Source organism: Pseudonocardia oroxyli (assembly GCF_900102195.1).
Classification (GTDB): Bacteria; Actinomycetota; Actinomycetes; order Mycobacteriales; family Pseudonocardiaceae; genus Pseudonocardia; species Pseudonocardia oroxyli.
The window spans coordinates 1-115343 of record NZ_FNBE01000017.1 but is presented as its reverse complement, the minus strand read 5'-3'; the positions used below and the strand labels follow the sequence as shown (position 1 = coordinate 115343).

The 115343-nt window shown below is 74.2% G+C and carries 102 protein-coding genes and 1 riboswitch (1 of these 103 running past the window's edge); of the genes, 55 read left to right on the top strand and 47 right to left on the bottom strand.

Annotated elements, in window-relative coordinates:
- Positions 1-468, top strand: partial view of a potassium channel family protein gene (locus BLS43_RS23410; RefSeq protein WP_093088800.1) — the 3' portion only. Its footprint begins 192 nt before the window's first position; the window shows 468 of its 660 coding nt (coding positions 193-660); its start codon lies beyond the left edge, outside the window; its stop codon occupies positions 466-468.
- Here BLS43_RS23410 and BLS43_RS23405 read toward each other — a convergent pair.
- The 6 genes from BLS43_RS23405 to dut all read right to left on the bottom strand — a co-directional run bounded on the left by BLS43_RS23405 (position 443) and on the right by dut (position 7178).
- Positions 443-895, bottom strand: a complete 453-nt coding sequence (locus tag BLS43_RS23405) for an endonuclease domain-containing protein (protein WP_143030185.1) — start codon at positions 893-895, stop codon at positions 443-445. The two genes, BLS43_RS23410 and BLS43_RS23405, sit on opposite strands and share 26 nt — an antisense overlap.
- A 71-nt stretch (positions 896-966) precedes the next feature.
- A complete protein-coding gene (locus BLS43_RS29595; RefSeq protein WP_143030184.1) occupies positions 967-1353 on the bottom strand; it encodes a type IV toxin-antitoxin system AbiEi family antitoxin domain-containing protein in 387 nt (128 codons plus the stop codon).
- Between the two features lie 110 nt (positions 1354-1463).
- Positions 1464-2261, bottom strand: a complete 798-nt coding sequence (locus BLS43_RS23400; protein WP_245707734.1) for a DUF3159 domain-containing protein — start codon at positions 2259-2261, stop codon at positions 1464-1466.
- Positions 2258-2638, bottom strand: a complete 381-nt coding sequence (locus BLS43_RS23395; protein WP_093088795.1) for an OB-fold nucleic acid binding domain-containing protein — start codon at positions 2636-2638, stop codon at positions 2258-2260. Before BLS43_RS23395 ends, BLS43_RS23400 begins: the two co-directional genes overlap by 4 nt.
- Before the next feature lie 269 nt (positions 2639-2907).
- The gene (locus tag BLS43_RS23390; protein WP_093088793.1) at positions 2908-6693 is read right to left on the bottom strand and encodes a DUF3710 domain-containing protein; all 3786 of its coding nucleotides are present in this window, start codon (positions 6691-6693) and stop codon (positions 2908-2910) included.
- On the bottom strand, positions 6690-7178 hold the full coding sequence (dut, locus tag BLS43_RS23385) for a dUTP diphosphatase (protein WP_093088790.1): 489 nt from the start codon (positions 7176-7178) through the stop codon (positions 6690-6692). The genes BLS43_RS23390 and dut overlap by 4 nt, the downstream gene beginning before the upstream one ends.
- Positions 7179-7240: 62 nt before the next feature.
- Between dut and BLS43_RS23380 the strand changes: the two genes are divergently transcribed.
- Entirely contained in the window at positions 7241-7714 is a 474-nt protein-coding gene (locus BLS43_RS23380; RefSeq protein ID WP_093088788.1) for a DUF3093 domain-containing protein, read from the top strand.
- Positions 7715-7798: 84 nt separating this feature from the next.
- On the opposite strand, the gene BLS43_RS23375 is transcribed toward BLS43_RS23380, so the two are convergent.
- Positions 7799-8101, bottom strand: a complete 303-nt coding sequence (locus tag BLS43_RS23375; RefSeq protein ID WP_093088785.1) for a DUF4193 domain-containing protein — start codon at positions 8099-8101, stop codon at positions 7799-7801.
- Positions 8102-8373: 272 nt separating this feature from the next.
- Between BLS43_RS23375 and cei the strand changes: the two genes are divergently transcribed.
- Positions 8374-9012, top strand: a complete 639-nt coding sequence (cei, locus tag BLS43_RS23370; RefSeq protein ID WP_093088783.1) for an envelope integrity protein Cei — start codon at positions 8374-8376, stop codon at positions 9010-9012.
- 87 nt (positions 9013-9099) lie between these two features.
- Here the strand turns inward: cei and BLS43_RS23365 are convergent, their stop codons facing one another.
- Entirely contained in the window at positions 9100-9963 is an 864-nt protein-coding gene (locus BLS43_RS23365; protein WP_093088905.1) for an inositol monophosphatase family protein, read from the bottom strand.
- Between the two features lie 320 nt (positions 9964-10283).
- Here BLS43_RS23365 and BLS43_RS23360 point away from each other — a divergent pair, with 320 nt between their 5' ends.
- The 10 genes from BLS43_RS23360 to BLS43_RS23320 all read left to right on the top strand — a co-directional run bounded on the left by BLS43_RS23360 (position 10284) and on the right by BLS43_RS23320 (position 20467).
- On the top strand, positions 10284-11663 hold the full coding sequence (locus BLS43_RS23360; protein WP_093088780.1) for an RNA polymerase sigma factor: 1380 nt from the start codon (positions 10284-10286) through the stop codon (positions 11661-11663).
- Positions 11664-11757: 94 nt separating this feature from the next.
- The gene (locus BLS43_RS23355) at positions 11758-12666 is read left to right on the top strand and encodes a tyrosine-type recombinase/integrase (RefSeq protein WP_093088777.1); all 909 of its coding nucleotides are present in this window, start codon (positions 11758-11760) and stop codon (positions 12664-12666) included.
- A 208-nt stretch (positions 12667-12874) separates the two neighbouring features.
- Entirely contained in the window at positions 12875-13081 is a 207-nt protein-coding gene (locus tag BLS43_RS29590) for a hypothetical protein (RefSeq protein ID WP_143030183.1), read from the top strand.
- Positions 13082-14230: 1149 nt separating this feature from the next.
- A complete protein-coding gene (locus tag BLS43_RS23345) occupies positions 14231-14569 on the top strand; it encodes a hypothetical protein (protein ID WP_093088772.1) in 339 nt (112 codons plus the stop codon).
- Positions 14566-16716, top strand: coding sequence for an AAA family ATPase (locus tag BLS43_RS23340; protein WP_093088769.1), 2151 nt, complete (start codon positions 14566-14568; stop codon positions 16714-16716). Before BLS43_RS23345 ends, BLS43_RS23340 begins: the two co-directional genes overlap by 4 nt.
- Before the next feature lie 950 nt (positions 16717-17666).
- Positions 17667-18020 (top strand): helix-turn-helix domain-containing protein, encoded by a 354-nt coding sequence (locus BLS43_RS32130; protein ID WP_425438563.1) that lies wholly within the window; start codon positions 17667-17669, stop codon positions 18018-18020.
- A complete protein-coding gene (locus BLS43_RS23335; protein WP_093088767.1) occupies positions 18020-18604 on the top strand; it encodes an HK97 family phage prohead protease in 585 nt (194 codons plus the stop codon). Before BLS43_RS32130 ends, BLS43_RS23335 begins: the two co-directional genes overlap by 1 nt.
- Before the next feature lie 100 nt (positions 18605-18704).
- A complete protein-coding gene (locus BLS43_RS23330; RefSeq protein WP_093088765.1) occupies positions 18705-19178 on the top strand; it encodes a hypothetical protein in 474 nt (157 codons plus the stop codon).
- Positions 19175-20077, top strand: coding sequence for a phage major capsid protein (locus BLS43_RS23325; protein ID WP_093088763.1), 903 nt, complete (start codon positions 19175-19177; stop codon positions 20075-20077). The genes BLS43_RS23330 and BLS43_RS23325 overlap by 4 nt, the downstream gene beginning before the upstream one ends.
- A gap of 51 nt (positions 20078-20128) precedes the next feature.
- Positions 20129-20467, top strand: coding sequence for a hypothetical protein (locus tag BLS43_RS23320; protein WP_143030182.1), 339 nt, complete (start codon positions 20129-20131; stop codon positions 20465-20467).
- Between the two features lie 203 nt (positions 20468-20670).
- Here the strand turns inward: BLS43_RS23320 and BLS43_RS30175 are convergent, their stop codons facing one another.
- The 3 genes from BLS43_RS30175 to BLS43_RS23310 are packed head-to-tail and all read right to left on the bottom strand — an operon-like array spanning position 20671 to position 21352.
- Positions 20671-20838 carry a hypothetical protein gene (locus BLS43_RS30175; RefSeq protein WP_176921492.1) on the bottom strand — a complete coding sequence of 56 codons (168 nt, stop codon included), beginning with the start codon at positions 20836-20838 and terminating at the stop codon, positions 20671-20673.
- Positions 20835-21044, bottom strand: coding sequence for a hypothetical protein (locus BLS43_RS23315; protein ID WP_093088757.1), 210 nt, complete (start codon positions 21042-21044; stop codon positions 20835-20837). The genes BLS43_RS30175 and BLS43_RS23315 overlap by 4 nt, the downstream gene beginning before the upstream one ends.
- Complete coding sequence (locus BLS43_RS23310) at positions 21041-21352, bottom strand: hypothetical protein (protein WP_093088754.1); 312 nt, start codon at positions 21350-21352, stop codon at positions 21041-21043. The genes BLS43_RS23315 and BLS43_RS23310 overlap by 4 nt, the downstream gene beginning before the upstream one ends.
- A 362-nt stretch (positions 21353-21714) precedes the next feature.
- Between BLS43_RS23310 and BLS43_RS23305 the strand changes: the two genes are divergently transcribed.
- Together BLS43_RS23305 and BLS43_RS23300 are read left to right on the top strand one after the other, a co-directional pair.
- Positions 21715-25251, top strand: a complete 3537-nt coding sequence (locus BLS43_RS23305; protein ID WP_218129968.1) for an ATP-binding cassette domain-containing protein — start codon at positions 21715-21717, stop codon at positions 25249-25251.
- A gap of 35 nt (positions 25252-25286) precedes the next feature.
- Positions 25287-26465: an MFS transporter gene (locus BLS43_RS23300; RefSeq protein ID WP_093088752.1), complete on the top strand. Its 1179-nt coding sequence runs from the start codon at positions 25287-25289 to the stop codon at positions 26463-26465.
- A 30-nt stretch (positions 26466-26495) separates the two neighbouring features.
- Here BLS43_RS23300 and BLS43_RS23295 read toward each other — a convergent pair whose 3' ends face one another.
- Positions 26496-27317: a LysR substrate-binding domain-containing protein gene (locus BLS43_RS23295; RefSeq protein WP_245707731.1), complete on the bottom strand. Its 822-nt coding sequence runs from the start codon at positions 27315-27317 to the stop codon at positions 26496-26498.
- A 58-nt stretch (positions 27318-27375) separates the two neighbouring features.
- On the opposite strand from BLS43_RS23295, the gene BLS43_RS23290 reads away from it, so the two are divergent.
- The 4 genes from BLS43_RS23290 (at position 27376) to BLS43_RS23275 (ending at position 32241) form a co-directional block, all read left to right on the top strand.
- Positions 27376-28818, top strand: a complete 1443-nt coding sequence (locus tag BLS43_RS23290) for a ketol-acid reductoisomerase (protein ID WP_093088750.1) — start codon at positions 27376-27378, stop codon at positions 28816-28818.
- Positions 28819-28899: 81 nt separating this feature from the next.
- Complete coding sequence (locus tag BLS43_RS23285) at positions 28900-29937, top strand: tartrate dehydrogenase (RefSeq protein WP_093088749.1); 1038 nt, start codon at positions 28900-28902, stop codon at positions 29935-29937.
- Positions 29938-29994: 57 nt separating this feature from the next.
- Positions 29995-31317 carry an MFS transporter gene (locus tag BLS43_RS23280; RefSeq protein ID WP_245707729.1) on the top strand — a complete coding sequence of 441 codons (1323 nt, stop codon included), beginning with the start codon at positions 29995-29997 and terminating at the stop codon, positions 31315-31317.
- 21 nt (positions 31318-31338) lie between these two features.
- Positions 31339-32241 (top strand): DMT family transporter, encoded by a 903-nt coding sequence (locus tag BLS43_RS23275; RefSeq protein ID WP_093088748.1) that lies wholly within the window; start codon positions 31339-31341, stop codon positions 32239-32241.
- Between the two features lie 30 nt (positions 32242-32271).
- On the opposite strand, the gene BLS43_RS23270 is transcribed toward BLS43_RS23275, so the two are convergent.
- Positions 32272-32862 (bottom strand): DUF4232 domain-containing protein, encoded by a 591-nt coding sequence (locus BLS43_RS23270; protein WP_093088903.1) that lies wholly within the window; start codon positions 32860-32862, stop codon positions 32272-32274.
- A 58-nt stretch (positions 32863-32920) separates the two neighbouring features.
- On the bottom strand, positions 32921-36760 hold the full coding sequence (gene cobN / locus BLS43_RS23265) for a cobaltochelatase subunit CobN (protein WP_093088747.1): 3840 nt from the start codon (positions 36758-36760) through the stop codon (positions 32921-32923).
- 62 nt (positions 36761-36822) lie between these two features.
- A riboswitch (cobalamin riboswitch) is annotated at positions 36823-36945 on the bottom strand.
- A gap of 85 nt (positions 36946-37030) precedes the next feature.
- Between cobN and BLS43_RS23260 the strand changes: the two genes are divergently transcribed.
- Genes BLS43_RS23260 through BLS43_RS23250 form a run of 3 tightly spaced genes read left to right on the top strand, consistent with a single transcriptional unit; the run spans position 37031 to position 40401 of the window.
- On the top strand, positions 37031-38245 hold the full coding sequence (locus tag BLS43_RS23260; protein WP_093088746.1) for a nitrite/sulfite reductase: 1215 nt from the start codon (positions 37031-37033) through the stop codon (positions 38243-38245).
- Complete coding sequence (locus BLS43_RS23255) at positions 38242-38871, top strand: precorrin-8X methylmutase (RefSeq protein ID WP_093088745.1); 630 nt, start codon at positions 38242-38244, stop codon at positions 38869-38871. The genes BLS43_RS23260 and BLS43_RS23255 overlap by 4 nt, the downstream gene beginning before the upstream one ends.
- A gap of 3 nt (positions 38872-38874) precedes the next feature.
- Positions 38875-40401, top strand: a complete 1527-nt coding sequence (locus BLS43_RS23250) for a precorrin-2 C(20)-methyltransferase (protein ID WP_093088744.1) — start codon at positions 38875-38877, stop codon at positions 40399-40401.
- 45 nt (positions 40402-40446) lie between these two features.
- Here BLS43_RS23250 and BLS43_RS23245 read toward each other — a convergent pair whose 3' ends face one another.
- The 14 genes from BLS43_RS23245 to BLS43_RS23180 form a co-directional block, all read right to left on the bottom strand.
- Positions 40447-41160, bottom strand: a complete 714-nt coding sequence (locus BLS43_RS23245; protein WP_093088743.1) for a cobalt-precorrin-6A reductase — start codon at positions 41158-41160, stop codon at positions 40447-40449.
- Between the two features lie 55 nt (positions 41161-41215).
- Positions 41216-41950, bottom strand: a complete 735-nt coding sequence (cobM, locus tag BLS43_RS23240; RefSeq protein WP_093088742.1) for a precorrin-4 C(11)-methyltransferase — start codon at positions 41948-41950, stop codon at positions 41216-41218.
- Positions 41947-43218 carry a precorrin-6y C5,15-methyltransferase (decarboxylating) subunit CbiE gene (gene cbiE, locus BLS43_RS23235; protein WP_237192506.1) on the bottom strand — a complete coding sequence of 424 codons (1272 nt, stop codon included), beginning with the start codon at positions 43216-43218 and terminating at the stop codon, positions 41947-41949. The genes cobM and cbiE overlap by 4 nt, the downstream gene beginning before the upstream one ends.
- Before the next feature lie 162 nt (positions 43219-43380).
- The gene (locus tag BLS43_RS23230; RefSeq protein WP_093088741.1) at positions 43381-43614 is read right to left on the bottom strand and encodes a hypothetical protein; all 234 of its coding nucleotides are present in this window, start codon (positions 43612-43614) and stop codon (positions 43381-43383) included.
- A complete protein-coding gene (locus BLS43_RS23225; RefSeq protein ID WP_093088740.1) occupies positions 43611-44303 on the bottom strand; it encodes an ABC transporter ATP-binding protein in 693 nt (230 codons plus the stop codon). The genes BLS43_RS23230 and BLS43_RS23225 overlap by 4 nt, the downstream gene beginning before the upstream one ends.
- Complete coding sequence (locus BLS43_RS23220; RefSeq protein WP_245707728.1) at positions 44300-45094, bottom strand: ABC transporter permease; 795 nt, start codon at positions 45092-45094, stop codon at positions 44300-44302. Before BLS43_RS23220 ends, BLS43_RS23225 begins: the two co-directional genes overlap by 4 nt.
- Positions 45091-46128, bottom strand: coding sequence for an ABC transporter substrate-binding protein (locus BLS43_RS23215; protein ID WP_093088739.1), 1038 nt, complete (start codon positions 46126-46128; stop codon positions 45091-45093). The genes BLS43_RS23220 and BLS43_RS23215 overlap by 4 nt, the downstream gene beginning before the upstream one ends.
- Positions 46129-46278: 150 nt before the next feature.
- Positions 46279-47343 (bottom strand): GAF and ANTAR domain-containing protein, encoded by a 1065-nt coding sequence (locus tag BLS43_RS23210; protein ID WP_093088738.1) that lies wholly within the window; start codon positions 47341-47343, stop codon positions 46279-46281.
- Positions 47344-47474: 131 nt separating this feature from the next.
- Positions 47475-48464 carry an Ldh family oxidoreductase gene (locus tag BLS43_RS23205; protein WP_093088737.1) on the bottom strand — a complete coding sequence of 330 codons (990 nt, stop codon included), beginning with the start codon at positions 48462-48464 and terminating at the stop codon, positions 47475-47477.
- Between the two features lie 34 nt (positions 48465-48498).
- On the bottom strand, positions 48499-49656 hold the full coding sequence (locus BLS43_RS23200) for an ROK family protein (RefSeq protein ID WP_093088900.1): 1158 nt from the start codon (positions 49654-49656) through the stop codon (positions 48499-48501).
- A gap of 2 nt (positions 49657-49658) precedes the next feature.
- Complete coding sequence (locus BLS43_RS23195) at positions 49659-51092, bottom strand: sugar ABC transporter permease (RefSeq protein ID WP_093088736.1); 1434 nt, start codon at positions 51090-51092, stop codon at positions 49659-49661.
- 34 nt (positions 51093-51126) lie between these two features.
- The gene (locus BLS43_RS23190; protein WP_093088735.1) at positions 51127-51900 is read right to left on the bottom strand and encodes an ATP-binding cassette domain-containing protein; all 774 of its coding nucleotides are present in this window, start codon (positions 51898-51900) and stop codon (positions 51127-51129) included.
- Between the two features lie 91 nt (positions 51901-51991).
- Entirely contained in the window at positions 51992-53110 is a 1119-nt protein-coding gene (locus BLS43_RS23185; protein ID WP_093088734.1) for a sugar ABC transporter substrate-binding protein, read from the bottom strand.
- 454 nt (positions 53111-53564) lie between these two features.
- Positions 53565-54509 carry an EamA family transporter gene (locus BLS43_RS23180; RefSeq protein WP_093088733.1) on the bottom strand — a complete coding sequence of 315 codons (945 nt, stop codon included), beginning with the start codon at positions 54507-54509 and terminating at the stop codon, positions 53565-53567.
- Positions 54510-54799: 290 nt separating this feature from the next.
- Here BLS43_RS23180 and BLS43_RS23175 point away from each other — a divergent pair, with 290 nt between their 5' ends.
- Positions 54800-54985, top strand: coding sequence for a DUF7455 domain-containing protein (locus BLS43_RS23175; RefSeq protein WP_093088732.1), 186 nt, complete (start codon positions 54800-54802; stop codon positions 54983-54985).
- A gap of 92 nt (positions 54986-55077) precedes the next feature.
- On the opposite strand, the gene BLS43_RS23170 is transcribed toward BLS43_RS23175, so the two are convergent.
- Entirely contained in the window at positions 55078-56811 is a 1734-nt protein-coding gene (locus BLS43_RS23170; RefSeq protein WP_093088731.1) for a DEAD/DEAH box helicase, read from the bottom strand.
- A gap of 157 nt (positions 56812-56968) precedes the next feature.
- Here BLS43_RS23170 and BLS43_RS23165 point away from each other — a divergent pair, with 157 nt between their 5' ends.
- Positions 56969-59014: an alpha/beta hydrolase gene (locus BLS43_RS23165; RefSeq protein ID WP_143030181.1), complete on the top strand. Its 2046-nt coding sequence runs from the start codon at positions 56969-56971 to the stop codon at positions 59012-59014.
- Positions 59015-59219: 205 nt separating this feature from the next.
- On the opposite strand, the gene BLS43_RS23160 is transcribed toward BLS43_RS23165, so the two are convergent.
- From BLS43_RS23160 to BLS43_RS23150, 3 genes are all read right to left on the bottom strand, one after another.
- Positions 59220-59669 (bottom strand): universal stress protein, encoded by a 450-nt coding sequence (locus BLS43_RS23160; protein WP_093088729.1) that lies wholly within the window; start codon positions 59667-59669, stop codon positions 59220-59222.
- A gap of 82 nt (positions 59670-59751) precedes the next feature.
- Positions 59752-60999: an MFS transporter gene (locus BLS43_RS23155; protein WP_093088728.1), complete on the bottom strand. Its 1248-nt coding sequence runs from the start codon at positions 60997-60999 to the stop codon at positions 59752-59754.
- Positions 60996-61436 (bottom strand): MarR family winged helix-turn-helix transcriptional regulator, encoded by a 441-nt coding sequence (locus BLS43_RS23150; protein WP_245707727.1) that lies wholly within the window; start codon positions 61434-61436, stop codon positions 60996-60998. The genes BLS43_RS23155 and BLS43_RS23150 overlap by 4 nt, the downstream gene beginning before the upstream one ends.
- Positions 61437-61477: 41 nt before the next feature.
- Here BLS43_RS23150 and BLS43_RS23145 point away from each other — a divergent pair, with 41 nt between their 5' ends.
- The 11 genes from BLS43_RS23145 (at position 61478) to BLS43_RS23095 (ending at position 78929) form a co-directional block, all read left to right on the top strand.
- A complete protein-coding gene (locus BLS43_RS23145; protein WP_093088899.1) occupies positions 61478-61951 on the top strand; it encodes a DUF6319 family protein in 474 nt (157 codons plus the stop codon).
- Positions 61948-63411, top strand: a complete 1464-nt coding sequence (locus BLS43_RS23140) for an SDR family NAD(P)-dependent oxidoreductase (RefSeq protein WP_093088726.1) — start codon at positions 61948-61950, stop codon at positions 63409-63411. Before BLS43_RS23145 ends, BLS43_RS23140 begins: the two co-directional genes overlap by 4 nt.
- 62 nt (positions 63412-63473) lie before the next feature.
- Complete coding sequence (gene recC, locus BLS43_RS23135) at positions 63474-66746, top strand: exodeoxyribonuclease V subunit gamma (RefSeq protein ID WP_093088725.1); 3273 nt, start codon at positions 63474-63476, stop codon at positions 66744-66746.
- Positions 66743-70453, top strand: coding sequence for a UvrD-helicase domain-containing protein (locus BLS43_RS23130; protein WP_245707724.1), 3711 nt, complete (start codon positions 66743-66745; stop codon positions 70451-70453). The genes recC and BLS43_RS23130 overlap by 4 nt, the downstream gene beginning before the upstream one ends.
- Positions 70450-72396 (top strand): exodeoxyribonuclease V subunit alpha, encoded by a 1947-nt coding sequence (recD, locus tag BLS43_RS23125; protein WP_093088724.1) that lies wholly within the window; start codon positions 70450-70452, stop codon positions 72394-72396. Before BLS43_RS23130 ends, recD begins: the two co-directional genes overlap by 4 nt.
- Before the next feature lie 56 nt (positions 72397-72452).
- Positions 72453-74165 carry an NAD(P)/FAD-dependent oxidoreductase gene (locus tag BLS43_RS23120; protein WP_218129967.1) on the top strand — a complete coding sequence of 571 codons (1713 nt, stop codon included), beginning with the start codon at positions 72453-72455 and terminating at the stop codon, positions 74163-74165.
- Positions 74166-74177: 12 nt separating this feature from the next.
- On the top strand, positions 74178-75623 hold the full coding sequence (locus BLS43_RS23115) for an ATP-binding protein (RefSeq protein WP_093088722.1): 1446 nt from the start codon (positions 74178-74180) through the stop codon (positions 75621-75623).
- Positions 75620-75964 carry a UBP-type zinc finger domain-containing protein gene (locus BLS43_RS23110; RefSeq protein ID WP_093088721.1) on the top strand — a complete coding sequence of 115 codons (345 nt, stop codon included), beginning with the start codon at positions 75620-75622 and terminating at the stop codon, positions 75962-75964. Before BLS43_RS23115 ends, BLS43_RS23110 begins: the two co-directional genes overlap by 4 nt.
- A 19-nt stretch (positions 75965-75983) precedes the next feature.
- Positions 75984-76469, top strand: coding sequence for an NUDIX hydrolase (locus tag BLS43_RS23105; RefSeq protein WP_374204839.1), 486 nt, complete (start codon positions 75984-75986; stop codon positions 76467-76469).
- A gap of 210 nt (positions 76470-76679) precedes the next feature.
- Positions 76680-78521: an MFS transporter gene (locus tag BLS43_RS23100; RefSeq protein ID WP_218129966.1), complete on the top strand. Its 1842-nt coding sequence runs from the start codon at positions 76680-76682 to the stop codon at positions 78519-78521.
- 117 nt (positions 78522-78638) lie between these two features.
- Entirely contained in the window at positions 78639-78929 is a 291-nt protein-coding gene (locus tag BLS43_RS23095; RefSeq protein WP_245707723.1) for a DUF7218 family protein, read from the top strand.
- 174 nt (positions 78930-79103) lie between these two features.
- Here the strand turns inward: BLS43_RS23095 and BLS43_RS23090 are convergent, their stop codons facing one another.
- Complete coding sequence (locus tag BLS43_RS23090; RefSeq protein WP_093088720.1) at positions 79104-81398, bottom strand: molybdopterin-dependent oxidoreductase; 2295 nt, start codon at positions 81396-81398, stop codon at positions 79104-79106.
- Positions 81399-81483: 85 nt separating this feature from the next.
- Between BLS43_RS23090 and BLS43_RS23085 the strand changes: the two genes are divergently transcribed.
- Genes BLS43_RS23085 through BLS43_RS32125 form a run of 6 tightly spaced genes read left to right on the top strand, consistent with a single transcriptional unit; the run spans position 81484 to position 84787 of the window.
- Complete coding sequence (locus BLS43_RS23085; protein WP_093088719.1) at positions 81484-82209, top strand: helix-turn-helix domain-containing protein; 726 nt, start codon at positions 81484-81486, stop codon at positions 82207-82209.
- A 9-nt stretch (positions 82210-82218) separates the two neighbouring features.
- Positions 82219-82986, top strand: a complete 768-nt coding sequence (locus BLS43_RS23080) for a 5-formyltetrahydrofolate cyclo-ligase (protein WP_093088718.1) — start codon at positions 82219-82221, stop codon at positions 82984-82986.
- Complete coding sequence (locus BLS43_RS23075; RefSeq protein ID WP_093088717.1) at positions 82983-83483, top strand: O-acetyl-ADP-ribose deacetylase; 501 nt, start codon at positions 82983-82985, stop codon at positions 83481-83483. The genes BLS43_RS23080 and BLS43_RS23075 overlap by 4 nt, the downstream gene beginning before the upstream one ends.
- A complete protein-coding gene (locus BLS43_RS23070) occupies positions 83484-83984 on the top strand; it encodes a gamma carbonic anhydrase family protein (protein WP_093088716.1) in 501 nt (166 codons plus the stop codon).
- Positions 83985-84038: 54 nt separating this feature from the next.
- Entirely contained in the window at positions 84039-84674 is a 636-nt protein-coding gene (locus BLS43_RS23065; protein WP_218129965.1) for an SDR family NAD(P)-dependent oxidoreductase, read from the top strand.
- Positions 84665-84787: an SDR family oxidoreductase gene (locus tag BLS43_RS32125; protein WP_425438564.1), complete on the top strand. Its 123-nt coding sequence runs from the start codon at positions 84665-84667 to the stop codon at positions 84785-84787. The genes BLS43_RS23065 and BLS43_RS32125 overlap by 10 nt, the downstream gene beginning before the upstream one ends.
- Positions 84788-84818: 31 nt before the next feature.
- On the opposite strand, the gene BLS43_RS23060 is transcribed toward BLS43_RS32125, so the two are convergent.
- From BLS43_RS23060 to BLS43_RS23045, 4 genes are all read right to left on the bottom strand, one after another.
- A complete protein-coding gene (locus BLS43_RS23060) occupies positions 84819-85877 on the bottom strand; it encodes a phosphotransferase family protein (protein WP_218129964.1) in 1059 nt (352 codons plus the stop codon).
- Entirely contained in the window at positions 85874-86551 is a 678-nt protein-coding gene (locus BLS43_RS23055) for a TetR family transcriptional regulator (protein WP_093088715.1), read from the bottom strand. The genes BLS43_RS23060 and BLS43_RS23055 overlap by 4 nt, the downstream gene beginning before the upstream one ends.
- A complete protein-coding gene (locus BLS43_RS23050) occupies positions 86548-87294 on the bottom strand; it encodes an SDR family NAD(P)-dependent oxidoreductase (RefSeq protein WP_245707722.1) in 747 nt (248 codons plus the stop codon). Before BLS43_RS23050 ends, BLS43_RS23055 begins: the two co-directional genes overlap by 4 nt.
- Before the next feature lie 62 nt (positions 87295-87356).
- Positions 87357-87551, bottom strand: coding sequence for a hypothetical protein (locus BLS43_RS23045; protein WP_093088713.1), 195 nt, complete (start codon positions 87549-87551; stop codon positions 87357-87359).
- A gap of 94 nt (positions 87552-87645) precedes the next feature.
- On the opposite strand from BLS43_RS23045, the gene BLS43_RS23040 reads away from it, so the two are divergent.
- Positions 87646-88452 carry an ABC transporter ATP-binding protein gene (locus BLS43_RS23040; RefSeq protein WP_245707721.1) on the top strand — a complete coding sequence of 269 codons (807 nt, stop codon included), beginning with the start codon at positions 87646-87648 and terminating at the stop codon, positions 88450-88452.
- The gene (locus tag BLS43_RS23035) at positions 88412-89230 is read left to right on the top strand and encodes an ABC transporter permease (protein ID WP_093088711.1); all 819 of its coding nucleotides are present in this window, start codon (positions 88412-88414) and stop codon (positions 89228-89230) included. Before BLS43_RS23040 ends, BLS43_RS23035 begins: the two co-directional genes overlap by 41 nt.
- A gap of 31 nt (positions 89231-89261) precedes the next feature.
- Here BLS43_RS23035 and BLS43_RS23030 read toward each other — a convergent pair whose 3' ends face one another.
- The gene (locus BLS43_RS23030; protein ID WP_143030180.1) at positions 89262-89804 is read right to left on the bottom strand and encodes a TetR/AcrR family transcriptional regulator; all 543 of its coding nucleotides are present in this window, start codon (positions 89802-89804) and stop codon (positions 89262-89264) included.
- 65 nt (positions 89805-89869) lie between these two features.
- On the opposite strand from BLS43_RS23030, the gene BLS43_RS23025 reads away from it, so the two are divergent.
- Positions 89870-91267, top strand: coding sequence for a cytochrome P450 (locus BLS43_RS23025; protein ID WP_093088709.1), 1398 nt, complete (start codon positions 89870-89872; stop codon positions 91265-91267).
- A gap of 54 nt (positions 91268-91321) precedes the next feature.
- Here the strand turns inward: BLS43_RS23025 and BLS43_RS23020 are convergent, their stop codons facing one another.
- The gene (locus BLS43_RS23020; RefSeq protein ID WP_093088894.1) at positions 91322-92281 is read right to left on the bottom strand and encodes an Lrp/AsnC family transcriptional regulator; all 960 of its coding nucleotides are present in this window, start codon (positions 92279-92281) and stop codon (positions 91322-91324) included.
- A gap of 74 nt (positions 92282-92355) precedes the next feature.
- Here BLS43_RS23020 and BLS43_RS23015 point away from each other — a divergent pair, with 74 nt between their 5' ends.
- Both BLS43_RS23015 and BLS43_RS23010 read left to right on the top strand, forming a co-directional pair.
- Positions 92356-93738, top strand: coding sequence for an MFS transporter (locus BLS43_RS23015; protein WP_218129963.1), 1383 nt, complete (start codon positions 92356-92358; stop codon positions 93736-93738).
- Between the two features lie 28 nt (positions 93739-93766).
- Positions 93767-95188: a deoxyguanosinetriphosphate triphosphohydrolase family protein gene (locus BLS43_RS23010; protein ID WP_093088707.1), complete on the top strand. Its 1422-nt coding sequence runs from the start codon at positions 93767-93769 to the stop codon at positions 95186-95188.
- 3 nt (positions 95189-95191) lie between these two features.
- Here BLS43_RS23010 and BLS43_RS23005 read toward each other — a convergent pair whose 3' ends face one another.
- Positions 95192-95953: an NAD-dependent epimerase/dehydratase family protein gene (locus BLS43_RS23005; RefSeq protein ID WP_093088706.1), complete on the bottom strand. Its 762-nt coding sequence runs from the start codon at positions 95951-95953 to the stop codon at positions 95192-95194.
- 26 nt (positions 95954-95979) lie between these two features.
- Between BLS43_RS23005 and xylB the strand changes: the two genes are divergently transcribed.
- Entirely contained in the window at positions 95980-97359 is a 1380-nt protein-coding gene (gene xylB, locus BLS43_RS23000) for a xylulokinase (RefSeq protein WP_093088705.1), read from the top strand.
- A gap of 86 nt (positions 97360-97445) precedes the next feature.
- Here xylB and BLS43_RS22995 read toward each other — a convergent pair whose 3' ends face one another.
- The 3 genes from BLS43_RS22995 to BLS43_RS22985 are packed head-to-tail and all read right to left on the bottom strand — an operon-like array spanning position 97446 to position 104045.
- The gene (locus BLS43_RS22995; protein WP_093088704.1) at positions 97446-101813 is read right to left on the bottom strand and encodes a coiled-coil domain-containing protein; all 4368 of its coding nucleotides are present in this window, start codon (positions 101811-101813) and stop codon (positions 97446-97448) included.
- Complete coding sequence (locus tag BLS43_RS22990) at positions 101810-102544, bottom strand: hypothetical protein (RefSeq protein ID WP_093088703.1); 735 nt, start codon at positions 102542-102544, stop codon at positions 101810-101812. Before BLS43_RS22990 ends, BLS43_RS22995 begins: the two co-directional genes overlap by 4 nt.
- Positions 102537-104045, bottom strand: a complete 1509-nt coding sequence (locus BLS43_RS22985) for a hypothetical protein (protein ID WP_143030179.1) — start codon at positions 104043-104045, stop codon at positions 102537-102539. The genes BLS43_RS22990 and BLS43_RS22985 overlap by 8 nt, the downstream gene beginning before the upstream one ends.
- Positions 104046-104133: 88 nt before the next feature.
- On the opposite strand from BLS43_RS22985, the gene BLS43_RS31305 reads away from it, so the two are divergent.
- The 3 genes from BLS43_RS31305 to BLS43_RS22970 all read left to right on the top strand — a co-directional run bounded on the left by BLS43_RS31305 (position 104134) and on the right by BLS43_RS22970 (position 106202).
- Entirely contained in the window at positions 104134-104412 is a 279-nt protein-coding gene (locus tag BLS43_RS31305; RefSeq protein ID WP_245707719.1) for a YggT family protein, read from the top strand.
- Between the two features lie 13 nt (positions 104413-104425).
- Entirely contained in the window at positions 104426-105352 is a 927-nt protein-coding gene (locus BLS43_RS22975) for an RluA family pseudouridine synthase (protein WP_093088700.1), read from the top strand.
- A gap of 256 nt (positions 105353-105608) precedes the next feature.
- Positions 105609-106202, top strand: a complete 594-nt coding sequence (locus BLS43_RS22970; protein WP_093088699.1) for a COG4315 family predicted lipoprotein — start codon at positions 105609-105611, stop codon at positions 106200-106202.
- Positions 106203-106280: 78 nt separating this feature from the next.
- Here BLS43_RS22970 and BLS43_RS22965 read toward each other — a convergent pair whose 3' ends face one another.
- Positions 106281-107483, bottom strand: coding sequence for a cytochrome P450 family protein (locus tag BLS43_RS22965; RefSeq protein WP_176921491.1), 1203 nt, complete (start codon positions 107481-107483; stop codon positions 106281-106283).
- A gap of 66 nt (positions 107484-107549) precedes the next feature.
- Between BLS43_RS22965 and BLS43_RS22960 the strand changes: the two genes are divergently transcribed.
- Together BLS43_RS22960 and BLS43_RS22955 are read left to right on the top strand one after the other, a co-directional pair.
- Positions 107550-109337: an acyclic terpene utilization AtuA family protein gene (locus tag BLS43_RS22960; protein WP_093088698.1), complete on the top strand. Its 1788-nt coding sequence runs from the start codon at positions 107550-107552 to the stop codon at positions 109335-109337.
- Positions 109334-110782: a CoA transferase gene (locus tag BLS43_RS22955; protein ID WP_093088697.1), complete on the top strand. Its 1449-nt coding sequence runs from the start codon at positions 109334-109336 to the stop codon at positions 110780-110782. The genes BLS43_RS22960 and BLS43_RS22955 overlap by 4 nt, the downstream gene beginning before the upstream one ends.
- Positions 110783-110864: 82 nt before the next feature.
- Here BLS43_RS22955 and BLS43_RS22950 read toward each other — a convergent pair whose 3' ends face one another.
- The gene (locus tag BLS43_RS22950; protein ID WP_093088696.1) at positions 110865-112391 is read right to left on the bottom strand and encodes an ATP-binding protein; all 1527 of its coding nucleotides are present in this window, start codon (positions 112389-112391) and stop codon (positions 110865-110867) included.
- 394 nt (positions 112392-112785) lie between these two features.
- Entirely contained in the window at positions 112786-113406 is a 621-nt protein-coding gene (locus BLS43_RS22945) for an L-threonylcarbamoyladenylate synthase (protein ID WP_093088695.1), read from the bottom strand.
- 29 nt (positions 113407-113435) lie between these two features.
- Between BLS43_RS22945 and BLS43_RS22940 the strand changes: the two genes are divergently transcribed.
- From BLS43_RS22940 to BLS43_RS22930, 3 genes are all read left to right on the top strand, one after another.
- Entirely contained in the window at positions 113436-113939 is a 504-nt protein-coding gene (locus BLS43_RS22940) for a mycothiol transferase (RefSeq protein WP_093088892.1), read from the top strand.
- Between the two features lie 4 nt (positions 113940-113943).
- Positions 113944-114735: an SDR family NAD(P)-dependent oxidoreductase gene (locus BLS43_RS22935; protein WP_093088694.1), complete on the top strand. Its 792-nt coding sequence runs from the start codon at positions 113944-113946 to the stop codon at positions 114733-114735.
- A gap of 71 nt (positions 114736-114806) precedes the next feature.
- Positions 114807-115013: a hypothetical protein gene (locus tag BLS43_RS22930; RefSeq protein ID WP_093088693.1), complete on the top strand. Its 207-nt coding sequence runs from the start codon at positions 114807-114809 to the stop codon at positions 115011-115013.
- Positions 115014-115131: 118 nt separating this feature from the next.
- Here BLS43_RS22930 and BLS43_RS22925 read toward each other — a convergent pair.
- Positions 115132-115343 (bottom strand): transposase (locus BLS43_RS22925; protein ID WP_176921490.1); only part of this gene is annotated, 212 nt, incomplete at its 5' end.

The window sequence follows — 115343 nt, the reverse complement described above, 5'->3', positions numbered from 1 at the left end:
TGCGACGTCATGATCGCCGCGACCGGGGACGACAAGGTCAACCTGGTCGTGTCGCTCCTGGCGAAGACGGAGTTCGGCGTCCGACGGGTGGTGGCGCGGGTCAACGACCCCCGCAACGAGTGGCTGTTCGGGGAGAACTGGGGCGTGGACGTCTCGGTGTCCACGCCGCGGCTGCTGGCGGCGCTGGTCGAGGAGGCGGTCGCGGTCGGCGACCTCGTCCGCCTGATGACCCTGCGGCAGGGCCAGGCCAACCTGGTCGAGGTCACCCTCCCGGAGACCACTCCCCTGGCCGGGCGCCCGGTCCGCGACCTCACGCTGCCCGCCGACTCCGCCCTCGTCACGATCCTGCGCGGCGGTCGGGTGATCGTCCCCCAGGCGGACGACGCCCTGGAGCCGGGCGACGAGCTGCTGTTCGTGGCCACCGTGGCGGTGGAGGAGGAGATCAGGGCCGCGGTGGTGGGAAGCTGACCGAATCCCGACGGATCTGTCCGGTTTCCGGTCGATCCTGCAGCGCTCGCCTGATCTGAGCCACCACGACCGCCGGGCGGTTCTCCAGGTCCTGCCAGGTGAACCGGAGCAAGGTCCACCCCGCGCCGACGAGGTCGTTGCCTTTGCGGCGGTCGTCGACGAAGCGTGCCGGGTCCACGTGCCACGCCCAGCCGTCGAACTCGAGGGCGACCCTGGCCCGGACGAAGGCGACGTCGAGCCTCCAGTCGCCGATCCGGTGGCCGAGCACCCAGCCGGTGATTCCCGCATCCTCGAGCAGCGCGAGAACCCTGCGCTCGCCGACCGACTCGGCGCCGATCGCGGCAGCCCGCAGGAGCACGCCCGCCCGGGTGGCACCGCGCGCCCCCTGCATCCGCTGATGAGCGGTCTGAAGCTGCGGGTAGGTCACGTGGCGCTGCTGGAGGGCGCGGTCGAGGAGGGCGGCGCCGTCGGGGCCGCGGACCGCCGCCTCCAAGACCGTCAGCGGGCGGGAGGTGACGGTGAGCCCGTCCCGACTGACCCGGTCTCCAGGCCCGAGCGCGCGCCGCCTGATCTGCACACCGGCTCGTGGTGCGCGGTGCAGGCGGGGTGGCAGCGTGATCTCCACCGTGGCGGGTGCCCTGTCGGCAGACCGTGCCAGAACGCGGCGGCGCGACCGGAGAGGGTGCCTTCGGCAAGCCACAGCGCCGCGGCCCGGACCCGGCCCCGGTCGTCCAGGTCGTGCCCGTCGGCCAGGTAGACGCCGGGGTGCAGCCGCCGCCGCCCGGAGACTCGCCGCTGGACGGTGCGCTCCGAGAGACCGCAGGCGCGGGCCTGGGCGAGCGACACCACCCCGCCCTGCCGCCGCAGCACGTCTCCCAGTTCCACTCCGCCACTGTGCTGCCCGGCAGGGAACGAGAAGCGTCGAGCCGACCGAAGTGGTTGCAGGTGCGAATGCGGAAGCTGTCCGAAAACCCGACACGATCGTCGGGTTCCGGTCAGACCTTCGCGGAGCTCTCCGCCCGGCGGACCAGGAGCACCGTGCCGACGATCGCGACCCCGACGAGGGGGTAGCCCATGGCGAGGCGGGCGATGCCGAGCCAGGTCTCCTCGTCGGCGTTGTACAGCCAGCCCTGCACGACCAGGCGGGCGGCGAAGACGAAGACCCACAGGGCGCTGGCCCAGCTGTAGGCCGCGAGCATGCGGGGGTTGCGCCGCCAGCCCTGGCCGTGGCCGTTGATGCCGTGCCAGATGACGCCGGCGAGCGGCCACCGCACGATGATCGACACGAGGAACGCCAAGCCGAGGCCCGCGCTGTAGAGCAGGCCGGGCAGGTAGAAGCCGCGGGCCTCGCCGGTGCGGTAGGCGATGAAGGCACACACCCCCACCCCGACCAGCCCGGAGACCGCCGGCTGCAGTGCCTGCCTGCGCGCCACCCGGACGATCGCCACCACCACCCCCGCCGCGATCGCCGCGATGAGGGCGGGCTGGAGCGAGAACAGCAGGTTGACGATCACGAAGACCGCGACCGGCACCGTCGACGCGACGATCCCCTGGACGCCGCCCATCTGCTCCATGAGGGTGGGCGAGGACCGCTCGCCACGCTCGGGCTGCTCGTCCTCGACGGGGTCGATGCGCCGGGTCGGGCCCGTGCTGCCGGCGTCCGACGGCGGCGACGCCGCCGGGACGACCGGGATCGGCCCCGTCGGGGCGTCCTCGTCGACGGCGCCGACCCGCGGGATGCGGGTCGTGGCGTCCGTGTCCGGCCGGGGATCCCCGTCGGGGCCTGCCGTCACTGGGCCTGACAGATCTCGTAGTACGGGTTGTACAGGACCTTCTGCCCGTCCTTGACCGAGATCCGGCCGCGGACCCGCATGGTGCGGCCGGGCTCGATCCCCGGGATCCGACGTCGACCCATCCAGACCAGCGTCACTCCCTCGGTGCCGTCGTAGAGCTCCGCCTGGAGCTGCGCGGCGTGCGCGTCCTCGGGGCAGAACTCGACGCTGCGGAGGCGGCCCTGCATCGTGACCTCCTGGCCGCAGGCACAGTCGCTCGCGCGCTGCGCCCCGGCCTTCTCGGAGTCCTCCGACAGATCGTCCGCATCCAGCACGTCCACGTCACTGGTGAGCTTGCGAAGCATGCGGCGAAACGCCCCGCTGTCCGTGCTGCCCATCTCTCTCCTCGGCTGCTCGGGCACGGTCCGTCTCCGTTGATCCGGACGTCGCCCGCACAAGGGTAACGCGCTGGAAACCGGAAGTGTGCCCTTCACCGTGCCGGGGAGCCCGCATCGAGTGACGTCGGTCGCACGGTTCGGTGAGTGGGTCGCCGCCGACTGCTCCATCCGCATGACGAGCGGCCCGACGAGCCGGTTCGTCCGGTTCCGGAGCGACGTCCGACCGCCCGGCGTTGCGCCGGGCGGACGTGACGCTACTCGCAACGGGTTCATTCCCCGGGCCTGCGATGCCTGCCCTGCTCGGCCGGGGCGAAGAGGGTCATCGGGTCGACGCCGAGGAACGCCAGCGCGGGCCGGGTGCCGGGGCCGCCGGCGTGGCGGGAGTCCTGGTCCGACTCCGGCTCCGCGCCCTGCCGTGCGGCCTGCTCCGCCCGCTCCGCCGCCGCGCGTTCCTGCTCGCGGCGCTCGCGACGGGTCAGCGGGGCGGCCGCCGGGTCGTCGTTCCCGGTGCGGCCGGACGGGGCGGCGCCCGGTCCGGAGCGCTCGACCCGCTCCTGCCGGGCCTGACGGCGTGCCGCCTCCCGGGCCTGCCCGCGCTCCTGCTCGGCGCGGGCGGCCTCCTCGGCGCGCGCTTCGGCGAGCCACGCCTCGTACTCGCGCTGCCGATCGAGGCGGGCCTGCTCCGCCCGGGCCTGCTCCTCGCGGCGGGCGCGTTCCTCGCTGGCGGCGAGGAGGGCGTCGAACCGGCTGGGCTCGGCGGGCGGCTGCGGGATCCGGTCGTGCGCGACCCGGCCGTTCGGGGCCTGGTCGCTCGGGGTTCGGGTGTGCGCGGCGCGGGCGCCCGGTGCGGTCTGCGGGGCCTGCGGGGTCTGCGGGGCGGCGGCCCAGGGCTCGCCGGTGTAGCCCGCGTAGGCGGAGTAGCCGCTGGTGTCCGGGCGTCGCCCGGCCTCGCGGTCCACCGCCTCGTACCCGGGCTGTGGGGCGTCGAGCCCCGGCCCGGAGGCCCACGGGTCGGCACCCGCCCACGGGTCGGCCGAGGCGGGAGCCTCGGCCGGCGTCCACCCCGACGCCGGGTCGTAGGTCCAGGACCGCCCGCTCGCGGTCGTCCCGTTCTGCTCCGCGGAGTGCGCAGGCTGCGCCGCACCCCACGCCTCCCACCCGTCGTCGACGGAGTGGCCGGTCCCGTTCGGCGCCACACCGTTCGGCGCCACACCGTTCGGCGCCACACCGTTCGGCGTCGAGCCGTAGCCGGCGAAGCCGTTCGCGACCCCGCCGTGCGCGGCGCCGTTCTGGTCGCCGTTCTGGTCGCCGTTCGACGCCACGCCGTTCGAGGCCGGCCCGTAGACGGCGCCGACGCCGTTCGCGGTCCCGCCGTGCGGGGCCCCGTTCAGGCTGCCGTTCGGCGCCACACCGTTCGGCGCCATGCCGTCCGGGGCCGGCCCGTGGGCGCCGACGCCGTTCGCGACCGCACCGTTCTGGGCCCCGTTCTGGGCCCCGTGCAGGCCGCTGCTCGACGCCGCGCCGTACGACGCCGCGCCGTACGGAGTCGCCCCGTAGGCGCCGAAGCCGTTCGCGGTCCCGCCGTGCGGGGCGCCGTTCTGCTCCCGACCGCGGGCCGACCCGTTCGGCGCCTGGCCGGGGGCGGAGCCGATCCCGTCCGGTCCGGGCACGGGCGAGCCGTTCGCAGCCCGGGTGGCCGGGTCGCCGTACGGGGGCCTGCCGGGGATCGGGTGGCCGCCGGAGTCGCCGCGGCCGCCGTACGCGGCCGCACCGGGCCCGCCTGCGGGCTCGGGAGCCCGGCCCGGGTCCGTGGGCTGCTCGCCAGACGGCAGCGCCCCCTGGGTCGGGCTGGCCGCGTAGCCGTGGGAGCCGTGGGAGCCGTGGGAGCCGTAGCCGTTGACCGGGGCGTCGTGCCCGCGGTGCCCGTGTGAGCCGGTGCCCGTCGGGTCGGCGGGCGAGCGACCGTCGAGAGGGCGGTCGACCGAGTGGCCACCGACCGCGTACCCGTTGGCCGCATACCCGTCGACCGCGTACCCGTCGGCCGCATACCCGTCGACCGCGTACCCGTTGGCCGCCTGCCCGTCGGCTGCGTACCCGTTGTCCGTGTAGCCGCCTGCCGCGTGACCGTTGGCCGAGTAGCCGTCAGCCGCGCGACCGGCCGAGTGACCGCCTGCCGCGTACCCGTTGGCCGAGTAGCCGTTGGCGGCGTAACCGTCTGCCGCGTGACCGGCCGCGTACCCGTTGGCCGAGTAGGCGCCGGCCGCGTGACCGGTGGCCGCGGAGCCGTCGGCCCCGTGACCGCCTGCCGCATACCGGTCGGCCGCGTAACCCTCGGCCGCGTGACCGTTCGCGGGCCGGCCGTCGACCGCCTGGCCGAGCCCCTGGTTCGGGTCGTAGGCGGATCCCGCCGCCCCCTGGTGCGGCGACGGCACCGGATGCGCACCCGAGACCGGGCCGCGGGGGCTGTACGGCCCCTGCGGCGCCGGGTGGCTGCCGGAGGTCGGGTTCGGCGCGGACGGGTCGCCTGCCTGCGGGCGGGCACCCGTCGCGGACCAGCCGCTGCGGTCCTCGACCTGCGGGAACAGCGCCGTCTCGGCCTGCTCGCCCGGCTGCGGTCGATCCGCGGCCGCCCGGCGGGGGTCGCCGAGAACCGGCATCGCGCGGGTCTCCGCCGGGTCGGGGTGTCCGCGGCCGTCGTCGGGCCCCGGAGCGCCCGCGCCCCAGCCGCCCGCGGTCGCGTGGCCGCCGACACCGGGGCCGCCCGGACCACCGGGCGCCTGGCCGCCGACGGGCCCGGCAGCGGCCTGCGCCGCGCCACCCTGCGCCGTCTGCCCCGGACCGAACGACGCTCCGGCCGCAGGTCCGAACCGACCGGGGGCACCGTGGTCGCCCACGCCCTGACCCGGACCGAGCTGACCCGGCCCACCGTGACCGGGGCCGCCCTGAGCAGGCCCCACCTGACCGGGCCCACTCTGACCGGGCCCACTCTGAACAGGCCCGTGCTGAGCAGGTCCACCCTGGACAGGCGCTCCCACACCGGGCGCGAACCGACCGGGCCCACCCGGCACGGCCGCACCCTGACCGGTGGCAGCCTGACCCGGCGTGATCTGACCCGGCGTGATCTGACCCGGCGTGATCTGACCCGGCGCGCCCTGACCGACAGCACCCTGACCGGTGGCAAACCGACCGGAACGGCCCTCGGCGCCGGGCCGCGCACCGTGCGCGGCGGCGCCGCCACCGGCGGACGCGGCCGCCACCACACGCGTCTGTGCGGCGGCGCTGCCCGCAGCCGGAACGGCCCGGGTCTCCTCGGCCCCAGCGGCCCCAGCGGCCCCAGCGGTCCCAGCGGTCCCAGCAGTCTCAGCGCCCTCGTCGGCCTTCGCCGGCACCCGGGTGCGCAGGGTCAGCGTGGCCTTCGGCGGCGCGGCGGCCTCGGCGGCCGCCGCATCCGCGTCCACCAGCGCGGAGGGCAGGGTCAGCGGAAGCACGGTGCGCGGCGGGTACGGGGACTTGCCCCGCACGACGATCGTCCCGCGCAGCATCCGGCGCAGCTCGGCGTCGAGCCGCGGCTGTTCCGCCGACGGCCCCGACGCCACGCCGTAGACCATCCACCGCTCGCCGTCGATGCCGACGAAGACGGAGCTGGCCTGCTTGGTCGTGGCGTAGAGCTCGCGGCCCCAGACGCCCGTGGTGGTGCGGACGTCCGCACCCGCCTCCTTGAGGGAGGCCTCGATCTCCGCGCAGAGGTCCTTCCACAGGCCCGTCGTGCGCGGTGCCGCCAGCGCGGACAGCGACAGCCGCCCGCCGGGCATCGTGACGTGGACGGCCTGCAGCCGCCCCTCGTTCGTCGGTTCGACCGCGATCTCACCCCGGGGCGGGATCGGCACCTGCACGGCGCCGAAGTCCATCCGGGCCAGGGCGTCGGTCATCTCCGGGTCGAGCATGGCGACGTCGAACGGGCCGTGGTCGGGCCCGTCGTACTCGGCGTCGTACTCCTCGTCGTCGTACTCGGAGTCGACGTCGAGCTCGAGCTCCTCGCCGTAACGGACGCTCATCGTTCGTCACCTCCCGCCAGCTGGTCGTGCCCGCCGGTCGAGCCGTGCCCCCCGCTACCCCGTTCGGACGCAGGGAGCTCGGCCACTTCGACGAAGCGTGCGTACTCCACCTGTTGAACGACCAACTGGGCTATTCGGTCACCCTTCCGGAGAAGAACCTGCTCACGCGGATCGTGATTGATCACGCTGACCTTGATCTCCCCGCGGTAGCCCGCGTCGATGGTGCCCGGGGTGTTGACGATCGAGAGGCCCGTCCGGTGGGCGAGCCCCGAACGGGGGTGCACCAGCCCGACGTAGCCGTCCGGCAGCGCGATCGCCACGCCGGTGCCGACGAGCGCGCGCTCGCCGGGGCCGAGCAGGACGTCGGAGGTCGTGACGAGGTCCGCTCCCGCATCGCCCGGGCGGGCGTAGGCGGGCAGCGGTACGTCGGGGTCGAGGCGGGTCAACAGCACGTCCAGCCTGGGTCGGGAGGGCGGCGTGACCATCGGCTCGTGCGGGGGAGCATCGATCGGGCCGGGCACAACGGGCGACGTTACAGTGGGGACTCGTGAGCGAGCATCCGTCGACCGCCGGTCCTGCGACGTCCGGCCCTCCTGGGTTCGACGAGCGGTTGACGACCCCCCTCTGGTGGTTCGTCTTCGCCGCCGGCGTCGCCGCCCTGCTCGGGGCCGAGATCCACATGGGATACCCGGGCGTGCGCTCCTGGATCGGCTACGCGGTGCTGATCCCGCTCGCCCTGCTCGCCGTCTGGCGCCTGGGCAGCGTGCGGGTGAAGGTCGAGGACGGGCAGCTCGTGGCCGGGGACGAGCGGATCGCGCTGGAGCACGTCGGGCGCGTCCAGACCGTCGGCCGCAAGCAGAAGCAGGAGGCACTCGGCCCGCAGCTCGACCCGGCCGCGTACGTGCTGCACCGCAGCTGGGTGCCCACGATCCTGCGCATCGAGACCACGGACGGACCGTTCCCCTACTGGGTCGTGTCCACCCGGCGCCCCGAGGAGCTCACCCGCGCGCTCGGCCGATAGCGCCGCGGAGCCGGCTCCGGACAGCAGAAAGGGCGCCCCGGCGGGGCGCCCTTCTCGCCTCGGACGAGTCGGAGACCAGCGGCACTAAGCGGCGCAGTCCCGGCAGATGAACAGGTTCCCCCTGGTCTCGGCCAGCCTGCTCCGGTGGTGCACCAGGAAGCAGCTGCCGCAGGTGAACTCGTCCGCCTGCTTCGGCAGGACCTTCACCGTGAGCTCCTCGCCCGAGAGGTCCGCTCCCGGGAGCTCGAAGCTCTCCGCCGTGTCCGACTCGTCGACGTCGACCGCGGAGGACTGAGCCTCGTTCCGACGGGCCTTGAGCTCGTCGAGCGAGTCTTCCGCCATGTCGTCGGTTTCGTTGCGCCGCGGCGCGTCGTAGTCGGTCGCCATCTATCCCACCCTCGTTCACTGCATCTCGTCGCCAGAGGTCGTGCCGCTGCACAACGTCCGGGCCGTCAGGGTTTGTGCCCGCAAGCCGAGTGACGCCGGTCTCACTCATCCGGCCCACGTTCACCGACCGCCCCCCGTCGGCGCGCAGAGGATAGATGAACGCCTGTTCGCCTGCGCCCCTACCCCGGGGTGACGCCCGTCCCGGTGTCCTGCACCGACCGACGGCGCCGGCGGGTTAGGGTCGTCGCCGTGTCGGCTCAGGGGGCGGTGTGATGGCGGGTCTGCGTCCGTACCAGCGGCGACGGATGCTCCCGATGGTGGTCACCGTGGCGGTCCTCGCACTCGTCGCCGCGGGCACCTGGACCACCGTGCTGGTCCGTTCGGCGGCGGACTCCGGGCTGGCCGCGTGCCCCGCGCCGGCGTCCGGCTCGGCAGGCACGGTGCTCGACGCCGGTGCGCTGGACTCCGTCGCCCCCGTCCCGCCCGCGTCGGTGCGGACGACGGTGCTCAACGCGGGCGGCCAGCGCGGGCAGGCCAACCTCGTCGCCGCCCAGCTCGCCGACCTCGGCTTCGGCGAGGCCGCCAGCCCGGACAACGACTCGCTGTACCCCGACGGGAACCTCGAGTGCCACGGCCAGCTGCGGTTCGGACAGCCCGGCGAGGCCGCGGCGGGCACGCTGCAGCTGGTGCTGCCGTGCCTGGAGCTGGTGCGCGACGAGCGCGGGGACGACACCGTCGACGTCGCGATCGGCACGGCCTTCACCCAGGTCGACCCGGGCCGCAACGTCCAGGACGCCCTCGAACAGCTCGGCGCGCCGGGATCGGGCGAGAACGGCGAGGGTGCGCAGGCCACCGGGCCGCGGCTGGACCCGCAGGTCCTCGCCGACGCCCGCGAGTCCGCCCGCTGCTGACCCCACGAACGGCGCGCTCGCTCACCAGGTGGGAGCCGACGCGCCGTTCGCTCGGCCACGCCCCATCCCGGCCGACGGCGCGCTCGCTCACACGTCGACCGCGCCCGCCTCGTGCAGCACCTCGACCAGCGCGTCGGCCACGCCCGGGGTGGCGATCACGGTGATCTCCGAGCCCAGCCGGTCCGCCGCCGCGCCCGCCCGCCCCGACACCGCGACCACCCGCGCCCCGGCCTCCGCGGCGATCAGCGCGGCGGCGGCCCAGTCCCACCAGCCCAGCCCGTGCTCGACGAAGGCGTCCGCCCGCCCGGCCGCGACCCCGCACAGCTCCAGGGCGGCGGACCCGTTGCGCCGCAGGTCCCGGATCCGAGGCAGCAGCGTGGCGACCATCGCGGCCTGCCGGGCCCGCCGCTGCGCCGAGTAGGCGAACCCGGTCCCGACCAGCGCGAGCGAGAGTTCCGTCTCGCCCGTCACGGCCAGCGGGGCGCCGTCGCACGTCGCCCCCAGTCCGGCGCCCGCGCTCCACACCCGCCCGCTCACCGGCTCGACGACCGCCCCCGCCACCGACACCCCGTCGACCACGGCGGCGACCGACACGGCGTACCAGGGCAGGCCGTACAGGTAGTTCACGGTGCCGTCGACGGGGTCGACGACCCAGCGCGCCGCGGCGGCGTCCCCCGCGGCCTCCTCGCCGAACACCGCCTCGCCCGGGCGCAGCTCCGCGAGCCGGGCGCGGACGAGCGTCTCGATCGCCCGGTCCGACTCCGTCACGACGTCGGTGGGCGTGCTCTTCGTGCTCACCGCACCGGTCTCGCGCGGGGCGGGCAGGGTGCGCAGGTGGGCGGCCGCCTCGCCGGACACGCGCTCCGCGACACGCCGGAGCTCGGCGATCTCGTCCGGGGCGGGCAGTCGGGCCGGGTCGACGCCGGGGACGCCGGTCGTGCGGGGTGCCATGGCGGCCATCCGACCACAGACCGCACAGGTCGGGGCCGGGGGTGGGCGGGGTCACGCGCTGCGCCGTCCGGCGCAGTGAGGCGCCCGCCGAGCCCTTCTGAACCGATGCGGGTGCCGCGAACAGGCCGGACCGGCGAGCATCCCCCGCCCAGGTCGTTACAATGGTTCGGGAACCCCGCCCCCGGGACGCGCGCCGACCCCACGAGAAACGACGGCGACCGGCGAGGCGAGGTCCACTCGAAGCCGTCGGACGTCCTGCGCAGCCGCATCCTGGTGCGTGACGCCGACCTACCGCAAGCGCACGCAGCGAGAGGGCCTAGGTGGCAGCCGCAGACTCCGCAACCCGTACCGACTCGACCGTGGACGACACGGTGACCGCACCCGCGCGTGGGCGCGGCGCGGGCACCGCCACGAAGGCGAGGCCGGCCCGACGCGCCAAGGCGCCCGCCAAGCCGGGTGCCAAGACGGCGAAAGCCGCACCGAAGAAGAAGGGCGAGGGCGACGACGACGCCGTCGATCTCGACGAGGGTGACCTCGCCCCGGGCGACGGCGACCTCGAAGAGGTCGAGATCGAAGACGTCGAGGAGGACGCCGTCGAGGACGCCTCCGCGGACGACTCCGACGACGAGGACGACGACGAGGAGGAGGAGCCCACCAACACCGGTGCGAACCGGCGGGCCCCGACCACCCGGTCGTCGCAGCAGAAGTCGAACGAGTTCGTCTGGGACGAGGAGGAGTCGGAGGCCCTGCGCCAGGCGCGCAAGGACGCCGAGCTCACCGCCTCCGCCGACTCGGTCCGCGCGTACCTCAAGCAGATCGGCAAGGTCGCGCTGCTCAACGCGGAGGAGGAGGTCGAGCTCGCCAAGCGCATCGAGGCGGGTCTCTACGCCGCCGAGCGCCTGCGCCGGGCCGTCGAGTCGAACGAGAAGCTGTCTCCGCAGCTGCGTCGCGACCTGCGCTGGATCGTCCGGGACGGTGAGCGCGCCAAGAACCACCTGCTCGAGGCGAACCTGCGCCTCGTGGTGAGCCTGGCCAAGCGCTACACCGGCCGCGGCATGGCGTTCCTGGACCTGATCCAGGAGGGCAACCTCGGTCTGATCCGCGCCGTCGAGAAGTTCGACTACACCAAGGGCTACAAGTTCTCCACGTACGCCACGTGGTGGATCCGGCAGGCCATCACCCGCGCGATGGCCGACCAGGCCCGCACCATCCGCATCCCGGTGCACATGGTCGAGGTCATCAACAAGCTGGGTCGCATCCAGCGCGAGCTGCTCCAGGACCTGGGCCGTGAGCCCACCCCGGAGGAGCTGGCCAAGGAGATGGACATCACCCCGGAGAAGGTGCTGGAGATCCAGCAGTACGCCCGGGAGCCCATCTCGCTGGACCAGACCATCGGCGACGAGGGCGACAGCCAGCTCGGTGACTTCATCGAGGACTCCGAGGCGGTCGTCGCGGTCGACGCGGTGAGCTTCACGCTGCTGCAGGACCAGCTCCAGTCGGTGCTGGCCACCCTGTCGGAGCGCGAGGCGGGCGTCGTGCGGCTGCGGTTCGGCCTCACCGACGGCCAGCCCCGCACGCTGGACGAGATCGGCCAGGTCTACGGGGTCACCCGTGAGCGGATCCGGCAGATCGAGTCGAAGACGATGAGCAAGCTGCGCCACCCGTCGCGCTCGCAGGTCCTGCGGGACTACCTGGACTGAGCTTCCCGGGCGGGAACGCCCACTGACCTGCGGAAAGTCGCCGGTCAGCGACTACACCTTGTCAAGCAAGCCGCTGCTAGTCAAGGTATCGGTCATGCCGCGTTCCCGCCCGTTACCCGACCTGGGCGCCCTGCTGGACTCCTGGGTGCTGCACCTGCGCGCCGAGCGCAAGTCCGCCGAGACGGTGGACAACTACACCACCGGCGTGCGCCAGTTCCTCGCCTGGTGTCAGGCGCAGGGCTGCCCCGCAGTGCTCGACCGGCCCACCGTCAACGGCTTCGTCGCCGCCCTGCTCGACCGCGGCGCGGAGGCGGCCACCGCTCGATCCCGGCAGCTCGCCGTGCGCCGGTTCTCCACCTGGTGCGCCGAGGAGGACGAGATCGAGCGCGACGAGCTGATCGGCCTGCGTCCGCCCAAGCTCGACCAGAAGGTCACCGAGCGGCTGACCGACGAGCAGATCACCGCGCTGGTCAAGGCCTGCGCCGGGCGGGAGTTCCGGGACCGCCGCGACGAGGCGATCATCCGGCTGATGATCGAGACCGGCGTACGGGCGGGCGAGGTGATGGCGCTCGCGGTCGCCGACGTGGACCTGAGCACCGGGCGGGCGGTGGTGCGGCGCGGGAAGGGCGGCAAGGGCCGCCCGGTGCCCTTCGGCGCGCAGACCGGTCGAGCTCTGGACCGCTACCTGCGAACTCGACGTGCCCACCGCCTGGCCGACACTCCCCCGCTCTGGCTCGGTGACCGGGGCAAGGGGCTGTCCTACGACGGGCTGTACCGCGCGCTGCGCGGGCGGGCCGAGCGCGCCGGAATCGAGGGGTTCCACCCGCACACCCTGCGCCACACGGCCGCTCAGCGGTGGCTCTCGGCGGGCGGCTCGGAAGGGGCGTTGATGGCGGTGGCCGGGTGGACCCGCCGCGACATGCTCGACCGCTACACCCGCGCCACCGCCGCCGAGCGGGCTGCCGAAGAGGCCGCACGGCTGGGGCTCGGTGACTTCGGCTAGGTGGGCTGCCTCACAACTCAGGCGACCATCGCGAACCACAGCGGGTCACAACGAGCCGTAGCGGGTCACAGCCGGACATAAGCGGCGCCCCCTCCGTTTACCGAGGTTGCGGTACCGAATCTCAGCGGCATAGCGTCCCCGCCATCGGGTTGCCCGGTCCGGAAATCAGTCCGGAAGAGGTCGGAGGTCCCGGTATGAGGAACGTCGAATGTCTCACCGAAAGCGACTCAGCATCGCCGGTCAGATTGCCAGCCTGAACAGACACCACCCGGACGACTCACGCATTCCAGTGCTGCGAAAGGAACTCGCGGTCGCCGAGCTGTGCGAGCACGTCGAACGACTCGCACCGGAGATGACCGCCGTTCAGCGTGAGGGGGTGGCGCGGTTCCTCCTGTCCGGCGGAACCGCCGCGTGACCCCGGAGCAGCGCCGCCTTCGCGCTCAGATCGCGGCGCACGCCCGATGGTCGAAAGAGACCGACAGAACCCGAACCGCCGACGCGGGACAGCGCGGCCTACTCGCCCGGTTCGAGCGCGAGGTCGATCCCGACGGAACCCTCTCCCCCGCCGAACGGCAGCGACGGGCCGAGTCTGCGCGAAAGGCACACATGAGCAGACTCGCGCTGGCGAGCAGCCGCGCACGGGGCAGACGCAAGTCCGCCTGACCGACTCGCACCACACCTGTGTATTGACAACTATAAAGAGAATGCAGAACCATGAATCCGCATCTCGTCGAACTCTGCGCGACAGTAGAGGTCCCATACGCGCGGGCGGCATAGTTCGTCACCTGCGCTTTTGTGCGCGATCATCAGATTCCGCGATCCGACATCCCCGAAGCCATCGCGACGATGCGCGAGGCGGGGATGGGAACGAAGGCAATCAGCTCTGCGACGGGCGTGCATGAGGCGCAGGTGCAACGTACTAGGCCGAATGGGGGATGGACAAGTCCATCCGCCAAATGGAGTAAGGCGACCCCGCCGACCCCGCCGACCCGCACCGGCGGAACCGTGATTCAACTTCGCCCGCCAGAGTGCGCGACGGTTCGCCCGGAGTTCGCGGAGCGAATCGATGGCGCTGCGAATCGGTGGGCGACAGCGGAGGCCATTCACGCGGAGCTTCTGAGGCACATGTTCGTCATATGCGTGGCGCGTGGGAGCGCTATGCGAACTCAAGTTCGCAGGATCGGCCGCCATTCAATCAGGCGTACAGCGATCGCGCCCGCGTCAAGCCTTGCTGAGGGGAAGTCTGGCCGTCAGCTAGCACGCGAGATCGAAAAGTCTGAGCCTGAGCCGGGGGCCATTGTCCAATGGGAACGTCTCGCGTGAAGTTGCGCGCATGGGTGTTGGAGCGCACAGACAATAAATGTGCCACGTGTGGCGATACCGCCCGGTACGTGGTGAAGAACGCCAGAGGGAGAGCATCGTATGCGAATCTGATTCCGGTCTGTGACCGGCACCGAAGCGCCCGGCAACGGGCACTGTACGACGAACAGAACAGAACGAATCAACGTGAACGATCTGACGGGGTGAATTACGTTGACCTTGACAATCTCTAGGACAATTGAAAATGAACTACAACATGGGGGACCCCCGACCTGATCATGGGCTCAGGCCGGGGGCGAGGCGCGACCGGGACGCGGCGGGCACGCAAGCGGATAGTAGCACTATCTCAACCGGGGAGGAAGCGGTTGCCTACCTGCTCGCCGTCCCTTTGTTACTGCCTGGCGCCTCCGAGGACGAGCAGCGTGACCACATGTGGTTGTGCGGTGCGGCGTTGTCACGGATCAGCGAAGAGGTACCTCTCGACGTGGGCACGCTGTGGGGGATCGGGCAGCGGTTGGGGATCATTCATGAGCAACTGTGCCGTATTCCGGGCTATATCGACAGCGAGCCGGTGATGGCATGATTGATGCCTCGAATATGCAAGCTGCGGCTCTCGCGTGGCATGACGCCGGATGTTCGGTGGTTGTCGTCAAAGACGACGGCTCAAAGGAGCCTGACGGGAAGTGGAAACACTACCAGGCTGAGCGTCCTCAGCGGGTGACCGTTGAGGCGTGGTTCGCGAACAACCCTCCTGGTATCGGGATCATCACCGGTGCGGTCAGCGGGAATCTCGAAATGTTCGAGTTCGAGGGGCGCGCAGTTGCGGAGGGTGTCGGCCGGCAGCTCGAAACCCTGCTACGCGGGGACGGTCACGGCGACCTGTGGGACCGTTTAAACAGCGGGACCGTGGTCGAATCGCCCTCGGGTGGGGTACACATCCTGTACCGCGTCTCCGGAGACCCGGTTGGTGGCAACACGAAGCTGGCCGAGCGTCCGGCATTCGATTCGGAGATCACGCCGGATGAAGCGGAGCGCATCGCGGAGGCACACGCGGCTGGTCGAACGCTTCAGCCCAAGCGAACGCTGATCGAGACTCGCGGCAAGGGTGGCTATTTCGTCGCCGCGCCGTCTCATGGTCGCGTCCATTCGACCGGGAAGCCGTGGCGGTTCCTCGTCGGTGGTCCGGATTCGATTCCGACTATCAGCGGCGAAGATCGCGACCGTCTACATGCGACGGCACGCGAACTCGATCAGCTACCGGCGAAGGAAACCCCCACTCAGTCGCCGTCGAGTTCTCCCGGCCGACACCCGCGGGGGCTCCCGGTCGATCCGAGCGCTGTAGGCGTCTCACCGATTGACTACTTCAATGAGCACGAAACGTGGGAGGGAATTCTCGAATCCAAGGGGTGGACAAAGGGTGCCGTCACCGAGGATGGGGCGCAGAGGTGGACGCGGCCGGGCAAGACGGTAGGAAACTCCGCGCTGACTGGCGGTCCACGTGGTGACCGATTCTATATTTTCTCGACATCGACGAATATCGAGGAGCAGAAGGGTCATGACAAGTTCGGAACTTACGCGATTCTGAATCACGGTGGGGATCAGGCTGCCGCGGTCACTCAGGTCGCCGCCGAACTCAGGGCCGCGGGAGTCCCTATCGCGGATTCACGGCGGGAGGAGATCGTCAGCCTTCCCGCGGCTCACAGCGCCATGGCATCGGTGGGATCGGCGCCTTCCCCCATTCGGAAGTGGTCACTTTCAGACTTCCTGGTACCGAATAGCGCGCTCGACGGCCTACCGGAGCCGGAACCATTGATCGCGGATACATTGGACCGGGGCACGGTCGCCATGCTCGCCGGATACAAGGGCACGTTTAAGTCAATGATCGCGATCGACTGGGCATTGTCGCTTGCCACGGGGCAGCGTTGGCAGGATCGCGAGACTCGACGCTCACGCGTGCTGTATGTAGCGGGTGAGGGGGTCCTCGGTCTGCGGGGTCGGCGCAATGCGTGGACGAAGTCGCGGGCGCAACCGCTCAGTGATGATCATTTCGTCGTACTACGGCGGCCCGTGAACCTCGGCAAGCGAGACGAGATCGTGCAGCTTGAATCCATCATCCGGACAGGTGGCTTCGAGTTCATCGTGATCGACACGCTTAACCGGTGCTCCGTCGGATTGGACGAGAACTCAGCGAAGGACATGGGGATGGTCGTGGAGGCGCTGTACGACCTCAAACGCGCCACTCCGAGAGATATGGGCGCCATCGCCCTCATCCACCACACAGGGAAGGACGGGAAGACGGTTCGAGGGTCATCGGCGCTTGAGGCGGGATTCGACACCGTCTACACGACGTCGCGGGAGGGCGACGACGGACCGGTGACGTTGCGGCGCACCAAGCGCAAAGACGGGCCACCCGATGACGCGATGGTGCTCACCTGGCACTCGGTATCCGAGACCGGCAGCGGGGTTGTGGTGCAGCCGGACCGGGGGACGCTGGTCGAGTGGGACAACCCCGCGAAGAGTGACCGCGCCGTCCTGGCGGCGATCGTGGGGTTCGCGCCGGGGCTGGGCTCCACTCCGACACAGGTCGCGGCGGACACGGGGCTGAACCTCCGGACGGTCAAGCGGGCGCTGACCCGGCTCGCTGGGGCCGGTCTCGCGGAGCGCTGCGACGGTCGCGGAAACTGGCGCGCCACGGGACTCGGCGAGGCCACGTCCAAGATCGAGAAGTGAGGCTCTTAACGATCTTGGATAAACGGAGGGGGACACTCGGGGACAAGATCAAGTGTCCCCCAAACTCTAGGCTGAACGGCCCAACGTGTCCCCGGGGGACAGCGCGGGGGACAGTCACCGGCCGACATCCACGCTGGTCAGAGACTTGATCCTCTTTACGTGTCCCTCGGGGACAGTTGCCCGGTGTCCCGGAGGGACACCACTGCTGCACCCCTATAAGGGGTGCAGGTGTCCCCGACACGTGTCCCCCATCCTGTGACCCTGTCCCCGGTACAGGTAGCAAGATCCACCCCCACCCGTGAGGGTGTCGGCCGGTGCCCCGTGCACTGCCCGCGCTACCTGCTGCCCGCGCTACCTGCTGCCCTGCGCTGCCCTGCTGCCCTGCTGCCCCGCCTCGCGAGGCACGACGACCATGCGCCCGTCTCGTGGCACAGCTCGCGTGATGACGACACCGAGCGCGACGTTCGCCCTGTGCGTCGCTGCCTCGGTGTCTCGCAGCGACGAGGAGCTGTGTCCCTTGCCCTGCTCGCTCTCGTCGCTGGGCTCGCGGTCTCGCGGGTCGACGATCGAGGCCGAGCAACGGGAGGTCACCGGCCACCGAGGAGCGTGCAGCCCGTCGCAGGCTGAGCGCCCCGCAGACGCCCGTGAAGGCGCCCGACGTCCCCCGTTGGCGGGCGACCCGGCTGCGAGCCGCACAGAGCCGCTGAGCGGGTCGCCTGAGGCACGTGGCGGGTGCCCCACCAGCCAGTGGCGGCGGTGAGTGCGGAGTCGCGGGTGGCAAGCCCCGGGACTCCGGAGGGGTGGGGAGGGGGGCGGGGTCGCAACGGGATCGCAGCAAACGAGGCACCACGAACCGGCTCCTGCGTTTCTCCCTCCACTCGCCCATGCGAATCGCATTCCAAATTGAGGCGCGCAATCAGTGCCAAAATGCCGAACACTGAAGGTGAATCGTGGACAATCTACCGAACCGCGATGATCCCCGATGGACTCTGCTCAGTCAGTTCGTGACCGATTCGTCGGATCTGGGCAGGGTCACGCCGAGGAAACGCGCAGAAATTCTGTCCCTTCTCGGCGACATCTCCGCGTGGCGGGCGGGATTTGCCGCAAGCGGAAGCGGCGTTGGACCGCGACCGGCCGCGCAACATACCGTGCTCAGTGTCGCAGAAGTGGCGGCATTGATCGGTCGAAGTGAGCGACGAGTGCGGCAGCTCGCGAAGGAATTAGGCGGCGAGCGACACGGCCGCGACTGGACATTCCCTCGTGAAGGGGTCGACGCCTATCTGAGGGTGAGGCGAAAGAGGTAGTGGAAACCAAGACATTCTCCGGTGCGACGATCAAGTCGACCGATAAGGGGATCGTGAGGGTCAGGTTCGCGACCCTGGGTGTGATCGACGCGGACAAAGACGTCACACTGTCAGGTGCGTTCGCCGACGGCGCAAAGGTCGCGGTAAGCGCCTACGGTCACGAGACCTGGAACGGTGCGCTCCCAGTGGGTGTCGGCCGGATCGAGATGAAAGGCGACTCAGCCGAGGCAGAGCTGCGATTCTTCCTTGACACCACGAGCGGTCGTGACACATTCAATACGATCAAGAATCTCGGCACTGATCCGGGCTCCGAATACTCCTACGGGTTCACGATCAACGATTCCGAGTACGGAGATTATCAAGGGCAGCGAGTTCGATTCCTCAAGAGTCTCACCGTTCACGAGATCTCGCCCGTTCTACTGGGTGCGGGAGTCGGCACAGGCACCCTTGAGGTGAAGCGTGTAAACGCCTCGTATGACGGCCTCAGTCCCCGAGAGCGCGGCGAGATGCGCGCTATGGCGGATCAGGTCGAACTTGATTTGAAGATCGCGGCATTCAACAAGAGGTATGGAAACAATGCGTAAGGTTGCTGTAGAGAACAAGGCGGTGACTCCCGATCGTGTCGGATACACTGAACGCGAATGGGAGATCATGTCTCCGAGTGCCCGCGCTCACGCACTCGGAATGACCGGGCCGTTCAACAGCGAACAATTCGCTCAGATCCACGACGGACTCGTCTCCCCGAATCAGGATATTTCGACGGCGGAGCGCGAGGTGATCGACCGCCACGCCGCGAAGGTCAACAAGCTCACCGACGACTATCATCATGCGTACGACGACTACCGTCGAGCGGAGGCCGGAGTGGTCGCAGCCATCCGCGAGGAGAGTCGTCTCCGCCAGGCATTCGAGTGGCGGATGAACTCCGATGTGTACGCGCCACCCACCGTGGACGATCTGAACGAAGTGAAGGCGGCAGCGGCAGCGGTGCGCGCCGCTCGGAAGAGACTCGACGAGTCCGGCGAAACCCTCGGCGTCGCGCAGGTGGCGATGAACACCGCGAAGGCGGCAGCATATCGAGCGCGCGTGGTCGTGCGAGCCGAAGAGAATCGCAAGGTATCCGATGCGATCCTCCGTGATCGCGGAATCGCGGTGGGATGATGGTGGGGCTCAAGGATTTCGCCGGGACCGTCGAGTTCAAGGGGCGGATCAAGGGTCACGACTCGACCCCGGTGACGCTGGATATCGACGTCAAGGCACTTCTCAGTTCGACGTCGTCGGCGCCGCAACCGCTGCGTTCCGGTCGGGTCATCGAATCGGCTCAGCGACCGGTCGGGATTTCGGAGATCATCCCGGTTGTGGAGACCACGCGTCCTAAGGACGTGATCTTCATGCGGGAGGATCTGTTCACGAATGCTGCGGCTGAGATCGCGGAGGGGGGACCCTACGCCGAGTCGGCATTCCGAGTCGTCCCCGCAACCCTACCGATCGCGAAGGTCGGAACGTGGCTGCCAGCCACCGACGAGGTTCTCGACGATTCCCCGCAGGCCGAGAACTACCTGAACGTTCGCCTTCCGTTCGCAGTACGGCAGCGGTTCGACTCGCAGATCCTCAACGGGAACGGGAGCGCACCGAACATTCGCGGCTTCCTCAACACCGCCGGAATCCTCACGCAGGCCAAGGGCGGTGACACCGCTTACGATGCGATTGCGAAGGCGATCTCAGTCGTCGGCACCACGGGTCGGGCAAACGCGACGGCTGTCGTTCTCAATCCCACGGATGCGCTCGCACTCGACATCACGAAGGACGCGAACGGCAACTACATCCGTGCGCCGTACGATGTCCCGCACGTCGTGAATGACGGAATCGCGGCCGGTACCGCACTTGTCGGCGACTTCCTCAGCTTCGCGGAACTGACGGTGCGTCGTGACGTGACGGTCCTCGTGACCAATACTCACGCGGACTACTTCACCACCGGAAAGCTTGCGATCCGGGCCGACATCCGCGCCGCGCTGACCGTCTATCGACCGGCTGCGTTCTGCCAGGTCACGGGGCTATAAGGGATGGGCGTTAAGGAGAGGGACATCAGGCGATGGACGTTGCATGAGGTCGTGCTCGCAGTGTTCTTTGCTCTATCATTCGGGCTTGTGACGGTTGGCGTTCGTCTGATGTACGAGGCTGCCGGTTACGTCGTCGGCGGCATCCTGGTGGGACTGTGGGCATTTCTGGCATTTACTGATCCGGATGGCGAGTCGCAGACGAAAGCGAAGAACCAAGCCCTCCGTCTAGGTGGGTTCTGGCTGATCGGCTTCGTTGTCGCGGCGGCGGGTGTCTACGTGGTCGGTGGCATGGGTCCAGGACTCATCGCGACAGGAGTCCTCGTCTGCCTATTCTCGTGGCTCGCGCTGAGCGATTCGGTAGAAACTTCCCGCGACGGGCGGGGAGAGTGACCTGATCCGGAGCCGTTCCCGGATGCGTCAAAGCCGGATTCGTCTTACTCCGTCGCCAAGGTGATCGACGGTGGCGCAGGCGAAATCGTCGCCGGTGCGGACATCGCCTGCGCATCCGGCCCGGAAATCAGCTCACACACACGAGAGCGCCCCGCCACCAGGGAATCAGACCTGGTGACGGGGCGCTTTTCGTATGCCCGGGGTCAGCCCGAGACGAACGGACCACCGTTCCCGTTGCGAGGCTTGCGACGACGCCCCCGGCTGGCCGTGGGGGTGACCGGGACCAACCTCTCGATCAGAATGCCGATCACGACTCCGCCGAGGAACGCGGCGAGTACCGCGAGGATGAACACGATCGAGTCGACAGTCATCCTTCACCGCCGGTGGCCGGTTCGAGCAGCGACGGATTCACTTCCGCCACGGCAGCGCCCGCACCCCACCGGACAAGAACCACAGTGTGATTGCCGAGCGTCATCGTCCAGCGCTGCGTGGTCCCGACAACCTCGCCGACCCGCGTCCGATCCGTGAATCCCTTGCGCTGCACGAGCATTCCCGACTGAACGGCGCTGGCGATCACTGCGACGCCTTCCCGATCGCGTCGGCGAGAAGCTGAACGTCGAGATCCACTTCGCCGTCCGTCGCCTCGACGAGTGCTGCCTGTAGCGCGTGCTGGTCGACCCCCGCGGCGGTGTCGGCCGGGATCGCGTCGAGGAGCCGCAGCGTGGCGAGAACCTGCTCAGGCGTCGCGTCCTCACGGTTGAGCGAGGTACCCGCACCGGTCGTCGCGACGAGCCGCCACCGACCGCCGGGCAGCGCGTGGACGTAGCACCAGCCACCAGGCGCGGCCTCGCGCTCGGTCTCAGAAATGATCTTGTCCTGTGCCATCGTGGGGCCTCCCGTTCGTCGCACTCGGGAGCGCTCCGCACTCGGTGGCTCAGTCCAGGGTATTGACAAGCAAGCCGTTCGCCGAGGACCAGCGTTTCCGCAGGTCAAGCAAGCCGCATGTGCGTTCGTAGTGCGGGACTACCTGGACTGACGGTTCACCCACGGCGGCCCCGGACCTCGCGGTCCGGGGCCGTCGTCGTGCGTGGCCCCGGTCCGGGGCCCGCGGCATGATCCACTCGTCGGAAGCGGGGCGGTCGGAATTCGACCGGTCCGCTTCCCAGGTGTGGATCATGGCGGAAAACCGGAGGCGGTACGCGGGCGCGCCCGGCTAGCGTCGTCGCCGACATCCGGAGGTGGACGGCGTGCGGCCGTTGAGTGTGCGACGGCTGCGTGGGCCGGTGACGGGCCTGGCCGTCGGGGCGGCGGTGGTGGCCGCCGGGGCGGAGGCCGTGGCGGCGACCGTCGTGGGGCGGGTCGCGGGCGGCCCGACCCTGGCGCTGGTCGCGGTCCTCGCGGCGCTGCTGCTGGGGGCCGCCGTGCTGGACACCGTGGGCCGGGTCGTGTTCTCGGGCGTGGTGGGTCGCGCGGAGGGTGAGCTGCGCGCCGATCTGGTGGACGCCGCGCTCGCCCAGCCCGTCGCGGCGCTGGAGGACCAGGCCGTCGGCGAGCTGCTCGACCGCGTGGACGACGACGCCCGCGAGATCGGCACCCTCTTCCGCCGGATCGGCTGGGAGACCGGCGCGGCGCTGCTGCGCTCGGTCGCGGCCTGGGTCGTGGCCGGGCTGCTGTTCTGGCCGGCGTGGATCGCATTTCCGCTGGTCGCGGCGCTGACGGTCGCCGTGGCGCGGCCGTTCACCGCCCGGATCGCCCGTTGCACGGTGGCCGAGGAGGAGGCCTGGTCGGAGCACGCGGCGCAGCTGGAGGAGGCCGTCGCCGGGCAGGACGACATCCGCACCTCGGCGGGTCGGCCGCACGTGCTGCGCGGCTACGCGACCCGCGCCGCCGTCGTGATGGCCCGGACCAGGGCCACGCGCCGGGCGACCACCAAGGTGGGGCTCGCGACCGGGCTGGTCACGCACGCGCTGCTGGGCGCGGTCGTGCTCGGCGGGGTGTGGGTGGTCGCCGGGGATCCCGGCGGCGTCGCCGGGCTGGTGTCGCTGTGGCTGTTGGCGTCCGCGTTCGTGGCCCAGGTCGACGAGGTCGCCAACCAGCTCCCGGAGATCCAGGTCGGGCTGGGCGCGCTGACCCGCGTCCGCGCGCTGCTGGGCGCGGAGCGGGAGCCGACCGGCGGCGACCCGGTGCCGTCGGGCCCCCTCGCCGTCGAGCTGCGCGGCCTCACCGCCGGGTACCCGGACGAGCGGGACCGGGGCGCGTTCCGGCTGTCCGGCGTCGATCTCGTCGTCCCCGCGGGGACGACGTGCGCGCTCGTCGGTCGCACCGGTTCGGGCAAGTCCACCGTGGCGAAGGTCTTGTCCCGCGCCGTGGAACCCCCGCCCGGACAGGTGTGGCTCGGGGGCCGGGACGCCACGAACCTGCAGCTCAGCGGGCTGCGGCGGGCGGTCGGCGTCGTCACGCAGCGGACGGAGCTGCTCTCGGCGACCCTCGCCGAGAACGTCGCGCTGCACCAGCCGGTCCCCCGCGACCGGATCGCGGCGGCGTTCACCGCCCTCGGGCTGGACGACTGGGTCGCCGCGCTGCCGGACGGTCTCGACACCCGGCTCGGCACCGGCGGCACCACGCTGTCCGCGGGCGAGCAGCAGCTGGTGGCGTTCGCCCGGCTGCTGGTGCGGGACGTCGGGCTGGTCGTACTGGACGAGGCGACCGCGCGGATGGACCCGCGCACCGAGGAGCGGGTCACCCGCGCCACCCGGTCGTTGCTGGCCGGGCGCACGGGCGTGGTGATCGCGCACCGGTTGTCGACGATCCGGCACGCGGACTCCGTCGCCGTCCTGCAGGACGGTGCGGTGATCCAGTCCGGCCTGCGGGCGGACGTCGAGCGCGCGCCCGGGCACTTCGCCGACCTGCTGGCGACGACCACCCGCCAGTCCCCCGCCGCCCTCCCCGGGCCCGCGAGACGGCCGCTCCCGGCTCGCGAGTCGTCCGCGGTGGGCACGGCCGCGGCCGTCGCGCTCGCCGAGGTGCCGCGGACGGAGGAGTCCGTCCCCACGCTGCGCCGCGCGCACCGGCGTGCGACCCCGCCGCGGCGGACCGCGGAGAACCACACCCCGCCCCTGCGCCGGGCCGTCCCGCGGCTCATCACCGCGCACCCGCGGTGGGGGCTGAGCGGCGCGTTGCTGTTCGCCCTCGCCGTGGCCTGCGGCGCGACCGGCGTGGCGACCGGCTGGCTGTGGGGCGAGGTCGCGGCGGCGTTGCAGGCGGGCACCTCGCCGTGGGCCGCGGCGGTGGCGCTGACCGTGGTGCTGCTGTCGTTCCCGGTGTGGATCGCCCTGGCCTACCGCACCTACACGATGTGGTGGAACGCGATCGCCCTGCGGCTCCGGCTCGGCGTGCTGCGGGGCCAGACGACCACCCGCCGCCCCGCCCGGACCCCCGCGGGCGAGGTCGTGGCCCGGGCGCTGGACTCCGAGCGGATGATCATCTACCTGGACAACTGGGTGGACGTGACGATGGCGGCGCTGATGGTCACGCTGGCCGGGCTCGCCGCGGGCGACCCGGTGGCCGCGCTCGTCATCGCCGGGATGCTCGCCCTCAGCACCGGCGCCGCGACGGTCGGGGCGCCGTTCGTCGGGCGGGCCGGGCGGGCCGCCGCGGACGCCCGGGCCCGGTTCGGCGCCGAGCTCGGGTCCGCGCTGGAGGCCGTGCGCACGGTGAAGCTGGCCGCCGCGACCGACGCCGTCCGGGCCCACCTGGCGGCGGTCGACCGCACCCGCGTCCGAGCGATCATCCGCGAGCAGCGGCTGCAGACCCTGTTCGAGGGCCTGCCCGGGATCCTGGTACAGCTCGGGATCGTGCTGACCTGGTCGCTGCACCTGGCCGGGGTCTGGGACCTCGCGACGGCGCTGCTGGTCAGCACGGTGCTGGCAGGCTCGGGCTACTTCGGGCAGGTGGGTGCGCAGATCGTCACCGAGGCACCCGCGACCCGGCGGTGGCTCGCCGACGTGGGGGCGCTCGCGGCGCCCGCCGACCCGACCCGGCTGCCCCCGGGCGTCGACCTCGTGGCGGGCACCGCGCCCGCCCCGGAGCCGACACCCGCGGTCCCGCTCGGGGTCCTGACCTGCGAGCGGCTCACCGCGGTGCACGACGACGGCACCGTCGGCGTCGAGGGCGTCGACCTGGAGATCCGGGCGGGCGAGCTCGTGCTGCTCACCGGCGAGGTGGGGTCCGGCAAGTCCAGCCTGCTGGGCGCGCTGGCCGGGATCGTGTCCACCGAGGGCGTGATCCGGTGGGACGGCACCGAGCTCACCGAGACCGACCTGCGGCCGGGCCGGGTGGCGTACGTGGCGCAGGTGCCGCGGATGCTGTCGGGCACGTTCGCGGACAACATCGCGCTCGGTCGCCCGCTGCCCGACCTCGCCGAGGTGGTGGACGCCGCCCGGCTGACCCACGACCTCGCCGTCGCGGGCGGGCCGGACACGGCGGTGGGCCACCGCGGCATCCGCCTGTCCGGCGGGCAGGTCCAGCGGCTGGCGATGGCCAGGGCGCTGGCGACCGGGTCGTCGCTGGTCCTGGCCGACGACGTGTCCTCCGCCCTCGACGCCCGCACCGAGCTCGAGCTGTGGACCGCCCTGCGGGCCCGCGGCACCACCGTGCTCGGGGCGAGCACCACCCGCGTGGCGCTCGAGCGGGCCGACCGGGTGGTCGTGCTGGAGGCGGGCCGGGTCGCGGACACGGGCCCGTGGTCGGTGATCGGTGATCGCTGGGCGCATCTCGCGGGCTGACCGCGGCTCCGTAGCCTGGGGCCGGTGGTGGGCGGGTGGTGAGCACGGCGGGGGAGACGGACCGGCGGGCGCGGGCCGCGGTGGCGGCGGTCTTCCTCACCAACGGCGCCGTCTTCGCGAACCTCCTCCCCCGCTACCCGGAGCTCAAGGACACCCTCGGGTTGAGCAACGCCGAGCTGGGCACGGCGGTGGCGGCGTTCCCGCTCGGTGCCCTGCTCGCGGGGCTGGCGGCGTCGGCGCTGGTCCGGCGCTTCCGCTCGTCCCGGGTGGCGAGCTTCGGGATGGTCGCCGTGGCCGTCGGGATCGCCCTGGCCGGGCTCGCCCCGAACGCGGTGCTGCTCGCCGGCGCCCTGTTCCTGGCCGGGGCGTGTGACGCCGTGGTCGACGTCGCGCAGAACGCCCACGCCCTGCGCGTGCAGCGCCGGTACGGGCGCTCGATCCTCAACTCGTTCCACGCGACCTGGAGTGCGGGCGCGGTGCTGGGCGGGCTCATGGGATCGGCGGCGGCCGCGCTGGCGTTGCCGCTGCCGATCCACCTCGGCGTGTCCGCGGCGCTGTTCATCGCGGTCGCGCTCGCGGCGTTCCGCTTCCTGCTGCCCGGCCCGGAGGACGCCGAGCGCGAGCCCGTCGAGACCCCGACCCGCATCCGCTCCCGCGCGGGCGGGAAGGCCGCGCTGGTCCTGGTGGTCCTCGGGGTGATCGCCTCCGCGGGGGCGCTGATCGAGGACTCCGGGGCGTCCTGGGGCGCGGTCTACCTGACCGGTCTCGGTGCCGCGGCGGGCGTCGCGGGGCTCGGGTTCGTGGCGCTGCAGGCCCTCGAATTCCTGGGCAGGCTCATCGGGGACCGGGTGGTCGACCGGTTCGGCCAACGGGCGACGGCCCGGGCCGGCGCCGTGGTCGTCGTGCTGGGGATGGGATCGGCGCTCGCCGTCCCGTCCGTGCCGCTGACGATCGTGGGGTTCGGCCTGGCGGGCTTCGGCGTCGCGACCCTGATCCCGGCGGCCATGCACGCCGCGGACGAGCTGCCGGGCCTCCCGCCCGGCGCAGGCCTGACGGTCGTGAGCTGGCTGCTGCGCATCGGGTTCCTGTGCTCGCCGCCGGTCGTCGGGCTGGTCGCGGACGCCACGAGCCTGCGGGTGGGCCTGCTGATCGTCCCGCTCGCCGGACTGGTGGTGCTGGTCGGCGCCGGCGCGCTCCCCACCCGCCCCCGCTGACCCGCGAGTCAGCCCCGCGTGTCCCCCGGATCAGCCATGCGAGTCCTCCGGGACGGACCCCCACAGCGTGGCGACGATCGGCCGTCGCAGGTCGGCGCGCCGCACGCACAGCCCGATCGGGAACGCCGCCAGGCCCTCCTCGACGATCTCGACCTGCACCGCGCTCGTCTCCAGGACCAGCCGCGGCACGATCCCCGTCCCCACCCCCAGCGCGACGAGCGCCAGCAGACCCTCGTGCGAGTCCGGCTCGGCCGCGAGCGTGGGAGTGATCCCCCGCGCGCGGAACCACCGCTCGGCGGCCTCGCGCACCAGCCCGCGGTTCGGGACGACGAACGGGCCCGCCCTCGACCCGCCCACCAGCACCAGGTCGGTCACCGCCAGGGTCCGGCCGACCAGGCTCTGCGGCAGCCGTTCCGGCAGGCCGGCGACGGCGGCGTCCACGTCGCCCTCGTCGAGGCGGGCCAGCGCGGCCCCCGCGTCCCCGGTCCGCAGGTCGAGCCGGACCTGCGGATGGGCGGCGCGGAACGGGGCGAGCACGGTCGGCAGCAGCGCCTGACACGCCGTGACCGTGGCGAAGATCCGCAGGTCACCGGCCAGGTCGGCGCTGTCGGTGCGCCAGTCCGACCACAGCGCCAGCGCCCGCTCGGCGTACCGGACGAACCGCTGCCCGTCCGCGGTCAGGGCGACCCCCCGCGGTCCGCGGTCGAGCAGCCGCGACCCCGCCCGCGTCTCCAGGCGTTGGATCGTGCGGGTCAGGGTGGCCGGGCTGACGTGGCACTCGAGGCTGGTCCGCCCGAAGTTCAGGGTGCGGCTCACGTGGAGGAACAGCTCCAGCTCTTGCGATTCCTGCAACGCTCCGCTCCAGTACCTGCGCTTGTCGGAAGACCGCCGGTCACCGTACACAGGTTCCATGCGTTCGGACGTCTTCGAGACCGAGACCCTCACCGTCCCCGGCGGCACCGAGACGGTGCTGCGCGGCGGCCGCCACCTCTTCCCGCTGCTCCCGCAGGCCTTCCACGGCGTGCGGCGGATCGGCGTGATCGGCTGGGGGCCGCAGGGCCGCGCGCAGGCGAAGAACCTGCGGGACTCGCTGTCCGGCACCGAGATCACGGTCTCGGTCGGGCTGCGGCCCGACTCGCCGTCGCGCGCCGACGCCCGCGCCCACGGCTTCACCGAGGAGTCCGGCACCCTGGGCGACGTCCTCGCCGTCGTCGCCGAGTCCGACCTCGTCGTCCTGCTGATCGCCGACGCCGCCCTGGCCGCGCAACACCAGGAGATCTTCGCCGCGCTCAAGCCCGGCGCCACCATCGGCCTCTCGCACGGCTTCCTGCTGGGCCACCTGCGCGCGACCGGCGGCGACCTCCCCGCCGGGCACGCCGTGATCGCCGTGTGCCCCAAGGGGATGGGCGACTCGGTCCGCCGCCTGTACGAGCAGGGCGCGACGGTGAACGGCGCCGGCATCAACGCCTCCATCGCCGTCCACGCCGACCCGGACGGCCACGCGACCGACCGCGCACTGGCCTGGTCGGTCGGCCTGGGCTCGCCGTACACCTTCGAGACGACCCTCGAGTCGGAGTACCGCAGCGACGTCGTCGGCGAGCGCGGGATCCTGCTCGGCGCCGTCCACGGCCTCGTCGAGGCGCTCTACCGCTGGTTCCTGCTCGACGGGTCGGACCCGGTCACCGCCTACGAGCGGGCCTGCGAGACCGTCACCGGCCCGATCGCGCGCACCATCTCGCGGGCCGGTCTGCGGGCCGTGCGGGAGGGCACCGACGCGGAGCTGTTCGACCGCGCCTACAGCGCGACCTACGCGGCCGCCCGCGAGATCGTCGCCGAGATCTACGACGAGGTCGCCGACGGCACCGAGCTCCGCAGCGTCGTCCTCGCCGACGCCCGCCTCGCCGTCCGCCCGATGTCGCGGATCGGCGGCTCGCCGATGTGGGCCCACGGGGACGAGGTCCGCGCCCGCCGCGCCACGCACGAGACCCCGATCGACCCGCTCACCGCGGGCATGTTCGTCGCGACGATGGTCGCCCAGGTCGACGAGTTCGCCGACCGCGGGCACGCCTGGTCGGAGATCGTCAACGAGTCGATCATCGAGGCCGTCGACTCGCTGCTGCCGTACATGCACGCCCGCGACGTGGCCTACATGGTCGACAACTGCTCCCGCACCGCCCGCCTCGGCACCCGCCGCTGGGGTCCGCGGTTCCAGGCCGCCTACGAGCAGATCGCCCTCCCGACGGTCGGCGCGCAGGCGGACGACAAGCTCGTCGCGGGCTTCCTGTCCAACCCCGTCCACGAGGCCCTGGCCGCGGCCGCCGAGCTCCGCCCGAGCGTCGACATCTCCGTCTGATCCGCGCCTGCGGCGCCCGTGCGTGGTAAGTGGTGCCAGAGCACCACTCACCACTCACGAGCGGCCGTAGGCTGCCGGATCATGAGCACGACCCACCGCCTGGCCCTGATCCCCGGAGACGGCATCGGGCAGGAGGTGATCCCGCCCGCCACCGCGGTGCTCGACGCCGTCGGCAGGCGGCACGGGATCACCTTCACCTACGACACCCTCGACTGGTCCTGCGAGCGCTACGCCCACGAGGGCGCGATGATGCCCGCGGACGGCCTCGACCGGATCGCCGGCCACGACGCGATCCTGCTCGGCGCCGTCGGGTGGCCGGGCGTGCCGGACCACGTCTCGCTGTGGGGCCTGCTCATCCCGATCCGGCGCCGCTTCGCCCAGTACGTCAACCTGCGCCCCATCGCCGTGTTCGACGGCGTCCGCTCACCGCTCGCCGACGCCTCCGGGGTGGACTTCGTGGTGGTCCGGGAGAACTCGGAGGGCGAGTACTCCGAGGTCGGCGGGCGGGTCGGGACGGACCTGGCGCTGCAGGAGGCGGTGTTCACGCGCACCGGCGTCTCCCGCATCGCGGACTACGCGTTCGCGCTCGCCGAGCAGCGCCGCAAGCACGTCGTGTCGGCGACCAAGTCCAACGGGATCATCCACTCGATGCCGTTCTGGGACGAGATCGTCGCCGAGCGGGCGGCGCGGCACCCGGACGTCGCGTGGCGCAGCGAGCACATCGACGCGCTCGCCGCGAAGCTCGTGCTGGACCCGCGGAGCATCGACGTGATCGTGGCGTCGAACCTGTTCGGGGACATCCTGTCCGACCTCGCCGCGGCCGTCGCGGGCTCGATCGGCATCGCGCCCAGCGGCAACCTCAACCCCGAGCGCGAGTTCCCGTCGATGTTCGAGCCCGTCCACGGCTCGGCCCCGGACATCGCGGGCAAGGACCTGGCGAACCCGTTGGGCGCCATCTGGTCCGCCGCGATGCTGCTCGAGCACCTCGGTCACGCCGAGGCCGCGGAGGAGGTCACCGCCGCCATGCGCGCCCAGCTGGCCGAGGGCAGCCGCACGAAGGACCTCGGCGGGGACGTCGGGACCACCGAGTTCACCGCGCAGTTCCTCGCGCGGCTCTGACCCCGGCGCAGTGTGGAGCCTTGACCTGAACCGGACTTCAGGGTGCACGGTGACACCGTGAGTGTGGTGCGGGAGGATCTGTTCGGGCGGTCGCGGCGGTCGGTGACCGTCGGGATCGTGTTGCTCATCAGTCTCATCGCGTTCGAGCAGATGGGCGTGGGCACGGCGATGCCCGCCGTCGTCGCGGAGCTCGCGCGGGTGGAGGACTACGCCTGGCCGTTCGTCGCGTTCATCGTGACGATGGTGGTGGGCACCGTCCTCGGCGGCCGGGTGAGCGATGCCCGCGGTCCCCGACCCGCTCTGCTGGCCGCTCCGGCGGTGTTCGGTCTGGGGCTGCTGGTGGCGGGCACCGCGGGCACGTTCGCCCAGCTCCTGGCCGGTCGGATGCTGCAGGGCCTCGGCGCGGGTGCGCAGGCGGTCGCCGTGTACGTGCTCGTCGCGCAGGTGTACGCCCCGCGCTCCCGGCCCGCCGTGTTCGCGCTGATCTCCTCGGCCTGGGTGCTGCCCTCGCTGGTCGGGCCGCCCGTCGCGGGGGTCGTCACCGAACACCTGTCCTGGCACTGGGTCTTCCTCGGGCTGCTGCCGCTGGTGGCGGTGGCGGCCCTGTTGGTGCTGCCCGCCGTCCGGAACCTGAGCCCGCCCGAGCCCACCGTCCCGCGCCGCGGCGTGGTCCCCGCCGCGTTCGCCGCCGCCGTCGGGGTCGCGGCGCTGAGCTGGGCCGGCAGCCATCCCGACGTCCGGGGCGGGCTGGTCGCCCTCGCCGCCGTCGCCGTCCTGGTCCCGGCGCTGCGCAGGCTCGTCCCCCCGGGCACGTTCCGGGCCCGCCGCGGGATCGCCGCCGTCGTCGCCGGGCGCGGCCTGATCGCGGGCGCCTTCTTCACGACGACGGCGTTCCTCCCCCTGCTGCTCACCGCCGTCCACGGCTGGTCCCTGACCGCCGCCGGGCTGCCGCTGATCGCCGGCTCGCTGGGCTGGTCGGCGGCCTCGGCCTGGCAGGGCCGCCACCCCGACCTCCCCCGCCCGATGCTGCTGCGGATCGGGATGTGCGGCATCGCGGTCGGCGCCGCCGGGCTGCTGCTGGTCGCGCCGAGCTGGGGTCTCGCGTGGCTCGCGCTGCCGTTCTGGCTGGTCGCGGGCCTGGGCATGGGTCTGGGCTTCTCGTCGCTGTCGTTCCTGCTGCTGGCCGCCTCGACCGAGGTCGGCTACGACTCCGCCGCCGCCCAGCTCACCGACCAGCTCGCGCAGGCCACGTTCGTCGGACTCGGCGGCACCCTGCTCGCCCTGCTCGCGGGGCCCGCGGTGGCGCTGTCGGTGCTGCTCGTGGTGCTGGTGGGACTCGCCGTGGTCGGGGTGGCGATCGCGCCCCGCACGGCCGCCTAGGAGTCCCCCTAGTCTGGTGGTGTGCAGATCGGTGTGGCGGCGCTCCTCGCCGTGGCCTCCGCGGTGTTCTATGGGCTCTCCGCGGTGCTCCAGCAGCGGGAGGCGTGCCGCTTCGCGGGGGTGGACGGGGCGAGCGGCCTCGCCCTCGTCGGCCGGTTGGCGCGCCGCCGCGGCTGGTGGGCGGCGATCCTGGCGAGCCTGACCGCCGCGGGGCTGCACCTGCTGGCCCTCCATGCGGGCCCCCTGGTCGTGGTCCAGCCGGTCGGGGTGTCCGCGGTCGCGTTCGCGCTGCTCATCGGCAGGCGGGTGAACGGCGAGCCGATCAGCGGGCGCTCGTGGGCGGGGGTCGCGTGCGTGGTCGTCGGGCTGCCGCTGGTGCTCGCCGCCGTGCCGCACGGCCCGCACGGCGCCCACCCGGAGGCGGCGATCGGTCTCTGGCCCGCCGCGGGCATCCTGGCCCTGCTCGTCGCGGCGGCCGTGGCGGCGGCCGCGGTCTTCGGCCACAGCAGGCCGCGGGCGGCCGCGGTGTGCCACGCGATCGGCGCCGCACTCAGCTTCGGGCTGGCCTCCGGCACCGTCAAGGTGATCATGCTCGAGGGCGCGGAGCCCGCCCGGTTCGCCCTGGTCGGGGCCGCGATGCTGATGGGCGTCGTGCTCGCCCAGCACGCCTACCGGGACGGCGGGCTGGGGGCGCCGCTGGCCGTCGTCACCCTCGTCGACCCGCTCGCCGCGGGTGCGTTGGGCGTCCTGGTGATGGGCGAGCCGTTCGGGGCCGACCCGGTCGCCCTGCTGCTCGGCGTGGCCGGCGCGGTGGTGACGTCCGTCGGCGTCGTGCTGCTGGCGGCCCGCCCCGAGCACCGGCCGACGCCCGCCCCGGCCGTGCCCCTCAGCGTGCCGACGACTCCCCCGTCGCCGGGCCGGTGACCGCGGACCCCGCCGCTCAGGCCCCGCCGCTCAGGCCTCGGCGCCCGGGAGGACCGGGCCGATGTAGGTGCCGGGGTGGGTGGCGCCGTCCTGGCGCTGGACCGCACCGCCGGGCCAGGGCAGCTGGGCCGAGCGGGTCTCGTCGGGCGGGGTGACCAGCATGCCGGTCGGGGTCCAGCCACCGCCGTCCTGCGGCGGCTGCCAGGTGATCACGGTGTGCGCGGCCTGTCCCGCCTCCAGGACCAACGGCCGCGGCGTGGAGCTGTCGCGCGGCAGCGAGTAGGTCGGCCCGAACGTCGGGTCGTCGGGGCCCTTGAGGTCGACCCCGCCGAACCCGGTGATCCCGCACGGCTTCGACGACGTGTTGGTCCAGACGATCGTGGTGTGCCGCTGGCCCGCCTCGCCGGTGGTCCGGCCGACCGACGCCTCGAGCTGGTCGAGGCTGCACTTGACCGTGGCGCCGCCGCCGGCGTTCGCCGCCGACGTGGTCGCGGCGCTGGTGGGCGCCGGCGTCGCGCTCACCGACGCGACGCCCGGCGGTGGGGCGGCGCTCGACCCGCAGGCGGCCAGGAGCAGCGTCCCGGCGATCAACGTGACGGCACGCACCGAACGAACGATCATGTCCGACAGGGTGGCCCGGCGCGGGCCGCCGCGCAGCACGGATCGCCCGATCGTGGTGCTACTCGGCCTCCAGGTCGCCCTCGGTCTCCAGGTAGGCCTGGCGCAGGGCGTCGAGCGTGGCCTGCTCGGGGGCCTCCCAGAGCTTGCGCTCCACGGCTTCGAGCAGCCGCTCGGCCATGCCGTGCAACGCCCACGGGTTCGACTCGGACAGGAACTTCCGGTTGTCCGGGTCCAGCACGTAGGTCTCGGTGAGCTTCTCGTACTGCCAGTCCGCGACGACGCCGGTCGTCGCGTCCCAGCCGAACAGGTAGTCGACCGTGGCCGCCATCTCGAAGGCGCCCTTGTAGCCGTGCCTGCGCATGGCCTCGATCCAGCGCGGGTTGACCACGCGGGCGCGGAAGACCCGGGCGGTCTCCTCGTGCAGGGTCCGGGTGCGGACGGACTCGGGCCGGGTCGAGTCGCCGATGTACGCCTCGGGCGCGGTGCCGGTCAGCGCGCGGACGGTCGCGACCATGCCGCCGTGGTACTGGTAGTAGTCGTCGGAGTCGGCGATGTCGTGCTCGCGGGTGTCGGTGTTCTTGGCCGCCACCGCGATCCGCCGGTAGGCCGTCTCCATGTCGTCGCGGGCGGGGGCGCCGTCGAGGCCCCGGCCGTAGGCGTAGCCGCCCCAGGTCGTGTAGACCTCGGCCAGGTCGGCGTCGTCTCGCCAGTTGCGGGAGTCGACGAGCTGGAGCAGACCGGCGCCGTAGGTGCCGGGCTTGGACCCGAAGATCCGCGTGGTGGCGCGGCGCCGGTCCCCGGTGCGCTGCTCGTCCGCCGTCACGTGGGCCTTCACGAAGTTCTGCTCGGCGGGCTCGTCGAGGTCGGAGACGAGCTGGACCGCGTCGTCGAGCAGGGCCAGGACGTGCGGGAACGCGTCCCGGAAGAAGCCGGAGATGCGCACCGTGACGTCGATGCGCGGCCTGCCGAGCTCCTCGAGGTCGATCACCTCGAGCCGGGTGACGCGCCGGGACATCTCGTCCCAGACGGGGCGCACGCCCAGCAGCGCGAAGACCTCCGCGACGTCGTCCCCGCTGGTCCGCATGGCACTCGTGCCCCAGACGGAGAGCCCGACGGACCGCGGGTACTCGCCGCCGTGGTCGCGCCGGTAGCGCTCGACGAGCGACTCCGCCATCGCCTGCCCGGTCTCCCAGGCGAGCCGGGACGGGACGGCCTTGGGGTCCACGGAGTAGAAGTTCCGGCCGGTGGGCAGCACGTTGATCAGCCCGCGCAGCGGGGAGCCGGACGGGCCCGCGGGAATGAACCCGCCGTCCAGCGCGTGCAGGATCCGGTCGATCTCGTGCGCGGTCTCCGCCAGCCGCGGCACCACCTCGGTCGCGGCGAACCGCAGGATCCGCTCGACGACCTCGGCCTGCGGCCCGGCGTGGCCGACTCGCGTGTCGGAGGTGGGGGACTCGCGTGTCGGGAGGGCGGGACGCGCGGGACCGTCCGCGGGTCCCCCGGTCCCGACACGCGAGTCCGACAGGCGGGAGCGGACGATCTCCGCGGCGGCGTCGGGGTTCCAGCCGGCGGCCTCCATGTCGGCGACCAGGCCGTGGGCCAGCGCCTCGACGCGGTCGACCTCGCCGCGGGCCTCCGTGCCGTCCTCGGCCAGGCCGAGGGCCTCGCGCAGGCCGGGCACGTTCTGCTCGCCGCCCCACATCTGGCGGGCGCGCAGCATGGCGAGGACCAGGTCGACCCGGACGGACCCCTCGGGGGCCGCGGCCAGGACATGCAGCCCGTCCCGGATCTGGACGTCCTTGATCTCGCACAGCCAGCCGTCGACGTGCAGGAGCATGTCGTCGAACTCGGCCTCGTGCGGCCGGGAGTCCAGCCCGAGATCGTGGTCCATCTTCGCCGCGGTCATCAGCGTCCAGATCTGCTGGCGGATCGCGGGGAGCTTGGCGGGGTCGAGGGCGGAGACTCCTGCGTGCTCGTCGAGCAGCTGCTCGAGGCGGGAGATGTCGCCGTAGGTCTCGGCGCGGGCCATCGGCGGGATCAGGTGGTCGACGAGCGTGGCGTGCGCGCGGCGCTTGGCCTGCGTGCCCTCCCCCGGGTCGTTGACCAGGAACGGGTAGATCAGCGGCAGGTCGCCCAGCGCGGCGTCCGTGCCGCAGCTCGCGGACATGCCCAGGGTCTTGCCCGGCAGCCACTCCAGGTTCCCGTGCTTGCCGATGTGGACGACCGCGTGCGCCCCGAACTCCTCGGCCAACCAGCGGTAGGCGGCCAGGTAGTGGTGCGAGGGCGGCAGGTCCGGGTCGTGGTAGATCGCGACCGGGTTCTCGCCGAACCCCCTGGGGGGCTGCACGATCAGCGTGACGTTCCCGCTGCGCAGCGCCGCGACGACGATGTCTCCGTCCTGCACGTAGTGCTCGCCGGGCGGCGGGCCCCAGTGCTCGGTCACGCCCGCGCGCAGGTCCTCGGGGAGGGTGTCGAACCACCGCTGGTAGGTCTGCGCGGAGATGCGGATCGGGTTGCCCGCCAGCTTCTCCTCGGTGAGCCAGTCCGGGTCCTGGCCGCCCGCCTCGATGAGGGCGTGGATCAGCGCGTCGCCGTCCTGCGCGTCGACACCCGGGAAGTCCCCGATGTCGTAGCCCGCCTCCCGCATCGCGTGCAGCAGCGCGACCGTCGACGCCGGGGTGTCCAGCCCGACCGCGTTGCCGATCCGCGCGTGCTTGGTGGGGTACGCGCTCAGCATGAGCACGATCTTCTTGTCCGCGTTGGGGATCCGGCGCAGCTCCGCGTGCCGCACGGCGATGCCGGCCACCCGCGCCGCCCGCTCGTGGTCCGGGACGTAGACCGACAGCCCGTCCGCGTCGACCTCCTTGAAGGAGAACGGGACGGTGATCAGCCTGCCGTCGAACTCGGGGACGGCGACCTGGGTGGCGACGTCCAGGGGCGAGAGCCCGTCGTCGTTCTCCTCCCAGGTGGCGCGGCTGGAGGTGAGGCAGAGACCCTGCAGGATCGGCACGTCGAGCGCGGCGAGCTCGGCGACGTCCCACTCCTCGTCCTCGCCGCCCGCCTGCGCGGAGGCGGGCTTGGTGCCGCCCGCCGCCAGCACGGTGACGATCAGGGCGTCGGCCTGCCTCAGCGTCTCCAGCAGCGCGGCGGGGGCCTGCCGCAGGGAGGCACAGAAGATCGGCAGGGGCGTGGCGCCGCGCGCCTCGATCGCCTGGCACAGCGCCTCGACGTAGGCGGTGTTCCCGGCGATCTGCTGGGCGCGGTAGTAGAGCACGGCGACCGTGGGGCGGGCCGATGCGGGGGCCGACGCGGGGGCCGACGCTTGGGACGCCCAAGCGTCACTGAGCGGTGCTTGGGCGTCCCCAGCGTCACGGCGGACGTCCGGGCCTGACGCTTGGGCGTCCCGAGCGTCACTGAGCGGTGCTTGGGCGTCCCAAGCGTCAGGGCCGGCGGCGGGGCGGGCGGCGGCGCGCTCCAGCACCCCCCACTCGGCCAGCTCCACCGGCGGCGCGAAGCCCTCGCCGGTGAGCAGCACGGTGTCGCTGAGGAACGCGTGGAGCTGGCCGAGGTTCTCCGCGCCGCCCTGCGCGAAGTACGTGTGCGCCTCCGCGGCGATGCCCGCGGGCACACTGGAGAGCTCCATCATCTCCGCGTCCGGCGCCATCTCCCCGCCGAGTGCGACGAGCGGGGTGTCGCCCGCGCGCAGGAGGTCGAGCCCGGCCTCCCAGTACCGGTAGCCGCCCAGCACCCGGACCACCACGACGTCCGCTTCGGCGACCATCCCGGGCAGCTCGTCGAGCAGCACGCGGTTGGGGTTGGCCAGGCGGAAGTCCGCACCGGAGGCGCGGGCGGACAACAGGTCCGTGTCCGACGTCGACAACAGCAGGACACGGGGCATCGCGGCGAGTCCCTTCCTCGGGATCCTCGTCCCGGGTCAGTGTGCGTGGGTGGCGTGGCGGGCAGTGTCCTGGCTCCCGGATCGTCGCTCGCCCCGGGCCTTCCGGGTCTCCCCGTGGCCGTCGGTGCGGGGTCTGCTCCCCGGTGACAGTGGCGGGACCGCGCCGGACTCGCACCGGCTTCCTGGCTCCGCACGCCTCTTCGGTTGTGGTGACCCCACTCTCCGCAACACGCTCACCCCGAGTCAAGCCGCCGTGCTTACAGTGTCGCCGTGTCCTCCCCCCGCACCCGCGCCGACGCGTGCCCCGGCGTCCTCGCCCCGCACGACGCCGCGGACGGCGCGCTCGCCCGCGTGCGGCTGCCGGGCGGGGTCGTCACGGCGGCGCAGCTGCGGGTGCTCGCCGGGAGCGCCGAGGAGCTCGGGGACGGGGCGGTCCACCTGACCTCGCGGGGGAACCTGCAGCTCAGGGGGCTCTCTCGGGAGGATCCGCGGTTCGAGCAGCGGCTGCGGTCCGTGGGTCTGCTGCCCTCGTCGACCCACGAGCGGGTGCGCAACGTGCTCGCCTCGCCGCTGTCCGGTGTGGACGGTGGCCTGGCCGACGTCCGGGGTCTCGCCCGCGAGCTGGACGCGCGGCTGTGCGCCGTCCCGGCGTTGGCGGGCCTCCCCGGCCGGTTCCTGTTCGCCCTCGACGACGGGAGAGGTGACGTCGCGGCCGAGCGTCCCGATCTGTGCTGGCGCGCGACGGGCCCCGACCAGGGGGTTCTCGACGTCGCGGGGGTCGCCACCGAGGTCGGCTGCGCGGTCGCCGGGGCGCCTGCCCTGCTGGTCGCCGCTGCTGAGGTCTTTCTCACCCTCCGCACGCAGGAGCCGGGGTGCGGTGCCTGGCGGGCGAGCGAGATCCCCGACGCGCCCGCCCGCATCGCCGTGGCGCTGGGGCGGACCCGGGCGCCTGCCGCGCCCGGGGACGGTCCCGTGGCCGCGAATCCCCGAGGGGACGACGGGGATGATCCACACCTCGGAAGCGGGAGGGTCGGAACTCGACCGCCTCCCCTCCCGATCGTGGATCATGGACCCGCGCTCGTGGTGGCGCCGGTGCTCGGCGAGCTGTCGGCGGCGCAGCTGCGGGCGCTGGCGGCAAGCGCGACCGAGGTGATCGTCACGCCCTGGCGCACGATCGTGATCCCCGATCCGCGTGCCGCGCAACGCCTCTGGGCTGCCGGGCTGCGCCCGCTCGACGATCCCGCGCTCCGGATCAGCGCCTGCGCCGGGCGGCCGGGGTGCGCGAAGTCCCACGCGGACGTGCGGGGGGACGTCCGCGACCTGCTGGCCGCCGCGACCGACCTGCCGCGCGCCCACGTCGTCGGGTGCGAGCGGCGGTGCGGGGCACCGCACGGGCCGCACCTCGACGTCGTCGCGCAGCCGGACGGCACCTACCGCATCGACGATCTCCGCGTTCCCGATCTCTCCGCATTGGACAGGACATGACCAGCGACTACATCCGCGACGGCGCGGAGATCTACCGGCGGAGCTTCGCCACGATCCGGGCGGAGGCGGACCTGTCCGGGTTCCCGCCGGACGTCGGGTACGTGGCGGTCCGGATGATCCACGCCTGTGGGCAGGTCGACCTCACCGGCGACATCGCGTACTCCCCCGGCGTCGTGGCGGCGGCGCGCGCGGCCCTGCGGGACGGCGCCCCGATCCTGTGCGACGCCATGATGGTCGCCTCGGGCGTGACCCGGGCGCGGCTGCCGAAGGACAACGAGGTCGTCTGCACGCTTCGCGAGCCCGAGGTCCCGGCGCTCGCGGAACGCCTGGGCACCACCCGGTCCGCCGCCGCCCTGGAGCTGTGGCGAGACCGGCTCGACGGCGCGGTCGTCGCGATCGGCAACGCCCCGACCGCCCTGTTCCACCTCCTCGACATGATCGACGCCGGGGCCGCGCGCCCGGCCGCGATCCTCGGCATCCCGGTGGGCTTCATCGGCGCCGCCGAGTCCAAGGAGGCCCTGGCAGCCCGCCCCGACCTGGACTTCCTCGTGGTGCACGGCCGCCGGGGCGGGTCGGCGATCACGGCGGCGGCCCTCAACGCGCTGGCCAGCGAGCAGGAGATCTAGGACATGCCAGGCACCCTCTACGGCACCCTCTACGGCGTGGGGCTCGGCCCCGGCGACCCCGAGCTCGTCACGATCAAGGCGGCCCGGCTGATCGGGGCCGCGGACGTCGTCGCCTACCACTCGGCGCGCCACGGCCGCTCCATCGCGCGCGGCATCGCCGAGCCGTACCTGCGCGGCGACCAGGTCGAGGAGCAGCTGGTCTACCCGGTCACGACGGAGACCGTCACGGACTACCAGGGCGCGATCGACGCCTTCTACGCCGAGGCCGCCGCCCGGTTGGCCGCCCACCTGGAGGCGGGCCGGGACGTGGTGCTGCTGGCCGAGGGCGACCCGCTGTTCTACGGGTCCTACATGCACATGCACAAGCGGCTCGCGGGCCGGTTCCGCGCCGAGGTCGTCCCGGGCGTGACGTCGGTGGCCGGCGCCGCCGCCGCGCTCGGGCAGCCCCTGGTCGAGCGGGACGAGGTGCTTACCGTCCTGCCCGGGACGCTGCCGCGCGAGGAGCTCGCGGAGCGGTTGCGGGCCACCGACTCCGCCGCCGTCATGAAGCTGGGGCGGACCTTCGGGACCGTGCGCGGGGCGTTCGAGGACGCGGGCAAGCTCGACCGCGCCCGGTTCGTGGAGCGGGCCACGATGGCGGGCGAGCGCACCGGCGCGCTCGCGGACGTCGACCCCGCCTCGGTCCCCTACTTCTCGATCGCGATCCTGCCCGGCGAGGTCGCGGCGAGCGTCCCCGAGGAGCCCACCGACCCCGTGAGTGGCGATAGTCGCCAGAGCGACTATCGCCACTCACGGGGTGGGGTGACGGTGGTCGGGACGGGCCCCGCGGGGCGGGACTGGCTCACCCCGCAGACCGCGGCCGCGCTCGCCGAGGCGGACGATCTCGTCGGGTACGGGCCCTACCTGGACCGGGTGCCGCCCAACCCGCGCCAGACCCGGCACGCCAGCGACAACCGGGTCGAGGCGGAGCGGGCCGCGCACGCCCTCGACCTGGCGGCCGGCGGCCGGTCGGTGGTCGTGGTCAGCGCCGGGGACCCCGGGGTGTTCGCGATGGCGACGGCCGTGCTGGAGGTGGCGTCGGAACCCGAGTACCTCGACGTCCCGGTGCGGGTGCTGCCCGGGCTGACCGCGGCGCAGGCGGTGGCCGCGGCCGTGGGGGCGCCGCTGGGGCACGACTACGCGATGATCTCGCTGTCGGACCGGCTCAAGCCGTGGGAGACCGTCGTGGACCGGCTCGTCCACGCGGCCCAGGCCGACCTGGCGATCGCGATCTACAACCCGCGCTCCAAGGCCCGCCCGTGGCAGGTCGGGGCGGCCCGGGACGCGCTGCTGGCCCACCGCGCCCCCGAGACGCCGGTGGTGCTGGGCCGCGACGTCGGCGGGGCCGGCGAGCGGATCACGGTCACGACGCTCGGCGAGCTCGACCCGGAGCTGGTGGACATGCGCACCCTGGTGATCGTCGGCTCCAGTCGGACCCGCACGGTGACAAGGGGCGGACGAACCACCGTCTTCACCCCCCGCCACTACTGACGCACTATGGAACCTTGATGCGGAGGTAAGCGCTTCACAATCGCCTCAAGGTTCCATAGTGCGATGGGCGGTCCAGTCTGCCGCAGCCGCTGGGGTGTCCACCGCCTCGACGCCCGGTGGTAGGGGCGGGCGGTCGATCATCAGGACCGGGATGCCGAGGGACTGCGCCGCCTGCAGTTTCGCGCCCGTCGGGCCGCCGGAGTCCTTGGTGACGAGGACGTCGATCGCGTGCTCGCGCATCAGCGCCGTCTCGCCCTCGACGGTGAAGGGTCCGCGGTCCAGCACCGAGACCATGCGGCGCGGCGTCGGCGGTGCGGGCGGATCGACGGAACGGACCAGGAACCACAGGTCCGACCCGGCGAACAGGGCGAGGTCCTGGCGGCCCGTCGTCAGGAACACGCGCGACCCGAGCGAGGGCAGCACATCCGCGGCCACGGCGAGGGACGGCACCCGGGTGAACGCGCCGCTCCACCCCGGACGACGCAGGACCACCAGGGGGACGCCGGCGAGCGCACACGCCTGCGCCGCGTGCGCGGTCATCTGCGCCGCGAAGGGGTGGGTCGCGTCCACCACGGCGGTGATCCCGGCCGAGCGCAGGTAGGACACCAGGCCGTCGACGCCGCCGAAGCCGCCGATCCGCACCTCACCGGGCGGCAGCACCGGCTGCCGCACCCGCCCGGCCAGCGACGAGATCGATCCGGGCAGGAGCTCGGCCAGCGCGCGCGCGTCCGAGGTGCCGCCCAGGATCAGGACCGGCACGGCATCACGAACGACACGGCGTCACGAACGGCACGTCATCACGAACGACACGGCGTCACGAACGGCACCGGGCGTCCGAGTACAGGTGGCTGTCCGGGAACTGCTCGGCCGCCAGCGCCCGCCCGACGATCACCACCGCCGTGCGCTGGATGCCCGCCTCGCGCACGGCGTGGGCGATGTCGTCCAGCCGCCCGCGCAGCACGATCTCGTGCTCGCGCGAGGCGTGGGCGACCACGGCGGCCGGGCAGTCCGACCCGTGGATCGGCACCAGCTCCTTCACGACCTCGTCGATCCGGTGCACGGCCAGGTGCAGCACGATCGTGCCCTGCGCCGTCGCCAACGACTCGGACTCCGGCATCGGCGTGGCCCGCGCCGCGATCCGGGTCAGCGTGACGGTCTGGGCGACCGTGGGCACGGTCAGCTCGCGCCGCAGCGCCGCCGCGGCCGCCGCGTAGGCGGGCACCCCGGGCGTGACGTCGTAGGGCACGCCCGCCGCGTCCAGCCTGCGCATCTGCTCGGCCATCGCCGAGAACACCGACGGGTCGCCGCTGGCCAGCCGGGCCACGTCCAGCCCGTGCTCGTGGGCCCGGACCATCTCCTCGACGATCTCGGCGAGCGTCATCAGCGCCGTGTCGACGGTCCGCGCGCCCGGCGGGCAGAGCTCCAGCATCTCCGGCGGCACCAGCGAGCCCGCGTAGAGGCAGACCGGCGACGCCGCGAGCAGGTCCCGCGCCCGGATCGTGAGCAGGTCGACGGCGCCGGGACCCGCCCCGATGAAGTGGACGGTCACTGCTTGACCGTGCTCCAGATCGTCACGGACATGCCCGGGCGCCAGCCCAGGAAGCCGCCGACCGGCTCGGCACGGGCGATGGACATGCGCACCAGCGACCCGCCGAACCGCCGCTGCGCCACGGCCAGCGCCGACTCGGACTCCACCGTGACCCCGTTCGCGACCAGCCGACCGCCGGGAGGCAGGGCCGCCCAGCAGGTGTCGAGCACGCCCTCGCGGGTCAGGCCGCCGCCGATGAAGATCGCGTCCGGCACGGGGAGGTCGCTGAGCACCTCCGGCGCGATGCCGGTGACCACCCGCAGGGTGGGCACGCCGAGTGCGTCCGCGTTGTCCCGCACCCGCTCCGCGCGCACGGCGTCCGCCTCGACCCCGATCGCCCAGCAGGAACGGTGCGCCCGCATCCACTCGATGCCGATGCTGCCCGAGCCCGCGCCGACGTCCCACAGGGTCTCCCCCGGGCGCGGCGCCAGGTGGGCCAGCGTGACGGCCCGGATCTCCCGCTTGGTCAGCTGGCCGTCGTTGGCGTAGGCGTCGTCCGGCAGGCCGGGGACCTCGCCGAGGACCCGGGCGCCGGGCTCGGCGGCGCACTCGACGGCGACGACGTTCAGCGCGTCCCCCTCCGGGTGCAGCCAGTCCCGCGCCACCCCGGAGTACATCCGCTCCCCCGGCCCGCCGAGCTGCTCGAGCACGGTGAGCCTGCTGGGCCCGTAGCCGTCGTCGGTGAGCTGGGCGGCGATCTGGGCGGGCGACTCGGCGCCCGCGGACAGCACGAGCACGCGACGGCCCGGGGAGACGGTGCGCCGCAGCCGCTCCACCGGCCGCCCGACGATGCTGACCACCTCGACGTCCTCGGTCGGCCAGCCCAGCCGGGCGCACGCGAGGGTGGTCGACGACGGGTGGGCGATCACGTGCATGCGCCGGGCGCCGACGGTCCGCGCGAGGGTGGCGCCCAGGCCGAAGAACATGGGATCGCCCGAGGCGAGCGCGCACAGCCGCCTGCCCGCGTACCGCGCGAGCAGTCCCGGCAGCGCCGGGACCAGCGGGGACGGCCAGGCCACCAGGTCGGCGGTCACCTTGCCCGCGACCAGGTCGAGCTGGCGCGGCCCGCCGAGGATCACCTCGGCCGCGGCCAGGGTCTCCTGCGCGGTGCCCGCGAGGCCCGACCAGCCGTCCGCCCCGATCCCGACCACGACGACGGCCGGGCCGGTCTCGGCGAACGACACGGCCGGCTCCGCGCCCTCGGTCTCCGGCGTCATCCCACCGCTCACGTCTCCACCTCTCGACGACCGGCTGGTCGACTCCGCAGGCTCCGCCGACCCCGATGGTCGACTCCGCAGGCTCCGTCTTCGTCGAGCACGACCCTACGTGGTCGTCCGTCAGCCGCGGGGGTGAGTCGGCCGACCGAACGGGTCATACCGGACGCGACGATGCTAGCCAGGCCCGGGGAGGCCGTCCGTCAGGTGGGGGTAGTTCTTCGGCCGCAGCCGCATGGCGTGCAGCACCCGCTCGCCGTCGTGGACGACCTCCAGCAGGTCGCGGCCGGTCCCGACGCCGATCAGCAGCGTCCGCTCCCCCTGCGCCACGGTGCGCAGCGGGGCCGCCAGCACGGTGTGGATCTCCTCCTCGGTGACCCCGTGCTTGAGCGCCCCGCTGCTGATGTTCACCGCAGCGCCCCCCGGAGTTCGACCTCCACGGCCGCGGCGGCCGTCACCTCGCGCGGGTGCGGCAGGTCGATCGTGCGTTCGTGGACGACGCGGGCGGGGCGCGGGGAGAGCACGAGGACCCGGTCGGAGAGGTAGACCGCCTCGCGGACGTCGTGGGTGATGAGCAGCACCGTCCAGCCGAACCGGGCCCGCATCTCGTCGAGCCACTCCTGCATGGCGGTGCGGGTCAACGAGTCCAGGGCGCCGAACGGCTCGTCGAGCAGCAGCACGTCCCGGTCCTGCACGACGGTCCGCAGCAGCGCCGCCCGCTGCCGCATCCCCCCGGACAGCTCGTCGGGGCGGGAGTGCTCGAACCCGCTGAGCCCGAACGGCTCGAACAGCGCCCCGGCCTTCGCGCGCGCCGCCCGCCGGGGCATGCCCGCCACCTCGAGCCCCAGGGTCGTGTTGTCCAGCACCGTGCGCCAGGGGAAGAGGAGGTCCTTCTGCGGCATGTAGGCCGAGCTGGCCGCCTCGACCCGGCCGGCGTCGGGTTCCAGCAGACCGGCGAGCACCTGGAAGAGGGTGGACTTGCCGGAGCCGCTGGGCCCGAGGATCGAGACGAACTCCCCGGGCGCGACGTCGAACGACACGCCGTCGAGCACCCGCAGGTCGCCGAAGGAGACCTGCAGGTCCCGGACGCTGATCTTCACCTGCGGATCCACGGGGCGACGAGGCGCTGCACGAGGAAGGTGAGGGCGAAGAGCGCCAACGTGATCACCGCCGACACCCCCACCGCCGCGAGCACGAGGTCGGTGCGGAACGAGTTCTTCTGCTGGTTCATGAAGATGCCCAGCCCGGCCTGCGCGCCGACGTACTCGGCGAAGATCGCGCCCGTCACGGCGTAGGTGATCCCGATGCGCAGGGCCGTGAAGAACGACGGCAGTGCACCCGGCAGCCGGACGTAGCGGAACTCCGTCCAGCGGCTCGCGCCCATGCTGCGCAACAGGTTCGAGGCCTCACGGTCGGTCCGGGCGAACCCCTCGACCAGCCCGACGACGATCGGGAAGAACGTGACCAGCGCGATGACCAGCACCTTCGGCAGCAGCCCGAAGCCGAACCAGAGGATCATCAGCGGGGCGATCGCGATGATCGGCAGGGTCTGCGAGGCGATCATCAGCGGCAACAGGGCGCGGCGCAGCCACGGCGAGAAGTCCACGGCGGTCGCCAGCACCCAGCCGACGGCGAGCGACAGGGCGAACCCGACGGCCGTGACCTGCAGGGTGGGCAGGGTGTTGGTCCAGAGCGCGGCGCGGTTGGCCCAGCCCTGCTCGACGACCCGCAGCGGCGAGGGCAGCACCTGCGGGGCGACCCCGGACAGCGTCACGCCGAGCTGCCAGCCCACCAGCAGCAGCGCGATCACGACGACCGGCGGGGCCCAGCGCGCGGGCCTGCGCGGCACCGGCCGGGCCGCCGCGGGCGGGCGCTCCAGGGTCGCGGTCACGTGGGCTGTCCGAGGTAGTCGTTGGTGAACCAGGTGGCGAAGTCCGGGCGGGCCCGCAGCGGCTGCCCGTTCGCGTCCACCACGGTGCCCGAGTCGACGAGGAAGCCGGAGAAGCCCTGCCACCGGTCGAGGGTCTGCGGGCCGACACGGCCCTGCGCGTCCTTCAGGTAGTCCTTCGCCAGCATGTCCTGGCTGCGGGTGACGAGCTCGGGCTCGGTGAAGGCGCCCGGGTTGGCGTCCTGCAGGTCCTGCGCGGCACGCGCCGGATCGTCCGCGGCGAGCTGGTAGCCGCGCTGCGCGGCCTGGACGAAGGCCCGGGCCGCCTCGGGGTGCGCGGCGAGCCAGGGCGAGTGGCCGATGAGCAGCACGTTGTAGGCGTCGGGGAAGCCGAAGTCGGTGTAGCGGAAGGACTTCAGCGGCTCACCGCGCAGCTGCGCCTCGATGCCCTCCCACGCCACGAACGGCTCGGTGAAGTCGACCTGGCCGGCGTACAGCGCCTCGTAGGCGCTGGTCCCGAGCGTGACGCTGGTGAAGTCGCCGGTGCCGCCCGCGTCCTTGATCACCTGCTGCATCTTCGGCACCTCGTACGGCGCGCCGAAGCCGCCGTAGGTCTTGCCGTCGAGGTCCTTCGGGCTCTGGATGTCGGCGCGGTCCGCCTTCACCGCGATCTCGGTGGCCCAGTGCTGCAGGATCGCCATCACGCTGGTGATGTCGGCGCCCGCCCCCTTCGAGTAGGTGAAGGAGTCCTGGAAGGAGATCCCGAACTCGGCGGCCCCGGAGCCGACGAGCGTGTCCGGGCTGGTGCTGTTGTACGGCAGGAACTCGACGTCGAGCCCCGCCTGGGCGAACCACCCCTCCCGCTGGGCGACGAACAGCCCGGAGTGGTTGGTGTTCGGGGTCCAGTCCAGGGCGACCCGGATCTTCTGGCCGGTCTCGGGGCCGCTGCCGCCGCTGCCGGCGGAACAGCCGGTCAGGAGCAGGACCACGCCGAGGAGTACGGCAGCGCTGTGCAGGACAGACGTGAGCGCGCGCAAGGCGACCTCCCTACGCCGGTGCTAACCGGGTCAGGTGCGAACGGTCGACGGCCGGTCCTGCCGCCCTCTCAGCCTCGGAACGTGGGGGCTCCCGCGGGTACGGGAGCAGACCCTACGTGTCGCGCGGGTGTCCCACCAACGCCGGATTCCTCACCCGATGTCGGCGCGGCGGTGCCGGGCCCGCCCACCGGGCGGCGGGGCCGGGTTCTCCGGAGCGGGTTCGCGCAGGTGGCGGCGCCCGCCTGTGGGCGGCAGGACCGGGTGGTCGGCGACGGGTCGCACCGGACCCGGGCGGCCGGGGGCGAGCGGGTCGCCCGCCGGCCGGGCCGTGGCGCCCGAGGGGTGCGTGCCCCGCGGCTCGGGGGCCGGGTGTCGAGGCGGCGTCGCACCCGCGGGACGGCCGTCGCCCGACCGGCCGTTCCACGGGCGGGGCTCGACCGGACGGGGCTCGACCGCGTGGCGCGCGCCGGGGGCCGGTGCCTGCTCGTGGCCCGCCCGCGGGGCCGGGACCCGGGCGATCGCCGTCGTCGGGGCGTCCAGGCCGTCCGTCCGGTTCAGCACCGCGCGCGCCGCGTCCGCGAGGTCCGTGCCGGTCTTGCGTGCCAGGCTGTCGAGGAAGCGGCCCGCCTCCTCCGGGTCGGTGCGGTAGCGCTCGGCGAGCATCCCGGCCGCGTGGGCGACGGGCAGCGCCGCCTCGTGCTCGGCGGTCAGCCGCGCCACGGTGCCGGTCAGCCTGCGCACCGCGCAGACGTCCGACAGGCGGGCCGACAGGACGTCCGCCAGCCCGGCGAGGGCGTCGACGTGCCCGTCGCCGACCGGGCGGCCGGGGTGGCCGAACAGCTGCAGCCCGCCCGCGGGCTCCCCGTCCACCCGCAGCGGGACGACGACGGAGCAGGTCAGCCCCGTGTCCGCCGCCGCGGCCGCGAGCTCGGGCGGCCCGATGCGGGTGAGGTCGGGCGTGACCATCGGACGGCCGGACCGGACCGCGCCCTGGACCGGGCCGGTCCCCGCGCGCAGCTCCATCTCACCGAGCCGCGCGGGGTCCGGCCCCGAGGCCGTGACGCCCGCCAGCCGGGTGTCCGGCGGCTCGACCAGCACGATCGCCGCGGCGGGCACGCCCAGGGTGCCGGGCAGGGTGGCGCAGACCCGCTGCAGGAGCGGCCCGAGGTCGGCGGCGGCCACGGCCGTGCGGCCGATCTCCAGCGTCAGACCCATGATCCCGGGATCGTCAGGATGCACCGTGAACCCCTCCCCGCCGTGCGCTCGTGCGGCGGGTAGTCAACCACCGCGGCCCCGCCCGCACGCACGGACGATCATCGGGTGGGCCGAACGGCGCAGCGGCCCGATCAGAGTGCCGTGACCTCGGCCCAGGTGCCGGGGTCGACCGGGACGCCCGCCGCCAGGTTCGCCGCGCGGGTGGCGCGGGCGCGGTCGCCGGGGATCTGGACGCCGGCGTGGCCGGGGGCGGGGTCGAGGGCGCGGAGCTCGTCGAGGAACGGACCGAGGGCCACGCCCCCGCCGAACGCCGCGGGGTCGAGTGCGATGAGCACGTCGCCCTTGGTCACCGGGTCGGTGGTGTCGAGGGTGCCGCGGACCTCGCGGCCGAGGGCGGTGCCGGTCAGCGAGGCGACCATCAGCTCCAGGACCAGGGACAACGCGTAGCCCTTCGGCCCGCCGAACGGCGAGATCGCGCCGTCGAGGGCGGCGGTGGGATCGGTCGTGGGGGCGCCGGACGCGTCGACGGCGGCGCCCGCGGGCAGCGGCTCGCCGCGGTGGGCGTGGTCGAGGACCTTGCCGCGCGAGATCTGCCCGGTCGCCATGTCCAGGACGACGGGCTCGCCCTCGGTCGGCACCGCCACGGCGAGCGGGTTGGTGCCCAGCATCGCCGGCGCGGCACCCCACGGGTGGACGAGCGCCTCGCTGGTGGTCACGGCCAGGCCGATCAGACCGGCCCCGGCCAGCCGCTCGACGTAGGGCGCGAGCATGCCGAGGTGCCCGGCCCGCCGGATGGCCGCCACGGCGACCCCCGTGCCGCGCTCGACGAGCGCCTCGACCGCCCGGTGGGCGACGGGCGGACCGAGCCCGGTGTGACCGTCGACCCGCAGGACCGCGGGGGTCGACCAGTCCAGCTCCGGAACGGCCGCGGGGGCGCAGAGCCCGGCGCGGATCCGCCCGGCCAGCACCGGCAGGCGTCGGATGCCGTGGGAGGCGTGTCCGCGCAGGTCCCCCTCGAGCAGCAGCTCGCCCTGTTCCCGCGCGGGGGCCTCCGGTGCGCCGAGCGCGGTGAGCACGCGGACGGTGACGGCGAGGTGATCGTCGGCGGGCACCCGGAGCATTCCGCGGACCCTACCCACGGTCACGGGCGCGCGGTCACACCGTGCCGAGCACCGGCTCGAACGCCAGCTCCGCCGCCCCGACGAGCTTGCCGTCCCGCCCCAGGGGGCTCACCTCGATGCGCGTGCCGCCGCCCGCGCGGCTGACCAGGCTGCGGACGTGGACCTCCTCGCGGACCCGCTCGACGAGCGCCGCGGGCAGGGCGGCGAACAGGTCGCCGAGCACCACCATCTCCGGCGCGAGCAGGTTCACGGCGGTGACCAGGCCGGTGACCAGCCAGTCCCGCACCTCGTCGAGCAGGTCGACGCGGGTCAGCCCGCGCAGCTCCGCGACCAGCACCCCGCGCGGGGTGTCCTCCGGCAGCCCGAGGGCGCGGCAGAGGGCGGGCTCGCCGACCTCGGTCTCCCAGCAGCCCTGCTCGCCGCAGAAGCAGGCCCGCCCACCGGGCTTGACGATCATGTGCCCGATCTCGCCGAGGTAGCCGGTGCTCCCCCGGAACGGCACCCCGCCGACGATCACGCCGCCGCCCACCCCGACGTCCGCGGACAGGTAGAGCAGGTCCGCCACCTCGCGGGCCGCGCCGCGCAGGTGCTCGGCCAGCGCGCCGAGGTCGCCGTCGTTGCCCACGGCGGTCGGCGACCCGAGCACCGCCTCCAGGCGGGTGCCCAGCCCGACCTCCCGCCAGCCCAGGTTGGGGGCTTCGAACACGAGCCCGTCCGCGCGTCGGACGACCCCGGGCACGGACACGCCCACGGACTGCTCCCGCACGCCCAGCTCGTCCCGCAGCAGCTGCGCGGACTCGGCGACGTGGGTGATCACCTCGCCCGGCAGCCGGGTGGTGCGGTGCAGGTTCCAGCTGTGCCTGCCCAGGATCTGCCCGCCGATGCCGACCATCGCCATGGAGACCTGGTCCACCCGGACGTCGACGGCGAGGACCACGGCCGCGGACGCCTCGGGCAGGACCAGCAGCGACGGCCGTCCCGCCCCGGACCGCTGGGCGGGGACGGCCTCGGTCACCACCCCCGCCTCGGCCAGCCCGTCGACGACCGCCTTGATCGTGCTGCGGTTGAGCCCCAGCTCGCTCGCCAGGGTCGCCCGCGTGCAGGGCCCGTCGACGTGCAGACGACGCAGCAGCGCCGTGCGGTTGTGGCGCCGCGCGTCGTCGGGCCGGGTCCCCGAGTTCGGTCCTGCGATCGTCACCTGCCCGCGGCCGCCGACTTCCGCCTCGAGAGCACGTCGACACCCGCGGCGAGCAGCAGCACCAGGCCGGTGATCACGAAGACCACCGCGGCGGGCTGCTTGAGCAGACCCAGCCCGTTCTCGACGGTCGCCAGCACGGCGCCGCCGATCACGGCGTTGGAGACCCGGCCGCGGCCACCGAACAGGGACGTCCCGCCGATCACCGCCGCGCCGACGGCGAACAGCAGCGTGTTGCCGCCACCGGCCGCGGGCGAGACGGACCCCACCTTGGACGAGTAGACGATCGCGCCGATCGCCGCGAAGGCCGAGCTGATCACGAACACCGCGGACCGGATCTTGACGACGTCGATGCCCGCTCGGCGGGCCGCCTCCCGGTTGCCGCCGACCGCGTAGACGTGCCTGCCGAAGCGCGTCCGGTCGAGGACGTAGGTCCCCAGCACCATGAGGACGAGCACGATCGGCACGACATAAGGGATACCGGAGATGGCGATCACGCCCGGCGAGCGGTCCCGGGTGAGCAGGAAGGTCGCGAGCGCGCCGAGCACGACGACGGCCCCCACCTTGATCAGCACGAGCCCGGTCGGCTGGGCGACGAGGCCCTTGCTGAGCCGGTTGCGCTGCTGGGCCAGCGCGACGAGCGCGTACCCGCCCGCGGCGACCACGAAGAGCACCCACGAGCCGAGCGTGGTGAGGTTCCCGTTCGCCACGGCGTTGATCACCGGGTCGCGCAGGCCGAGCGTGCCGCCGTCCCCGATGAGCTGCAGGATCACGCCCTGCCAGGCGATGAACAGGGCGAGGGTGACCACGAAGCTCGGCATCCCGGTGCGGGCCACGAGGAACCCGGTGAGGCAGCCGACGGCGACGCCGGTGGTGACCGCCAGCAGCATGGCCACCCAGGGGTTGGGTGGTGCGCCGACCAACAGCAGCACCGCGCCCAGCGCGGCGCCCGCCGCCCCCGGCCAGACCCTGACCCAGGCGGCCAGCGCCGCACAGATCAGCAGGCCCACGATGAAGATCACGAAGACGAACCCGCCCATGGCGCCGAGCAGGTTGCCCTGGCTGACCATCTGCAGCGCCATCAGCGCCGCCGCGAGGCCGGACGCCGTGCCCGCGGCGAGGTCGATCTCGCCGGTGAGCAGCACGAACACCAGGCCCATCGCGATGATGGTCCGCCCGGCACCCTGCTGGAGCAGGTTCGCCAGGTTGAGCAGGCTCGGGAAGGTGCCGCCCTGGTCCAGGGCGGTGAACAGGACGAACAGCGCCGCCAGGCCGAGCAGCGCGGGCAGCACGCCGAGCTCGCCGCTGCGCAGCCCCTGCACGTAGCCGCGCAGCGCCTCGGACGTGGTCCGGGCCGTGGTGTCGATGCCGAAGTCGGCGGACCGGTTGCCCGGGTTCGCCCTCTCGGCGGCGGACTTCTCCGGTGCTGTCATGATGCCGCCTCCGCGGTGGGGAGTGCCTCGGCGGTCACTGGACCACCTTCTCCGGACGCGCGAGCCCGAGGTCGCCGGACCGGCCCGCGGTGATGAGCTCGACGACCTGGCCGTGCGTGACGTCGCGGGTCGGCACCTCGGCCACCATCCGGCCGAGGTAGAGCGTGGCGATGCGGTCGGCGACCTCGAACACGTCCGCCATGTTGTGGCTGATCAGGACCACGCCGATGCCCTGCTCGGCGAGCCTGCGCACGAGGTCGAGCACCTGCCGGGTCTGCGCCACGCCCAGGGCCGCGGTGGGCTCGTCGAGCAGGACGACCCGAGAGTCCCAGAGCACCGCCTTGGCGATCGCGACGGTCTGCCGCTGACCGCCGGACAACGAGGCGACCGGGGTGCGGACGCTCGTGACGGTCCGGACGCTGAGCGAGGCCAGCGTGCGGCGGGCCGCCTGCTCCATGTCCGCCTCGTCGAGCAGCCACGGCTTGCCGCGCTCCCGGCCGAGGAACATGTTCTGGACGATGTCGAGGTTGTCGGCCAGCGCGAGGTCCTGGTAGACGACCTCGATCCCGAGCTTCGACGCGTCCGCGGGCGAGCCGAGCGTGGCGGGGGTGCCGTCGAAGACGATCTCGCCGCCGTCGATCGGGTGGATCCCGGCGACGCACTTGACCAGCGTCGACTTGCCCGCGCCGTTGTCGCCGACGAGCGCGGTGACCTCACCCGCGCGCACGGTGAGGTCGACGTCGTGCAGCACCTGCACCGCGCCGAAGCTCTTCGACACGCCGCGGAGCTGGAGGATGGGTTCGGACATGGGCCCTCCACGGGCGGACGCACGGCCGGAGGAGAGGAGTCGACGGTCGACTCCGCGAGCTCCGTCTCCGCGGCCGTGCGTCCTGGCTGGGTTACTTGATGCCGGCGGCGGTGCAGGCGGCCTGCGTCTCGGCCACGCAGATGTCGCTCGCCTTGACGTAGCCCGCGTCTGTGACCACCTTCACGTTGTCCTTGGTGATCAGCTGCGGGGTGAGCAGCACGGACTTGACCTGCCGGTTGCCCTTCGGGTCGGCCACCGTCTGGGTCGCGGTGGCGTCCGCCGTGGCGGTGTCGCCCTTGGCCAGCGCCGCGGCGAGCTTCGCCGTGGCGTCCGCCTCCTCCTGGATCGGCTTGAACACCGTCATGTACTGGTCGCCGCGCAGGATGGCCTGCAGGCCGTCCGCCGTGGCGTCCTGGCCGGTGACCGCGACCTTGCCGTTGAGGCCGTACTTCGTCAGCACCGTGACGACGGCGCCCGCCAGCCCGTCGTTCGCCGCGACGACGCCGTTCACCTGGCCGCCGTTGGAGGTCAGGATCTGCTCGAAGGTGGTGCCGCCCACCTGGTTGTCCCACTTGTCGATCGGCTGGCTCCGCACGAGCTTGAGCGCACCCGAGTCGTACATCGGCTTCAGCACGGTCTGCTGGCCGTTGTAGAACAGCGTGGCGTTGTTGTCGGTCGGGGCGCCCTCGATCTCGATGACCTGCGCGCCCTGCTGGCCCTGCAGCGCCTGGGCCAGGCCCTGGCCCTGCAGCGCGCCGACCTTCTCGTTGTCGAAGCTGACGTAGTAGTCGCTGGTGCCGCCGAGGTTGAGCCGGTCGTAGTCGATGACCGGGATGCCCTGGGCCTTCGCCTTCGCCGCGACGGCCGAGCCGCCGTCGGAGCTGATCGAGGCGATGACCAGCACCTTGACCCCGGACGAGATCATCCCGTCGGCCAGGGTGGAGAACTTCTGCTCGTCGCCCTGCGCGTTCTGGATGTCCGGGTCGAGCCCGGCCGCGCGCATGGCCTTGTCGAGCATGGGCTTGTCGAAGCCCTCCCAGCGCGCCGAGCTGTCGGTCTCGGGGAGGATGACCCCCACCTTGACCCCGCCGCTGCTCGGCGCGGCGCTCTCGCCGCCCGAGCCCGAGCCGCCCGAGCTGTTCGCCCCACACGCGGTGAGGCTCAGGGCGAGGCCCAGACCCAGCGCGACCGCTGTCTTCCGTAAACGCATCCCGCACTCCCACGTCGCTGTGGATCCGGCGCGGTGTCGCGCCGGATGAATGTTGTGGGCGACAACGTATGCGGCGATTCGGTGTGAGGTGAAGCATTCTGGATCGTGAAAGTTCCCGGACGATCATCACGATTCGGTCACGGGTCGCGTGATTTGTTGTTCGGACATCACCACGGCCGCCCGGCGGCACCCCCGTCCCGCCCGGACCGGAGCAGTCCGGACACCGCCGAACGTCCGCGCGCCGGGCGGGTGAGACCTCGCCCACGCCGACCGACGACGATCGGCGTCGATCGGCATCGTCGCTCGGCGTGACCTGACCGCAGGGAGTGGGCCGGACGGGGCGGCGACGGGCCGGACACGAGGCGTCACCCGGCGCACACGGCCGCTCCCGGGGACGGCCCGCGACGACTCTCCACCCGCCCGGGTGATCTTCACTCGACCGCGTCGACAGTCCTCACTCTGCGTCACCCCTCCGAGTGGTGACGCTGCGTGACCCCGATGGCGCCGGCGGGGTCTCCGGCGGCGTGTCCCCGTCCCGCGAGCGGAGCAGCACCGCGCCGACCACCAGGGCGATCCCGACGGCCTCGGCCACCCCCGGGAGCTGCCCGAGCACCACCACCCCGATCACCGTGGCGGTGGCCGGGAGCAGCGCGAGGAGCACCGCGAACCGCGCCTGCCCGACCCGGCGCAGCACGACCTGGTCCAGGCCGTAGGGGACGATGCTCGACAGCAGCCCGACGCCCAGGACCAGCACCAGCACGCGCGGCTCGGCCAGCGGCGCGAGTGCCGACCAGCCGTCCCGGACCACCGGCGGGACCAGCAGCGGGGAGCACAGCAGCCCGGCCACGGCGAACCCGACGGCCATATCGTCGATGCCGCTGCCGCCGCGCGCGACCCGTTTCCCGAGCACGATGTAGGCCGCCCACAGCGCCGCCGCCGCGAGTGCCCAGACCACCCCCGACGGGCTGCCCGACCAGCGGACGTCCGCGATGAGGGCCACCCCGCCCGCGGCCAGCACGACCGCCCCGACGTCTCGCGGGCGGCGGCTCAGCGCGGCCGCCACGGCGACCGGGCCGCAGAACTCCAGCGCGACCGTCGTCCCGAGCGGCAGGCGCGCGATGGCCTCGTAGAACGCCGCGTTCATCAGTGCCGTCGCCACCCCGAACGGGACGCTCCGGCGGAGCCGGCCGCTACTCCACGCGACCCTTCCGGGCCGTACGACCAGAAGGAGCAACAGCCCCGCGGCCAAGATCCGTAACACCGCCACCGCGGACGGCGACAACCGGTCGAACAGTCCGACCGCGAGGGCCGCCCCGACGTACATCGAGACGCCCCCGACGACGAAGAGGACCGGAGCCGGGACCCGGCTCCCGAACCCCTTCGACGACGCCACTACCATGCTTGCACTCCGTAGTCGGCAGGACCCGACTGTTTACACACGACACCTTGCGGTGTCACCACAGGCACCGCATCATTCACTCGTAGTCAACTGAATCAAGTGTTCGTCACCGGACCGCCACCGGGTCGACCTTCCGCCGACGGATTCCCGTCGAAACGTGATTGTCGTCGCGACACGGGCCGGGAACACATGCAGGGGTGTCGAACGTCTGCAAGAGTGGACGCACCGCGTGAGCGGTCGTCACAGCAAGCCGCACCGGGGGACCGGTGCGGAGACGGAGGGAGACCGCTATGCAGCCCGGAACCCTGACCCGGCCCGAGTTGACCCTCGCCGACCGCTGTGACCGCTGCGGAGCGGCCGCAAAGGTTCGTGCCGTACTGCCGTCCGGCGGCGAGCTTCTGTTCTGCGGGCACCACGCCCGAGCCCACGCGGACAAGCTGCGTGAGCTCGAGGTGGACGTCCAGCAGGGCGAATGATGGGCGCCGGCCACTCCCCTGGCCGGTCTGAGTAGCGTCGTCGGAAGGGCGGGCACCTACGGGTGCCCGCCCTTCCGTGTGTCGGGAGTCGTTCAGCGCCAGCTGCGGATGGTCGCGATGCGCTCCTCGAGCTGCTCGATGGTCGCCATGGCCGTCGGCGGGCCGCCGCACTGCCTGCGCAGCTCGTTGTGGATCATGCCGTGGGGCTTGTTCGTGCGGTGGTTCTGCAGGGCGACCAGCGAGTTCAGCTCCTTGCGGAGCTTCTGGATCTGCTCGCGCACCGAGAGGCCGCGCTGCGGCTCGGGGGCGGGCGGGGGCGGGGTGGCGCGCGCGGCGGCCCCCGAGCGCGGAGAGCCGCGGTCCACCCAGTCCTGCTGGCGCTGCTGCAGCAGCGAACGGACCTGGTCGGCGTCGAGGAGGCCGGGCAGGCCGATGTAGTCCTCCTCGTCCGCGGAGAACGAGGCGCCGTCGAAGATGAGCTGGTCCAGCTCGGCGTCGGCGTGCAGGGCGGTGAACGACTTCTCGTCCTCCCCCGGCTCGTCCTGCTGCCGGTTGGCGAGCATCAGCTCCTGGTCGTTCCACTCCTCCTTGGGCCGGTGCGGGGCCCCGAGGACGTGGTCGCGCTGCGCCTCCAGCTCCGACGCCAGACCCAGCAGCACGGGCACCGACGGCACGAACACCGACGCCGTCTCACCCTGGCCCCGCGACCGCACGAACCGGCCGATGGCCTGGGCGAAGAACAGCGGGGTCGACGCGGACGTCGCGTAGACGCCGACGGCGAGCCGCGGCACGTCGACGCCCTCGGACACCATCCGGACCGCCACCATCCAGCGCTCCTGCGAGCGGGAGAAGGCGTCGATCCGCTCCGACGACCCCGTCTCGTCGGACAGGATCAGCGCCGGACGGGTGCCGGTGATCTTCTCCAGCAACGCCGCGTAGGCCCGGGCGGTCGTCTGGTCGGTCGCGATGACGAGCCCGCCCGCGTCCGACATGCCGCCGTTGCGGTGCGCGGTCAGCCGCTTGTCCGCGGCGGCGAGCACCGAGGGCATCCACTCCCCCGCCGGGTCCAGCGCGGTGCGCCAGGCCATGCCCGTCTGTTCCTTCGTCATCGGCTCGCCGAGCCGCGCGGTGATCTCCTCGCCCGCGCTGGTCCGCCAGCTGGAGGTCCCGGAGTAGGCCAGGAAGACCACCGGCCGCACGACGTTGTCGCCGAGCGCGTCCGCGTAGCCGTAGGAGTGGTCGGACCGCGAGCGCAGGGCGCCCTCGGCGTCCCGCTCGTACTCGACGAACGGGATCGGGTTGTCGTCGGACCGGAACGGCGTACCGGTCAGGGCGAGCCTGCGCTCCGCCGGCTCGAACGCCAGCTGGACGCCCTCGCCCCACGACTTCGCGTCTCCCGCGTGGTGGATCTCGTCGAGGATCACCAGGGTCCGGCGGTTCTCGGTGCGCGCCCGGTGCCGGGCCGGGTGGGTGGCCACACCGGCGTAGGTGATCGCGATCCCGTGGTAGTCCCGGGAGGTGCCGCCGAAGGAGGTGCGGAAGTCCGGGTCGAGCGCGATCCCCACGGCCGCCGCGGCCGCCGCCCACTGGTACTTCAGGTGCTCCGTCGGCGTGACGACCGTGATCGCCTCGATCGTCCGGTCCGCCAGCAGCTCGGCGGCCACCCGCAGGGCGAACGTGGTCTTGCCCGCGCCCGGGGTCGCGACCGTCAGGAAGTCCTGGGGCTTCGCCGCCAGGTAGCGGGCCAGCGCCGAGCGCTGCCAGGCACGCAGGGGACGAGAGGCCGGGGAGAGCCCCTGAACCGGTACGGATTCCGTCTGCGACACACGTCTCCCTGTTCTGCCGAGCGTCCTCAGGGCCGCCGATCAGGGTATCCGCCGCAGCCGACCGGCCCGTGCCCGGGACTCCCCGCCGGCGCCCCGCGTGACGGCCGCCACGGGGGCGGTCGTCGCGACCCGGCCGGGGAGCCGGTACACCTGTCGGATGCCGCCTGCGCACTCCCCGACAGACGGAGCCGGGACGAGCCCCGGGAACGCCGCCGACCCCGCCGACCCCGCCCCCGACGCCGCTGGCGCTGCCGCTGAGCCTTCCGCCGGCGTCTCCGCCGCGGATGCCGCGCTGGCGCTCGACGCCCTCCTCCTCGAGGCCGCCCGCGGCCCGCGCGCCCGGCTGCTGCCCGTCGGGCCCGCCGCGCGGCTCGCGCTCGGGGTGCTGCGCAACCCGGCCGCCGCCGGGACGGCCGCGGGCCGGACCGTCGGCCTGCTCGCCGAGCTCGGCCGGATCGGGATCGGCGCCGATCTTGCAGGCGCCGAGGATCGCGGTCGGGTGGACGGGTTGCTCGGCCGCCTGCGGCGCGCGCACCGGGCGAGCCGGTCGGCCGCCCTGGACCTCGTCGACGACCTGGCCCGCGACCGCGCCGACGCCGACCGGCTGCGCTTCGCCGTCGACAGGCTGGCGGAGCTGACCGTCCCCGGCGCGCACCCGCTGCTGGACCCGGACACGCTGCGGTCCGAACCGCGGGCCGCCGTGCGGAGCACCGCGGACGCGGCCCGGCTCCTCCTCGAGGAGTGGGGCGGTGCGCTCGGCGCCGTCCTGGGGGCCGCCCCGGGCACCACCCGCCGCGCCGGCCCGGTAGCCGCACCGGCGGCCGGCCCGGGCACCGCCCTGGGCACGGGGCCGGGCGCGGCCCTGAGCGGCCTGGGCCTCACCCGCCGCGCAGCACCGCGGCTGCCCGGCGGCGGTGCGCGCCTCGAGCCGGGGATCGAGACGGCGACCGCGCCCGGCGCCGTCGTGCTGCGGACGCCGGTGTTCGAGCTGATCCACCACCTGCCCACGACCGAGCAGGTCGCCGAGGTCCCGGTGCTCGTGGTGCCGCCCTTCGCGAACTCGTACGCGCTGGTCGACCTGGCGCCGGACCGGAGCCTGGTCCGCACACTCGTCGCGGCCGGCCACCAGGTCCTCACCCTGTCGTGGCACCCGGTCCAGGACCCGTCCCACGGGCTGGACGCCGCCGCGGCGGCACTGGTCGAGGCCCTCGGCGCGGTCGAGCGGATCTGCCGCAGCGAGCGCACCGTCCTGCTCGGTGTGGCCGGCGGGGGCCTGCTGGCGGCCGTGACCACGGCGGTGCTCGCGCGTCCGGAGCGGGTGGCGGGGCTGGTCCTCGCCGGGACCGCACTGGAGGGTGGGCGGGACCGCCCCGGGCCGGGTGCGGGGCTGCCGGTCGACGAGGCCTCGGTGCGGTCCGCGGTCGCCGCCGTCGCGCGGGCGGGCGCGCTCGACGGGCGCACGCTCGCCGAGGTACACGCCCTGCTCGACCCCGCCGCCCTGATCCGCCCCGCCTGGGAGCGCCGGGATCGGGCGACCGAGCGGGCGGGCCCCGAGCACACGGAGGCCGCATCCGCGGGCACCGCGGGCGCCGCATCCGCGGGCACCGCGGGCGCCGCATCCGCGAGCACCGCGCGCGCCGCATCCGCGAGCACCGCGCGCGCCGTGTCCGCGGGCACCGCGGGGGCCGCGCCGGACCCGCTGCGGGCGTGGAACCTGGCCGCACGGGACGTGCCCGCCGCGCTGTACCGCGACCTGGTGGAGGCGGCGCTGTCCGGGGCGCTCACCCGCCCCGGCGGTCTGACGGTGCTCGGCGAGCCGGTCGACCTCGCCGCCGTGGCGCCGGACGCCTACGTCGTCACCGGTGCCACCGACCTGGTGGGCGGCTGGCGGTCGGCCTACCGCACCACGCAGCTGCTCGGCGCGAAGAGCAGGTTCGTGCTGGTGCCCGGGAGCACGGCCGCCGCGGTCGGCTACGGGTCCGCCGAGCTGCGGGCGGCCGACGGCCCGGTCTCGCCGGGCAACCCCGCCGATCCCGAACGGTGGCGCGCACACGCCCACCGAGAGCCGCGGTCGTGGTGGGACGACCTCGTCGACTGGCTGGCCGACCGCGGCGGCGACACCGTCGACGCACCACCGGAGCTTGGCGGCGGCCGCGGCCTGCACCCGATCCACCCCGCGCCGGGCACCTACCTCGCGCGGTAACCGGCCGCTCGCCCGACCCGGCCCCCTGCCCGAGCGTCACGGGAGCGCGACCACCTCAACGCTCCCGTCACCTTCACCGAGCAAGATCCTTCCCAGCGTCACGCGAGCGCACTCACCCGCGCGCTCCCGTCACCCCCGACCCGATCCGCCCGACCGTCCCGCCGGCACCGCAGCGCCGCCGCAGTGCCACCGCGCGGCACGCCCCCTACGGCACCACCGTCACCGGCCAGCGGCCGATCTTGACCACGCGCATCGCGACCGAGCCGAAGAGCTTGTGGCCTGCCTGGACGCTCGCGCCCACCAGGATCGCGTCCGCCCGCTCCCGCTCGGCGATGTGCACCAGGGCGTTCACGGGGTCGCCCGACACGACCTCGAACACGGCCGCCACGCCGTACTCGCGGGACAGGCCGTCGACCGTGGTGCGCAGCTCGGCGACCAGCGTGTCCGTGGACTCGTCGACCACCGCGGACGCGGCGAGCGGGACGGCGGTCGCGAAGGCGAGCGACGGGATCTGGTCGGCGTAGACCGCGAGCACCCGTCCGCCCTGCCGCCGCGCCTGCCCGACGGCGTAGTGCAGGGCCCGGTACGCGGTCTCCGACCCGTCCACGCCGACGACCACCGACCGCGGCCCGTCCGCCCCGTACTCGAAGCTCATCGCTCCCCCTCACCACGCGAGCCCGGCGCCTCGGCCCGGCACTGCACCGTCACCGACGCCATCACCAGCACCGACCGCGCGCTCACGACCGGATCTCCGAGGGCTCCACGGCACCCTCGCCGACCGCGACCTCCTCGGCCATGTCCACCTCGGTCTCCCCGCGGTCGGCCCGCTCGAGGTCGCGGTGCACGGTGGTCAGCAGGGCGAGCCCGCCCAGCACCACCACAGCGGCGATCCAGAACGGCAGGTGCACGTTCACCGCCGCGGCCAGCAGTCCCGCGGCGAACGGGGCGAGCCCGCCGCCGATGAACCGGACGAAGCCGTAGGTGGCGCTGGCGACCGGGCGCGGGACCGGCGAGATGCTCATGACCGCCGTCGTGACGAGGGTGTTGTTGAGCCCGACGAAGGCGCCGGAGAGGACCGTCGCGACGATCACCGTGGGCACCGACCCGGAGAACGTGCCGATCACGGCGAGGATCAGCGCGACCCCCACCAGCGAGCCGTAGAGCGTGCGTGCGGTGCCGAAGCGGTTCTTCAACCAGGTGGCGCCGAACACCGCGAACAGCGCGACGAGGATGCCCCAGGCGAAGAACACCGCACCCAGGCGCAGCGCCGAGAGGTTCATCAGGAAGGGGGCGTAGCCGAGCAGGGTGAAGAAGCCCCAGTTGTAGAGGAGCCCGACCAGGCTCGTGGTGCGCAGGCTGCGGTGCCGCAACGCGGTGAGCGGTTCCGAGAGCCTGCTCGGCTGTGTCGGCGGGGTCTTCTCGACGAACACCACGGTGGCCACCAGGGCGATCAGCATCAGCACCGCGACCCCGAAGAAGGGGCCCCGCCAGGAGAGGTTGCCGAGCAGCCCACCGAGCAGCGGACCGGAGGCGATCCCCACGCCCAACGCCGTCTCGTACAGCACGATCGCGCCGGCGAACCCGCCGCTCGCGGAGCCGACGATCACGGCGAGCGAGGTCGCGATGAACAGGGCGTTCCCGAGGCCCCACCCGGCCCGGAAGCCGACGATGCCGCCGATGCCGCCCGCGGCCCCCGCCGCCGCGGCGAAGATCACGATGAGCACGAGCCCGGCGATCAGGGTGCGTTTGGGGCCGATCCGGCTGGACACCCAGCCGGTCACCAGCATGGCGAGCGCGGTGACCACCAGGTAGCTGGTGAACAGCAGCTCGACCTGGGCGTGGCTCGCCTGCAGCTGGTCGGCGAGCGCGGGCAGGATCGGGTCGACCAGCCCGATGCCCATGAACGAGATGACGCACGCGAAGGCGACCGCCCACACGGCCCGGGGCTGGCGGAACGGGCTCTCGGTACTGCTCACAGTGCTCACAGGGGCTTCCCCTCGGACTCGATGAGGGCGGCCAGGGCGCGCGTCGCGGCGAGCAGCGCGCGTCGGTCGTCGTCGGACAGGGTGGTGATCCGGTCGGCCACGAACGCCGCGCGGGCGGCGTGCCGCTCGGCGACGTAGGCGCGGCCCGCGCGGGTGGCGGAGACGAGCACGGCGCGGCCGTCGGTGGGGTCCGGGGACCGGGCCACCAGGCCCGCGGACTCCAGACGCCCGACGATCCCGGTCATGCCCGGCTGCGAGGTGCGCTCCAGTGCGGTCAGCACGCTGATCCGCCGCGGGCCGCCCCGGTCCAGCTCGTCGAGGACCGAGAGGGCGACGGTGTTCCACTCCGCCTCCCGCGCCGAGCGCCGCAGCCAGCTCACGGTGCGTTCGAGCACGTCGGCGAGCTCGGCGACGTCGTTCACGGCCGTCCGGTTCACGAGGACCATTACATCACACAACTATATAACTGAGCGATGTGATGTCGGGCAGCCTGTTCGAACATGAGTTCGAGCGTCATCCTGGGGCGGTGACCGCACCGACTCCGGAGCCCGCCGACTCCACCCCCGAGGCCCCCGTCGTCGAAGCCCCCACCGACCAGACCCCCACCGACCAGGCCCCCAGCGACGCGCCCGGGGAGCCCGCCCCGCGCAAGCGCGGCCGACCCAAGGGCTCCACCGCCAAGACCACCCGCGTGGTCGAGCTGACCCTGACCGTCAGCGGCGCGGTCGACGGCGAGTGGCAGGCCGAGCTCAAGCGCGGCGCGACCTGGCTGGCCCGCGGCCTGCCGGTGTCCGCGGGCGCGGTGCTCAAGGCCGCCGCCGAGCTGCACCCGGAGATCTCCGGCCCGATCGACGAGGTGATCGCCGAGGCGCGGGCCACGCGCGAGGCCAAGGTCGCCGAGCTGGAAGCCCAGCTCGAGCAGGCCCGGAAGGCGCTCGCCGAGCTGGAATGAGCGCCATCGACCCGAACGACCTGGCGACCGCGCTGAAGGTGCTCGCGCAGGTCGACGAGCTGGACCCCGAGCACCCCGACGCCGTCGCGGTCCGGCGCGCCACGGCCCGGGTGTGGAAGTCGGTGAAGCAGCGCCGCAAGAGCGCCCGCCGCAAGGCGGTCACCGACGCCGACAACGCCGTGTTCGCCGCCACCGCCACGGCCGCCCCCGGCCGGATGGACGACGAGACGGCGGGCATCCCGCTGGCGTCCACCACCCCCGGCGCGGTCGCGGGGACGCTGCGGCGCGCCCGTTCCTGCTACATGTGCAAGCAGCGCTACACCGTGGTGGACGCCTTCCACCACAACCTCTGTCCGTCGTGCGCCGCGTTCAACCGGGCCCGGCGGGACGTGCGGACGGACCTGCGGGGGCGTCGCGCCCTGCTGACCGGCGGCCGGGCCAAGATCGGGATGTACATCGCGCTGCGGCTGCTGCGGGACGGCGCGCACCTCACGATCACCACCCGGTTCCCACACGACGCGGTGCGCCGCTTCACCGCGGTCGAGGACTCGGCGGACTGGCTGCACCGGCTCCGGGTCGTCGGCATCGACCTGCGCGACCCCGCGCAGGTCGCGGCGCTGGCCGACGACGTCGCGGGGCAGGGCCCGCTCGACGTCCTGATCAACAACGCGGCCCAGACCGTGCGCCGCGCGCCCGGCTCCTACGCCGCGCTCGCCGAGGCCGAGGACACGCCGCTCCCGGCCGACACGGTGCCGGACGTGCTGGTCTTCTCCCACGCGAGCGACGCGCACCCGGCCGCCCTCGCGGGCGCGGTCCCGACGCTGGGCGCGGTGGTGGAGACCGCCGAGGGCGGGTCGAAGGCCGCCGACCGGCTCGCCGAGCTGGCGATGACCGCCCGCAGCGCCTCCCCCGAGCGGATCGAGGCGGGCATCGCGGTCGACGCGGGCGGGCTGCTGCCGGACACGGCCCGGGTCAACAGCTGGGTCGCGAACGTCGAGGGCGTCGACCCACTGGAGCTGCTCGAGGTGCAGCTGTGCAACCAGACGGCGCCGTTCATCCTGGTCTCCCGGCTGCGGTCCGCGTTGGCCGCGGGCGCCGCCGCGCACGGCCGGTCGTACGTGGTCAACGTCAGCGCGATGGAGGGGGTGTTCGGTCGCGGGTACAAGGCACCCGGGCACCCGCACACGAACATGGCCAAGGCCGCCCTGAACATGCTCACCCGCACCTCGGCGCAGGAGATGTTCGACACCGACCGCATCCTGATGACCGCGGTGGACACCGGCTGGATCACCGACGAACGCCCCCACCACCAGAAGCTGCGGTTGGCGGAGGAGGGCTTCCACGCCCCGCTGGACCTGGTCGACGGCGCCGCCCGCGTCTACGACCCGGTCGTGCGCGGCGAGGCGGGCGAGGACCTCTACGGCGTCTTCCTGAAGGACTACGCGATCGCGAACTGGTAGGGCTGTGGACAACGGCGGAGGGGTGTCCGCGACTGTCGGAGGCCCCCGTTAGGTTCCAGCACGTGCTCCACATCCACCGCGCCGAACGAGCGGACACGCTCGCCACCGCCCTCGCCGAGGTCCTCGGCGAGCCCGGGGGCGACCCGTTCGCGCCCGTGGTCGTCGCGGTGCCCGAGCGCGGCGTGGAGCGGTGGCTCCAACAGCGCCTGTCCCTGCGCCTCGGCACCGGGGCGGGTGCGGACGGCGTGTGTGCGAACGTCGTCTTCCCCTCCCCCGGCCAGCTCCTCGCCGAGGCGGTGGACGCGGCCACCGGGACGGACCCGGACACCGATCCCTGGGACCCCCGCCGCGCGGTCTGGCCGCTCCTGGAGGAGGTCCGGGCGGCCGTCGCGGACCCCGGGTCGACCTTCGCGGCGCTGGCCGCGCACCTGCGCCACAGCGGGGAGACCCGCACCTACGCCGTGGCCCGCAGGCTCTCGGACCTGTTCGCGAGCTACGCGGTCCACCGCCCGGACATGCTCCGCGCCTGGCACGGCGGGAACCCGCAGGACACCCCGCCCGACCTGCGCTGGCAGGTCGAGCTCTGGCGCAGGCTGCGCGCCCGGATCGGCGAACCGGGCCCCGCCGAACGGCTCGCCGCGGCCGAGGCGGTCCTGCGGGCCGATCCGTCGCGCGTCGAGCTCCCCGAGTCGGTGAGCGTGTTCGGGCCCACCCGGCTCGCCGCCGAGCACCTCGCGGTCCTGGAGGCCCTGGCCGCCCACCGCGCGGTGCACCTCTGGTTGCCCCATCCCTCGCCCGCGCTGTGGGAGACGCTGACGGGCCGGGAGCCCGCCCTGCTCCGCGAGCAGGACGGGTCCGCGGCCGCCGTCGGCAATCCCCTCCTGCGCTCGCTGGGGCGAGACGTTCGCGAGCTGCAGCTGCGGCTCCCGGCGGCGCAGGATCACTACCACCCCGGCGCGCCCACCCCGCGGACGCTGCTCGGCAGGCTGCAGGAGGCGCTGCGCACGGACCGGGCCCCCGGCGGGGAGCTCCCCCTCCTGGACCCCGCGGACCGCAGCGTCGCGGTCCACGCCTGCCACGGCCCGGACCGCCAGGTCGAGGTGCTGCGCGAGATCGTGCTGGGCCTGCTGGCCGCGGACCCGACCCTCGAGCCGCGAGACGTCATCGTCATGTGCCCGGACATCGAGGCGTTCGCCCCGCTGATCTCGGCCTCGTTCGGCCTGGCCGCCGAGGACGAGGAGGAGGCCCACCCCGGCCACCGGCTGCGCGTCCGGCTCGCCGACCGCGCCCTGCGGCAGGCGAACCCGCTGCTGGGCACGGCGTCGGCGCTGCTGGAGCTGGCCGACTCGCGGGTCGCGGCCTCCCAGGTGCTGGACCTGGTCGGCTCCGGCCCGGTCCGCCGCCGCTTCCGCCTGGACGACGACGCGGTGGACCGGATCGGCGAGCTCGTCGCGCTGTCCGGCGTCCGCTGGGGGCTCGACGGCGAGCACCGCCGCCCCTTCCGGCTCGACGGGTTCCCGCAGAACACCTGGGCGGCCGGGCTGGACCGGATGCTGCTCGGCGTCGCGATGGCCGAGCGCCCGGGCGAGCAGGGCTGGCTGGGCACCGCGCTCCCGCTGGACGACGTGGACTCCTCGGACGTCGACCTGGTCGGGTCGCTCGCCGAGATCCTCGACCGGCTCGCCGCCGTCCTCGGCGCGCTGGCCGGGCCGCAGCCGCTCACCGCGTGGGTGGCCGCGCTGCAGGAGGGGCTGTCGGCGCTCACCGCCACCACGGCGTCGGACGCCTGGCAGGACACCCAGGCCCGCGCCGAGCTGGCGGACGTGGTGCGGTCGGCGGGCCCGCAGGCCGAGACCGTCCCGCTGTCGCTGTCCGACGTCCGGGGCCTGCTCGCCGACCGCCTGCGCGGCAGGCCGAGCCGGGCGAACTTCCGCACCGGCACGCTGACCGTCGCCACCCTGGTGCCGATGCGCTCGGTCCCCCACCGGGTCGTCTGCCTGCTGGGGGTGGACGACGGGGTGTTCCCGCGCACCGGCGCCCCGGACGGGGACGACGTGCTGGCCAGGGCGCCGCGGATCGGGGAGCGGGACCCGCGCGCCGAGGACCGCCAGCTGCTGCTCGACGCGATCACCGCGGCGACCGAGCACCTCGTGGTGGTGCACTCGGGGATGAACGAGCGGACCGGTGCGCCCCGCCCGCCCGCGGTGCCGATCGGCGAGCTGCTCGACGCCGTGGACGAGACCGTGCGGGTGGTCGGCGGCAAGGCGAGCGAGGCGATCACCCACCGCCATCCGTTGCAGCCCTTCGACCCCCGCAACTTCGCCCTGCCCGAGCCGTTCAGCTTCGACCGCACCGCCCTCGCGGGCGCCCGCGCCTCCCAGGGCGAGCGGCGTCCGGTCCCGCCGTTCCTGTCGGGGCCGCTCACCCCGCCCGCGGAGACCGACACCGTGGAGCTGGACGACCTCGTCCGGTTCCTCGACCACCCGATGAAGGCCTTCCTGCGCCAGCGGGTGGGCATGGTCCCGCGGTCGGAGGACACCGAACCCGGGGACGCGCTGCCCGTGGCGCTCAACGGTCTGGAGGAGTGGGCCGTCGGCGACCGGATGCTGCGCGACCGGCTCGCGGGTGCGGGGCCGCAGCACACCGCGGCGGCCGAGTGGCGGCGCGGCGACCTGCCGCCGGGCGCGCTCGGCGGCGCCGTGCTGGAGAAGGTCGACCGGGCGGTGGAACCGCTGGTGGAGGCCAGTCGCGAGCTGCGCGTCGGGGAGCCCGCGTCGCTGGACGTCGCGGCGCCGCTGCCCTCGGGTGTCCGGGTGGTGGGCACGGTCGCCGGGATCCACGACCACACGCTGGTCACCGTCGTGTACTCGCGGCTGGCGGCGAAGCACCGCCTGCAGGCCTGGGCGCGGCTGCTGGCGCTCACCGTGACCCGGCCCGGCGTCCCGTGGCGGGCGGTCACCCTGGGGCGCGGGCGCGGCGGCACGGCGCGGGCCGTCGTGGGTCCGGTGGGGGTCGAGGAGGCCCGGGCGGCGTTGACCGATCTCGCCGCGGTGCACCGCGAGGGGCTGCGCGAGCCGCTGCCGCTGTCCATGCCCTGCGCGCTGGCGTACGCGAAGGCACGCAGGCTGGGCACCGCCGTCGCGGACGCGGAGGCCGCCGCGGAGGGCGAGTGGCGGTTCGAGAAGGAGGACGAGTCGATCATCGCGGTCCTGGGGCCCGACCCGGAGTTCCGGGCGCTGCTCGCGCAGCGCGAGGGGGCGCAGTCGCGGTTCGGCACGCTGGCCGAGCGGATCTGGCGGCCCCTGCTCGACACCGAGCACCTGGAGGTCCTGTGACCCAGGTGCTCCCCACCCACCCGCAGTTCGCGGTCGACGGTGACCTGCCCGTGGGCACCACCGTGCTGGAGGCGAGCGCGGGCACCGGCAAGACGTACACGATCGCCGCGCTGGCCACCCGGTACGTGGCCGACGGGGTCCCCCTGTCGCGCCTGATGCTGGTCACCTTCGGCCGGGAGGCCACCCAGGAGCTGCGCGAACGGGTCCGGGAGCGGCTCGCGGCGACCGAGCGCGGGCTGGCCAGCGGGGTGCTCACGGACGATCCGGTGATCACGCTGCTGCAGAAGGGCGACGTGGAGGCGGCCCGGGCGAACCTGCGCGCCGCCCTCGCCGAGTTCGACGCGGCCACCATCGCGACCACCCACCAGTTCTGCCAGCAGATGCTGGCCGGGCTCGGGGTGGCCGGGGACAGCGATCCGGACGCGGAGTTCGTCGAGCACACGGACGACCTGGTCACCGAGGTCGTGGACGACTTCTACGTGCGCAAGTACGCCGCCCGCGGGGCCGGGTCGCCGCTGTTCGGCCGGGACGAGGCCCTCGCCCTGGCCCGGCGCGCCGTCGGGGACCCGCAGGCCCGGCTCGAGCCCGCGGACGCCGCCCCGGAGTCGGTCGCGCAGGTGCGGCAGGGGTTCGCGAAGGCCGTCCGCGCCGAGGTGGACCGCCGCAAGCGCGCCCGCAGGCTCTTCAGCTACGACGACATGCTCACCCGCCTCGCGGACGCGCTGCGGGACCCGGTGCGCGGCGAGGCCGCGCGGGCGCGGTTGGCGGCCCGCTACGACGTGGTGCTCGTCGACGAGTTCCAGGACACCGACCCGATCCAGTGGGAGATCCTCGAACGGTCCTTCCACGGCCAGGTCACGCTCGTGCTCATCGGGGACCCCAAGCAGGCGATCTACGCGTTCCGGGGGGCGGACGTGGTGTCCTACCTGCAGGCGGTCCGGGAGGGCTCGGTCCGCACGCTCGGCCGGAACTTCCGCACCGACGAGGCCCTGCTGGACGCGCTCGACGGGGTGTTCGGCTCGGCCTCCGGCGAGGGGGTGGCGCTGGGCAGCGACCAGATCGTCGTGCGGCGGGTCGAGGCCCACCACACGGCGCGGCGGTTCGCCGTCCCGAGCGGTGCGCACTCGGACGAGCCGTTCCGGCTGCGCGTCGTGGACCGGGACCGGATCGGCCCGCTGACCGGCCGCAGGCTGGGCCGGGCGGCGAAGGCCCGCGAGGTCGTCGCCGAGGACGTCGCGCGAGACGTCGCGGCCCTGCTCGCCTCGGGTGCCACCGTCGAGGACCGGCCGCTGCACGCCGGGGACGTGGCGGTGCTCGTCCGGACCAACAACCAGGGCCTGGCCGTGCGGGCGGCCTGCACCGAGGCGGGCGTCCCGGCGGTGCTGACCGGCACCACCAGCGTGTTCACCACGGAGGCGGCGGCCGAGTGGCTCACCCTCCTCGAGGCCGTCGAGCAGCCGCAGCGCACCACCCGGCTGCGGGCGGTGGCGCTCACCTGCTTCGTGGGGCACACCGTCGAGGAGCTGTGCGGCGCGCGCGCCGAGGAGCTGATCGACGGGCTCGGCGCCGATCTGCGCGCCTGGCACGCGGTGCTCGCCGAGCGCGGGGTCGCGGCGCTGCTGGAGGCCGTCACGACCCGGACCCGGCTGCCCGAACGCCTGCTCGGGCTGCGCGAGGGCGACCGGCGGCTGACGGACGTCCGGCACATCGGGCAGGTGCTCCACGGTGCCGCGCTCGACCGGCACCTGGGCCCGTCCGCGCTGGTCGAGTGGCTGCGCCACCGCATGGCGGACGCGGCGCGGGACACCACCACGGAGCGGTCGCGGAGGCTGGAGTCGGACGCCGAGGCGGTGCAGATCGTCACCGTGCACCGCAGCAAGGGCCTGGAGTTCCCGGTCGTCTACGTGCCGTTCGGCTGGGACCGCTGGGTGAACGACAAGGCGGACGTCCTGCTGGTGCACGACGACGAGGGGGCCCGCGTGCTCGACGTCGGCGGCCCGCTCGGCCCGGCCCGCGCCGAGCGGCTGCAGCGCCACCTGGACGAGGAGGCGGGCGAGGACCTGCGGCTGATGTACGTGGCGCTGACCCGGGCGAAGTGTCAGGTCGTGGCGTGGTGGGCACCCTCGACGACCACCGAGTGCTCGGCGCTGAACCGGTTGCTGATCGGGCGTCCGGCGGCGGGGACCGTGCCGCTGCCGGGGTACAAGGTGCCCTCGGACGCGGTGGCCCTGGACCTCCTGCGCGGGATTCCCGGGCTCAGCGTCGAGACCCTGTCCGAGCGTGCGCCCGCGCCACCGCCCGCCCGCCCGGAGCCGCTGCCCGCCCTCGGGACCGCCCGGTTCGCCCGGGTCCTGGACACCGCGTGGCGGCGCACGTCCTACTCGGCGCTGACGGCGGATGCGCACGGGTCGGCTCCGACCGGATCCGGAGTGGGGTCCGAGCCGGAGCACGCGGGGACGGACGACGAGGCCGAGATCGAGCTGCCGGAGACCGCGGCGGACCTGGGGGCGGACGTGCCCTCCCCCATGGCGGACCTCCCGCTGGGCGCCGGATTCGGCACGCTGGTGCACGCGGTGTTCGAGCACCTCGACCCCACCGCACCGGACCTGACCACCGAGCTGCGGGCCCAGGTCGGCGCGGCGCTCGCCGTGCAGCCCACGGACATCGACCCGGACGCCCTGGCGGCGGCCCTGGTCCCGGTCGTCGAGACCCCGCTGGGGCCGCTCGCGGGCGGCCGGGCGCTGCGGGCGATCCCACCGCGGGACCGCCTCGCCGAGCTGGACTTCGAGATGCCCCTCGCGGGCGGCGACACCCCTGCCGGGCGGGTCACGCTGGGCGACCTCGCCCCCGTCCTGCGTCGGTACCTGCCCGCGGACGACCCGCTCGCGGGCTACCCGGACCTGCTGGGTGCCCCCGGTCTCGCCGACCAGCCGCTGCGCGGGTACCTCACCGGCTCGATCGACGCGGTGCTGCGGGTCGACGGGCGCTATCTCGTGGTGGACTACAAGACCAACTGGCTCGGGCCCGCGGGACCGGCGGGCCGGGAGCCGCTCACGGCGGCGCACTACGCCCCCGCCGTGCTGGTCCCGGCCATGCAGGCCGCGCACTACCCCCTGCAAGCCCTGCTCTACGCGGTCGCGCTGCACCGCTACCTGCGGTGGCGGCTGCCGTCCTACGACCCGGCCGCGCACCTGGGTGGGGTCCTCTACCTGTTCCTGCGCGGGATGTGCGGCGCCGACACCCCGCAGGTCGCGGGCACGCCCTGCGGCGTCTTCGGCTGGCGCCCGCCGGCCGGCCTGGTCGAGGCGCTCTCGGACACCCTGGACTCCGTGAGTGGCGATGGTCGCCAGAGCGACCATCGCCACTCACGAGCACGGGTGGCGGCTCCGGACGTCGCCGAGCCGGGCGAGCAGTCCGCGGTCGGTCCCGTGCCGGCGGAGGCCGAAGCGGTCGACCCGGGCGGCCCAGTCGACCCCGACGGCGGCCCAGTCGACCCCGACGACGCTGTCGGCCCGGACGCCCCAGTCGGCGCGGACGGCCTGGACGGCTTGGACGGCCCGGACGAGCTGGCCCTCGACCTGCCCGTGGCCGTCGAGCAGCCGACCGCATCCACCCCGCCGACCGCGCCCACCCCGCCGAAGAAGCCCCGGCCGAGCGAACCCGAGCCCGACGAGCCGGCGCTGTTCGACCTGGGGGACCTGCAATGACCAGCGTGGAGCTCGACCGCGACCCCTACGACCTGCGGACCGCACGCTCCGCCTCGGGTCTGCTGGCGAAGTTCAACACCGCGGGTGTGCTCACGGCGGCGGACGTGCACGTCGCGACCCGGCTCGGGCGGCTCGGCGGGGATCCGGCGGGCGAGCTCGAGGAGGTGCTGCTCGCGGTCGCGCTCACGGTGCGCGCCATCCGGAACGGCTCGGTGTGCGTGGACCTCGCCGAGGTCGGTCACACCGTGCTCGGCGAGGGTGAGGAGTCGGTGGACGTCGCGGCGCTGCCGTGGCCGGCGCCCGCGGCCTGGCTCGCGGCCGTGGAGCGCAGCCCGCTCACCGCGGTCGGGGCGGAGGCCGCGTCCGGGCACCCGCTGCGGCTGGTCCCCGTGCAGGACGGCCGGTCCCTGCTCTACCTCGACCGCTACTGGGCCGAGGAGGAGCTGGTCCGGCGCGAGCTGCGGGACCGGGCGGCCGCGGCGCAGCCCGTCGTGGACCTCGACCGGCTGCGCGCGGGCCTCGCCCGGCTCTTCGACCCCCCGCCGGACACGGGCGCCGTGCCCGCCCCGCCGCCCGGCACGGACCTGCAACGCCTCGCCGCGGCGGTCGCGGCGCTGCGCCGGGTCACCGTGCTCGCGGGCGGCCCCGGCACGGGCAAGACGACGACGGTGGCGCGCCTGGTCGCGCTGCTGCACGACCTGCACACCGGACCGACCCCCCTGCGGGTCGCGCTGGTCGCGCCCACCGGCAAGGCCGCGGCGCGGCTCGGCGAGTCCGTCGGCCACCACACCGGCAGGCTCCCCGCCGAGGACCGTGCCCGGGTGGGTGCGCCCACGGCCTCGACGATCCACCGGCTGCTGGGCAGGCGGCCGGGCTCGTCGAGCCGCTTCCGACACGACCGCGCCAACCGCCTCCCGCACGACGTCGTGGTCGTCGACGAGACCTCGATGGTCTCCCTCACGCTGATGGCCCGGCTGCTGGAGGCGGTCCGCCCGGACGCCCGGATCGTCCTGGTCGGCGACCCGGACCAGCTCGCGTCGGTCGAGGCGGGTGCGGTCCTCGGCGACCTCGCCCGCGCGTCGGGCACGCCGGAGCCCGCGCTGGACGAGCGGCTGCGGAGCATCGGCGCCCTCGCCCCGGACGATCCGGCGGTGGTCCACGGCGTCGTCACGCTGACCCACACCTGGCGCTTCGAGGGCGGCATCGCCGCGTTCGCGGACGCCGTGCAGCGCGGGTCCGCGGACGAGGCGATCGCCCTGCTCCGCGCGGGACACCCGGACCTGCTCTTCGTCGAGTCCGATCTGCAGGTCCGCGAGCCCACAGGTCTCGACGGGCTGCGCGCGGACGTGGTGGAGGCGTCCGGTGCGCTGCTCGCCGCGGCACGCGAGGGCCGCACGGCGGACGCGCTGCGCGGGCTGGACCGGCACCGGCTGTTGTGCGCGCACCGGCGCGGGCCGTTCGGGGTCACCCGCTGGAGCCAGGAGGTGGAGCGCTGGCTCGGCCAGGCCCACCCGGGTTTCGCCGACCCCGCCCCCGGCGAGCGGGCGGGCCCCTGGTGGGCCGGTCGACCGCTGCTGGTCACCGGGAACGACTACGACCTGGGCCTCTACAACGGCGACACCGGCGTCGTGGTCCGCGAGCACGGCGTGCTGCGCGCGGTGTTCGGCCGCCCGGGGGATCCGCAGTCCTTCGCCCCGGCCCGCGTCGGCGGGGTGCAGACCGTGCACGCGATGACCGTCCACCGCAGCCAGGGCAGCCAGTTCCAGCACGTCACCGTCGTGTTGCCCCCGCCGGAGTCGCCGCTGCTCACCCGCGAGCTGCTCTACACGGCGGTCACCCGGGCCGAGCGCGTCGTGCGGCTGGTGGGCAGCGAGGAGGCCGTCCGCGCGGCCGTCGGCAGACCGGTGAGCAGGGCCAGTGGCCTGCGCGAACGGCTGGGGTGAGCACCCCTGAGCGAAACCCGTGCACCGCGCACCCGTCACACGGCAGGATGGACACCATGACCGACGCCCCCACGTCGACTGGGGCCCCCACAGCTCCGAGCTCGCTCGTCCCCGCCAAACCCGCCCTCGTCACCGTCGACGACGACCCGAGCGTGTCCCGCGCCGTGGCCCGCGACCTGCGCCGCCGCTACGGCGACCGGTTCCGCATCGTGCGCGCCGAGTCCGGCCAGCAGGCGCTCGACACGCTCAGGGAGATGGCGCTGCGCGGCAACGACGTCGCCGTCCTGCTCGCCGACTACCGCATGCCCGGCATGAACGGGCTGGAGTTCCTCGAACGCGCCCTGGACCTCTACCCGGTGGCCCGCCGGGTGCTGCTCACCGCCTACGCCGACACCGACGCCGCCATCACCGCGATCAACGTCGTCGACCTGGACCACTACCTGCTCAAGCCCTGGGACCCGCCGGAGGAGAAGCTCTACCCGGTCGTCGACGCGATGATCGAGGCCTGGGCGCAGGCGGACCGGCACGAGGTGAGCGAGACGCGGGTGATCGGGCACCGCTGGTCGGCCCGCTCGCACGAGGTGCGGGACTTCCTGGCCCGCAACCAGGTCCCCTACCGCTGGTACCCGGTCGACCAGCCGGAGGCGTGCCGGCTGCTGGAGGCCGCCGGGGTGGACGACTCGCAGCTGCCGGTGGTGATCTCCCCGTCCGGGGAGTGCCTGGTCTGCCCGGACGAGAGGCAGCTCGCCGACCGCGTCGGGCTCTCGACGATCCCGGCCGCGGACTTCTACGACCTCATCGTGATCGGCGGCGGCCCGGCGGGCCTCGGCGCGAGCGTGTACGGGGCGTCGGAGGGCCTGCGCACGGTGCTCGTCGAGCGCATGGCGACCGGCGGCCAGGCGGGCCAGAGCTCGCGGATCGAGAACTACCTCGGCTTCCCGGACGGTGTGTCCGGTGCCCAGCTCACCGACCGGGCCCGGCGGCAGGCGATCCGGCTCGGCGCCGAGCTGCTCACCGCCCGCGAGGTCGTCGCCCTGGAGGCGAACGGCAGCGCCCGCACCGTCCGGTTCGCGGACGGCACGGCGATCCACGCCCACGCCGTCGTCCTGGCGACCGGGGTGACCTACCGCGAGCTGGAGGCGCCGGGGCTGACCGAGCTCGCGGGCCGCGGGGTGTTCTACGGCTCGGCGCTGACCGAGGCGGCGGGCTGCGCGGGCAGCGACGTCTACGTCGTCGGCGGCGCCAACTCGGCGGGTCAGGCGGCCGTGTACTTCTCGCGGCACGCCCGCAGCGTGACGATGGTGGTGCGCGGGCCCAGCCTGCAGGCGTCGATGTCGCAGTACCTCATCGAGCAGATCGAGGGCATCCCCGAGATCACCGTGCGCACCTGCAGCGAGGTCGTCGAGGCCACCGGCGGGGAGCACCTGGAGAAGCTGACCCTGCGGGACCGCACCACCGGCGAGACCGAGACGGTGGACGCCGGGTACCTGTTCGTGTTCATCGGGGCCAGCCCCCGCACCGAGTGGCTGGGCGAGCGGATCGCGCGGGACGCGGGCGGGTTCGTCCTCGCCGGGCCGGACCTGCTGGTCGGCGGGAAGCGCCCCGCGGGATGGGATGCCGAGCGCGATCCGTTGCACCTGGAGACGAGCCTGCCCGGCGTGTTCGTCGCGGGGGACGCCCGCGCCGAGTCCGTCAAGCGGGTCGCGTCCGCCGTGGGCGACGGGGCGATGGCCGTGTCGCTCGTCCACCGGTACCTAGAGAATCCGTAGAGGGAACCCGTCATGAGCGAGAGCGAGTCGTCGGCACGGTCGGTGTGCGATCCGGAGGAGCTCAAGACCCTCTTCCTCTTCGAGAAGCTCGAGCCCGCCCAGCTCGAGGCGCTGTGCGAGCAGGGCCGCGTCGAGGAGTTCGGGCCCGGGCCGGTCTACACCGAGGGTGCGCCGGCGACCTGCTTCTACGTGCTGATCGAGGGCACCGTCGTGCTCACCCGGCGCTCGGGCGGCGAGGAGGTCGAGGTCGAGCGGACCTCGCAGCCCGGGGTGTACGCCGGCGCCTGGCAGGCCTATCTCGGCGACCGGGTGCCGCAGGTCTACAACAACTCGCTGCGGGTCACGGTCCCGTCGCGCTTCTACGTGCTCGACGCGGAGAAGCTGTCGACGCTGATGCGCGAGTGGTTCCCGATGGCCCTGCACCTGTTGGAGGGCCTGTTCTTCGGGTTCCAGAACACGCAGAACGCCGTGGCCCAGCGGGAGCGGCTGCTCGCCCTCGGGTCGCTGTCCGCCGGTCTGACCCACGAGCTCAACAACCCGGCGGCCGCCGCCGTGCGCGCCACGGCCACGCTGCGCGAACGCGTCGCGGGGATGCGCCACAAGCTGGGCATGATCGGGGCGGGCAACTGGGACCGGGTCGATCTGGAGACCCTGGTGCGCATCCAGGAGGACGCGGCCGACCGCGTCGGGAAGGCGCCCGACCTGTCCCCGCTGGAGACCGGAGACGCCGAGGACGCCGTCGGCGAGTGGCTGGAGGAGTCCGGGATCGACGGCGGCTGGGACATCGCGCCGAACTTCGTCGCCGCGGGGATCGACGTCGAGTGGCTGACGCGGGTCAAGGAGAGCGTCCCGGCGTCCGTGCTCGAGGGCGCGGTGCGCTGGCTGAACTACACGGTCGAGACCGAGCTGCTGATGAACGAGATCGCGGACTCGACCACCCGGGTGTCCACGCTGGTCGGGGCGGCCAAGCAGTACTCGCAGATGGACCGGGCGCCGTACCAGACGGTGGACATCCACGAGCTGCTCAAGTCCACCATCGTGATGCTGCACAACAAGTTCGGCGACGGCGTGCAGCTCGTGAAGGACTTCGACCGCACGCTGCCGAAGATCTCCGTCTACGCCGCGGAGCTCAACCAGGTGTGGACGAACCTGATCGACAACGCCCTGCAGGCCATGGGCGGACACGGCACGCTCACCGTGCGCACCGCCCGCGAGGGCGACCGCATGCTCGTCGAGATCGGCGACACCGGGCCGGGGGTCCCGGAGGAGATCCGGTCGCGGATCTTCGAGCCCTTCTTCACCACCAAGGCCGTCGGCGAGGGCACCGGGCTCGGCCTGGACATCTCGTGGCGGATCGTGGTGAACCGCCACCACGGCGACCTCCGGGTCGTCTCCGCGCCGGGCGACACCCGCTTCCAGGTGCTCCTGCCGTTCGACGATGCCGAGGAGGCCTCGTGACCGAGCCCGTGATCGACCCCGTGGTCCCGCCGTCGGGCACCGGCTGCGCGGAGTGCGACGCCGCCGGTGGCTGGTGGGTGCACCTGCGCCGCTGCGCCACCTGCGGGCACGTCGGCTGCTGCGACTCCTCCCCCGCCCAGCACGCCACCGCCCACTTCCGGTCGTCCGGGCACCCGGTCGTGCAGAGCTTCGAGCCGGGCGAGGACTGGTTCTGGGACTACGAGCGGGAGGTCGGCCTGTCCGGGCCCGAGCTCGCCCCGCCCACGTCGCACCCCGCGGACCAGCCCACCCCGGGCCCGGCCGGACGGGTCCCGGCGGACTGGCGTACGCGGGTCCACTGACGGAGGGCAGAATCCCGGTGTGCTGACCAGTGCCGGGATCCTGCTCCACCGCGAGCGCGCGGGCCGCGTCGAGGTGCTGCTCGGGCACATGGGCGGGCCGTTCTGGTCCCGCAAGGACGCCGCGGCCTGGTCGATCCCGAAGGGCGAGCTGGACGACGGCGAGGAGCCGGTCGCGGCGGCCCGCCGCGAGTTCGCGGAGGAGCTGGGTTTCCCGGCCCCGGCGGGTGAGCTGCGGGAGCTCGGGCACGTGGTCCAGTCCGGGCGGCGCAAGACCGTGCTCGGATTCGCGCTCGCGGGGGACGTGCCGGACGAGCTCGTCGCGGCCGTCGCCGACCGCCCGGACGAGGGCGACTGGGTCGAGATCGAGTGGCCCCGACACAGTGGGCGGCTGCTGCGCTTCCCCGAGATCGACCGGGCGGGCTGGTTCGACCTGGACACGGCCCGGGAGAAGCTGGTCAAGGGCCAGCGCGCCTTCCTGGACCGGCTCGTCGCACTCCTGCAGTAGCCGCTTCTGAATCGATCGTGAGCCGTCTCACCTGCGGTGAGCTGGCGATCAGGGTCGGCGTTCTGGCACCGTGGGCACCTCGGCGCACGCGGTCGTGCGTCTCCCCACTCCGACCGCCCCGCCGCGCGCGCCGCGCGTGGCCGTCACGGCGGGCGCCCCGGTCCGGCAACCCGAACGCCGCCGGAGCGCCCCGCCCGAGGAACATGCCCGATGCCCGTCCTTCCCGTCGGGACGCGCCTGCGCGCGTCCGGCCGGTTCCGTCCGTCCCCCCGTCCCACCACCGGTGCCCGCAACCCCGTCATGGCGCTGTTCGCCCTGGCGGGTGCCGTGTTCGGCAGCTGGGCCGCCCGCATCCCCGACGTCACCGAGCAGGTCGGGGCCACCCACGCGACCCTCGGCGTGGCCCTGCTCTGCGTGTCCCTCGGCGCCCTGGCGTCGATGCAGCTCACCGGCCTGCTGGCCACCCGCTTCGGCGCGGGTCGGGTGGCCGTGGCCGGCTCGTTCGCCGTCTGCCTGGTGGTCCCGCTGCCGGGCCTCGCCGGCTCCATTCCCACCCTCTGCGCGGCGTTGCTGGTGTTCGGTGCCTGCACCGGCCTGGTGAACGTGGCGATCAACAGCGCGGGCGTCGCGGTCGAGGCCCGACGCCCCGACCGGCCGCTACTCCCGTTCCTGCACGCCGCGTTCAGCCTCGGCGGGCTGGTCGGCGCGGCGGTCGGCGGGGTCGCGACGGCCCTCGGCCCGGTGCTCCCACACCTGGTCGGCGTCGGCCTGGTCGGGCTCGGCGTGACCGCCTGGACCCGTCCGGCGCTGCGCGACCTGGGCCTCCCCGCGACCCGTCACCATGATCGTTCCGAGGGTCACGCGAACGCACCCTCGACCACACCCCCGTCACACTCGACGACCACACCCCCGACGAACGTCACCGCACCGTTCGCGCCTGTGCGCTCCCGTGACGCTCACCGCAACACCCCCCAAGATCGTTCCGAGAGTCACGCGAACGCACCCTCGACCACACCCCCGTCACACTCGACGACCACACCCCCGACGAACGTCACCACACCGTCCACCCCGGTGCGCTCCCGTGACGCTCGGCGAGGGCGCGGCCTGGTCGTGCTGCTCGGGCTGATCGCGGGCTGCACCGCGTTCGGCGAGGGCGCGATCACCGACTGGGGCGCGCTGCACCTGCAGGAGACCCTCGGCGCCGGCCCCGCGCTGGCCGCGGCCGGATACTCGTGCTTCTCCCTCGCGATGGCGTGCGGGCGGCTGGCGGGCGGGGTCCTGCTGCGCCGGATCGGCCAGACGCGGCTGCTCGCGGGGGGCGGCGGGCTCGCCGCCGCCGGGATGAGCCTGGCCCTGCTCACCGGCTCCCCCGAGCTCGCGCTGGCCGGGTTCGTGCTGGTCGGGCTGGGATTGGCCAACCTGTTCCCGATCGCGATCGCCCGCGCGGGCGCGCACTCGGGCGCCCGCGGTGTCGGACTCGCCTCGACGGTCGGGTACACCGGGCTGCTCGGGGGTCCGCCGGTGATCGGATTCGTGGCCGAGCAGGCGGGCCTACCCACCGCGCTCGCGCTGGTCCCGGTGCTGGCGCTGACCGCCGCGGCGTTGGCGCTGGCCGTCGGGCCTGCGCGTCCGCGGGTCACGCTTCCCGCGCGGCTGCCGCTCCCCCGGGTCGTACCCGCCGTGCGGCCGGCGCTGCGCAGGCAGGCCCAGGTACTGGCCGCCCGCGGGCCGGGGCCCGTCCTGCGCAGGCTGGTCACGGTCCCGGCGTCCGCGGATCTGCGGCCGGGGCCGCGGGGGGACGCCACGCGCCGGGTGGTCCTGCGTCCGCTGCGCCCCGTGGTGCGCACCGGGCGGCCGCTGATGGTCGACGCCCGCGTGCAGCCCCTGCGGATCATCCCGACCACGGGTGCGCGGGTCGCCGTTCCGGTGCGGCCGTCGATGCTCCGCGGTGCCACGCTCGTCGAGCGGGCCGCCGTCGACCCCCGACCGGCGCCGCGGTCGTCGCGTCGGACGGTGGTCGCACCGGCCCCGGAACCGGTGCTCGCCGGGTGAGACGCGCACGTTTCGTGCGCTCAGTGCGGTCCGCACCACCGTGAGCGCACGGAAGCCGTGATCATGCCGCACTGAGCGCACGAAACGTGCACCCTCCCGTGCCACCCTCGGCCGGGAATGGGCGCAGTGCCCGGCGGGTACCTCTCCGCCATGCCGAATCCCAGCATCAAGGACGAGAAGGTGTACCAGGCGCTCCGGGACGAGGGGGCGTCGAAGGAGAAGGCGGCACGCATCGCCAACAGCTCCGCGGCGGAGGGCGAGAAGACGGTCGCCGCCCGCGGCGGCCGGGCAGGCTCGTACGAGGACATGACCAAGGACGAGCTCTACGAGCGCGCCCAGCGGGTCGGCATCGACGGCCGGTCGAGCATGTCGAAGGACGAGCTCATCGAGGCGCTCCGCACCCACTAGTGCTCCGAGACGGGACGCGAGGTTTGCGCCCCCGCCGCACCGGTCACTCAGTAGTCGGTGCGACGCGGGACACGACTCCGGGCCGTGCAGGAAGTCCCGGCCTGGTCGCGGCATGCCTCCCCGGCCCCGTCGGAAGCCCGCCCACCGCCGCGCGACCCGCGGCGGCGGGCGGGGCTACTCCGCCTGGCGGATCCGCGGGGGACGGTGGGCCTGCACCGCGGGCGGCACCCCGACGTAGGCCTCGACCTGCACCGTGGTCAGCTGGCCGGTGCAGCCCTGCGCGAGGCGGGAGCTGCCGACGTCCCTGGTGAGCACGTTGGGGTTGCCGTGTACGCAGGTCGGATCGTCGTCCGCGGCCGGCGTGTACCAGGCCCCGGTCGGCAGCTGCACCACCCCGCCGCGGATCTCGTCGGTCACCCGCGCCGCGGCGAGGCAGGCTCCGCGGTCGTTGACCAGCCGGACCACGGCGCCGTCCTCGATCCCGCGCGCGGCCGCGTCCGCGGGGTGGATCCGCATCACCTCGCGCCCGTCGACCTTGCCTGCGGCGCTCGTGGCCCCGAAGTCGAGCTGGCTGTGCAGCCGCGTCGCGGGCTGGTTCGACACCAGCCACAGCGGGTGCCGGGCCGACGGCGGGTCGCTGGGCGGGATCCAGGCGGGGTGGCCGGGGCAGTCGTCGTAGCCGAAGGACGCGATCACCGCGGACCCGATCTGGACCCGCCCGCTCTCGGTGGTCAGCCGCCCGCCGTCGCGCAGGGTGGCGAGCATGCCGCCGTCGTCCGGGCCGGTGGGTAGGGTGACCTCGCCCGCGGCCCAGAACTCCTCGAACGTGGGCGCCGGGAACCCCTTGTTCGCCAACGCCTTCTCGGTCCGTTCCCACAGGTGCACCAGCCACTCGCGCGGGGTGCGGCCCTCGGTGAACCGCTCCGCGAAGCCCAGGCGGGCGGCGAGCTCGGCGAAGATCGCGTGGTCGTCTCGCGCGGACTCGTACGGCGGGGCGACCGGCTTCATCGCCACGACCAGCGCGTCCGTGCCGCCCGCGCCGATGTCCTCGCGTTCGAGGGTCGTCGTGGCGGGCAGCACGACGTCCGCGTGCCGAGCCGTGGCCGTCCACACCGACTCGTGCACCACGAAGGTGTCCACGCGCGCCAGCGCCCGTCGCAGCCGCGACAGGTCCTGGTGGTGGTGGAACGGGTTGCCGCCGCACCAGTAGACGAGCCGGATGTCCGGGTAGGTGAGGTCGGACCCGTTGTAGGCGTAGCTCCCACCCGGGTCCAGCAGCATGTCCGCCACCCGCGCGACCGGGATGAACGAGCGGACCGGGTTGGGCCGGCGCGCCAGGGTCGGGACGGGGACGGCGGTGCGCACCCGCCCGTAGTGGGCGAGCGAACCCAGGCCGTAGCAGAACCCGCCGCCGGGCAGGCCGATCTGGCCGAGCATGGCGGCCAGCGCGAGCGCAGCCCACACCGGCTGCTCGCCGTGCTCGGCGCGCTGCAGCGACTGCGCCACCGTGATCACCGTGCGGCCCGCCGCGAGCCGCCGCGCGAGCGACCGGATCTCGTCGGCCGGGATCCCGCAGATCTCGGCGGCCCAGTCGGCGTCCCGCCCCCGTGAGCGGCGATGGTCGCCAGAGCGACCATCGCCGCTCACGAGGTACTCGCGGAAGGCCTCCCACCCGTCGCAGTGGTCGCGGAGGAAGTCCCGGTCGTGGAGGTCCTCGACGAGCAGCGTGTGGGCCAGGCCGATCATCAGCGCCGCGTCGGTCCCCGGCTCCGGGGCGAGCCACTGCGGGGACACCGCGGCCGGCAGATCCGGACGCAACGGGCTGACCAGCACGAACCGCGTCCCGCGCGCGGAGGCCGCCGCCATCGCGGAGCGCTCGACGTGCCGCGACATCCCGCCCGGTGCGATCTGCGAGTTCTTCAGCGCCATGCCACCGAAGGCCAGCACGGTGTCGGTGTGCGCGGCGATCTGGTCCCAGGTCACGACGGAGCGGGTCACCGCGTCGAACGGCCCGAGGACGTGCGGGATCAGCACCTCCGCCGCGCCGCCGGAGTAGGTGTTCACCGACTGCGTGTAGCCGCCCGCCATGGACAGGAACCGGTGGATCTGGCTCTGCGCGTGGTGGAACCGCCCCGCGCTGGCCCAGCCGTACGAGCCGCCGTAGACCGCGGTCGGGCCGTGGTCGGTGTGCACTCGGCGCAGCTCCCCGGCGAGCCGGTCCAGCACCTCGTCCCAGCCGACCTCGATGAACTCCTCGTGCCCACGCCGGTCCGACGGCCCGGGCCCGTGCTCCCACCAGCCCCGACGCACGGCGGGCCGGGCGACGCGGGCCGGGTGGCGCACCGCGTCCGGGACGTTCTGCAGCACCGGCGAGGGGTCGGGGTCGTCCGGGTGGGGGGTGACCCGCAGCCGCTCCCCCTCCCACTCGGCCCGGAAGACTCCCCAGTGCGCGCTGTGCGAGACGGTCATCGCCGCTCAGCCTACGTGCGGTCGTGCGTGGTAAGTAGTGCCAGAGCACCACTTACCGCGCACGGGCATGGTGTGAGATCAGTGCATGGCCTGGAGCACTCGCGAGATCGCCGAGCTGACCGGGACGACGCTGCGCGCGGTCCGGCACTACCACGACGTCGGGCTGCTCGCGGAGCCCGAGCGCCGCGCCAACGGCTACAAGCAGTACGGCGTGGCGCACCTCGTCCGCGTGCTGCGCATCAAGCGCCTCACCGACCTCGGCTTCTCCCTGTCCCAGATCGCGGAGATGGGGGACGCCGACGACCACCCCGAGGAAGCCCTGCGCACCCTCGACGCAGAACTGGCCGCCACCATCGAGCGGCTGCAGCGGATCCGCCGGGAACTCGCCGCGATCATGACGCAGCCGCTGCATACCGACCTGCCGCCCGAGCTCGCGTCGGCGGCGCGGGCGGACATCTCCGACGCCGACCGGTCGTTCACCGTCGTGCTGTCGCGGGTGCTGGGCCCGCGCGGGATGCAGGCCTACTCGGAGCTGCTCGGCTCGCTCGAGCGCACGTCCGCGGACGCCGAGTTCGACGGGCTGCCCACCGAGGCCGACGAGGCGACCCGCGAGGACCTCGCCCGCCGGATGGCCGAGGAGGTCCGGGGGATGTGGCAGCGCCATCCGGATGCCGCGGACCTGGGCACGGACGCCCCCGGCGGCGCCCGGTTCGCGGGCGAGACCATGGGCAAGGCGCTGCGCGACCTGTACAACGACGCCCAGATCGACGTCGTCCGGCGGGTGCACGCGCTGCTGGACGAGGCGCCGTAGGGTGCACGCATGGCACGGACGCCCCGGCGGCACGACCACGACGCGGGCGGCGACCGCGCCCTGCTCGAGGCCAAGGCGGCGCTGCGGGACGAGGTGTGGACGGCGCTGACCGAGGCGAAGGTGGCGCGCTTCCCCGGCGCACGGCACCGGATCTCGAACTTCACCGGCGCCGAGCGGGCCGCCGAGCTGCTGCGTTCCCGTCCGGAGTGGACGGCGGCCGCGACGGTGAAGTCCAACCCGGACTCCGCGCAGCTCCCGGTGCGGCAGCGGGCCCTCGAGGACGGCAAGACGCTCTACATGGCCGTGCCCAAGCTCGCCGAGGACGACCCCTTCTTCCTGCTCGATCCCGCGCACCTCACCGATCCGCCGCGCCGCGCCGTGTCCATCAAGAACGCCACCGCGAACGCCCGCCGGGTCGCCGTCGACGAGCTCGACCCCGTCGACCTCGTGGTGACCGGCTGCGTCGCCGTGGGTGCGGACGGCGCGCGGCTGGGCAAGGGCGGCGGGTTCGCGGACCTGGAGTTCGCGCTGGCCCGGGCGGCCGGGCTCGTCGCGGAGGAGACCCTCGTCGTGACGACCGTGCACGAGCTGCAGGTCAGGCCCGCGGGCGTGATCCCGACCGCCGCGCACGACGTGCCGGTCGATCTCGTCGTCACCCCGGAGCGGGTGATCGACTGCCGGTCCGCCCGGGAGGACCGGCCCGCCGCGGGCATCCTCTGGGAGTCCCTGACCGAGGCCAAGATCGCCGCGATCCCGTTGCTGGGGAGGCTCCGTTGACCATCGAGTTCGTCCAGGGCGACATCACGACGCAGGAGGTGGACGCCGTGGTCAACGCCGCCAACTCCGGCCTGCTCGGCGGGGGCGGCGTCGACGGGGCGATCCACCGCGCGGGCGGGCCGGACATCCTGCGCGAGTGCGAGGAGCTGCGCCGCACGCGGTTCCCCGACGGGCTGCCGACCGGGCGGGCGGTGGCGACCACGGCGGGTCGGCTGCCCGCCCGCTGGGTGATCCACACCGTCGGGCCGGTCTACGCGAAGCGCGAGGACCGCTCCGCGCTGCTCGCCTCCGCCTACCGCGAGTCGCTGCGGGTCGCCGACGAGCTCGGGGCCCGCACCGTCGCCTTCCCGGCGGTGAGCGCCGGCATCTACGGCTGGCCGCTCGACGACGCCGCCCGGATCGCCGTGACCACCGTGCGGGACACGCCGTCGCAGGTCCAGACCGCACGGTTCGTGCTGTTCAGCGCCGAGATCCTGCGTGCGTTCGAAGGGGTGTAGATGATCACTGTGGACGGCCACACGCCGTCGGTGGACCCGACCGCCTGGGTCGCGCCGGGTGCGGTGGTGGCGGGCCGCGTCACGGTCGGCGCGCAGTCGTCGGTCTGGTACACCTGCGTGCTCCGCGCCGAGTTCGAGCCGATCACGATCGGCGCCCGCAGCAACCTGCAGGACGGCACCGTGGTGCACACCGACCCCGGCTTCCCGTGCACCGTCGGCGACGGGGTGAGCGTGGGGCACCGGGTGGTGCTGCACGGCTGCACGGTCGAGGACGACGTGCTGGTCGGCATGGGCGCCGTCGTGATGAACGGGGCCCGGATCGGGAGCGGGTCGATCGTCGCGGCGGGCGCCGTGGTCACCCAGGGGACCGAGGTCCCCCCGAACTCGCTGGTCGCGGGCGTCCCGGCGAAGGTCCGCTCCCAGACCGACGACGCCGCGCGCAACGGCATCACCCTCAACGCGGCGACCTACCTGCACCTCACCGGACTCCACAAGACTTGACGTGAACGTCACAGTCGCATGGGATGACGGGGACTCGACGGAGAGGACCCGGACGTGAGCGCGTTCTCGGACGGCCTGATGGCGAACCGCACGGTGTTCGTGGCGGGCGGAACCAGCGGCATCGATCTCGGCATCGCGCGGCGGTACGCCGAGCTCGGCGCGGCGGTCGCGGTGCTCGGCCGCAACCCGGAGAAGGCGGCCGCGGCCGCCGAGACCTTCGGTGGGCTGGCGCTCACCGCGGACGTGCGGGACTACGCCGCGACGCGCGCCGCGCTGGAGCAGGCGACGACCGAGCTCGGCCCGCTGGACGTCGTCGTGTCCGGCGCGGCGGGCAACTTCCTCGCCCCGGCGGCGACGATGTCCGCGAACGCGTTCAAGGCCGTCGTCGACATCGACCTCATCGGCACGTTCCACGTCTTCCGGGCGAGCTACGACCTGCTCCGCACACCCGGCGCCTCGCTGATCGCGATCACCGCGGGCCAGGCCGTGAACGCCATGCCGCTGCAGGCACACGCGTGCGCCGCGAAGGCCGGCATCAACCAGCTGGTCCGGGTGCTCGCCATGGAATGGGGCCCCGACGTGCGGGTCAACGGCATCTCCCCCGGGCCCATCTCCGGCACCGAGGGCATGGCCCGCCTGGCGCCGGACGAGAGCACCCGGGAGGAGCACACTACGCGCGGATCCCGCTGAAGCGCTGGGGCGAGATCGGGGAGGTCGCCGAGGCGGCCGTGTTCCTCTCGACCGACAGCGCCGCGTACATCACCGGGACGATCCTCGACGTCGACGGCGGCTCCCAGCTCTGACCCCCGACCGCATTGTGGAGCCACAATGCGGTCAGGGGTGGACGGACCACTCGCCGTCGGCGATGGAGCGGGCGAGGGTGAGCAGGGCGCCCGCGTGGCGGTGCAGGCGGTCGCCGATCTCCTTCGGCGCCTTGCCCGCGCCCGCCCGCGCGTGGGTCCCCTCCAGCACGATGCCCAGCTTGAAGCCCGCCAGCGCGGTGTACCAGTCGACGTCCCGGGTGGGCCGCCCGCCCGCGGCGGCGTACTCGGCGACCAGCTCCGCACGCGTCGGCAGGCCGCCGAGCTGCGCGAACGGGCCGCCCACCTCGAGGGTGCGGGGCGGCTGGGGCCAGGTGACCATGAGCCATCCCAGGTCGAGCAGCGGGTCGCCGACCGTGCACATCTCCCAGTCCACCACCGCCGCGACCGCGGGCTCCTCCCGGGCGAGCAGGATGTTGTTGAGGTGGAAGTCGCCGTGCATCACGCCGGGTTCCGGCTCGGGCGGGAGGTGCGCGGTGAGCCACCGCGCGATCGGCTCGACGTCCGGCAGCCCCGCCGGGTCCCAGCCCGCGAACTCCCGGTAGGACTCCAGCTGGCCGAGCCACTGCGGCACCTGCTTGGCGAGGAACCCGCCGGGCTTGCGCAGCACGTCGAGCCCCTGGGCGACGGGGTCCACCGCGCTGAGCCGGGCCAGCGCCCGGGCCACGGCGAGGGCCTGCCCGCGGCGCAGGGCGGGGTCCGCGCGCTGCGCCTCGGTCACCTCCTCGCCGGGGTTGACGCCGTCGACCAGCTCCATCAGGTAGAACACGACTCCCAGCACGGACGTGTCGGTGCACCCGGCGATCAGCCGCGGGTGCGGCACGTCGGTGCCCGCCAGCCCGCGCAGCACCGTGATCTCCCTGGTCAGGGTGCGATCGGAGGTGGGCCGGGGGTGTTCGGGCGGGCGGCGGAGCACGACCGGCCGACCGTCCAGCTCGATCTTGAGGACGACGTTCTGGGTGCCGCCCGCGAGCGGGGTCACCTCGCCGATCTCCTCGGCGATCCCCTCCGCCCGCACCCAGCGGCCCAGGTCGTCGAGATCGACCACACCCGCGCCCGTCCCGGTGCTCACCCCCGCTCCGCGCGCAGCCTGCGGGTCTCGTCCGAGGTGGCGGCGCCGAGCAGGCCCGCGGCGGAGTCGACGAGCTGGCTGACGAACAGCCGGTGGTCGCGCCTGCCCGGGGCGCGGGAGCGCTGGGCGAGCTCGACGTCGACGAAGCGGATCACGTAGAACCTCCGGTGCAGGACGACGGCGTCCGGGTCCAGGAGCGGCTCGAGCAGGTGTCTCCAGCGGATGATGCTCCCGCCCTCGCGGTCGTAGCCCACGTGTTCGGTGCTGGGCTCGGGGCGGGTGAGCAGGTCGGCGACGGTGCGCAGGTACCCGGCCCCGCTCACGCCCTGTTCGAGCTTGCGCGCGGGCGGGCGGGCCAACGCACCCGCGAGCAGGTGCAGCCGATCCTGCTCGGAGCCCGCGGCGCCGCGGGCCAGCAGGTCCTCGTACTCGTCGAGCTGGGCGTGGCGGGCGGCCTCGATCTCCGGCGCGTGCCGCTCGATCAGGGCGCGGACCAGGCCGTCCCGGTCGGTGAACCAGTACTGGGCGGCGATGACGTTGCGCGCCCCGGCGGCCCGGCCGATCTCCCGCAGCGACACCGCCTCGCTGCCGCGCTCGGCGAACAGCGCCTCCGCGGCGTCGAGGAGCCGCGACCGGGTGTCCGGCCGCCCCGCGGCCGAGGACGCCGTGCTCATGCGGGCGCCCAGGTCGCGCCGCCGTCCACCTTGAGCACCGCGCCGGTGGTGTAGGTGGAGTCCTCGCTGGTGAGATACCGGACGGCCCCGACGATCTCGGACGCCTCCCCGATCCGGCCCGCGGGCACCCGGCTCGCCTGCGCGAACATCTCCTCGCCCCACGCCTTGCTGATGTCGGTGCGGAACATGCCGGGCATTACGCAGTTGACCCGCACCGTGGGCCCGAACGCCCGGGCCAGACCCAGGGTCAGGGCGTTGAGGCCCGCCTTGGCGGTCGCGTACGGGAGCTCGGTGGGAGCGGGGGCCACGGCCGCGATGCTGGAGATGTTGACGATCTGGCCGCCGTCGCCGCGCTGCATCGCCTCGCCCGCACGCACCGCCAACCGGAAGGGCCCCTTGAGGTTCACCCCGATGACCTTGTCGAACAGGTCCTCGCCGACCGCGCCGAGGCCGCCGTAGAGGGGCGACATGCCCGCGTTGTTGACCAGCACGTCGATGCGGCCCCAGGTGTCCAGGGTCCGGTCGATCAGCGCGTCGCAGTCCGCCCAGTGGCCCACGTGGGCACCCACGCCGATCGCCTCGACCCCGAACTCCGCGACGAGCTCCTCGGCCAGCTCCTCGCAGGCCGGGGCCTTGCGGCTGGCGACGACCACCCGGAAGCCCCGCCGCGCCAGGTCCCGGCAGATCTCCCGGCCCATGCCCCGGCTGCCGCCGGTCACGACCGCGACCTTGTCCTCCACCACGGTGTGCCCCTCTCGACAGCGATGCGACTGCATCAAATCTCGGAGAGCCTAGTGCCGGTTCGTCAGCGGGTCGAGCCCCGCTCGCGCCACTCCTCGTCCGCCTTGTCGGCGGCCTCGGTGCGCTCCTTGGCGATCTCCAGGGCCCGCGCGGCCGTCTCCCTGTCCGGGTACGGGCCGAGCCGGTCCGCGGCCCGGCAGCCGTCCGGCCCCTCGACGGTGTGGTGCTTGAGGCAGAAGAACCATTGCTCGTCGCTCATGGGTGCGAGCCTGGCAGCTCGCCCCCTCCCCGTCGAGCCGGCGGCACAGTCGTTGGCATTGCTCATCACTACTCGGCCGCAGTACCGTCGACCCGTGTCCACCAGCGAGAACCCACCCGAGCCTGCGGTCCTGTGCCGCGGGGTGCGCAAGGCGTTCGGCGGCACGACGGCCGTCGACGGGCTGGACCTGCGCGTCGAGCGCGGGGAGGTGTTCGGGCTGCTCGGCCCGAACGGCGCGGGCAAGACCACCACCATCCGGATGATCACCACCCTGCTCCCCACCGAGCCGGGCTCGATCACCGTCCTGGGGCACGACGTCGCCCGGGACCGGATCGGGGTCCGGCGCCTGCTGGGCTACGTCCCCCAACAGCTGTCCGCGGACGCCACGCTGACCGGCCGGGAGAACGTGGCGCTGTTCGCCCGCCTGTTCGACGTCCCGCGCCGCGTCCGGCGGGAGAAGGTGGCGGAGGTGCTCGCGGCGATGGACCTCACCGAGGCCGCCGACCGACCCGCCAAGACCTACTCCGGCGGCATGGTCCGCCGCCTGGAGCTCGCGCAGGCGCTGGTCAGCACACCGCAGCTGCTCGTGCTCGACGAGCCGACGGTCGGGCTCGACCCCGTCGCGCGAGACGGCGTGTGGGACCGGATCGCCGCCACGCGCGCCGAGACCGGGATGACCGTCCTGGTCACCACGCACGCCATGCAGGAGGCGGACGAGCACTGCGACCGGATCGCGCTGATGCACCGCGGCCGGGTGCGGGCGCTCGGCACACCCGCCGCGCTCAAGGACGGGATCGGCACGCTCGACGACGTCTTCCGCCACCACACCGGGGACGACCTGGAGCAGGGAGGGATCTCCGATGTCCGCAGCGCTCGCCGCACCGCAGGCAGGCTGGGCTGAGTCCTGGTGGGCACCGGTGCGGGTCTTCCTCTCCCGGATCGCCACGATGTGCCTGGTGGAGCTGCAGAAGCTGCGCCACGACCGCACCGAGCTCGTCACCCGCGCCGTGCAGCCCGCGCTCTGGCTGCTGGTGTTCGGCAACGTGTTCACCGCGATCCACGCGATCCCCACCGGGAACGTGCCCTACCTGGACTTCCTCGCGCCGGGCATCCTCGCCCAGTCCGCGCTGTTCATCGCGATCTTCTACGGCATCCAGATCATCTGGGAGCGGGACGCCGGGGTGCTGTCGAAGCTCCTGGTCACCCCCACCCCGCGGGTCGCGATGGTCGCCGCGAAGGCCTTCGCCGCCGGCATCCGCGCCGTGGCCCAGGCGGTGGTCGTGCTGGCGTTGGCGCTGGTCCTCGGGGTCTCGCTGACGGCGAACCCGCTGAAGTGGCTGGGCGTGGTCGCCGCACTGATGCTCGGGTCGGCGATCTTCTGCTGCCTGTCCATCGCCATCGCGGGGCTGGTGCTGTCGCGGGACCGGCTGATGGGGATCGGCCAGGCGATCACGATGCCGCTGTTCTTCGCCTCCAACGCGCTCTACCCCGTCGCCCTGATGCCCACCTGGCTGCAGTGGGTCAACCACGTCAACCCGCTGTCGTACGAGGTGGAGGCGTTGCGCGGCCTGATGATCGGCGAACCCGCCCGGCTGGGCCTCTGCTTCGCCGTGCTGCTCGGTGCGGCGGCGCTGATGATCAGCCTGGCGAGCGCCGTGCTGCCCCGCCTGACCCGCTGACCCTCGTGCGCGGCGATCGTCGCCAGGGCGACTATCGCCGCGCACAGGTGCGGACCACGACGGTCGCGACCTGCTCGGCGATCACCTCCGGCGGGGCGAGGGGCAGGCCGATGTGGCTGACGGTCAGCCGGGCGGCGGTCTCGGCGGCGAGGTCGACGTTCTCCAGCTCCGGCCAGGTGCGGCGCAGGTAGGCGGCGGCGCGGTCCCGGGCGGCGACGACGATCGGCTCCGCCCCGAGGACGTCGGAGTCCCCGGTCAGCAGCGCCTTCAGCAGGGGCTCGTCCGCCGCCCGGTGCAGCGCCGCGGCCACCGCGGCCACCCAGGCGGCGTGCAGGTCCCGCTCCCCCGCCAGCGCGGCCTCGATGCCGTCGAGGAACCGCTCGGTCGAGCGCAGGACCAGCGCGGAGGTGACGCCGTGGCGGTCGCCGAACTCGTTGTAGAGCGTCTGCCTGCTGACCCCGAGCCTGCTCGCCAGCTCGGGCATGCCGAACCGGCCGGCGACGACGAGCTCCTCCGCGACGTCGAGCGCCTCGGCGCGCAGCTGGGCGCGGGCGCGTTCGGCCATCGGTCGCATGAGACAACTCTAGAGGTCGCGTCAATTCTCTGGACACTCTTCAGCAATCTGTCTACGGTCGGCCCATGGCCATCGTCGACCAGGTGCGTGCCCGGTACTCGTCCGTACTGACCGTCCCGCTGCCCCGCGGCGTCGACCGCAGGCTGCGCGAGCCCGGCGCCGCCCGCCCGTTCGGCCCGGTGCCCCCGGGCACCGCCGAGATCCCCGGGGACTTCGGGCTCCCCCTGCTGGGCCACACCCTCGGCTACGTCCGCCTCGGCCACGAGCTCACCCGCAGGCGCACCGAGCGCTACGGCCCGGTGTGGTGGATGGGCGGGCCGCTCGGGCGCTCGGTCGTGGTCGCGGGGCCTGCGGCCACGCGCGAGGTGCTGGTGAACCGGGACAAGGCCTTCTCCCAGGAGGGCTGGCGGACCCTCGTCGACCGCTTCTTCCACCGCGGGCTCATGCTGCTGGACTTCGACGAGCACCGGATGCACCGGCGGATCATGCAGGAGGCGTTCACCGCGGACCGGGTCGCGGGCTACGTCCGCCAGGCCGCGCCCGTCGTCCGCTCCACGCTGGACACCTGGTCCGGGGACATGCGGATCCACCCGGCGCTCACACAGCTCACCCTGGACGTCGCGGCGCGGGTGTTCATGGACTCCGGGTCCCAGTCGGACGAGATCAACCGGGCCTTCGTGGCCTGCGTGCGCGGGGCGAACGCGTTCGTGCGCAGGCCGCTGCCGGGCACCCGGTGGAAGAAGGGGCTCGACGGGCGCGCGGTGCTGGAGCGCTGGTTCCGCGACGCCCTGCCCGCCAAGCGGGCGGGCACCGGGGACGACCTGTTCAGCGCCCTGTGCCACGCCCGCACGCCGGAGGGCGAGGCCTTCTCCGACGACGACGTCGTCAACCACATGATCTTCCTGATGATGGCCGCGCACGACACCTCGACGACCACCGCGACCTCCGCCGCCTACCACCTCGGACTGCACCCGGAGTGGCAGGAGAAGGCCCGGGCGGAGTCCCTCGCGCTCGGCGACGGGCACCTCGGGGTCGCCGACCTGAGGTCGCTGACCACGCTCGACCACGTCGTGTCCGAGGCCCTGCGGCTCGACGCGCCCGTGCCGGTGGTGCTGCGGACGGCGGTGAAGGACACGACGGTCCTCGGCCACCACATCCCGGCCGGGACGCGCGTCACCGTGGCGCAGGCGGTCAACCACTACGACCCGCAGTGCTGGGACTCGCCGGAGACCTTCGACCCGGACCGGTTCGCCGCGCCGCCGAAGGACCGGGACGCGTTCGTGCCCTTCGGCGGCGGCGTGCACAAGTGCATCGGGCTGTGGTTCGGGCGCTACGAGGTGCTGACGATCCTGCACGAGCTGCTCCGCACCCACCGCTGGACCAGCGAGCCCGGCCTGCGCTGGGACAACACCTCCCTGCCCGTGCCGGTCGGTGGTGTTCCCGTGCGCCTGCGGCGCCTGTGAGTGGTAAGTGGTGCTGGAGCACCACTTACCACGCACGAGCGCCGAAGGCGCAGGTCAGGGGTAGGCGCCCGCCCGTTTCACCGTGCGCATGATCGGACCGGTCTCGACGTCCGACACGGCGGACAGGGCGCCGACGCGTTCGGTGAGGTACCGGAAGAGGTCGGCCTCGTCGCGGCACACGACCGACGCCGTGAGGTTCGACCGGCCGGTCGTCGCCGCACAGAAGGCGACCTCCGGGTGCGCGGCGATCGCCCGGCCCGTCTCGAGCAGGTGGGCGGGCGGGACGCTCAGCCACATGCGGGTGTGGGCGTGGAAGCCGAGCCGCCGGTCGTCGACATCCAGGTCGAAGAACAGCAGGCCCGCGCCGCGCAGGGCCTCGAGGCGGCGGGCCGCGGTGGACTCCGACCACCCGGTGGCGGCGGCCAGCTCGGCGTAGGGGGCGCGGCCGTCCCGGCTCAGGACGCGCAGCAGCGGGCGGTCCGCCTCGGTCAGCCCGGTGGCGCGCTCCCGGAAGACCGGGGTGAGGGCGGCGACCTCGGCCGCCTCCAGCACCTCGACGGCGGCGAACACGTCCGGCCCGCCGGTGAAGACGTGCAGGATGCTGTGCGCGGTCACGGTCTGGACCTGGGCGGTGCGCTGCAGGCGCTGCAGGATCAGCTCGTCGCGCTCCTCGGCCGACCAGGACTGGACGCTCGCGCTGATCTCGGTGCCGCCGGAGAGCAGCTGGACCCACCGGGTGTCCTCGCGGCGCGCCAGGGCGTGCGCGACCTCGGTGGCGCTGCCCGGCCGACACCGCACCCGGATGATCCACTGTGCGCTCACCGGACGGTCGGGTCCGCGCGCCCCGACCAGCCGCACCGAGTCCGACTCCCGCATCCGGGCCCAGCGCCGCGCGACGGTCCGGTCCGACACCCCCAGCACCTCGCCGACCCGGGCGAACGAGACCCGGCCGTCGATGCTCAGCGCATGCAGGATTCTTCGATCCAGGCCGTCGAACGTGTCGGATTTCTGCACGGTCACCCATCCTAGGCCGCTTTCGGCGGCCACAGCCCGATGCTCGTCGCATGACTTCACGGTGGTGGCCGCTCGTGGCCATCTGTCTCGGATCCTTCATGCTCCTGCTCGACGTCACGATCGTGACGGTCGCGCTGCCGGACATGGCCGCGGACCTGCAGGCCTCCTTCAGCGCGCTGCAGTGGGTGCTGGACGTCTACGCCCTCGTCCTCGCCGCCCTGCTGCTCGGCGCCGGGTCGCTCGCGGACATCGTCGGACGGCGGCGGGCCTACGTCGCAGGCCTCGCCCTGTTCTCCCTCGGGTCGCTGGCCTGCGGGCTCGCCCCGAGCGCGAGCGTCCTGATCACCGCGCGGGGCCTGCAGGGCGTCGGCGGCGCGCTGATGTTCGCCACGACCACGGCCATGCTCAACGCCACCTACCACGGCCGCGACCGGGGCGTCGCGTTCGGCGTGTGGGGCGCGGTCAACGGGGCGGGCTCCGCGCTCGGCCCGCTGGTCGGCGGGCTGCTCACCGAGCACGCGGGCTGGCGGTGGATCTTCCTCGTCAACCTGCCCGTCTCGGTGGTGACCATCGTCCTGACGCTCGCGGTGTGCGCCGAGACCCGCCGCCCGGGCGTCACGGTGGACGTGCCCGGGACCCTGGCGTTCACCGTCTTCGCGGGCGGCCTGACCTACGCGTTGATCCGGGCCGGCTCCCACGGCTGGGCCGCGGCGGCACCGTTCCTCGTGCTCGCGGCCGCGGCGCTCGCGGTGTTCCTGTGGATCGAGCGCCGCGCCGCCCACCCGCTGCTGGACCTGGCGCTGTTCCGCTCGGCCTCCTTCACCGCGACGATCACCGCAGGGCTGCTGCTGATGGCCGCGGCCTTCGCCATGCTCGCTTACACCTCGGTGTGGATGCAGGGCGTCCTGGGCCTGACGCCGATCGCCGCGGGCGTCGCGCTGCTGCCGATGGCGGTGTGCTCCTTCGCCGTCTCGGCGGTCGCGGGGCGGGCGCTGCAGGGCGTCTCGCCGCGCTGGACGGTCGGGACCGGGCTGCTGCTGGTCGGCGTGGGGTCGGGGCTGCAGGCCCTCGTCCGGGAGGACTCGTCGCAGTGGGTGCTGCTGCCCGGGCTCGCGGTCGTCGGGATCGGGGTCGGGCTGGCGATCCCGACCCTCACCGCCGCGGCGATGTCCGCCGCGCCCCCGCAGCTCGGCGGCATGGTGGCCGGCACCCTCAACACCGCCCGCCAGCTCGGGTTCGCCCTGGGGGTGGCGGTGCTCGGGCTGGTGTTCCAGCGCTCGGCGGGAGACGTCGAGTCCCTCGCCGCGGGACACGGCGCGGTGGCGGGGGCCGTCGCGGAGGGGCTGCGGCACGGCTACCTCGTCGCCGGGGCCGCGGGCCTGCTGGGCGGGCTGCTGGTCCTCGCCCTGGTCCGCCCGACGGTCCGGCCGCAGCGGGCCCCGGTCGGGGTCGGCTAGCCGAGGCGCACGGCCTACTCTCGCGCGCATGGGTGTGGGGCGGGAGGAGCGGTCGGCGGGGGCCGCGGAGACCGGGGCCGGGATCGCGAGCTCGCCCTTCCGGGTGGACCGCGACCGGATCGCGGCCTCACCCTTCTTCGCCCGCCTCGCCGGCGTCACGCAGGTGGTCAGCCCCAACGGGTCCGGGCTCCTGCTGCACAACCGGCTCACGCACTCGCTGCAGGTCGCGCAGGTGGCCCGGGCGATCGCCGAGCACGTGGGTGCGGAGTCCTCCGCGCTCGTCGAGAAGCTCGGCGGGTGCGACCCGGACGTCGTGGAGGCCGCCGCGCTCGCCCACGACCTCGGGCACCCGCCGTTCGGCCACCTCGGCGAACAGGTCCTCGACCGGATCGCCCGCGACCGCCTCGGGCTCTCCGACGGCTTCGAGGGCAACGCCCAGTCCTTCCGCATCCTCACCACGATCGACCTGCACGGGCCGGGCCGCACCGGCCTCGGCCTCACCGCGGCCGTGCGCGCCGCCGTGCTGAAGTACCCGTGGACGCGGCTGACCTACCCGGACCCGCACCCGGGCACGGCCGCGCTGCCGCCGCGCGGCGCGGTCGGCAAGTTCTCCGCCTACGACACCGAGCTCGACGAGCTGGTCGCCGCGCGCCGCCCCTTCCCGGTGGGGCCGTGGGAGCAGACCGTCGAGGCGTCGGTGATGGACACCGCGGACGACATCGCCTACGCCATCCACGACGTCGAGGACTTCCACCGGGTCGGCGTCCTGCAGCAGGCCGGGGTGGCGGCCGAGCTGCGCGGGTGGGAGACGCACCCCTCGTCGGGGCCCGGCGCCGCGCTCGAACGGCTGCGGCGGCGGATGGCCGAGCGGGAGGCGTGGATCTACTCCGACGACGCGTTCGCCGCCGCCGTCGCCCGGGTGCGGGACGAGCTGGTCGACGGGCTGCTCGCGCTGCCCTTCGACGGGTCGATGGCCGCCGAGCGCGCCGTCGCCGAGTTTTCCGCGCGCTGGACCGCCCGGCTGGTCGGGGGGATCCGGGTGCTCGCCGATCCCCCGGTCCGCGCCGCCCACGTGGTGCTGGGCGAGGCGCAGTGGCACGAGGTCGCCGTGCTGAAGTTCGTGCACCAGCAGTTCGTGCTTCTCCGCGCGGACCTGGCCTCGCACCAGCGCGGCCAGGCGACGGTCGTCACCGGGCTGGTGGGCGCCCTGCACGACTGGCTCGGCGACACCCACTCCCCCGCCCTGCCGCCCCGGCTGCACGATCTCGTCGAGCTGGCCCGCGAGCAGTACGCGCGGCTCGACGTCCCGGCGGCCGAGGTCCCCCACCTGGCCCGCGGCCGCGCCGTGGTCGACTACGTCGCCTCGCTCACCGACGCGCAGGCCGGTGCCCTCCTCGACGTCCTCACCGGACGCAGCGCGCGGCTGTGGACCGACGCCATGGCGCTGTAGCGCTCACAACGTGAAGGCGCCGCCGACGTAGCGGCGGCCGGCCTCCTCGCGTTCCGGGGAGCCCGCGGTGAGCTGCGCGGCGAAGACCTCGGCGTCGTCCTGCGGGTGGTAGCCGATCGCTGCTCCGCCCGCGAGGGACCAGGTGCGGCGGGTGTTCGCCGAGATCCCCCAGACCGTGCGGAAGCCGGGGTTCTCGCAGGTCAGGGCCGCGTGCACGAGCCGGGCGCAGTCGCCGGGCGAGAGCCAGGTCGCGAGCCCGCGCAGGTCGCGGGGCGCGGGGAAGCAGCTGCCGATCCGCAGGCAGACCACGTCCATCCCGTGCCGGTCGTGGTAGAGCGCGCCGAGCGCCTCGCCGAGGACCTTGCTCACGCCGTAGAAGGTGTCGGGGCGCGGGGCCAGGTCGTCGGGCAGCTCGGGGGCGTTCTCGGTGGGGTTCGGCCAGAAGCCGACCGCGTGGTTGCTGGAGGCGTACACGACCCGCCGCACCCCCGCCCGCCGGGCCGCCTCGAAGACGCCGTAGGTGCCCTCGATGTTGACGTCCCGGATCCGCTCCCACGTGTCCTCACCGGAGATCCCGCCCAGGTGCACCACCGCGTCCACGCCGGTGCACGCCTCCAGCATCGCGTCGGGATCGGTGACGCCGGCGACGATGGACCCGCTCCCGGCCGGTTCCACATCGAGCAGCCGCAGCTCGACACCCGTCAGCCGCTCGCGCAGCATTCCGCCGATCCGTCCGGCCGCACCCGTGATCAGTACTCGTTCCACGCGCCTGATCCTGGCAGGGTGTCGGCATGCTCGTCGCCGGTGTCGACTCCTCCACCCAGTCCTGCAAGGTCGTCGTCCGGGACGCCGAGTCCGGGGAGCTGGTCCGCTCCGGCAAGGCGGCCCACCCCGACGGCACCGAGATCGACCCGCGGCACTGGTGGACGGCGCTGCAGGAGGCGCTCGCCCAGGCGGGCGGGCTGGAGGACGTCGCCGCCGTGAGCGTCGCCGGGCAGCAGCACGGCATGGTGTGCCTGGACGCGGCGGGCGAGGTCGTGCGGCCCGCGCTGCTGTGGAACGACACGCGGTCGGCGGGGGCCGCGGCGGCGCTGGTCGAGGAGCTGGGGGCCCAGGCGTGGGCGGACGCCACCGGCACCGTGCCCGTCGCGTCGATCACGGTGACCAAGCTGCGCTGGCTCGCCGAGCACGAACCGGACCACGCCGCCCGGGTCGCCGCCGTGTGCCTGCCCCACGACTGGCTGACCTGGCGGCTCTCCGGGTCGACGGACCTGGAGGACCTGGTCACCGACCGGTCGGACGCCTCGGGCACCGGGTACTTCGACGCCTCGACCGGCGAGTACCGCCGCGACCTGCTGCGGCGCGGCCTCGGCCGGGACGACGTCGTCCTGCCCCGGGTGCTCGGGCCCGCCGAGTCCGTGGCGGGTCCGGGCTTCCGGCTCGGCGCGGGCGCCGGGGACAACGCCGGGGCCGCGCTGGGCCTCGGCGCGGGAGACGACGTGATCGTCTCGCTCGGGACGTCCGGGGTGGTGTCCGCGCGCGGGGACCGCCAGGGCGCCGACCCGTCCGGCACGATCGCCGGCTTCGCGGACGCGACCGGGGCGTTCCTCCCCCTCGTCGTGACGTTGAACGCCGCCCGCGTGCTCGACGCCGCGGGCAGGCTCCTCGGCGTCGACCACGCCACCCTGTCCGACCTCGCCCTGTCCGCCCCGCCCGGCGCCGACGGCCTCGTCCTGGTCCCGTACCTGGAGGGCGAGCGCACCCCGAACCTGCCCGACGCCACCGGCTCCGTCCACGGCGTGACCCTGGCCAACGGCACCCCCGCGCACCTCGCGCGCGCTGCCGTCGAGGGCATGCTGAGCGGACAGAAGGTGGGCATCGACGCCCTCGCCGCCGTCGGCGTGCGGCCCGCGGCGGTCCGGCTGATCGGCGGCGCCGCCCGCTCCGAGGCCGTCCGGCGCATCGCGCCCACCGTGTTCGGCGTCCCGGTCGTGGTCCCGGAGCCGGGCGAGTACGTCGCGGACGGCGCGGCGCGACAGGCGGCCTGGGTGGCCACCGGCACGCTCCCCACCTGGGAGAGCGGCGGGTCGCGGGTGCACGAGGGCACCCTGACGAAGGGCCTGGAGGAGCGCTACCGCGAGGCCGCCGCACACCCCCTGCCCCGACTCTGACCGGCTCTGATCGGCTCTGATCGCGGGCTGCGGTCCACAGGTGCCGGATCCGGCACCTGTGGACCGCAGATCGCGATCTTGTGGGGTCAGAGCAGGGTGAGGACCGGGTCGTCCCGGTGGATGCGGGTGGTGTCGATCGCCCCCACCGGATCCTCCTCGGCCTGGATCCGCTCCGCGACCTGCACGTACTCCCGGCCGCGGCGGGCCGCGTTCCGCATCCGGACGACGTTCGGGAAGCGGCCGACCGCCTTCATGTCACCCACGCCGGTGAGGAAGATCAGCTGCACGCCGTTGGCGTTGGCGACCTTGCGCTGCAGGTCCAGGAACACCACGTAGTTCGCCTTGCCCAGCGGGTTGTCCAGCGGCAGCGCGCCCAGCCCCGGCACGTCCCGGCCGCGGCTGGTGGCCCGCAGCTTCGCGACCATGCAGAACAGCAGCAGCGAGATGGTGACCTTCTCCCCGCCCGACCACTTGCGCATCCGCTCGACCGACACCCGTTCCAGCGCCAGCGCCGTGGACGGCTTGAGCACCCGGGCCCGCCAGTTCCCGTCGCCGACGACGGCGTTCGTGGCCTGCCAGAGCAGCTCCTGGCCGCGGGGCACCTCGGCGCCGCGGGCGGTCAGCACGTCCACCAGCCGGGCGCAGCGGTCCCGGACGACCGCGTCCGCCGTCTCCACCGCCGATCGCGGCCCGACGTCGAGGAACCGGTGTCCGGCCCACGGACCGAGGTTCTCGGGCAGCTCGGACAGCGACTGGGCCCGCGCCAGCGACCGCAGCGCCTGCCGGACCATCCCGGTCATCGCGGTGACCACGACGGACTTGTGCTCCTCCAGCTCCTCGAGGCGCATGCGCACGTTCTCCGCGAACAGCTCCAGCTCGGCGGCGAGGTCGGCCGCGACGGGCCCGATCTCCCCGGCGACGTCCGGGACCCGGAAGCGGTCCCGGATCGCGGGCTTGACCTGGGCGAACCGCTCCACCGACGCCCACACGACGATCTCCCGGGCGCCCTTCTCCAGGGCCGCGCGGGCACGTCGGACGGCGGCGGCGGTGGCGTCGAGCTGCTCGCGGAGGGCGACGACCGCCTCCCGCGCGTCCGCGACCGTGAGCGGCTCCGCCGGCTCCGGCGCCGCGGGCACGTCCGCCGCGGGCGCCACGCCCAGCAGCTCGCCCTGGTGCGCCAGCCCGGTGACCCGCTCCCGAGCCTCGGCCCGCAGCCCGCCGACGAGCTCCAGCTCGCTGCGGGACCGTTCGGCGGCGGCACGGTGGCCCGCCCGCTCGTCCTCCGCCTCGGCCGCGCCGGCCAGCGCCGCCTCGACGGTGTCCGGCACGGGGTCCGGGAGGTCCCCGCCCTCCGGGTGGCGCACGACCTCCGCCTCCGCGGCCGCCACCGCGCTGCGCCGCTCGCCGACCGCCTCGGTGGCCGCCCGCCCCGCCTCGACGGCCCGGGCGAGCGCGGCCTCGCGGGAGGGTGCGTCCACCGCCTCGGGGGCGCCCAGCAGCTCCTCGGCCGCGGCGCGCACCGCCGAATCCAGGGCCGCGACCTGCGCGGACGGCCCGCCGGGATCGGCGAGCACGCGCCGCGCCTCCGCCAGGGACGCGGCCAGCGCCGAGTCCGACACCTCGCGTCGGTAGGCCTGCTCGGCGGACTCGTGGGCCCGGCGGGCCTCACCGAGATCCGGGACCGGGCCGGCCCCGACCTCCCCGACCTCCCCGAGCCGGTCGCGCTCCGCGCGCAGGTCCGCCAGGGCGCGGCGGGTCGCGCCGCCGGACTCCTCCGCCTCGCGGGCCTCGCGCTGCGCGGTCTCCTCGGTGCGGGCCGCCTCCTCGCCCGCGGCGCGGGCCGCGGCGATCTCGGCGGGCAGCGCGCGGGCCCGCTGTCGCACCGGTTCCGCGGTGCGCAGCCGCTCGGCGAGCCCGGCCAGCACCGCACCGGCGACGGCGGCCGCCCGGCGGACCTCCTCGGCGGCGGACCGGCGCGCGTCGAGGGCCTCCTCGGCGGCGTCCGCCGCGGCGAGGTCCTGTGCGACCCGCTGGTCGTCGGCGGCGACGCGCGACAACCCGGCGGCCGCCTCGGCGATCGACCGGTCCAGCGCGGCCAGGGTCCCCGGCGGGCAGTCGGCCCGGAGGTCCCGCACGCGGCGGCGCAGGTCCGCGTCCCGTTCCCGCTCGGCGGCGAGCTCGGCGTCCGCACCCGCCCGCCCGGCCCGGGCCCGCTCGCGGGCGGTGATCTCCGGGCCGCTCGCGGCGCGGTCGGTCAGCGCGGGCGCCGGGCGCACGACCGCGTGCGCGGCGGCGGCCTCCCCGTCCACCACGGCCTGCAGGGCCGCGGTGGTGCTCACGACGATCATCGAGGTGGGGCGCAGACCGGCGCCGTGCACCGCCTCGAGCGCCGCGCCGCGGTCCGCCGGGTCGTGCACCAGCAGGCCCGCGACCAGCGCGGGCGCCGCCTCGCGGACGGCCTCGTGCCGGGCGGGGGCGACCGAGTCCGCCAGATGGCGCCAGCCCGTGGTCACGGCGATGCCGGCGGCCTCGACGGCCTGCCGCGCCCGGTCGAGGTCCAGGGCCGGGGGCAGCAGCTCGGTGGCGGCCAACGCGTCGAGGGCCCGCTCGTCCTCCGCGCCCTCGACCGCCAGCTCCACGCGCCGCCGCTCGGTGCGCGCGATCGCCGCGGTGAGCAGCTCGTCGAGGTCTCCGGCCTCCGCGACGGGATCGACCGTCCCACCCCCCGCCAACGCGGCCAGCCGCTCCTCGGCGGCCAGCGCCGCGGCGCGTTCGCGCAGCTCGGCCGCGCGGGCGGTGTCCGCGGTGTGCGTCTCGGTCAGCGTGCGCCGTTCGGCGACCAGCGCCTCGGTGGCGGCCCGCAGCTCCTCGCGCCGCTCCCGCAGCGCCGCCCGCTCCTCGACCAGCCGCCCGAGCTCGACGGCCGCCTCCGCGTCCGCCGTCCGGTGCCGGTCCGCGGCGACGGCCACGTCCTCGTCTGCCTCCAGGTGCCCGGCCCGCACGGCGGCGGCGATGCTCTCGTCGACGTCCGCCAGCGTGCGCTGTGCCGCGGCGAGCTCACCGGAGAGCCTGCCCTCCTCCGCCGTGGACCGCCGGACCGCCGCCCGGGCCGCGGTCTCGGCCTCGCGGGCCGCCGCCAGCCGCGCGTCCAGTTCGTCCGCCCGGGCGGTGTGCTCGGCGAGGGCGGCGTCCAGGGCGCGGGCGAGGTCCGCCGCCGCCTGCGCGAGCCGCACGCGCAGCGGCTCGGCCTCCGCGGTCGCCGCCGCCAGCTGCTCCTCCAGCGAGGTCACCCGGTCCCGGGCCGCCCGCAGCCGCAGGAGCTCCCCGACCCCGCGCCACGCGGCCTCGGTCCGGGCGGTGCGCGTCTGCGCCTCCCGGGCCCGTGCCAGCTCCTCCTGCGCCGCGGCCAGCCGGTAGCGCGCCGCGAGCCCGTGCAGCGCGGCCGACCGGCCCTCGGCCAGCGCGGCCCGGTCGCGGTGCTCGGCGGCCTCGCCGCCGATCTCCTCGGCCCGGTCCGCGTGCTCGGCCTCCTCCCGCCGGGCCCGCGAGACGCCGGCCGCGATCGCGCCGGCGAGGGCGGCCGCGCGCTCGGCCAGCGCCCGCTCGGCCTCCTCCGCGCCGGTCAGCGCGTCGCGGCTCTCGGCCAGCGCGCGCACCAGCGGGACGGCCTCGGTGGCGAACGCCTGGTCCGCCAGCAGCTCCGGGCGCTCGGCCAGCCCGGCCCGCACCTTCTCCAGGATCTGCGAGACCTGCCCGGGCACCTCGGGATCGACGATGAGCTCCAGCAGGTACCGCACGAACTGGTCGGCGTTGCGGAACTGGAACTGCCCCTCGATGCCACCCTCGGTGGCGTTCATCTGCAGCAACGCGTTGAAGATCGCCGGGTCCAGGCCGTGCTCGTCGAGCGCCTGCGCCCAGCGGTCCTGCCGGTCGGTCACCACGACGCCCGCCCCGGGCACCGTGTCCCACGCCCGCAGCGCCGCGACGAAGTCCTTCTGCGTGAGCCGCTCGGCCAGCGGCAGCCGGTCGAGCGCCACCCGGTCGTCCACCTCGCGGAACAGGTACCAGCGGGCGCCGAGCCGGTCGTGCTCGCGGTTGGGGTCCGCGGGCTGGGCCCGGTCGGCCCACTCGTAGACCGCGCCCGTCACCAGGCGTCCACCCGGCCCCGACCACTCGACGACGACGTGTCCGGTGTCCGCCCCGAGGACGTAGTCCTCGAGGTGCTTGCCGGTGGCCGCGGTGGCGAGGAAGTCCCGGCGGGCGGGCCGGATCAGCGCGCAGATCAGCGAGAGCACGGTGGACTTCCCGCCGCCGTTGCGCAGCCAGAGGATCGAGTCGACCGGCTTGCGTTCGGCGTCGGTGAAGTCCAGCGTGACGTCGAGGAAGCGGGCCGCCGAGGGCCCCATCCGGTCGATCCGGACCCGGCTGATCTTCCACATCACCGGCGCGCTCACGCGGCGGCTCCCGGGCCACCGCTGCGCAGCGCACGCAGGGCGTCGAGCGCCGCCCCGCCCGCGGAGTCGGCGACGAGCAGCCGGAAGCGGTCGGTGAGCTGGTAGACGTCCGGGCCCAGGGAGGTGGCCTCCCGGGCGGCGCCCTGGTCGACGAGCCAGCCCAGCGCGTCCTCGATCGCCTTGAGTGTGCAGCCGCGCCCGCGCCGCCCGGTCTGCGTGGTGATCAGCTGCGGCATGTCCGCGTACACCTCCGCGGCGGCCCGGGCCCGCTCCTCCGGGGTGCCCTCCCCGCCCTCCTGGGCGCGCAGCGTGTCGATCGCCGAGCGCAGGAACTCGTCCACCTTCACGAGGTCGACGAGCTTGGTCTCCGGGTCGTCGAAGTCCACGTCCTGGGGGTAGGCGTAGGCGGCGATCCCGATCAGGACCAGGCCGAAGACCAGCCGCTCCGCCTGGTCCATCGCCCGGAAGTCGGTCAGCCGGGTGGCGAACGGCCCGCCCGGCTCGGGGGCGAGCACCAGCCCGGACCGCGGCGTGCCCAGCACCTCCAGCCCGAGCCCCTCGGCCATCGTGTCCACCACGTCCCGGAAGCGCAGCTCGCTGCGGTAGCGGTCCAGCAGGGCGCGGTAGTCGCCGCCCTCCACCGGACGCGAACGCCGCTGCAGACCGAAGCCGAGCAGCTCGGCGGCCGCCCGCACCTCGGTCAGGTCCGCCGCGACGGAGCTGCTACCCACCGACCATCACCCGTTCGTCCTCGTCCGTCACCGCACGTTCGGCGGGCAGGGGGCGCAGCACCAGGTCCCGGCCGCGGGCCAGCCGGTGGTCCAGCACCCCGGCCGCTCCGTCCCGGTCGACCGCCTCCAGCCCCGCGGCCAGCTCCACCGAGTCGTCCGGCTCCTCGGAGTCCGCGGCCGGGTCCGGCGCGAACGCCCACAGCGTCGTCAGGATCACCAGCTCGGCGACCTCGTCGTCCGGGCACCGGTCCAGCAGGGCGGACAGCGGGGCGCCCGCCGCGTCCGCGCGCGCCACGGCCAGCACCTCGCCCGCCGCGGCGACGACCTCGGGCGGGTAGCGCTGCACGTCCGGCTCCTCGATCTCGTCGAGGCCCTCGTCCTCGGCGAGCGGCTCCACCGTCTCCCGCTGCCGCGGCGGCGCCCACAGCTGGTCCAGCAGGTCGTCGAACCGGACGAGCCGGGGCACGGTCACCCCGAGCGCCCGGTCGGCGAACGCCGTGCCGACCTCGAGGGCCTGCTCGCGCGGCAGGCCCAGGGTGGGGAGCAGGACGTCCTCGCCGACGGCGAGCATGCGCAGCCTGCGCCGCCGGGCCAGGCGCTGCCGGACCTGGGCGGCGAGGAACACCTCGCGGGCGCCGACCAGGCGCTTCTCCAGGTCGAGATGGACCTGCCGGACCCGCCGCAGCAGGTCGACGATCCGACCGGACGTGGCCCGCACGTCCGCGCCGGTCTCGGTGTCGAGGCCGCCCTGGACGTGCTCCAGGAACCGGTCGTCCTCGGCGATCCGCTCCTCGACGTGCCGGCGCGCCGCGCTCAGCCGGTCCGGCACGTCGACGAGCCAGTCGTGCGACCCGACGTCTCGCCGGGTCGCGTCCAGCAGCTCGGCGAGGGTGGCGGCGATGCCGACCGACGTCCGCTCGGCCTGCGCCGCGGTGCGGGCGGCGGCGTCGAACCGCCGGTCGTCCAGCTGCCGCTGCAGCACGTGGGCCAGCGCGCGGTCGGCGTCCTCGATGTCCACGTCCAGGCCGTGCAGGAACAGCGTGATCGCCTGGTCCGACGCGGTCAGCACCGGCCCGTACTCGGCCTCGCGCAGGGACAGCAGCCGGAAGCTGTAGGGCTCGCGCACCACCTGGTCGCCGGACAGGTCGGCGAACCAGTAGGTGAAGCGGCGGTGCTCGTGCGCCTCGTTCAGCAGGCCCTTGAGCACGACCTGCGCCACGTCCCGGGCCTGGTGGGCGAGCTCGGGGCGCATCCGCAGCGCGAGCCGGGTGAGGTCGTCCGCGACCTCGTCCAGGGTCGCCTCGCGGGCGAACCCCATCGACCCGACGACGAGGTCCACCGCCGCGAGGGCGAGCTGGCGCAGGTCGAACGCCTCGTCGTCGATGCCCGCGTGGGCCGCGTTGCGGACGAGGCGGGAGATCGGGTCGGTCAGGGTGAGCGCACGCCAGCGGGCCCGCGCGGTGGCGTCCGCGGCGGGCGACACCACCGGTGCGCTCGTCATCGGCGACCACCTTAGGAACTTCCGACCACCGCCGACTCGTTGCCCCCGTGAGAGGTCCCGGGAGAGACCGGGAGAGAGAGGAGGAGCCGTGGTCGGATGGCTCGTCGGCACGGTCCTCGTGCTGTTCCAGATCGTGTTGTTCGCCCGGGTGATCGTGGACTGGATCTCGGTGGCGGGCGGCGGTGGCAGCGCGCTCCACCAGGCGCGGCGCATCACCCACGGCATCACCGAGCCGGTGATCGCCCCGGTCCGCCGGGTCGTCCCGACGCTGCGGCTGGGCAACTTCGGCCTGGACCTCGCGTTCATGGTCGTGTTCTTCGGAGTGCTGCTGCTGCGCACCTTCCTGGTCCCGCTGATCCCGTTCTGAGTACCGTGGTGGGGTGAGCAGACGGCGGCGGCCCGCGCCGTTGCCGCAGCGGCACGGGCTCGATCCCGTCCGGCTGCGCACCCCGGACGCCGGCCCGTGGGCCACGCTGCGGGAGCACCTGGTCGAGCGGCTGCCGCGGGTGGCGCCCGAGCGGGTCGCCGAGATGCTCGCCGAGGGCCGGATCGTCGACGAGGACGGACCGCTGGGCGTGGACGCCCCGTTCCGGCCTGCGTCCTTCGTGTGGTTCCACCGCGACCTGCCCGAGGAGGTGCCGGTCCCCTTCGAGATCGGGATCGTGCACCGGGACGAGGACATCCTCGTCGTCGACAAGCCGCACTTCCTCGCCACGATCCCGCGCGGGCGCCACGTCCTGGAGACCGCGCTGGTCCGGCTGCGCCGCGACCTGGACCTGCCGCAGCTCTCCCCCGCGCACCGGCTCGACCGCGTGACGGCCGGGCTGGTCCTGTTCGTCGTGCGGCCCGAGCTGCGCGGGCGCTACCAGACGCTGTTCCGCGACCGGCGGGTCCGCAAGACCTACCGGGCCGTCGCGCCCGTCCGGCCGGAGCTGGAGCTGCCGCGGACGGTCCGCAGCCGGATCGTGAAGGAGCGCGGGGTGATCTGCGCCTACGAGGAGCCCGGCGAGCCGAACGCCGAGACCCTCGTCGAGCTCGTCGAGACGCGCGGGGAGCGCGGGCTCTACCGGTTGCACCCGCACACCGGGCGCACGCACCAGCTGCGGCTGCACCTGGCCGGGCTCGGCATCCCGATCCTGGGGGACGACTTCTACCCCGTGCTCCGCGAGACCCCGCTCGACGACTTCACGAACCCGCTGCAGCTCCTCGCGACGACCCTGGAATTCGACGACCCGCTCACCGGACGGGCCAGGCGGTTCGAGAGTGCGCGATCTCTCGCCGCGTGGCCGGGTCAACGCGTTCCGTGAGGGGTCGAACGGCGCCGTCTCGTCGATTCTGAGGAGGCCCTGCGGCATTCGGCCGAACATCACGGGGCGCCGGCAGCAGCACCGCGCCGCTCGGCGCGTCCGGCACGTCGCGCGGCGTGACCACCTCTCAGTGACACAACGGGCGCGGTGTCCGGATTCGTAGGGTCCATCGCAGCGGATCCCGACGTCACGCCCCCCGCCGTCGGGATCCGCACGAACGCTCCCCCGATGTGACCGAGTCCGAGGACACCCCACGATGACGCTCCCCCGTCGCCTTCCGCGGGTCGCCGCACTCACCGCCGCGGCCGCCCTGACCCTCGCCCTGTCCGCCTGCTCGGCGGGCGGCTTCACCGACGCCCGCGACGCCGCCCCCGTCGGCACCGCGGCGGGCGCCGCGGCCGGCACCACGACCGTCCCCACCGGCGGGCTCGGTACCGGCGTCACCGCCGTCGGGACCGTGGTGACCACCGACGGGTTCACCGTCTACCGCTTCGCGAACGACCGCACCACCCCGTCCGCCTCGACCTGCCTGGGCGAGTGCGCGGCGAAGTGGCCGCCGGTGAAGGGGGACGGCCAGCCCGCCCTGCAGGGCATCCCGACCGGGCTGGTCGGCACGGTCGGCAGGCCCGACGGCACCCAGCAGCTCACCCTGAACGGTTGGCCGCTCTACCGCTACGCGGGCGACACGCGGCCCGGCGAGGCGAAGGGCGAGGGCGTCGGCGGCACGTGGGCCGCGATGGGCGCCAACGGGACCCCCGCCGCCGCAGGCCCCGCCGCCAGCCCGGCGACCGCCCCCGACTCCCAGCCGGCGGGCTTCGGCGCGGCCGCCCACCACGGCACCGGCACCTGAGGTATCCCCGGCTCAGCCCCGTGAGCGGCGATGGTCGCCAGAGCGACCATCGCCGCTCACGAGGGGGCCGGAGCCGGATCAGCGCAGCCGGACCGGCATGCTCGTGACGCCGTGGATCAGGGTGCTCTCGCGCCAGGTCAGGGAGCGCGGATCGGCGGCGAGGGTCATCGCCGGGAACCGGGACAGCAGCGTGCGGAAGGCGATCTCGCCCTCGAGGCGGGCCAGCGGCGCACCCAGGCAGTGGTGGATCCCGTAGCCGAAGGCCAGGTGCCCCCGGGCGTCGCGGGTGACGTCGAGTTCGGTGGGTCGCTCGTAGCGCTCGGGGTCCCGGTTCGCCCCGATCAGCGAGACGAGCACGACCTCCCCCGCCGGGACCGTCGTCCCGCCGATCTCGACGTCCTGGGTGCTGAAGCGCAGGGTCGCGAGGTTGACCGGTCCGTCGTAGCGCAGGAACTCCTCGACGGCGTTCGGGACGAGCGCGGGGTCCGCCCGCAGCAGGGCCGCCTGGTCCGGGTGCTGCAGCAGCGCCCGCATGCCGTTCGCGATGAGGTTGACCGTGGTCTCGTGCCCGGCGACCAGCAGCAGGAACGCCATCGAGATGACCTCGGTGTGAGACAGCGAGTCCCCGTCCTCCGCGGCCCGGACGATCGCGGAGAGCATGTCGTCCCCGGGGTGTGCGGCCTTGTCCGCCACGAGCTGCGACAGGAACTGCGCCATCGCCCCCGCGGCCGCCGTGCGGGTCTCGGGCTCACCGGCCGAGAGCAGGGTGTTCGACCACCCGCGGAAGTCCTCCCGATGCTCCGGGGGCACACCCAGCAGCTCGCTGATCACGGTCATCGGGAGCGGGAAGGCGAAGGCGTCGAGCAGGTCCGCCTCGTCGCCGGTCATCGCGTCCGCCAGCTCCTCGGCGAGCGCGGTGATCCGCGGGCGCATCGCGGCGATGGCCCGCACGGTGAACGCGCGGCTCACCAGCTTGCGCAGCCGGGTGTGGTCGGGCGGGTCGGTGTTGAGCATGTGCCCGACGAGCGAGTCGGCGAACCGGGCCCGGTTCTCGATCCCCTGCTTCTCCAGCACGGTGGCGAACCCGGAGCCGGACTTGGCGAGCCGGGCGTCGTTCAGCGCGGGCCGGGCGTCGGCGTAGCGGGTGACCAGCCAGACCGTCAGCCCCATCGTCGTGACCACCCGGGACACCGGTGCCTCCGTCCGCAGGACCCGGTAGAGGGCGTCGGGGTCGGCGAAGAACGCGTCGTCGAGGGGGCGCGGATCCGTGGTGGTCGTCACGCCGACCGACGGTAGTACCGCCGCGCAACGGCTTGCTGAGCGTTCGCTGAACGCTACGCTCCACTCATGAACGAACGATCGGTGCGGATCGGGAACTTCAGCGGCTACCTCGGGGACCGGTTCACCGCCGTCGACGAGGTGCTCGCGGGCGATCCGGTCGACGTGCTGATGGGCGACTACCTGGCCGAGGTCACGCTCGCCGCGCTGGCCGCGGATCGGCGCGGCTATGTCGCCTACTTCCGCAAGCAGCTCCGCCCCCACCTCGCGACGCTCGCCGAGCGCGGGATCAAGGTCGTCACGAACGCGGGCGGGTTCGATCCCGCCGGGCTCGCCGCCGCCCTGCGCGCGGACCTCGCCGAGGCGGGCGTGTCGCTCACGGTCGCCCACGTGGAAGGGGACGCCGTGCTCGACCGCCTGCCCGAGTTCCACCGGGACGGGTACGCCCTGGAGAACCTCGACTCCGGCGCCCCGCTCAAGGACTGGGGGTTCGAGCCGATCGCCGCCAACGCCTACCTCGGCGGGTTCGGCATCGCCGAGGCGCTGCGGGCGGGCGCGGACATCGTCGTCACGGGGCGGGTGACCGACGCGTCGCTGACCGCGGGGCCCGCGGCCTGGTGGCACGGCTGGACCCCCGACGACCACGGCCCGCTCGCGGGCGCGATCACGGCCGGGCACATCATCGAGTGCGGTGCCCACGCGACCGGCGGGAACTTCTCCGGCTTCCGGACCGTGCCGGGCATGGACCGCTGCGGCTTCCCGATCGCGGAGGTCGCCGCGGACGGCTCGTCGGTGATCACCAAGCACGCGCGCGACGGCGGCACGGTCACCGTCGACACGGTGACCGCCCAGCTCGTCTACGAGATCCAGGGCCCCCGCTACCTCAACCCGGACGCGACGGTGCACCTGGACACCGTCCGGCTCAGCCGGGTCGGGCCGGACCGGGTGGCGATCGGCCCGGTCGTCGGGTCGCCGCCGCCGCCCACGCACAAGGTCGCGGTGTTCGCGCAGCTCGGCTGGCAGATCTCGACCATGCTGTTCTGCACCTCGCCGGACGTCGAGGAGAAGGTCGCGCTGCTGCGCCGCCAGCTCCGCCTGCAGCTCGACGGGCACGTGGACCAGCTCGACGTCACCCCGCTCGGCACGGCCGCGGAGGACCCGCGGTCCCAGTGGGAGGCGACCGTGCCGATCCGGGTCATGGCCACCGCGTCGGCCGCCGAGGCGCTGGCGGCCTTCCCCGCCGCCGTCGGGAGCCTCTACCTGCAGGGCTACCCCGGCTTCCACCACGACGGCGGCGCGCAGCCGGTCCGGGCGCCCTGGCCGCGGATCGGCTACTGGCCCGCCCTGTTGCCGGTCGAGCACGTCCCGCACACCGCCGTGCTGGCCGACGGGCGGCGGATCGAGGCGCCGCTGTCCCGCACGTTCGCGAGCCCGGAGCAGCTCGCGCAGGGCCGCTCCCCCGAACCGCCGCCGGTCCGGGGCGACGGGGAGCCCGGTCGGCCCGGTCGGCGCGGGCGGCGCGGTCGGCGCGGGCGGCGCGGTCGGCGCGGTCGGCTCGGCACGGTGGCCCACGCCCGCGCGGGCGACAAGGGCGGCAACTCCAACGTCGGGGTCTGGGTGCCCGACCCCGCGCACTGGGACTGGTTGTGCAGCACGCTGAGCACCGAGAACCTGCGGGCGCTGCTGCCGGAGGCCGAGGACTGCGACATCGTGCGGCACGAGTTCCCGCACCTGCGCGCGGTGCACGTGGTGCTGCGCGGGCTGCTCGGGACGGGCGGCTCGTCGAACCTGCGGGTGGACCAGATCGGCAAGTCCGTGGGCGAGTACCTCCGCGCGAAGCACGTGATGCTGCCGTGACCGGCCCCGATCTCACCCCCGATCTGCCCGCCGAGCTCGACCGGCTGCTGGGCGGGCTGGGGCTGGCCGCGGCCGACGCGGGCGGCACGGTCGCCTTCACCGGGGCCGACCCGGTCGTCCCGAGCGCGCTGCGGCTGGCCGGGGCCGCGGCGCTCGCCCTCGCGGCGAAGTCGGTCGCGGTCGCCGCGCTGCACCGGGACCGCACCGGCGTGGGCCAGGACGTCGCCGTGGACCTGCGGACCGCCCCGCACCGGCTGTGTCCCTTCTACGACCGCAGGTGGGAGCTCCTGCACGGGCTGCCGATCGCCTCGCCGGTCAACGCCTCGCCCGCCTTCGGCTTCCGCTTCTACCGCACCGCCGACGACCGCTGGGTCATGCCGCTCAACGGCTATCCCGCGCTCAAGGTCGCCGCCCAGCGCCTGCTCGACTGCGCGGACACCCCGGAGGCGGTGGCGCGGGCGGTCGGCCGGTGGTCGGGCGCCGACCTGGAGGCGGCCGGGGCCGCGGCGGGGGTGGTGATGCCGCTGGTCCGCACGCCCGAGGAGTTCCGCGCGACCGAGCAGGCCGCCGTCCTCGAGGCCACCCCGCTCGTCACGCTCGAGCGGATCGGTGACAGCGCACCCGAGCCGCTGCCCGCCGCGCAGGCCCCGCTGGGCGGGGTGCGGGCGCTCGGGATGGGGCACGTGATCGCGGGCGCCGGGACCGGGCGGAGCCTGGCGCTGCACGGCGCGGACGTGCTGAACCTGTGGCGGCCCACCGAGTTCGAGCACGACACGACCTACCTGTCGGCGAACGTCGGCGTGCGGTCGGCCACGGTCCGGCCCACCGACCCGGTGGTGCGGGAGCTCCTGGCGGGCGCGGACGTCTTCTACGCCAACCGCAGGCCCGGCTACCTGGCGTCGATCGGGCTGTCCGCCGAGGAGGCCGCCGCGGTGCGCCCCGGGATCGTGCACGCCACGAACTCGCTCCACGGTGAGCACGGCCCGTGGCGGGACCGGGTCGGGTTCGACCAGACCGCGGGCGCGGTCACCGGGATGGCGCACCTCGAGGGCGGGGGCGCCGAGCCGAGGCTCTCCCCCATCCTCGTGGTCAACGACTACATCGTCTCCTGGCTGACCGCCGCGGGGATCGTCGCGGCGCTGCGCCGCCGGGCCGCGGAGGGCGGCAGCTGGCGGGTGCACGTGTCGCTGACCAGGGTCGCGATGTGGATCCTGGACCTCGGCGTGCTCGACCTCGCGCACGCCGCCCGGGTCGCGGGATCGGACGACGAGCACGCCTACCTCGACCCGGAGACCTTCACCGCCGACACCCCGCTGGGCCGCTACCAGGGCGTGACCGACCAGGTGCGGATGTCGGTGACGCCGGGCTCCTACGACCCGGTCCTGGTGCCGCGCGGCAGCGGCGCACCCGTCTGGCGCACCGAATCCCCAGCTCAGACCCCGTGAGTGGCGATAGTCGCCAGAGCGACTCCGCTCACCCGCCCCGCCGCCTCCGGCGGCTGCCGACCCCCGGCCGCCACTCGCGGGGTCAGGAGCGGCGGTCGTCCTCCCAGAGGCCCTCGCCCGTCCACGGGTCGCGGTCCTCCTCGTAGCGCTCCAGGACGGGGCCGGGGACCGGGCCCTGCGCGGGCTCGGCGGTGCCGTCCTGGAACGAGCGCTCCTCGGCCTCGTCCGGGTCCGCGGCGCGGTGCCTGCCCGCCTCGAGGCCGCGCTGGTAGGTCGACAGCCTGCGGCGCACCTTCTCCGGCTCGCGCTCGGCCGCGGCGGCCGTCTCGGCGCGCCTGCCGCGCAGCGGCGGGGTGACCATCTGCTTGCCGGGGCGCCGCTGGGGCAGCCCGCTCCCGGTCACCGGCGGGGCCGACTCGGCCTCGGCGGCGGCCGCGCGTTCGGCGGCGGCCCGCCACTCGTCGTCCCGGGTGCCGGACCAGCTCGACGGCGAGCCGTTGCGCGGGGCCGACGCGGACCCGCCGGTCAGCCAGCTGTCCGCCAGCCCGAACGAGCCGCCGTTGCGGTGCCCGTTGGACGCGCCGTTGTGGGTGCCGTTCGTGCCGTTCGTGCCGTTGAGCGGGGCCGGGTCGTCGTCGGTGCGGAACCACGCCGACGCGACGGCGGCGAAGATCGGCGTGCCCGCAAGGTCGTCCCCGGCGCGGGCCAGTGAGGCGTCGAAGGCGCCGAACAGCTCGTCCACCGTGGCCGGGGCGGGCGCCGCGCCCTCGCGGACGGGCTCCCACGTGATCTCGGGCGGGGTGCTGCGGGGCGCCGGGACCGGCTCGGCCGGGACCTGCGGCGGGTGCACGCCGGGGGCGGGCTCGACGAGGGCCCGCGGGAACCGCACCAGCGCCACCGTGCCGAAGCCGGGCGTGGTGGGACCGCCGAGCGGGGCCTGCAGCTCCACCCGCGCCCCGAGCCGCCGGGAGAGCCGCGCGGCGAGGTGCAGGCCGAGCCGCTCCGGCGGGATCGCGCCGGACACGCCGCCCGCGATCTCGTTCTCCAGCGCCGCGGCCCGCTGCCACGGCAGCTCGACGCCCTCGGCCTGCAGCTCGATCGTGACGCCGCCGTCCCCCGCCCACCGGCCGACCAGCTCGATCCGCGCGCTGCGCGGCGTGCTGCGCTCGGCGTGGGCCAGCAGCTCGGCGAGGACCTGTCCGGCGCCGACCGCCACCCCGGCGGGCAGGGCCGCGGACGGTGCGGGGGGCACCGAGACCCGGCGCGGGTCCTCCGCGCCCGCGGCGACGTCCGCGAGGATCCGGCCGAACCCGGTCGGCACGGGCCCGCGGCGCTCCGGGACACCGCCGACCAGGGTCAGCACGCTCTCGCCGTCTCGCAGCAGCCGGCGCGCGCCCGCGGCGATCTCCGCGCCCGCGCCGCCCTCCGCACCGCCGGCGAGCCGCTCGGCGACGGCGAGCTGCCGCTCGGCGTGACCACAGATCCTGCGGGCCAGACCGGCGAGCAGGGCGTCCGCCCCGCCGGCCACCGAGTCGACCGAGTCGACCGCACCGGTCGCGCCGCCACCCGGCTCGTCGAGCCAGGAGGTGGACGAGAGGTCTCGCTCCACACTGTCCTCCGCGTTCGCCGGCCCCGAACCCGCCGGAACGCCGCACGGACCCCGCTCGGTCACTCGCACCCGGAGCGGGCGACGAGCGCGGGGGCCGCCGGGGGAGCTGCGCGCCCCGGCATCTCTTGGTGCTCGGGACACTACCGGGGAGATCCGCGCCGAGCGGCTCGTCGGACGGGCGTGCGATGACCGGTCGCCTACGGGTGGACCGGCGGTGAACGGCAAGTCGACACGCCGGGGAGCTCGGGATGATCTCGGGATGATTCCGCAGGGCGCACGATCCGACACGGAACGGCGCAGGGGGCTGGACGACAGGCGCTCCGACCGCGACGCTGCGGCGGTGCGCCCGGTCACAGAACTTAGGTGACAGCCGGACGGGCGTCCAGAGGCTCGGCTACTCGAACCGGCTCGGGTCGCCCGCGCCGCGGCGCACGATCTCCGGTTCCGGGCCGGACAGGTCGACGACGGTCGTGGGCTCGGTGCCGCACTCCCCCGAGTCGACGACGGCGTCCAGAGCGGCGTCCAGGGTCTCCTTGATCTCCCAGCCCTGGGTGGGCGGCTCCGCGGCGTCGGGGAGCAGCAGGGTGGAGGACAGCAGCGGCTCGCCCAGCTCGTCGAGCAGCGCCTGGACCACGCGGTGGTCCGGGATCCGCACGCCGACGGTCTTCTTCTTGGGGTGCAGCAGCCTGCGCGGCACCTCCTTGGTGGCCGGGAGGATGAACGTGTACTGCCCCGGGGTGGCGGCCTTGACCGCGCGGAACACCGCGTTGGAGACCTGCACGAACTGCCCCAGCTGCGCGAAGTCCCGGCAGACCAGGGTGAAGTGGTGCTTGTCGTCCAGCTTGCGGATCTGCCGGATGCGGGCCAGCCCCTCGGCGTTGCCGAGGGCGCAGCCCAGCGCGTAGCAGGAGTCGGTGGGGTAGGCGATCAGCCCGCCCTCCCGGACGAGGGCGATCACCTGTCCGATCGCGCGGCGCTGCGGGTTCTCGGGGTGGACGTCGACGTACCGAGCCATCGTCGGAGGGTAGCGGTAGCGTGATCGCCATGACGCCCGCCGAGCTGCTGATCGACTGTTTCGGCCGGATCGCGGAGGGGGTGCCGGCCGTGGTGGACGGCCTCACCGAGGACCGGCTGGCCCTGCGGGTCGACGGGGAGGCGAACTCCATCGCCTGGCTCGTCTGGCACCTCACCCGGGTGCAGGACGACCACGTGGCGGACGCGTTCGGCACCGAGCAGGTCTGGCTGGCCGACGGCTGGCAGGAGCGCTTCGGGCTCCCCCTCGACCCCACCGACACCGGCTACGGCCACGGCCCCGACCAGGTCGCGGCCGTGCGGGCGGACGAGACCCGGCTGGCCGGCTACCACGCCGCCGTGTTCGCGCGGACCGGGGAGCTGCTCGCCGACGTCACGCCCGAGCAGCTGGACGAGGTGATCGACGATCGCTGGGACCCCCCGGTGACCCGCGGCGTCCGCCTGGTCTCGGTGTTCGACGACGACGCGAAGCATCTCGGCCAGGCCGAGTTCGTCCGCGGTCTCCTCCCGGGCTGAGGCCGTGGACCTGCAGCTGACGGGCAGACGCGCCGTCGTGACCGGGGGCAGCCGAGGCATCGGCCTCGCCGCGGCCGACACGCTGGCCGCCGAGGGGTGCGACGTCGCCCTGGTCTCCCGCACCCCGTCGGACGAGGCGGTGCGCCGGGTCGCCCGGCACGGCACCCGGATGCTGCCGATCGCCGCCGACACCACGGACGACGCGGCCGTGCAGGCCATGGTCGCGCAGGTCGTGGCCGAGCTGGGCGGGGTGGACGTGCTGGTCAACGCCGCCGCCCAGCCCGCGGGCGCGGGCCCGCAGCCCGCGGCCGCGGAGACCACGGACGCGCTCCTGCGCGAGCAGTTCGAGACCAAGGTGCTCGGCTACCTGCGCTGCGCCCGGGCGGTCGCCCCGCACATGACGGCGCAGGGCTTCGGCCGGATCGTCAACGTCAGTGGGCTGAACGCCCGCGCCTCGACGTCGCTGGTCGGGTCGGTGCGGAACGTGTCGGTCGCCGCGCTGACCGCCGCGCTGGCCGAGGACCTGGGCCCGCGCGGGGTCACGGTCACCGTGGTCCACCCGGGCCTCACGGTCACCGAACGCACGCCCGGCATGATCGCGGCCAAGGCCGCGGCGGACGGCACCTCGCAGGAGGAGGCCGAACGCGCCCTGGGCCGGTCCACCCGGCTGGGCAGGCTGGTCACCGCCGAGGAGGTGGCGGACGTGATCGCGTTCCTGTGCTCGCCGCGCAGCGTGGCGATCAACGGGGACGCCGTGGCCGTGGGCGGCGGCCAGCCGGGCGTCACCTACTACTGACGAGTGGCACACGTCTCGTAGATCACCCGTCCGCGCCGACACGTTCTGCGCGCGCGGCGCGATGACCAGGCATGGACGCGATGAAGGACCTCCCGATGCCTGCGGGCCCGGTCGACTCCGCGGCCGTGCTCGCCGACGACGCCCTGCTCGACGCGGTGCGCACCGGCGCCCGCGGGATCGACGACCCGGACCCCCTGGTCCGGCTGCTCGCCGCCTGGCGCTGCGCCCGCAGGCGGCCCCGCACCCGGGGCCGCCGGTTCGGGCTGGGCTGTCGCTAGAACCGACCTAGGAGACTGCTGAATTAGGGCGGTCTCCGGGCGGGGTAGCTGCGAGGGCAGCCTGTTTCGGACGGGGTTGTGAGGTGTGCGTGGTGTGGCCTGGGCGGCCGGAGGCCGCTCAGGCCAGGACCCAGCTCCCGGTGGGCGGCCGGTGCAGGCCCAGGGCGAGGAGTCGGCGCAGGTTCAGTCCGGCGGCGCGGTGGGACAGCCAGAGATCGTTGGCGCGGACGCCGCGGAAGCGCAGCCGCCGGTTGCCGCGGGTCAGCCAGGCGATGGAGCGTTCGACCATCGGCCGGTGCCGGCGGTAGACGGTGGTGAACTCGGGATCTC

Excerpts from the sequence above, each read along its gene's own strand:
- BLS43_RS22930 (WP_093088693.1), top strand. The coding sequence starts at position 114,807 with ATGGACGCGATGAAGGACCTCCCGATGCCTGCGGGCCCGGTCGACTCC.
- BLS43_RS23055 (WP_093088715.1), bottom strand. The coding sequence starts at position 86,551 with ATGAGCACGGCGTCCTCGGCCGCGGGGCGGCCGGACACCCGGTCGCGG.
- BLS43_RS23010 (WP_093088707.1), top strand. The coding sequence starts at position 93,767 with ATGGGTGTGGGGCGGGAGGAGCGGTCGGCGGGGGCCGCGGAGACCGGG.
- BLS43_RS22960 (WP_093088698.1), top strand. The coding sequence starts at position 107,550 with ATGAACGAACGATCGGTGCGGATCGGGAACTTCAGCGGCTACCTCGGG.
- BLS43_RS23255 (WP_093088745.1), top strand. The coding sequence starts at position 38,242 with ATGACCAGCGACTACATCCGCGACGGCGCGGAGATCTACCGGCGGAGC.
- BLS43_RS23165 (WP_143030181.1), top strand. The coding sequence starts at position 56,969 with ATGCCGCCTGCGCACTCCCCGACAGACGGAGCCGGGACGAGCCCCGGG.
- BLS43_RS23340 (WP_093088769.1), top strand. The coding sequence starts at position 14,566 with ATGATTGATGCCTCGAATATGCAAGCTGCGGCTCTCGCGTGGCATGAC.
- BLS43_RS22945 (WP_093088695.1), bottom strand. The coding sequence starts at position 113,406 with ATGGCTCGGTACGTCGACGTCCACCCCGAGAACCCGCAGCGCCGCGCG.
- BLS43_RS23250 (WP_093088744.1), top strand. The coding sequence starts at position 38,875 with ATGCCAGGCACCCTCTACGGCACCCTCTACGGCGTGGGGCTCGGCCCC.
- BLS43_RS23085 (WP_093088719.1), top strand. The coding sequence starts at position 81,484 with ATGGCCTGGAGCACTCGCGAGATCGCCGAGCTGACCGGGACGACGCTG.
- BLS43_RS23325 (WP_093088763.1), top strand. The coding sequence starts at position 19,175 with ATGATGGTGGGGCTCAAGGATTTCGCCGGGACCGTCGAGTTCAAGGGG.
- BLS43_RS22970 (WP_093088699.1), top strand. The coding sequence starts at position 105,609 with ATGACGCTCCCCCGTCGCCTTCCGCGGGTCGCCGCACTCACCGCCGCG.
- BLS43_RS22940 (WP_093088892.1), top strand. The coding sequence starts at position 113,436 with ATGACGCCCGCCGAGCTGCTGATCGACTGTTTCGGCCGGATCGCGGAG.
- BLS43_RS22985 (WP_143030179.1), bottom strand. The coding sequence starts at position 104,045 with ATGACGAGCGCACCGGTGGTGTCGCCCGCCGCGGACGCCACCGCGCGG.
- recD (WP_093088724.1), top strand. The coding sequence starts at position 70,450 with ATGACCAGCGTGGAGCTCGACCGCGACCCCTACGACCTGCGGACCGCA.
- BLS43_RS23100 (WP_218129966.1), top strand. The coding sequence starts at position 76,680 with ATGCCCGTCCTTCCCGTCGGGACGCGCCTGCGCGCGTCCGGCCGGTTC.
- dut (WP_093088790.1), bottom strand. The coding sequence starts at position 7,178 with ATGGTCACGCCGCCCTCCCGACCCAGGCTGGACGTGCTGTTGACCCGC.
- BLS43_RS23115 (WP_093088722.1), top strand. The coding sequence starts at position 74,178 with ATGAGCGAGAGCGAGTCGTCGGCACGGTCGGTGTGCGATCCGGAGGAG.
- cobN (WP_093088747.1), bottom strand. The coding sequence starts at position 36,760 with ATGCCCCGTGTCCTGCTGTTGTCGACGTCGGACACGGACCTGTTGTCC.
- BLS43_RS23345 (WP_093088772.1), top strand. The coding sequence starts at position 14,231 with ATGAACTACAACATGGGGGACCCCCGACCTGATCATGGGCTCAGGCCG.
- BLS43_RS23210 (WP_093088738.1), bottom strand. The coding sequence starts at position 47,343 with ATGGGTCTGACGCTGGAGATCGGCCGCACGGCCGTGGCCGCCGCCGAC.
- BLS43_RS23030 (WP_143030180.1), bottom strand. The coding sequence starts at position 89,804 with ATGCGACCGATGGCCGAACGCGCCCGCGCCCAGCTGCGCGCCGAGGCG.
- BLS43_RS23140 (WP_093088726.1), top strand. The coding sequence starts at position 61,948 with ATGAGCGCCATCGACCCGAACGACCTGGCGACCGCGCTGAAGGTGCTC.
- BLS43_RS29590 (WP_143030183.1), top strand. The coding sequence starts at position 12,875 with ATGTCTCACCGAAAGCGACTCAGCATCGCCGGTCAGATTGCCAGCCTG.
- BLS43_RS23190 (WP_093088735.1), bottom strand. The coding sequence starts at position 51,900 with ATGTCCGAACCCATCCTCCAGCTCCGCGGCGTGTCGAAGAGCTTCGGC.
- BLS43_RS23120 (WP_218129967.1), top strand. The coding sequence starts at position 72,453 with ATGACCGACGCCCCCACGTCGACTGGGGCCCCCACAGCTCCGAGCTCG.
- BLS43_RS23355 (WP_093088777.1), top strand. The coding sequence starts at position 11,758 with ATGCCGCGTTCCCGCCCGTTACCCGACCTGGGCGCCCTGCTGGACTCC.
- BLS43_RS23080 (WP_093088718.1), top strand. The coding sequence starts at position 82,219 with ATGGCACGGACGCCCCGGCGGCACGACCACGACGCGGGCGGCGACCGC.
- BLS43_RS23185 (WP_093088734.1), bottom strand. The coding sequence starts at position 53,110 with ATGCGTTTACGGAAGACAGCGGTCGCGCTGGGTCTGGGCCTCGCCCTG.
- BLS43_RS23390 (WP_093088793.1), bottom strand. The coding sequence starts at position 6,693 with ATGAGCGTCCGTTACGGCGAGGAGCTCGAGCTCGACGTCGACTCCGAG.
- BLS43_RS23035 (WP_093088711.1), top strand. The coding sequence starts at position 88,412 with ATGTCCGCAGCGCTCGCCGCACCGCAGGCAGGCTGGGCTGAGTCCTGG.
- BLS43_RS23090 (WP_093088720.1), bottom strand. The coding sequence starts at position 81,398 with ATGACCGTCTCGCACAGCGCGCACTGGGGAGTCTTCCGGGCCGAGTGG.
- BLS43_RS23160 (WP_093088729.1), bottom strand. The coding sequence starts at position 59,669 with ATGAGCTTCGAGTACGGGGCGGACGGGCCGCGGTCGGTGGTCGTCGGC.
- cei (WP_093088783.1), top strand. The coding sequence starts at position 8,374 with ATGGCGGGTCTGCGTCCGTACCAGCGGCGACGGATGCTCCCGATGGTG.
- BLS43_RS23175 (WP_093088732.1), top strand. The coding sequence starts at position 54,800 with ATGCAGCCCGGAACCCTGACCCGGCCCGAGTTGACCCTCGCCGACCGC.
- BLS43_RS23285 (WP_093088749.1), top strand. The coding sequence starts at position 28,900 with ATGAGCACGACCCACCGCCTGGCCCTGATCCCCGGAGACGGCATCGGG.
- BLS43_RS23095 (WP_245707723.1), top strand. The coding sequence starts at position 78,639 with ATGGGCGCAGTGCCCGGCGGGTACCTCTCCGCCATGCCGAATCCCAGC.
- BLS43_RS23180 (WP_093088733.1), bottom strand. The coding sequence starts at position 54,509 with ATGGTAGTGGCGTCGTCGAAGGGGTTCGGGAGCCGGGTCCCGGCTCCG.
- BLS43_RS23045 (WP_093088713.1), bottom strand. The coding sequence starts at position 87,551 with ATGAGCGACGAGCAATGGTTCTTCTGCCTCAAGCACCACACCGTCGAG.
- BLS43_RS23365 (WP_093088905.1), bottom strand. The coding sequence starts at position 9,963 with ATGGCACCCCGCACGACCGGCGTCCCCGGCGTCGACCCGGCCCGACTG.
- BLS43_RS23395 (WP_093088795.1), bottom strand. The coding sequence starts at position 2,638 with ATGGGCAGCACGGACAGCGGGGCGTTTCGCCGCATGCTTCGCAAGCTC.
- BLS43_RS23310 (WP_093088754.1), bottom strand. The coding sequence starts at position 21,352 with ATGGCACAGGACAAGATCATTTCTGAGACCGAGCGCGAGGCCGCGCCT.
- BLS43_RS30175 (WP_176921492.1), bottom strand. The coding sequence starts at position 20,838 with ATGACTGTCGACTCGATCGTGTTCATCCTCGCGGTACTCGCCGCGTTC.
- BLS43_RS23070 (WP_093088716.1), top strand. The coding sequence starts at position 83,484 with ATGATCACTGTGGACGGCCACACGCCGTCGGTGGACCCGACCGCCTGG.
- BLS43_RS23195 (WP_093088736.1), bottom strand. The coding sequence starts at position 51,092 with ATGACAGCACCGGAGAAGTCCGCCGCCGAGAGGGCGAACCCGGGCAAC.
- BLS43_RS23145 (WP_093088899.1), top strand. The coding sequence starts at position 61,478 with ATGTCGGGCAGCCTGTTCGAACATGAGTTCGAGCGTCATCCTGGGGCG.
- BLS43_RS23330 (WP_093088765.1), top strand. The coding sequence starts at position 18,705 with ATGACCGGGCCGTTCAACAGCGAACAATTCGCTCAGATCCACGACGGA.
- BLS43_RS23205 (WP_093088737.1), bottom strand. The coding sequence starts at position 48,464 with ATGCTCCGGGTGCCCGCCGACGATCACCTCGCCGTCACCGTCCGCGTG.
- xylB (WP_093088705.1), top strand. The coding sequence starts at position 95,980 with ATGCTCGTCGCCGGTGTCGACTCCTCCACCCAGTCCTGCAAGGTCGTC.
- BLS43_RS23025 (WP_093088709.1), top strand. The coding sequence starts at position 89,870 with ATGGCCATCGTCGACCAGGTGCGTGCCCGGTACTCGTCCGTACTGACC.
- BLS43_RS23375 (WP_093088785.1), bottom strand. The coding sequence starts at position 8,101 with ATGGCGACCGACTACGACGCGCCGCGGCGCAACGAAACCGACGACATG.
- BLS43_RS23270 (WP_093088903.1), bottom strand. The coding sequence starts at position 32,862 with ATGATCGTTCGTTCGGTGCGTGCCGTCACGTTGATCGCCGGGACGCTG.
- BLS43_RS23290 (WP_093088750.1), top strand. The coding sequence starts at position 27,376 with ATGCGTTCGGACGTCTTCGAGACCGAGACCCTCACCGTCCCCGGCGGC.